Here is a 115,343-nt window from a genome sequence, read left to right as displayed (position 1 = left end):
AGGATTGTTTTCTGCCCATTCTAATAAAATTTGGAGCAGCATTTTCCCAATTCCCATTCCCCTGTATTTGTTTCTGATTAACATTCCAAAAGAACCTGTATGTGACAATCGTTTCCTGTTTTGGGTACTTTCAAATACAATCCACCCTATAACTTCATCATCTTTTTCTGCAACAATAATAGTTTCGTTTTCATTTTCTAATATGCTCTGTATCCATTCTCTCTGTTGTGATGGCGTTTTAGTAAACTCTTCTGGATAGGCAATAAGATATTCACTTTCGCAAATTACCGATTTTTGTATGTCTAAAATTACTTCAGCATCTTCTATTTTTCCCGTACGAATAATGTAATTTCCCATTCCTTTTAAAATTGACAACTATATCCCCCCTTATCAAACATTTTATTTATATTCTATTCCGTAATGGAATATCCTTCTTCTACAAACCTGCCGTTAAGTGCGATACTTTCTACTAATTTCGCATACAAATTTATGTTGCGTACAATATTTTGAACTGTTGCCCACTTTTCTCAATGCCTAACAAAAAATATAACTGATTAGGAGATAAGCTCTCCAAATCAGTTATATTTTTTGTTAGATTACAACCCATCCTATCCCTGGAATAAATTGCCATCTTCTTCCATAGGGATTATAATAACCTCCATGCAAATAACCACTTTGGCTATAAATTGGATATCCTTGAACATATCCACTGCTCTGCCCACCACATCCGCAGCTTGGACCTGGAGAACGATAAAAGTTATCGAATACACTCATCAAATTCACCACCTAAAGATTCGAAATCATAATACTTTATGGTTTTTTAGTGAAACTTGAGCAGGTCCATTTAATATTACCATTATGCTAGCTTGAAAATTACTAAATACATTCATATCTACTATAGAATAAGAATTATATTCCATTCACAGTGGTGAACCGTTCGTTAAAACAAAGATCTTAGTAAAGAGATTTAGTATCTCAGACGAAACATTTCACCAACTTCCCATGATTCAACTATTTGATGTGCCGTCCGAGGATCATATCCTTTACCCATCAGATAGGAAATAGCTGCAATTTCCATCATCGCATGAGGAATAGATGTTTTTTGGGCTTCTTTTAAGCCATACTGTACCCAAGGTTGAACCTGAGACAAAGTTTCTTGTTTGAGATTGTTTGGCATACGATACACAACATTACATCCCTTCAAAATATAGTTAAATGTCATAATCCCATTTTATTCTCGTTTTCTCACTTTGTGTTAGGTTTATACCCCACTTTTATAATAACTACAATCATTCAGCTCCATTGTTGTTCAACTAACGCATGCGTGTGCGACTAGTTGTATACTTTATTACACATTTGTTTGAAAATCAAAGGAAGATATTACTGAAGTATCTTGTCAATACTCCATGCGTGAGGAGAGTGTAATAATAGGGATACAATACTAAAAATCATAGCTGAGCGAGCAAACCATTTCCCTTCTTGCTTTAATCTTCTATTCTCTATTGATAAAACAAAACTAATACTAGCAATTGTTACACCAATTGAAGCGAATACTATACCTCTTGTTGGTACAAAAAATGACAAGATTGCCAGTATTAAAACTATTTTTGACTTAGTGATTGTTTCTTTCATTAAATTCTAGCCTCTTTTCTACTCTGTATTAAATATTTTAATACATAATTCGAAAAAAGTATTCACATTCCTAATTCAACTAATCTGCCCATTTAGTCCAATAAGAAAATAAATAATCTACATTAACAGAGCCTATAAAAAAGAAGAATAAGGTACTCATTATTTCTGATTTTAATAAACATTCTAATCAAAATTTTAGATTGAATAGTTACTTTTTTAGTAATATGTGCTTTTTTCAATTGCATATATATAAATAAAGGGGTGATAAAAAAATGGATATTTTATCAATTATCTTGCAAATTTTATTAGCTCTTATGTTTTTAATTGCTGGGTTAGGAAAAGTTTTTGGTTCAAAAACGAGTGTTGAAAGTTTTAATCACTTGAAATTAGCACAATGGTTTAGAGTAATTACAGGATTAGTAGAATTAGTTGGAGCAGCTGCGTTGATTATTGGATTTTGGGAAGAAAGTTGGGTTCCAGCGGGTGGATTATTATTAGGTGTTGTGGCAATCGGTGGAATAATATCACATATCCGTGTTAAGGATTCGTTTAAACAAACTTTTACTATATTATTATTAGGTATTATTGCGTTTGTACTTTTATGGATTAATTATTCTGATCTCTCGAATTTCCCGGGGTTTAAGTAATTTGCGATTAATTTATGCAGGGATTAATAAGGCGACGACAGAATAAAAATAACAGTACTTTAAAAATGTATGATATCGTAATTATCGGCGCCGGACCGGCGGGAGCAAGTGCTGCTTTATTTGCTGCAAAAGCTGGTAAAAAAACTTTAGTTCTAGACAACGACAAGAGTATTACGAAAAAAGCATGGATTGAAAATCATTATGGGGTTTCAGAAATTACAGGTCCAGGTTTAATAGAAACAGGAAAAAATCAAATTAGAAAATTTGGAGCTGAAATTATCCAAAATACTGTCAAAACAATGGTGAGTACAGAAAATGGCTTCAATATTGAAACTGAAACAGCAACGTATGAAGCTAATCAAGTCATTGTAGCTACAGGCTTAAGTGTGGAATTAGCTGAAAATGTGGGACTAAACACAAAAGCTGGAACAGAACCTCGCATAAAGACCGTATTTGATGTAGATTCGACTGGTAAAACAAATATTGAAGGAGTATAGGCAGCGGGAACTATTGCAGGAACAAGTGTTCATACAATTATTACAGCAGATGATTGAGCAAAAGTTGCGATTAATGTTATTAGTCAATTAGATGGTAAACGATATGTTGATCATGATATTTTGAAATCATAATCTATGAGTATATAACTAATTTAGCATTACTTCTATTGAAGTAATGCTTTTTTTATAAACTTAATATAAATTTTAGAAGTCTAATAGCTATTCTACCTTAATAAAGACGTATCTGTAATAATTCATTTTTTCAACAATATATTAGAAAGTGAAATGAATTATGTTAGGAGGGGTCCGATTGTCGGATGCATTTATAGCACGTTCTTTAGATGAGATTCAGTTTTGGTCAAGGATAATGAAAGAGCATTCCCTATTTCTTAAATTAGGCTTTAATTGTGATGATACTGAGTTAATTCAAGAAGCAGACCAATTTTATCAAATCTTTGAAGGGATTGGAAATAAAGCCCAATCTTTTTCGCTTCAAACGGATCCTCAGCAAATTAAACAGTTTAATAATGAGGTTCATCAAGCAGCTTCAATGATTTGGGCGTATAAGCGAAAAATTCTTAATCTACTCCTAACTTGTAAAATAACTGGAAATAACTTTCCTTTATTAGTTGACCATACAAGTAGAGAAGCAGCTTATTTTGCAAATCGCTTGACTGAATTAAATAATGGTCAACTTCAACCGCTACCTGCTGCAATTATCCAGGAAAATGTTTTCTTTTTAAGAATTATGGCAGATCATGCAAAATTTATCGGACATTTACTAGATCCGTCAGAAAGAAAATTAGTAGATCAAGCGAGGGAATTTAGCCATGATTTTGATCAGCTTCTATACCAAGCCGTAGATTTAGAATCAATGAGACCACAATCGGAAACTGTTCCTATACTTGACCAATTCCTTGATGAAAATCGTGTATCGGTAAAATCACTTAGAGATTTTAAGAAAACAGCTCGTGACCTAATAGAAGCATGCAGAATTAAAAGTATCATTCACCCACTACTAGCAGACCATGTATTTAGAGAAGCAGATCGATTTTTGCATATAATTGACGCGTTCGAAGCACAGTTAACAGGGAATGGAAATAGAAATATTGTACTGGACGACCATTAAGAACAATAAATTACCAAAATAGACACGAAAAAAGAATCTAATTAAAGATTCTTTTTTTAATGGCCGTTGAAATATAACATATTTGGAAAAAGCAAAAATATAAAAATCCGTATTCATAATAGGTTCGTGAGTAAGTAAAAAGAGATATTCCTAATTTAATTCACTACTTTCTTTGACTATAACTATTTAACAAATCTTCAATTAAAATGCCATTAATTTTAAATCCTGATAAATTACAATTATTAATTTCGATATTACTTAAATCACAGTCCGTGAACTGACTATTTTTTAAATTGCACTTCTCAAATTTAATAGAATTAGATTTATCATCAAGATTTATGTCATCCGGAATGACAATATTACGGAAGCTTGTACCAGCTAAATGTACATGATCAATTACTAAATCTCTTAAATTACCATTTTTTATTTTAGTATTAGATAAATTAACATCTGAAATTTGAGCTCCAAATAAATTCACGTCATTTAATTCGAGATTTCTCATGTTTGCATTTGTAAATTTCGAATTCGCCAAGCTTACATTATTAAAGTCTAAATTATCAGCTCTTACTTCATTAAATGTTGAAAAAGACATATCTGTTTTTTGTAACTCAAATAATGCAGTCTTCCAATTTGACATTTTTTCTCCTCCTAAAGCTTTGATAATTGATTATATTTAACTTTATTCCAGAGAATCCCTTCACTTTTATTCCTTTTTATTTCGACAAAAAAGCTTTGAAAATAAATTAACTTTCATTTTGCAACTTATACTATATAATAAAGAACTATATTGTTTTGTAATAGTTTGACTTTTCTTTCACTTTTGTATAAAATCTTTTTAACATTTGAATAAAGGCAATGAAGAGGAAAAGTAGAATGATGTTATTTTTTACAGAGAGCTTCGGTAGCTGAAAAGAAGCATGAATACTCATTTGAACAATGGCCTCGGAGCTTTGTACTGAACGTATATTTTATATTAGTAGGCTACGACAAGAGTTGGCACTTGTTATCAAAGTCACAGTATAGAAGCATTTTATGCTTTTCGTACTTGCAAAGACAAATGTATGTAAATACTTTGTGAACTAAGGTGGTACCACGTGGTCTCAAACCTCGTCCTTATCTTTTATAGATAGGGGCGAGGTTTTTTGCATTTAATAAAAAAGGAGGAATTAGATTGGATATTTTTATTGGAGGAGCATGGCCGTATGCAAATGGTTCATTACACTTGGGGCATATTGCAGCTTTACTGCCGGGTGATATTTTAGCTAGATATTTTCGTTTAAAAAAAGCGAATGTATTGTACGTTTCAGGAAGTGACTGTAATGGGACACCTATTGCTATTAAAGCAAAGCAAGAAAATGTAACTTATAAAGAAATCGCAGATCGTTACCACCATGAATTCGAGGATAATTTTAAGAAATTAGGATTTACCTATGATTTTTATACTAGGACAGACGAAGAGCATCATCATAAAACTGTACAAGAAATTTTCTTAACTTTATTACAAAATGGCTTAATTTATAAAAAAGAAATTGAACAATGCTATTGTGAAGAGTTTGAACAATTTCTACCAGATCGTTATGTAGAAGGAAATTGTCCAAATTGTGGTCAGCATGCGCGTGGAGACCAGTGTGATTATTGCTCTGCTATTTTAGATCCTTTCGATTTATTAAATAAAACATGTAAGCTATGTGGAAATCCTCCATCCATAAAAAATACAGAACACTTTTATTTTTCATTAAGCAAGTTACAAGATGAGCTGAAGGAATATCTTGATTTTGCTAAATTGAGTGGAAGCTGGCGTTCGAATGCTATCCAATTAACAGAACGATATTTAAGTGAAGGGCTTCATGACCGAGCAGTATCAAGGGATTTGCCAAATGGAGTAAGCGTACCAGTAAAAGGGTATGAAAAGAAGAAAATTTATGTGTGGATCGAAGCAGTGTCTGGTTATTATTCGGCAAGTAAACAATGGGCACTTAGAACAAGTCTTGATGACTCTATCTTTTGGAACAAAGAAACAAAATCATATTATATTCACGGGAAAGACAATATTCCATTCCATTCAATTATTTGGCCATCTATTTTAATTGGTTTAAAGAAAGAGGCACTTCCAACTCACATCGTTTCAAACGAATATTTGACGCTTGAGAAGAAAAAATTGTCCACTAGTAAAAATTGGGCTGTATGGGTGCCATACCTAATCGAAAAATATCATCCAGATTCAATACGATATTTTTTAACAATAAATGCACCAGAAAATAGAGACACTGATTTTTCTTGGAGGGAGTTTATTTATAGTCATAATAGTGAACTATTAGGAGCATATGGGAATTTTGTAAACCGCACATTAAAGTTTGTTGAAAAGTACTATAATGGTGTAGCTCCAGAAGGAAAAATTGAACAATCAATTAGATTTGAAATTAAAAGGCTTTATGAGGCTGTTGGTTCACATATTGAATCGACTAATTTCAAAAAAGCCATGGAGGAAATATTTGAATTTATCCGATCTGCCAATAAATATTTTGATGAAGCAGCGCCTTGGAAACAAGTTAAGGAGAATTTGAGCGAGTGTCATAATACGATGGCGAGTTGTATATATGCAATTGCCAATTTGGCGCAAATTTTACATCCAATTCTACCTTTTTCGAGTAATGAAATAAAAGAAATGCTAAATTTACCAAACTTTGAATGGAAGGAAATATCTCCGGTTTTAGTAAAGATTAGCGAAGTAAAGCCTCTTTTTGAAAGAATTGATGTAAGTAGAATAGAAGAAGAATTAGAATATTTAATAAAACAATCGAAATAGTAATTAAATAAAGCATTAATAATCAGTTTGATCATTAATGCTTTCTTTTGGAAAAATATAAAATAATGGCTAAAGATTTTAATATAGAACGCTGATAAATTCAAAGGCTGTAAATATAAAAGATCCAAAAATAATAGTTGCTCCTGTTGAAGTAAAATATTCATCAGGATCGATGATTACAGATGTTGTATGCCATCCATCAATATCAGGTGTTGCTTCACCGGTTGTACGTGGGGCAAATTTAATATAAAGCATGATTAATAGAGCAAATAGACCGACAAACGGTGCAGTAGATGAAAATGGCATTTCAAAATAAAGTGCAATTAAAAAAGATATAAAATATAAAACTACTATCGATATACTTAATTTAAAGAATTGTTTAAACCAGTAATTGCGTCGATTAATTGGTTGGTCACGTAATACCTCTTTCATTTTCTGTGCATCTTTGTATCGAAAATATAATCCGACTGGCCATGCAATTAAGAAACAGAGCAAGGTAAAGACTAAGCATACTAAAAATTTTATACCGAAAGCTGTTATGAATAATGACATATTTTCCTCCAAAAGTTTAGTGATATTATTATTTTATCAACTTTCTAATAAAAAATATTGGTAAAATGTAATCGTTTTATTTAACTAGTTTAATAATGTATATTATTTAAATAATTGAATGTAACAATCTCTTAAAAATAGTTTTAAAGTTAAATTGATTTTAGAAAATAGAATTACATAAACCTAAATGAGGTGGGAAAATGAAAAATATTATGGTATACCATTACGATGCTTTTAGTAAAGAGCCAAATAAAGGAAATCCAGCCGGAGTTGTTTTAGATGGCGATTCTTTGACTGAAAATGAAATGCAGGCTATTGCAAAACAAGTGGGATTTAATGAAACGTCATTTCTTTTAAAATCGAATGTTGCTGATTTTAAAATTCGTTATTTTACACCAGGTCATGAAATGGATTTATGTGGTCATGGGACAATGGCAGTAATATATGCTTTAGTCACTAGAGGAATAATTCAATTTAAAAATGAATTAACAATTGAAACAAAGGCTGGAACTTTACCGATCACTATACACAATTCAAATAATGAGTTTTACATATCGATGAAACAAAAAGCACCGGAGTTTGTAGAGTTTAAAGGATCGATTGATGACATAGCGTCTTCAATTGGCCTTAGTGTAGAAGAAATCGATACAAGTCTACCAACTCTATATGGGAGTACAGGTGCCTGGAATTTACTTTTACCGATAAAAAAATTAGCTTCATTTGATAAGATGAAACCTAATAATCAACTTTTTCCTAGTATTTTGAATGAAATTCCAAAAGCGTCTGTTCATCCGTTTTGTTTAGAAACATACGATTCAAATGCAGATTTTCATGCTCGCCATTTTTCTTCGGCATTCTCAGGAACGATTGAAGATCCGGTTACAGGAACTGCCTCAGGGGTTATGGGAGCTTATTTTGCAAAATATATTAATAATGATGTTAATGATGCAATTGAATTAGTTATTGAACAAGGAACGGAAATTCAGAAAGACGGACGCGTAAAAGTAAATGTAAAAAAAGTAAATTCGACTTATGACATAGAAATTACTGGAAATGCTGTTTATGTTAAAGAAATGGAATTTCAAATATAATTTGAAAAGGAGTACAGTATGATTTTGATCGATAAACTATATGGACAATACAATGTTGATCAAGTGCTTGTTGACTTAATAAATACAAAACCTATTCAACGGTTAAAAAAAGTTCATCAAGCTGGTGCTACCTTTTTAGTGGATCATCATTTTAATGGTACTCGATATGAACATTCAATTGGCGTTATGTTGTTAATAAAAAGGTTAGGGGGTTCTGTTAAAGAACAAATAGCCGGTTTATTACATGATGTTTCTCATACAGCATTTTCTCATGTTATTGATTTTGTTTTTGATTTAAGTGAAGAAAATTATCATGAAACAATCTTTGAAAAAGTAATTTTAGATTCAGAGATTCCTTCAATACTTGAAAAATATCATATTGATATTAAAGAAATTTTTGATATAGATAAATGGGAAATACTTGAAAAAGAGCTTCCTAAGCTATGTGCAGATCGAATAGATTATACATTAAGAGATATGCATACATATTTTGGAACACCAAAAAATGAAATAGAAGCATTCTTAAATTCATTAATCATTGTAAATGGAGAAATCTGCGTAAACTCTATTGAAATGGCAGAGTGGTTTACAGGGATTTATTATAAGCTTGCTATTGATTATTTTTTAGGTCCAATTAGCATCTATTCTTACGATTCCCTTGCAAAGATTATTAAACTTGCATTACAAAAAGAAATTATTAAGTTAAATGATTTATTATTGGACGATTTGCAGATTATGGAATTAATTCAAAAAAGCAATGATAAAGAAATTCTGGAATTAATAAGCAATTTATATGTAAAAGTTGAGCTTGAAGAGAATGATCAGGATTATCATATTCATAGAAAGGCTAAAAGAAGGATCATCGATTTGTCTGTATCATTAGATGGAAAAACTGTCCAACAATCATCTTTTTTATCTGACAACATTGCTAAAATGAATAAGATTGCAATTGAAAAGTCTGAAAAGGGAACATTTGTAAAAATTAAAAGATAAAGTAAAAAATTAAGATAATTAAAGTGTGTAAATTAACTAGTTGTTATGCTAGGAGGAATCCTTTTGAAATCAGAGCTAGAACTTATGGAAATGCATATTAACGTATTATTTAAACACAATGAAGTTGGAAAAATAACACAAATAAATGAACCACCATATACAACAGCACCACGATTTTATATAGGAAGCACAAAAATGGGAAATGTGAAAAGATTTTTAGATTGTCTTAAAAAAGAGGAACAAATTGAATTAGAGAAAGACTTAGACGCAAACTCTAGTATTCCTTTAGTAAATATCATGCAGATTTTAAGTAAAACTTATCAAATAGACAATTTATGGATTGGTCCGGCATATGTATTTCAAACAGTTGGCAAGGTATCTTCTAAAGCAATAAAAATTACCCAATCAAATAAACACTATTTATTACCAAAATTTCCTTATACATATGAGGAACTAGAACTTAAAGAACCATGTTATGCAATTATTGAAAATGACATAGCCGTGTCGGTTTGCTGTAGTGCCAGACAATCAGCCGAAGCTGCTGAAGCAAGCGTATATACTCACGAGGATTTTCGGGGAAAAGAGTACGGTTTAATCGTATCAAATGCATGGGCTGCGGACATTCAAAGCCAAGGACGAACTGCTTTGTATAGCACCTCATGGGATAACTATGCATCTCAAGCTGTAGCGCGAAAATTACAATTAGTTCAATATGGAACGGATTTGCATTTTAGTTAAAGGAATTTTATTAAAGATTAATTTTTTGAAAATATTTAAGCTAAATTGAACTGTTTCAAAAATAATTCTCTTAAAGATACTTTGAGGAGGATTTAGATGCAATACTATATTGGAATTGTGCCACCAGATGATTTAAAGAAAAAAATCGTAAATTTTCAACAGCAGTGGGAAAATAATAGACTAGTTGAAGGTGTCGAACCACATATTACTGTAAAGGCTCAAGGAGGACTTACTCCTGATATGAAATGGTTAGAAGGGGTAAAAACGGAATGCGAAAACTTTCTGCCCTTTGAAGTTACTATAAGTAATCCAAAATTTTTTGGAGAAGATATTTTGTTTTTGTCCGTTGATTCTGATGAATTAACTAAACTGCACGAAAGATTAGTTGAATCGGTTTCACCTTCGAAGGAATTAATTAAAACTTATTTTGAACTTGATGAATATTTCCCACATTTAACCCTTGGTCAAACGCATTTTGGGTTAACAAATTTAGAGTTAAATGATATGGCAAAAAAAGCTATAAAAGAATTAATTCCTGCTTCAACATTTAAGGTAGAATTCATTAGAGTTTATAAATCGACAGAAATAGGGTACTTAAAATTTATAGATATTCCATTAATGAAAATGTAATTAAAATGACCAAAGAAATGGCCATCAACTAGTAAGAACAATCAAGAGCATTACTTCTTAGTCTGAAGTAGTGCTTTTTAATTGAAATATAAGTGTATTATTACTTGAAAGCTTATATAATTATGAATGACAATTTAATCATTTTTTGTGTAATAAATCTGTTCGAAAGAAGGAGAATGAATTGGATCAATATTCGATCAAACGGGCAAGTTTCCTTATATTAGTAACTTTGTCTGGAATAATTAGTTCCGTTATATTACATATCTCTTTAGTATTTGGGATTTTACCGGGATTAATTTTTTTAATCGTCTTAAGTTTTAAAAGAGGGTATGAAATTAGAAATATAATGAAGTTAAGCTATCAAGGAGTCGGTAAAGTTAAAATAGTTCTCTTTATCTTATTTTTAATTAGTTTTTTACTTCCTTCATGGTATTTATCAGGAACTATTACATCAATGGTTTCGATTACTTTACAGGCAATAAATCCACATCATTTTTTTGTATTTTGTTTTCTAACGACAATGATTTTTTCAATGATTTTAGGCTCATCGATTGGAACATTAAGTGCTTTAGGAGTTCCTCTTATTAGTAGTGCTATATTACTGCATATTCCAGTGGAGATATCGGCGGGAGCAGTTATTTCAGGTGCATTTGTTGGTGATCGAACTTCCCCTTTTTCAAGCGCACATCAACTATTAGCTAATATTCTTGAAACAACTGTCAAAAAACAAGGTAAAGCGATGCTCTATACATCAATTACTGCTGTAATCGTAACAATCTTATTTTTTAGCGTAATGGATTTACAGTTTGCCAAAGGAATTACTGAGGCTCAGCATTCGGTCGTGAGCAATAAGGACATTTCGTTCATTCAATTTATTCCTCCGATCTTTTTAGTTGTACTTGTTTTGTTTAGGATTAATATTATTTATTCTTATGTCATTAGTATTTTATCTGGTAGTTTAATAGCTTTGTATAACGGAATTTCTTTTAGTAAAATTGTGAATTCTTTTTGGCACGGAATTAATGGACTTGGTGGAGGGCTAAGTCATATGTATAGCTTGCTATTGTTTATTGCTGTGGCAGGAGTTTATAATGCGTTACTGGAGGAGCTTAATATCATTCAGCCCATGTTAGACAAGTGGCTTCAGACCTCAACTTCAATGTTATCTGATTCATTGAAAACAATTGGTGCAACAGCTGTTATATGTGTAATAGCAGGTAACCAAACGATGCCTATTATTTTAACGGGACGATCTTTTTTAGCGCATTGGTCAAATAAATATAACAAAGAGGAATTGGCTCGGTTGATGGCAGATACAACTTTATTATTTCCAGCAATGATTCCTTGGAATGTTCTTGCAATCATGAGTAGTACAGTCATTAATATGAAGTTACATGAATATTTACCTTATGCAATATTCTTATGGCTTCTTCCATGCTTAACGATTTTCATCAATGTGTTTAAAAAAGTTAAGACATACGAAACGAAGTATGAAGTCAGTTCTTAATCAGAAAAATTGTAATTTAGGGGGTAATAAAATAGAAAAAGAGATAAATAGCTAATATGCTATTTATCTCTTTTTTTCATACAACACTAGTAGATTGTATTTCCTTTAATTGTCTAACAGTAATACTATATTTTTTACGTATTGCTTCTAGTTCCATAATGGCCACATCAATGTATTCGGGTTCGGCATAAATAAAATTAATTTCTTTTAGTTCTAAAAGTTTTTGTAAACTTCTTAGCTCATTATGTAAAAGTTGTGATGGCGTTTCATCAATTAACTGGTTTTTAGTAAAACGTTGAAAGAAAGATTTTAAATTGACAGTTTTTCTTCTAGTTAGTTTTTGTTCTTGACCCATTATTAATTTTGACATTCAGTAATCCTCCTTAAATATAGAAAATATCTACTATTTGAAGACATAGAGCTTGTCCACCTTAATAAACTTGAAAGAAACATAAGAATAGGTTGTTCTAAATCTTATTACAGTATTGGTAAGAATATTCATGTGAATTTTTTTAAATTTTTCCCCACAAAATTGAATCTAAGAAAAAAATGGTTTAAAAGTAGAACGATTTAGAAAAGCTTTTAGTGTATTTAAAATTTAACGTTTTGCATCATTCTGTTACACTAAAGGAACATAAAGTTTTTCTTTATGCAAAATGAATTTGAATAAGCGAGGTAAAGATTTATGGAAAAGATTGAAGTAGGCGAAATTCTTACACTTAGTTATGATGAAGGAGACGATCAAGATTACGAAGTACTAGGCTCAATTACGATTGAAGGCCATGAATACATAGCTGTTGGTTTACTAGAAGAAGTAGAAAAAGAAAGTGATGAGGATATTGACGTTTTCTTCTTAAAAGTTGAAGAAGATGGTGAGTTTTACGATATTGAAACAGAAGAAGAGTTTGAAAAAGTTTCAGCTGCTTTTGATGAAGTGTTAAGATAATAGGATCAAAAAAAAGTAGGATTAAAGAATAGGAATACTTGTAAAAGTATAGGAAGTATTTCTTAATTTTAATTAAAGGAGAACACTTGTAGATAATACAAAGTGTTCTTTTTTGTATGTTTATGTAGGAATATGTAGTTTTTATAAAAAAATTGGAGTACAAACTATCAAATTTTCGGTATACTACAGGTAGCAATTATATTAGGAGGAAGCTTATGAAATTTTCATTTAGAAATTACGCTTTCCCTTTGATTTTACTAAGTAGTATCATCATGGGTTCAGTCATCGGTTATACTAATGAAAGCGTAGGTGTTGCCCTTAAACCAATAGGGGATTTCTTTTTAAATTTATTATTCGTAGTAGTTGTACCGCTTGTATTTTTCTCTGTAGCTTCAAGCTTTGCAAATGGCGGAGGAGAGAAATTCGGTAAGATTATTCGAAATATGTCAGTGGTATTTTTATTTACTGGTATAGTAGCAGCTATTATTATGCTTGTTGTTATGAAAATTTATCCACCTGCACATGGCGTTCATATACCAATCGTTAAACCAGATGCAACTGAGAAAGTTTCAGTAGCAGAGCAAATTGTAAACACATTTACAGTTAATGATTTCTCTGGCTTATTTTCAAGAAGCAATATGTTGGCGATCATCGTATTTGCTGTATTAGTTGGATTAGCAACGAATAAAGCTGGCGATAAAGCTGACATTGTAAAAAAATTATTATCAAGTGGTAATGTAGTGATCATGAATATGGTTAACTATATTATGTATCTTGCACCTGTAGGACTTGGAGCGTATTTTGCATATCTTGTTCCAACATATGGTAAAGAACTAATAGGTTCATATGGGAGAGTATTTGTTTTATATTATATAACTGCTATTCTATTTTTCTTTATTTTTTATAGCATTGTTGCTATTATGGCTGGCGGTAGTTATGGCTTCAAAACATATTGGAAAAATGTAATACCTTCATCGCTAACATCTTTAGGAACATGTAGTAGCGCAGCGACTATTCCAACAAATTTTGATTCAGCTGAAAAAATGGGCGTATCTAAAAACGTTAGAGAAACCGTAATTCCTTTAGCTAGTGCACTTCACAAAGATGGATCCGTTATGGGTGGCGTAGTAAAAATTGCCTTTGCTTTTGGTGTATTTGGAATGAATTTTTCAGGCATGAACATTTATCTTGTAACAATTGGTATTGCACTGCTTGTTGGTATGGTAATGGGAGCAATTCCGAATGGTGGAATGATCGGGGAAATGTTAATTCTTTCTCTATTTGGATTACCTGTCGAATCATTACCAATTCTAGCAGCAATTAGTACGATAATTGACCCACCGGCAACAATGTTAAATGCAACGGGTGATTTATCTGTGAGTATGTTAATTGAGAGATTGACTAATGGTAAAAAAGCAGCATAAGGTTTACTTGTAAAGATAGTAAGGATTAATAATCCGTACTATCTTTTTTTTATCGGGGAACCCAATATCAGGTTGCATTGGATAAGAATTGTGATTTCTTATAGGTAGATCCTTTGAATTAGTTCAATTTGATATTACTAGTGTAGTATAAGGTTTTAATTGAAGGAAAAAGAAGGATAGAATAAGCAGATATTTTTTTGCATATTCTATCTTTCTTTTAGTATGACTTCTTTTTATATTTGACATTATATTTGTTCAGTTGTGAATGCGGATTTTGTTTCTTTTTCTGGCATTGTTAAGAAAATAACAGCTATAATGATACATACACTGCCTAGTAGTTGGTATATTCCGAAAGGTTCCTTTAACCAAGTAATAGAAAGAATAGTTGCTACAAGTGGTTCAATGCTTGATAGAATACTAGTCTCTGTTGCTGATAAATATTTTATACTACCGATGTAAAGAAGAAAAGAAAGTGTTCCACTTAAAATAATTAGAATCAACATAGAGAATGTTGGTAATGTTAGTGTTTGAGAAAGTTCTTTCCATTCAAAAGATCGATTGTATATAAATAATGCAATACCTCCGATTAGCATACCCCAGCCAATAATAAGAGTAGTCCCCCAGTGTTTAATAAGGGAAGCAGGATGAAGTGTGTAGAAGGTAAATCCAAAAGCTGTTAACAATCCGAATAAAATAGTTTCCTTAGACATGACAATATTATGGGCTGATCCATTTGTAATAATAAAGTATGTGCCTATCAGTGCCGAGACAATTGATAGCACTTGCATAGTAGAAGGAAGTTTTTTATGCTGCATTGCAACATAAATAGTAATTAGAACGGGCCCTAAAAATTGGAATAGAGTAGCGGTAACAGCATTACTAATATGAACTGTTTCGATAAAAGCGTATTGTGCGCCGAGCATCCCTATAATAGAGAAAATAATAAGTTGTAAAAGATGATGTGGTTGTTGCCAAATACGAAATATATTTTGCTTTTTTGTAAGTAAGATACATAAGATAAAGACCCCAGCAAGTAAGAGGCGAATTACTAAAAAGTCGATAGATGATATTGTCGTACGTTGAAAAAACCACTGAATCAATGGACCCGATAATCCCCATAAAGTAGCTCCTGTAATAATCATAAATAGCCCAAGTCGTCTGTTAATATGCATAATCATGATGCTCCTTTCAAAGATTGATTTTTTTAGATTTACATGATAAAAGGAATTATACATAACCTCTGGTACTAGATGAAGTATCAGTAATTCGTTTTATAAAGGGGTCAGATTTAATGTTAGATTTAACACCCAATTTGATTATGGAGACAAATCTCCCATTGTATGTACAATTGTATGAGTATATAAAAGCAGAAATTAGAAGTGGGAAAATCCCTCCTATGACGAAGCTTCCAGCAAAAAGAAAGTTAGCAATTTATTTAGAAGTGAGTAAAAATACAGTAGAATCGGCATATGAACAACTTCTAGCAGAAGGGTATATAGAATCAGTTTCACGTAAGGGGTATTTTGTATGTGAAATTGAGCAACTGATACTTACGGAGAAAAAAAGAGAAGTCGTTAAGGAAGTATCATACGGAGAACCAGTATTTAAATATGATTTTACACAAACGGGTGTAGATGCAAAGACGTTTCCATTCTCTGTATACCGGAAAATCTCAAATGAAGTATGGCAACTGGAAAATAAGGAACTTCTACTTCTTGGCCATCCTCAAGGTGAATACAGCTTGCGTGAAGAGATTGCGAAATATTTATATGAATCAAGAGGTGTGAGATGTTCAGCGAGTCAAATTGTAATAGGAGCCGGAACACAATTTTTAATAAGAATCTTATTTCAGTTACTAAAGGGAAAGCATTTTGCAGTTGAAAATCCAGGATATCATCGTAAGCTTGTTGTTTTTGAGAAGGGAGAAGAAAATGTTGAAATGATTCCACTTGATGAGGAGGGAATCTGTATTGCAGATTTAGAAGCTTGCAATGCAAATGTCATGTTTGTTACCCCGTCCCATCAATTTCCGTGTGGAATGATTATGCCAATAAAAAGGAGGATGCAACTATTACAATGGGCACAAGGAGAGTATGGACGTTACGTTATTGAAGATGATTATGATAGTGAATTTCGTTACACTGGAAAACCGATTCCAGCATTGCAGGGGCTTGATACAGAAGGAAACGTAATTTATATGGGAACATTTTCAAAATCTTTACTTCCATCATTACGAATGAGTTACATGGTGTTGCCAAAACAGCTAATTGAATTGTATCAATCACAATATTTATTTTACACACAAAGTGTTTCAAGAATCGATCAAGAAATCATTAGAAGATTTTTAAACGAAGGACATTGGGAAAAACATATTCATAAAATGCGAGTTGTATACAGAAAAAAGAGAGATGCTCTTATCTCGGCGTTAGAAAAGTACTTTACTAATAAAGTGGAAGTGATAGGAGAAGATTCTGGCTTACATATTTTATTAAAGGTTCACAATGGAATGTTAGAAGAAGAGTTAATAAAAAGAGCAGCTGAAAAAAATATTAAAGTATATCCAGTTTCAATGTACTATTGCGAAGGGACTAATCCAAAAAATACAGTTTTACTTGGATTTGCTATTTTATCACAGTCTGAGATTGAAGAAGCAATTCGATTGCTATATAATGCATGGTTCGTAACAATATAAAATGTGATGAGTCAAAATTAGAATATTTATAATTGAATTAAGTAACAGATTATTTCAATAAAAATGAATGTTAGTTATGTAATAAATTTAGTTTAATTTAGTAAATATGAAAATTTAGTATTCTTGGAATTGTATATATGAAAAAGAGAAGGCAGTTAAGAGCCTTCTCTTTTTGCTTTTAAGTTTCAGTCATAATACCACCATTAACATGAAGTACTTGGCCTGTTACAAAAGAAGAGTCATCTGAAGCAAGATAAATATAGGTAGGTGCTAGTTCGAAAGGTTGACCAGCCCGTTTCATAGCTGTTTCTAAACCAAATGTTTTCACATACTCTGCCGAATAGCTTGAAACGATTAGCGGAGTCCAGATCGGGCCTGGAGCGACTGCGTTTACACGGATTCCTTTTTTAGCTAATTGAAGAGATAATGAGCGGGTGAATGAGACGATTGCGCCTTTTGTAGACGAATAATCAATGAGTAGCGGAGCACCCGCATAAGCTGTGACAGAGGCCGTAGAAATGATTGAACTACCATCTTTTAAATGTGGTAGGGCGGCTTTCGTTAAGTAGAACATTGGAAAAATATTCGTTTGATAAGTAAGTCCTATTTGTTCATTAGAAACATTTTCGATACTTTCCTGAGGAAATTGGACACCTTGGTTCATAACAAGAACATCTAATCTTCCATATGATTCAATCGTTTTTTTTATGATGTCATTACAAAAATCGGGACTTCTGAGATCGCCTTCGATTAGTAAACAATTTTTTCCATACTGTTCGACTATCTTTTTCGTTGCTTTGGCATCTTCTTTTTCGTATAAGTAAGCAATGACTAAGTTAGCTCCTTCTTTTGCAAAGCCAATTGCTACTGCACGACCAATTCCACTGTCACCACCAGTAATGATGGCCACTTTTCCTGCCAATTTTCCGCTCCCCTTATATTCAGGATTATCTGATATTGGCACAGGATTCATTAAATATTCCAAACCAGGCTGCATATCTTGATGTTGAGGTGGAAAAGTGTTTGGTACTTGTTCACATTTTTCTTCGTAACTATAATAAGGATATTTTGGAATCAAGAAAAATCCCCCTATACTTTCTTCGTCAAAGCAAGATATTCGCCTAGCTCAATAATTGTGCAAGTCAGAATTAGATCAAACGAGTGAGTCTGATATCTTCCTACAAAAAAAGAACACATATTTTAAAAAATACGTGTTCTCTTCTTCTAAAAATTATTTTAAATTTTCAGGGTTTAATCCTTTTAATTCGTCGATTACGAAAAGACCATCTTTACGGATTAATACATCATCGAAATAGATTTCTCCTCCACCATATTCAGGACGCTGGATACAAACCATATCCCAGTGGATATTTGAGTTGTTGCCATTGTATGCTTCATCATAAGCTTGACCAGGCGTAAAGTGGAAGCTTCCATCGATTTTTTCATCGAATAAAATGTCTCCCATTGGATGTAAGATGTAAGGGTTTACACCAATTGCGAATTCACCGATAAAGCGTGCACCTTCGTCTGTATCAAAGATTTTGTTGATACGCTCAGTATCATTAGCAGTTGCTTCAACAATTTTACCATCTTTGAATTTAAGTTGAACGTTTTCGAATGTAAAACCATTGTTAGGAGATGGCGTGTTATAAGAAAGCGTACCGTTTACTGAATTACGAACTGGTGCTGTAAATACTTCACCATCAGGAATATTCATTTCACCAGCACATTTAATAGCTGGGATATCTTTAATTGAGAATGTAAGATCAGTTCCAGGACCTTTGATCTGTACTTTATCAGTACGGTTCATTAAATCAACTAGAGCATCCATTGCATTGTCCATTTTACCGTAATCTAAATTACATACGTTGAAGTAAAAATCTTCAAATGCTTCAGTACTCATTTTTGCTGATTGAGCCATTGAATCAGTTGGATAACGTAATACTACCCATTTCGTTTTTGGAACACGAATTTCTCTATGTACTTTTTGACCTACAGTTTTACCATGGATTTTAGTTTTTTCATTAGGCACATCAGAAAGTTCATTAATATTAACACCTGAACGTAAACCGATATATGCATCCATATCTTTCATTACATTTGCTTCGTATTCTGCTACTTTATTAAAGTGCTCTTCAGTAGCACCCATTAATAATGCGCGATCTACTTTATGATCTTTAATTGATACGAAAGGAAAACCACCAGCCGCATATGCTTCTTTAACTAAAGCTGTAACTAATTCAGTTTCTAGCTTAAAGTTTTCAATTAAGATTTTTTCTCCTGGTTGCAATTTTACAGAGTAATTGATTAAGTTTTTAGCTAATTTTGAAATACGTGGATCTTTCATTGAAAATTCCCTCCAATAATTATAACTATATACCTATTGTAAACTATTTAGTCAGTTTTGTTTACTATAGTATTCTTTTTTTACAAAAGAATTTGAAAACTTGTATAACGACTAGTTTAGTGTTTGGTAAAATTTATAGTATAATACGAAATAAGTGATTAAAATTGTGGAAGGCTAAGAAGGAAAGGGGCATTTTCGAATGGATTTAATTTCAGTTAGCGTATTAATTGCAGTGATCGCATTTGTAATCTTAGTTGTTTTTATTAGTCGTACTTTATTCCGACTTGAAAGATTGTTTAGAGGTATAGAGGAAACTGTTACTGAAACACAAAAAGATTTACATAATGTTTGTGTAGAAGCTGTTCAATTAGTACATACTTCGAATCATTTAGCAAATGAAGCTAAAATTTTTATTAATAATTCAAATGAACTTACGAAGGATATGCGTGAACGAGCAAAATCCCTTGATGTATTAGCTAAATCAGTAGAAGAAGTTGGAGTTACAATCTCAGAAATGAATGAAAAAGTACGAGATACTGCTAATAATGTATCAAATACCGTAAAAGTAAGTACTGAAAAAATGTCCCAAGTAGTAAATTGGGGAACAACAGCAATGGATATATGGGAAAAGTATAAAACGAAGCGTGAGGGAAAAAAGAAAAATGGTAAATCGAATATCAACGATTCAACAATTTGATGAACTAATTAACAACGAAGAGAAATTTGTGTTTTTAAAGCATAGTACAACATGTCCAATTAGTCATGCAGCTTATACTGAATTTTTAGCATTTGCATCTGCATATGAGAATGTGCCATTGTATTATTTACAAGTTCAAGATGACAGAGAGTTATCTAACTATATTGCTGAGAAAACGACAATTAAACATGAATCTCCTCAATTATTTATTTTTGAAAATGGAGAAGCAGTTTATAATACTTCTCATTTTTCAATTAAGAAAGATGAAATTGAAAAAGCTTTATTAAAAAAATAAAAAAACTGCACCTTAAATCGTAACTTAAGGTGCAGTTTTTTTACTCTACGTCAAAACCAGCAGCTTTCCACGCAGCAGTTCCACCATCAATATACGCAACATCGGTGAATCCCATTTTTTTAAGTAAATAAGCTCCTAAAGATGCTTGGCCACCTGCGCCGCATGTAACAAGAACAGGGCGATTTCGATCTGCTAATTTAGGCTCACGTAAATGTTCTGGTAATTCTAAATCAGCACGGATTGGTAGCATTCCAAGTGAGATATTCAAACTGCTTGGTATTAATCCGCATGCACCTGCATCAGCTGCGTCTTGAACATCAATTACTAATGTTTCAGGGTTAGCATTAATTTTTTCACGAGCATCTGCTGAACTGATTCCTTGTACATTGTTACGTGCTTCTGCAACCATTTGTTTAAAAGTAATTGCCATTTTTACTCCTCCAGTATAATGAAATTAGAAATCCCTAAATTTGGAAATCTCATCTATACAATACACCGAAAGTCTTATGTAATTCAAATTGATGGATCTGATCATTGGATTTATAGGAAAAAAGTAATGAGAATGGAAAATTAAAACAAGGGAAATTAAATTTTGTGCAGAATTTAGATATAGTTAAATTATTTTTCCATACTAAATCGAACGTTGAAAGAAGGAATAATTATGCCAGAAACATATAAGTTTAAAACATCAGATCAGCATTTGCATGCATCTTTTAGTAACGAATATGAACCAATTCAAATCATTCGTTCGGGTGATTCGATTGAATTTAATACGATTGATATCGGGTGGGGTTATTCGCATCAAAATGGAGAAAGAGTAAGATTCGAGTCAAGGGAAAAGGAAAAAGAATGGGGTCATCCTATAATTGGTCCAATTTTTGTAGAAGGTGCTAAACCGGGGATGACACTTGAAATTAAAATAAATGATTTAAAAGCTGGCTGGTACGGATGGAATTGTGCCGGTGGTAAAAAAAACTGGCAAAATAACGCATTAGGTATTTCTGAAGAACAAGAAATAACACTTAATTGGCTAATTAATGAAGAAAATAATACAGCGAAAACAAAAATTAAAGATATGGAAGTTTCAGTACCATTAAATCCATTTTTAGGAGTCCTAAGTACAGCACCTTCTGAAACTGGTGTGCATTCAACTATACCACCAAGATATTGTGGTGGAAATATCGACTGTAAAGAGTTGGTAGAAGGAAGTACAGTGTATTTACCGATAGCAGTAGAAGGGGCACTTTTTTCTGCAGGTGACGGGCACGCTGCTCAAGGGGATGGAGAAGTATCTGGTCAAGCGATTGAATCTCCTTTTGATAAAGTTAATCTTACTCTTACAGTAAGAGAGGACATACATATTAGTATGCCAAGAGCCAAAACACCAATTGGGTGGCTTACTTTTGGTTTTGATGAAGATTTAAATAAAGCAACTAAAGCAGCTTTAAATGGAATGGTCGAGTTAATTCAAGAGCTTTATGATATTGAAAAAACAGAGGCGGTTGCTCTAGCTAGTGTTTGTGTTGATTTAAGAATTACTCAAATTGTTAACCATGTTAAAGGTGTTCATGCTGTGTTGCCTCATAATATTGATATTACTTCAATTAATAAAGTTGAATAGTTATGAAAATTGGAGGTTAAAAAGATGCCTTTTTGTACCGTAAATGATACTGACATTAACTATGAAATAAAGGGAGAAGGAAAACCGATATTAATGATTCATGGGTTTACTCCAGACTCAAGGTTAATGATGGGGTGTATGGAACCAATTTTTACGAATAAAGAAGGTTATAAAAGGATTTACTTTGATCTTCCAGGTATGGGTAAATCAAAAGGTGGAGCAAACATTAATACGACAGATGATATATTAAACATCGTATTAGGATTTATTGATGCAATCCTACCAGATCAATCATTTTTATTATCAGGTGAGTCTTACGGGGGATATTTAACGCGAGGAATTATTGCGAAAAGACCTGAAAAAGTAGAAGGTGCTGCATTTATCTGTCCGATGATTATTCCGGAATTCGAGAAAAGGTCGCTACCAAGCCATACAAAAATAGTGGAAGATAAAACTTTTATAAATCAATTAAACGAAATTGAAGAAACTGATTTTCGTTCAAACAATGTAGTTTTAAATAAAAAAACTTGGGATCGCTATAAAAACGAAATTGTAAGCGGATGTTCAATCGCCGATCAGGAATTCTTATCTAAAATAAAGACTAACTACGGTTTTTCATTTGAGATAGATACAATTAAGTTTAATGCTCCTAGTATATTTTTATTAGGATTACAAGACTCAGTCGTAGGATTTAAAGACGCATTAAAAATTCTTGAAAATTTCCCAAGAGCAACATTTGCAATTTTAGACAAAGCTGGCCATAATCTTCAAATAGAACAAGAGAATTTATTCAACTCGCTGATCGATGAATGGTTGGAAAGAGTATTAGAAGCAGAAGAGGGTCGTACTAATTCTTAAGATAAAAAAGAAGAGTCTTCGATGGCTCTTCTTTTTTTGGTCTCGCAACTATCCCCAACGAGAATACAAAATATTCACTAAAAAAACATTTTTTTAAAATAATGCTCATGTTTTGATTAGCTTTCAATAAAGTGTCATAATAACAAATGAGATATTGGTATTTGCAAGGAGGATTTAAATTGACTAAAAATGATTTAGAACAACTTAGAATTGAAATAGACGAGATTAATCATCAAATATTTGAGTTATTAAATAAAAGAGGCGAAATCGCTAAAAAAATTGGAATTGCAAAAATTGATCAAGGTGTAAAACGTTACGACCCAGTAAGGGAACGTAAGATGCTCGATCATATTGCCGAAATTAATGAAGGTCCTTTTAGTACGGCGACTCTCCAACATATTTTTAAAGAAATTTTTAAAAGTAGCTTAGAGCTTCAAGAAGAAGACGATAAAAAAGTTCTCCTTGTTTCAAGAAAAAGAAAATCAGAAAACACAATCGTTAATGTAAATGGTGTTAATATTGGTGATGGAAGCCCAATTATAATTGCAGGTCCATGTGCAGTTGAGAGCTATGAACAAGTTGATTCTGTGGCTAAAGTGTTAAAGGAACAAGGAATAAAAATTATGCGTGGCGGTGCATTTAAACCACGTACTTCTCCTTATGACTTCCAAGGACTAGGTGAAGAAGGCTTAAAGATTTTAAAAGAAGTTGGTAAAAACCATGGGTTGGCTATTATTAGTGAAATAGTAAGCCCGGAACATATTGAAATGGCATTAGATTATGTTGATATCATTCAAATCGGCGCAAGAAATATGCAGAACTTTGAATTACTAAAAGCAGCGGGTTCTGTAAATAAACCAATTTTATTAAAAAGAGGTTTATCAGCGACAATCGAAGAATTCATTTATGCAGCTGAATACATCATGTCAGAAGGCAATCAAGAAATTATTTTATGTGAACGTGGCATAAGAACTTATGAAAAAGCTACGAGAAATACATTAGATATAACAGCTGTTCCAATTTTAAAACAAGAAACACATTTACCAGTATTAGTAGATGTTACACATTCGACAGGTAGAAGAGACTTACTAATACCTGCAGCAAAAGCTGGTTTAGCAATTGGAGCTGATGGTATTATGGCAGAGGTTCATCCTGATCCTGCTACTGCTTTAAGTGACTCATCTCAGCAAATGAATTTTGATCAATTTGATCAATTTATGTCTGAAGTTAATTCTTTCATAAATCGATAATCAACATAAAAGCGCTGGCTGAACAAAATCAGTCGGCGCTTTTTGAATAATTTGTGAACGTTTGTTTAAAATTAGCAATATATAGTGATAAACTACGAATAATTTACATTTTTTTCTAATAGGTCTATTGAACGAATATTCGTTTCACTATAAGATAGAATGAAGCACTATTTTTGTGGAATATTACGTTTTATGACTATTTTACCTAAATAAAAAACAAACTACATAATAGATAGAATAAAATAGAGGAGTGATGAATATGACGGTTACGATTTATGATGTAGCACGAGAGGCAAACGTTTCCATGGCTACAGTTTCACGAGTAGTTAATGGTAATCCAAATGTTAAACCTACTACAAGAAAAAAAGTAAACGAAGCGATCAGCCGTTTAGGATATAGACCAAATGCAGTAGCAAGAGGACTAGCAAGTAAAAAAACAACTACAGTTGGTGTAATTATTCCAGACATTTCAAATACTTTTTATGCAGAACTAGCACGTGGTATTGAAGATATTGCAACAATGTATAAATATAATATTATTTTAAGTAACTCGGATGAGAATGTTGAGAAAGAAATTACATTAATAAATAATATGTTAGCGAAACAGGTTGACGGGATTTTATTTATTGGTGGAACCATTACTGATATTCATCAAGAAGAGTACGAAAAGGCTGGAGTTCCAATTGTATTAGCAACTACATATGATGAAGCTAATAAAATCCCTTCAGTAAATATCGACTATGCTCAGGCGGCATTTGATGCAGTAGATTATTTAATTAAAAAAGGGCACCAAAAGGTAGCATTCGTAAACGGTCCTACTGAAACGAATATTATCGGTTTAAGTAAGTTAGAAGGATATAAACGTGCTTTACAAGAAAATGGAATCGAATTCGATGAAGATTTAGTAACTTATGGTGATAATACATACGAATCAGGAAGTGAAGCTTTTGAAGCATTTCATGAGCGCAATATTATCCCAAGCGCAATTTTCGTAGCATCTGATGAAATGGCGATTGGTGTTATCCATAGTGCCCAAGACCATGGAATTTTAGTACCGAATAACCTTGAGGTTTTCGGATTTGATAATACAAGACTGGCATTAATGGTTCGTCCAAAATTATCATCCGTTGCTCAACCAATGTATGATATTGGTGCAGTTGCAATGAGATTATTAACAAAGTATATGAATAAAGAGACAGTGGAAGATCATACAGTTATTCTTCCTCATCATCTTCAAATTCGACAATCAACAAAGTAAATTATTTGAGAAGCCTTGGATTATGTGTCCTGGGCTTTTTTGTTTTTTATTGGGATACTTAAGGGGTGCAAATAAAGCATAGAAGACCGCAAATAACGTGGGAATAGGTGCAAACGAGAGTAGAGTAGCTTTGCAAATAAGAGTAGAACTGCAAATAAAATCTGAGAATCGCAATTAAAACTAGCAAAATCACAAATAAGAAAGAAGATTACCTATACTGGTTGGGGTATATCAAAGCAATTTTGTGTAAAAAAGGCCATTTTTAAAGTAAAACTAGCAAATTTATCTGATTCTATCTAAGAAAGATATTCGGATTTGAATTAAAACCTAGTAGAAAAGTTCAACTAAAAATAAAAAGCGCTGTCGAGATACCCTCTCAGACAACGCTTTGTAATTAAATAAAAGGCTTCTTTTGCTGAACTTGCAATGGCTCTAGTGCACGGTATAATACTTGTTCATTGTATTCATCTATTTCCTTTTTTCTTGGAATTGGTTTTACGATTGATGGATTGTCTGTCCAAGTTTTAGGTAACTTAACATTAGCAATTTTCTGCCATTTTTCTAGCCAGCTATCCGGTATTAAGTCTGAAGTTGGTTGTTGATTTGTCATAGCTAGCCATACTTGTGACCAGGCTCTTGGTACTACTCTCCAGTAATCGTATCCTCCTCCAGCAACAGCAATCCATTTTCCATCGCAATATTTATGAGCGATTTCATGTGCGATTTTAGGGATTTCCTCGAATGTTTTCATAGTCGTACATAGATGTGTTAGTGGATCGTAACAATGCGAATCAGAGCCGTTTTGAGTGAGTATTACATCTGGTTTGAAGTATTCAGCTACATCGGTTAATGCTCTTTTATAGCTTGATAGAAATGATTCGTCTTCAGTGAATGCATCAATTGGAATGTTAAATGAGTAACCGAAACCTTTACCTTGACCTCTTTCGGTTACCGCACCTGTACCGGGAAATAAATATCTACCGGTTTCATGGATTGAGAGTGTGCAAACAGTCGGGTCATCATAAAATGCCCACTGAACACCGTCGCCATGGTGTGCGTCTGTATCTACATATAAAACCTTTAAACCATATTTCTGTTGGATATATTTTATGGCGATTGCGCAGTCATTATAAACACAAAAACCAGAGGCTTTTCGTTTGAAACCGTGATGTAGGCCACCACCTAGATTAAAAGCATGCTTGGATTTTCTTTCTAGAACGGCATCTACGGCAGTTAATGTACCACCAACAATTAAAGAACTAGCCTCGTGCATATTTTTAAAAATGGGTGTATCTTCAGTTCCTAGCCCAAATTGTTCAGCGATATTTGCACTAACGGCTTCAAGGCTTGCCTTTTTAACTTGATCGATAAATTGTAGATCATGAAAAAGGAGCAGCTCGTCATCTGTTGCTAATCTTGGTGGGATAATGTCAGTTTCATTTAATAGATTACTAGATTTTAAAAGTTCATAAACTAATTGAGAGCGTATCGGATTAAATGGATGTTTTTCGTTAAATTGATATGCATGGTATTCTTCGCTATATACTAAGTATGCATCCTTTTTCATCATGATTCACTCACTTCATTTGGCCAAAGAATTTTATATCCTTCAGTTTTTAAAGTTTGAATGATCGAAAGTGGATTCATCGTTTGAATTCTAAAGACAAGAACCTTATGATCCACTTGTTTTGCAGGGTAAACAAGGACACTTACAATATTAATGTTTTCTTTTGAAAATACGTTCACAACGTCACTTAATATACCTGGATGATCATGGACTAAAATTTCTATTTGTGAGCTAGGTTGATAAGCACCTGTTAAAGTTACTAGAGTGTGTAATACATCAATTTCGGTCACAAGTCCGATTAATTTACCGCTAGATACGACTGGTAAACATCCTATTTTATATTGATAGAAATAAGTTGCAACTTCTTCAACAAAGTCTATTGGACTGCAAGTTATGACATTAGAGGTCATAATTTTTTCAATTGGAACCTCAAGCACGGATGAAAATGCTTGTGGAAATAATGTTGAAGGTAATGCATCGCGGACATCACGATCAGAAATGATTCCAATCACTTCATCATCTACATTAATGATCGGAATATGGCGAACTTTTCCTGTTTTAAATATTGTTAATGCTTCACCGATTGTATTTTCTTTTTTTAAAGTAATGTTTGAACTGCGCATAATATCTTGAATAAGCATTATTTTGAATCCTACCTTTCGAGATTAAAGTTCAATTAGTACATATATCTTTGTAAAAAGCGTAGTGCATCAAATGCTTGAATTTCTTCAGTTGTAACTCGTTTTCCGATTCTAGCCATTAAACAGTTTGCTGGGTGGGAACAGATTTCAGGATCATCCGTTGCAAATTGGATAAGTCCACCGGCATTCATCATTTTTTCCATCATTTTTCTATATTCCCATACATTTAAACCAGTACCTTTTAAATCCCAATGCCAATAATACTCTGTTGTGATAATGATATAGTCTTCCATTGAATCATCTAGCATTGAGAGAATTAACATGTTTTTAGCAACTGAAAAACCTCGGAATTCAGGTATGACTTCAATTGCTCCAAGCTCGATTAAATTTTCTAGAGTTGTTTTTGACCATCTTTCAAGTGGGTCTGGATATAAGTAAGTTACGTAACCTATTATTGTTTGATCAAGTCTAGCAATGATAATTCTAGCTTCAGGTAGATTAGCAATTTCAACAATTGCTTTATGTTGCTGTGCTGGTTGTCTAAAAGAAGTTAAATTTTCATGAAAATGATATGTTTCAAGTAAGGCAGATTCGACTGGTCCCTCTATAATTAATTCACCATGCCCAGTTTGGATTGTTTTTGAAAAATATTTTTTTGGGTGATCCAATATTTATCACTCCCTTTAGAAAACACCTTTTTTATTATCATACTAAAAATTGCAGGAAAGACATACAGGAAAAAAAACAGTAAGTGTCTAATACATATAAATGGTTAATTTATTAAAAATACTGAAAATTAAATCTTATCATTGTATAATGATAGTAGAGAATATCAAGGAGGGATTTATATGAAGGTGGAAGCGCTTCCTGTCAAAAACGGACAATTTAATTTAAAAAACTATGAGGAAACTTATAAAAATTTTAAGTGGGAAGATGTAGAAAAAGAGTTTTCTTGGTATACAACACAAAAGTATAATGCGGCTTATGAAGCTATCGATCGTCATGCAAATTCTGATCGAAAAGATAAAGTTGCTTTGTATTACAAAGATGATAAGCGAAATGAAAAATATACGTTTGAAGAAATGAAAATTAATTCAAATAAAGCTGCAAATGTATTAAAACAATTCGGTGACGTTGAAAAAGGTGATCGAGTATTTATTTTCATGCCTCGTCAACCTGAATTGTATTTTGCGCTTTTAGGAGCTTTAAAATTAGGTGCTATTGTTGGTCCTTTATTTGAGGCATTTATGGAAGGTGCTGTTAAGGATCGTTTAGAAGATAGTGAGGCAAAGGTATTAGTAACAACGCCAGACTTATTATCACGTGTACCAATTAATGATTTACCTGCGTTAAAAACAATCTTCCTTATAGGCGATGACGTTGAGGAAGGTGGTAAATTCGTAGATTTTAGAGCTCGTTATAAAGAGGCGAAAACAGATTTTGAAATTACTTGGTTAAATCGTCATGATGGTTTAATCTTACATTACACTTCTGGGTCAACTGGAAAACCAAAAGGTGTTCTTCACGTTCAACAAGCGATGATCCAACACTATCAAACTGGTAAATGGGTGACGGATCTTCAAAAAGATGATATATATTGGTGCACAGCAGATCCTGGTTGGGTAACTGGAACTTCTTACGGTATTTTTGGACCTTGGTTAAATGGTGCTTCTAACGTTATATTAGGAGGTCGTTTCAGTCCAGATGCTTGGTACGAAACAATTCAAGAATTTGGTGTAACTGTTTGGTATAGTGCTCCAACAGCATTCCGTATGCTTATGGGTTCAGGGGAAGATGTTATTAAGAAGTATGATTTAAGTTCACTCCGACATATTTTAAGTGTTGGAGAGCCTTTAAATCCAGAGGTAGTTCGTTGGGGAGCAAAAGTATTTAATTTACGAATTCATGATAATTGGTGGATGACAGAAACTGGAGCTTCATTAATTTGTAACTATCCATGTATGCCAATTCGTCCGGGTTCAATGGGTAAACCATTCCCTGGAATTGAGGCAGCTATTGTTGATAATAACGGTAATGAAGTTGCTCCATATACGATGGGAAATCTAGCGATTAAAAAGGGCTGGCCATCGATGATGAACACAATTTGGAATAATGAAGCAAAATTCCAATCTTATTTCTTAAATGATGAGTGGTATGTTTCAGGCGATTCAGCTTATATGGATGAGGATGGCTATTTCTGGTTCCAAGGTCGAGTAGATGATGTTATTATGACTTCTGGTGAAAGGGTAGGTCCATTTGAAGTAGAAAGCAAACTTGTCGAGCATCCTGCGATTGCAGAAGCTGGTGTAATTGGTATACCAGATCCTGTAAGAGGGGAGATTATTAAAGCATTTGTTGCTCTAAGAGATGGTTATGTTGCTTCAGATGAATTGAAGGAAGATATCCGTAACTTCGTAAAGCTAGGACTAGCAGCTCATGCAGCACCTAGACAAATCGAATTCCGTGATAAATTACCAAAAACTCGAAGCGGAAAAATTATGCGAAGAGTATTAAAAGCATGGGAGTTAGACCTTCCAACTGGTGATTTATCAACGATGGAAGATTAATAAAAAAAGAAAACCATTGGAAAAAATCCAATGGTTTTTTGTTGTTTTAAAATTTTCGATCGGAGCCACCACCGCCGGAGCTTCCTCCGCCACCACCCCTTGGGCCACCGCCACCTGATGAGTTTAATATGGCAGGTAATAAATTCAAAATGAAATAAGTAAGTACACCATTAAAGAACATCATATCAATGATGATAATCGCGATCACAATCGCAATGATGATGAATACTTTTAAATTGTCCCATAAATTACTTGTTTTAGAATGACCAGTTTGTTCAGATCCATTTAAAATAACATTATATAGTGATTTATATGTGTTTGTTATTGCAAGGGATTCTTCACCTTTTTTCAAATAAGGAATAGCACTCTGATCTAGAATGTTACCAGATCTAATATCTGTTACAACTCCTTCTAAACCGTATCCTACTTCAATTCTTATTTGTCTGTCTTTTTTTGCATATAACAAAAGAACACCATTATTTTTCTCTTTATTACCTAAACCGTATTTTCGAAATGCTGTATTAGCATATTCTTTAATATCATTTCCTTCGAGACTTGGGATGGTTAATACCGCAAGTTGAGCAGAAGTAGTGTCCTCCAATTTTTTCCCTAATTGAATGAGAGTTTGTGTATCTTCTCTGTTGAGAACATTTGCATAATCTTGTACATAAATGTCTCCTACTTGAGAAGGAACTTTAATTTCAGCATTTGCCCCTGTAGCAAATGAAAAAAGAAATCCTATTAGGAATATTGATGTGAGAAATTTTCTCATTTATTACCATCGCCACTAAAGTCAACCTCAGGTGTAGCTTTATCTTTTTCAGATACTTCGAAGTAATCCTTTTTCTCGAATCCAAAAGGTCCAGCTACTAGGACACCCGGAAATTTTTTGATTTTTTGATTGTAAACAGTTACTGCATCATTGTAATCTTTACGAGCAATAGCTAGTCGATTTTCAGTTCCTTCTAAGCTATCCATTAAAGCTTGGAAATTTTGATTTGATTTTAAATCAGGATAGTTTTCTACGACTACTAATAAACGACTTAACGCCCCAGATAATTCTTGATCAGCTTTACTTTTTTCAGCCGTCGTTTGGGCACCAGCTAATTTTGCGCGTGCATCTGTTACTGAAGCAATCACATCTTTCTCTTGTGTAGCATATCCTTTTACTGTATTTACTAAGTTTGGTATTAAATCTGAACGACGTTTTAGTTGGTTATCAACTTGGGACATTTTGTTTGTTACATTTTCTTCCTGAGTCACAAAGCTATTATAGCTTCCGATACCCATAAAGATTAGAACGACTACAATAATTAAAGCAATCCACATTCCTTTATTCTTCAAGAAAAAACACTCCATTTCCAAAATATGTATTTTTAAAGATGTTAGTATTAATATTTAACCATATTATTTGATATAAAGCATTTTTATTCAAATATTGGATGACAATTTATATAAAATTTATAAAAATTTAATTATCCAATTGACTTAAATGTTTTAATTGTGATATAAATGTTTCATAACATTTTAATAGTGAGCGTTGAAAGGCTTAGTAGTGTGAATGGTTTTGGATCAGAGAGCTAATGGTTGGTGAGAATTAGCACAGACATTGACATGAATTACACCCTGGAGCATTCTTTTTCGAAATTTGTATAATGCAAATTAGGATTAGAACGGTTAACAACCGTTAATTGTATGAGAGGTAGCTAGTTTTATTAGCTACAACTAGGGTGGTACCGCGATTATAATTATTCGTCCCTACTGTTTAACAGTAGGGACTTTTTATTTTGTTTAAACGACGTATAGAGCATAGAAGGGATGGGCTAAAAATGGAAAATATCTTACAAGATTTAGAATTTCGTGGATTAATAAATCAAATGACAGATGAAGAAGGTCTACAAAAATTATTAAGCGAAGAATCTGTTTCATTATACTGTGGTTTTGACCCAACTGGTGATAGCTTACACATTGGGCACTTATTACCAGTGTTAATGTTAAAAAGATTTCAAGTTGCAGGTCATAAACCGATTGGTTTAGTAGGTGGAGCAACTGGAATGATCGGTGATCCAAGTGGTAAAAAGGCAGAACGTACGTTAAATACTACTGAAACAGTAAAAATGTTCAGTGAACGAATTCGTACACAATTACTACCATTCTTAAACTTCGAAGGTGAAAATGCTGCTAAAGTAGTTAATAACTTTGATTGGACAGGCGAATTAGACGTTATTACGTTCCTACGTGACATCGGTAAAAACTTCGGATTAAACTACATGCTAGCTAAAGATTCAGTTGCCTCTCGATTAGAAGCAGGTATTTCATTTACTGAATTTAGTTACATGATTTTACAATCATATGATTTCTTAAAATTATACCAAGACCATAACTGTAAACTACAAATTGGTGGTAGTGACCAATGGGGTAATATTACAGCAGGTATGGAATTGATCCGTAAGACAGAAGAAGATTCAAAAGCTTTTGGACTTACAGTACCTTTAGTAACAAAAGCTGATGGTTCTAAATTTGGTAAAACAGAAGGCGGAGCGGTTTGGTTAGATCCTGATAAAACAACTCCATACGAATTCTACCAATTCTGGATTAACACAGATGACCGTGATGTAGTTAAATACTTGAAATACTTTACTTTCTTAACAAAAGAAGAAATTTTAGAGCTTGAGAAACAATTTAATGAAGCACCAGAACAACGTGTTGCTCAAAAAGCATTAGCTGCTGAAGTAACGAAACTTGTTCACGGTGAAGAGGCTCTGGATCAAGCAATTAAAATTACAGAAGCTCTATTTAGTGGATCTGTAAAAGAATTAACTGCTGCTGAAATCAAACAAGGTTTTAAAGACGTGCCTTCATTTAATTTAAGTGAAGCAGAAAAAGGATTAGTAGACTTATTAGTTGAAGCAAAAATTTCTCCATCAAAACGTCAAGCACGTGAAGATGTACAAAACGGTGCGGTTTATGTAAATGGAGATCGTATACAAGACGTTGCAACAGTGTTAACTAAACAAGATGCAATTGAAGAGCAATTTATTATTATTCGTCGTGGTAAGAAGAAATACCACTTGGTTACATTATAATATTGAACAAACAGTGAACGAAAAAGCAGTAGTTTGGTTGGAAGTAGTCCAGAGAGCGAGTGGTTGGTGAAAACTCGTCTACACAATCAAATGAATTACATTTCGGGAGTTTTCTTTTCGTAGTTAGTTGATCTAACGAAGGGAAGAACGTAAATCTACGTTACAGATTCGAGTGATAAGGATTTTTACTAGTAATAGTATTTCTTCTTATAACTAGGGTGGTAACGCGATCGAGGTCGTCCCTATTATTTAATAGGGGGGCCTCGATTTTTTATTGTCTTTTTTTGAAAGGGTGAAAAATCATGGAGATCATTGCAACGAGAGATTACCGAATATTGGCAAAACTTAATGAAGATGTACAAAATTTACATGCTGAATTGTTTCCAGATTTATTTAAGGTTCACAATTTGGAGGAGATAACTGAGTTTTTCAAGAGTGTAGTTAATAAACCAGATCATCATTTTTTCGTTGTTAAAGATATTGAAGAATTGGTTGGATATGCTTGGATTGAAGTAAAAAATATACCTGAAGGACCGATTAAAAAAGCTTTTCGGTTAGGCTATGTTCATCAAATAAGTATTAATGAAGAAAAAAGAAATAAAGGATATGGTTCATTCTTAATTCATAAAATTGCTTCATTTGCACGTGAAAATAACCTATCTAGAATCGAGCTAGATTATTGGATCGATAATGAAAATGCAAGAAGATTTTATGAGAAACTTGGGTTTGTTAAACATCGTGAACATGTATATATGGATATATAAAATAAGGGGAGAGTATTAAAATGAAAAACATTGAATTAGGTGCGTTAATCGCACTGTTTACAGTTATTATGTCTAGTTGTCTAGTTATATTAAAAACGGATCCACAAATTCCACTTTTACTATGTGTTGTTTGTTTAGCAGTTTTTGGACTTTTTAAAGGATTTAAATGGGAACAGATAGAAAATGGGATGAAAAAGGGAATTCAAAATGGACTATCACCTACATTAATCTTAATGATGATCGGTTTGTTAATCGGTTCTTGGATGCTAAGTGGGACAGTACCAACATTATTATTTTACGGAATTTCTGTACTTTCAGCTAAGTGGTTTGCGATTAGTGCAATTTTTATTACAATCATAGTTGCTAGTTTTACTGGTAGTACATTTACAACAATTGCTACAGTTGGTGTAGCGTTAATGGGAATTGCTCATATTATGGGTATTCCACCAGCAATTGCAGCAGGTGCAATTATTAGTGGAGCGTGCTTTGGAGATAAAATGTCACCAATATCAGATACAACGAATTTTGTTCCAAGTATTTTAGGGATAAAGGTTAATGAGCATATTCGACACATGGCGTATACAACAATTCCAGCATTAATTGTTACAGTTATATTATTCTTAATCATCGGTATGGGTCATGGAAATACAGATATGGCGCAAGTTACAGAAATGAAAAAAGCAATTTCATCTAGCTTTGAAGTGAATCCATTTTTATTAATCCCTTGTTTAATTGTTTTTATTATGGCATTTAAAGGGTTTTCGACTTTACCAACGATGTCGGCTGGTATTGTTAGTTCATTAGTTTTAGCATTTTTCATTCAAAAAGATTTAACACTTGAAAAAGTGTTTACAACATTACAAAATGGCTTCCAATTAGATACTGGAAATGAAATGCTTAATTCGATTGTTAACCGTGGAGGATTACAATCAATGATGTGGTCAGTTTCATTAATTTTTATTGCCCTTGCTTTAGGTGGATTATTACAAGAGCTTAGAGTATTTGAGACATTAATTCAATCACTATCTAATTTGAAACGTAAAGGAAATATTGTTATTGCAAGTACATTATCTGCTATGGGGGTAAATCTTCTAACAGGAGAACAATACCTATCAATTCTACTTCCTGGGCAATTATTAAAAGATGTATTTATCAAAAAAAATATTCCACTTAAAAATTTATCACGTGCATTAGAAGATGGCGGAACACTTTTTAATCCAATTGTTCCATGGAGTGTAAGTGGAGCGTTTTTTGCTTCAACATTAGGTGTACCTGTTATTGATTACTTACCGTTTTCATTCGTACTATTTATTACACCATTATTCAGTATGTTAGCCGCTATATTGGGTAAAGGATTAGAAGTTGAAAATAAAGATGAAAGTTCTAGAAATGCCGCATAAACAAATTGTTTCTACGTAAACTAGTTTTTGTACGAACTGGTTAAATGGAGGGAAAAAAATGAGTCATGCAGCAGGTGGTTCAAAGAAAAATCGTCCTAGCGATGCAAATCATGTAGATGCAAAAACGAAAGCTCATCAAAAGAGACTTTCGAAGGATCAACATAATCCGATGGGCGAAAAGTATCCTAGATAATTGAATAAATAATTTTGAATCAATCCCTTATATGAAAGAAAGGATATCCATTTCTTTTCATATAGGGGATTTTTTATTTGCAGTATAAATATTAAATATTAGTGGAATATTCCAAAATTTAATGTAATCCACTTAATTATTCGATAAAATAATAGTTAAAGTAATTTTATTAAAGGAGATAAAGGTAATGAGCTTTTTTAAAATAATTACATATACAATTATTATTGGGATACTAAGTTATGTATTCTGTATCGTTTTTATCGGTGTAAATAGCTTTTTACAATATCAGCATAAAGTACCGGAAGACGCCGATTATGTTATTGTGTTAGGTGCTGGTTTGAAAAAGGATAAGCCTACTAGAGCTTTACGTTATCGAATTGAAACAGCAGCTAAATATGCAAAGGAAAATAAAAGTGCAAAAATTATTGTTTCAGGTGGAAAAGGAAACGATGAATTGATATCAGAAGCTGAATGTATGAAGCTTGAATTAATCAAATTAGGAATTGAAGAAGATCGAATTGTAAAAGAAGATTTATCAACAAATACATACGAGAATATGAAATTCTCCAAAAAACTTATAAACAATGATCAAGCTCAAGGAGTCGTTGTTTCAAATGATTATCATTTATTTAGATCTTTAAAATTGGCCAAAAAGCAAGGCTTAAATGTAGTTGGTCTTCCAGCAAGAACACCAAAAGTAATTATACCTACTGCATACTTAAGGGAATGTTTATCTATTTTAAAAGCTACTTATTATAAACAAATTTAATTATAGTAAACAATCTATTATTTTTATTAAAACTATAATTTAATTTGTACCAATGTCCGTTTCATTTTTTTGAATGAAGCATTTTATATTATATGGATTTGCTTGTCCAAATAATATGAAAGGAGTGACGTTGATGGCAAAATTTTTATCAACTGGCGTACTAAGAAGACATTCTAGTACTCAGTTTTTAACAGTTGAAGCTCTTAATGTTGACCCGGATGACTCTCGTTCTGTGAGTGTTTTAATGTTTGACTGGTCTAGCGGTTCACCAGTTATTCTTCCTATGGTTGATCCATCTACAGTAACAATTCCACCAAATCAATATAGAACATTTAGATCTTTCCAACTTCCAGCAACTTTATTTGCTTATGAAATAAGAATTCTTCATCCGAAAGATCGTGATGTTGTAGTAAATGTATTTGGACTTAGTGACATTGCATTTGATCCTATGAGTGGTAATAATGCAATGCAACATGACTTAGCGGTAGTGAAATTAAAATAATATAAAAGGTTATTTTAATACACCTCTCATTTCCGCATAAGTAGCCCTTCGAGTAAAGTCGAGGGCTTTTTTTTACATATTAACGGTGTGTAAAATAATAAAAAAACCTCAATCAAGTTTGATTGAGGTTTTTCATCACTTCTAGAAGCGATATTATTAACGGTTGTAGAATTCAACGATAAGAGCTTCGTTGATTTCAGCTGGTAATTCAGAACGCTCTGGTAAGCGGTTGAAAGTACCTTCTAATTTGTCAGCGTTGAAAGTGATGTACTCAGGTACAAAGTTGTTAACTTCAACAGCTTCTTTAACTACAGCTAAGTTTTGTGATTTTTCACGTAAGCTGATAGTTTGACCGATTTTCACACGGAAAGATGGAATGTCTACACGTTTGCCATCAACCATGATGTGACCGTGGTTAACTAATTGACGAGCTGCACGACGAGTACGAGCAAGACCCATACGGTAAACTACGTTGTCTAAACGAGTTTCTAATAAGATCATGAAGTTTTCACCGTGTTTACCAGTTAATTTACCAGCGATATCAAAAGTGCGACGGAATTGACGCTCATTAACACCGTACATGTGACGTAATTTTTGTTTTTCAGTTAACTGTAAACCGTATTCTGATAATTTTTTACGTTGGTTAGGTCCATGTTGACCTGGTGCGTAAGGGCGTTTTTCTAATTCTTTACCTGTTCCGCTTAATGAAATGCCTAAACGGCGAGATAATTTCCAAGTAGATCCTGTATAACGAGACATTGATTGTCTCCTCCTTTAGTTTTTATTTTGGAGTAAAATAAAAACGTTCGTGTAGCCCCAAGTCTTGTTTATTTTGCTTTCATGTATCCTCGCTCCAGCAGCCAGAGTTACGCGATGACACCTCTTTAACAGTAGAGGAACAAAATAAATATCAAGCATGTGCTTACAACGCTGCGTTATTTTACACAAAGAATATTATAACCAGATAGTATAAAATAGTCAAGGCCAGTTTTATTCTTAACTTTGTATAATAAGAATAAAGAAATCCGATAAAGGATTGCTTTTTGAGATTAAACTCTCTTATTTAATTGTATCTTCAACTAAATTTACGATCGCTTGAAGGTATTTTTGATCCATTTCATCAAAACGATTGAATTCCGGACTATCGATATCTAATACTCCGATTACTTCTCCATTATGCATTAAAGGAATAACGATCTCAGAATTTGATGCTGCGTCACAAGCGATGTGCCCAGGGAATTCGTGAACATTATCGATTCTTTGAACAGTTTTTGTTTGGGCAGATGTACCGCAAACTCCCTTGCCGTATGGTATACGCACACATGCAGGTAGACCTACAAATGGACCTAAAACTAATTCATCACGATCTCCATCTTTTAAATAAAATCCAACCCAATTTATTTGGTGTAAAAACTGATTTAATAAGGCAGATGTATTTGCTAAATTAGCAATTAAGTTATGTTCACCATCTATTAAAGCTTTAACTTGGGCTGTTAGAGTAGTATATTGTTGTTCTTTCGTACCTGAATATTCGACTTTTTGAAACATTTGTAGACCCCTTTCCCTATTTCATGTGAAATATAATAGCATATTTCGAAAGAATACTGGTAATTTTGTCGACCGATTTGTAGAGGAATTTATTATAATTTCGTTAATTAATAAAGGAATTCATGTTGTAAAAAGAGGGTGACGAGTATGGAGCAAGATAAACTTGCAACAAAGAAGAAAGTCATCGAGACAGCGCTTACGTTATTTAAAATTAATGGATACCATGGTACTTCTGTTAGGGATATTTCTAAAAAAGCAAATGTAAATATTGCGACGATTTCATATTATTTTAAAGGTAAACAGGGTTTACTTGAACATATTATAGTAGAGTTTTTAGAAGGATACGTTGAAATTTTAGATAAGCATTGTTTGGCATTGTATGATAAAAACGCTAATTTAATTTTAATGAATCTTGTTGGTGAAGTACTTAATTATTACTATTTAAAAAAGGAATATGCTTCGATTTTTTACAGAGAGCTGACAATGGACTCTGTCTTCATTCGTGAAATTATGATGACATATTTAGCAAGAGAGCGTTATACTTTTACCCAAATTTATGATGCTATTCGTTTTTCAAATTCGAAACTAACGATGCCATTTTCCGTATTTTTCGTCCAGTTAAAATCCTTCCTTTCAACACCGTACCTATTTCCAATCTATTTAAATGAAGTACTGTATATACAACAAAATGATCTTTATTTTTTTGATAGGTATAAAGAGTATGTAGAGAAGTGGATTGAATCACTACTAGATATGGATGAGAGTTTAATTAGTCGAATAGAACTTTCATCCTAAAAGTTCGCCTTTTTCATTGTGGGAAATCACAATAAAAAGGCGTTTTTCGTTGATTAAAAATCTGAAATTTCTACAAGCTTTTACAGTATTTATTATAGTTTGATAAAAATATGAAAAAATTGAAAAAATTAAGCCAAAAATCAACTTTATCATGTTATTATTAACTATGACCTAAATAAAGGGTGACTAATTAATTCAATAAATAACGTACAGATAAATAGATTTAGATGGCAAGTAGAGGAGGTACATCAGGGAAAATGACAATGACATTCTATGTAATTTTAGTCGTAATAGGTATTGTTATCGCATTAATGATTGTAGCCTTAACAATTCGACAACGTTTATTCAAAAAACTCGATGAACTTGAAGCGTGGAGAATGCAGTTAATGAGTAAGCCCGTTACGGATGAACTTTCAAAGCTAAAGGCCTTAAATATGACTGGCCAAACGGAAGAGCTATTTGAAAAATGGAGAACTGATTGGGATGAACTAGTTACAACTTATTTACCGAAAGTAACTGATTCGATCTACGTAATAGATGAGGCAATTAATAAATATCATTTCATGAAAGCAAAAACAGGGATTAGTGAAATTGAAGGAAGACTAAGTGAAGCAGAATCAAGCGTTGAAAAAATTCTAAATGAAGTAAGCGACTTAGTAGGTAGTGAAGAACAAAATAATTCGGATATTGAATTGTTAAACCAAGAGTATCTTGAGCAAAGAAAGCTTTTATTAACTCATCGTCATTTATATTCAATTTCTGAAACTCAGTTGGAACAAAAGATGGATGAAATTAAACAACAAGTCCAATTATTTAATGAAACAACTGAAAAAGGAAATTATTTAGAGGCAAGAGTATTAGTAAAAGAAATTGCAGATCAAGTACATATATTGAAAACAAATATGCAAATCATACCGGATTTATATATTGAATCTTCTACTACAATGCCTTCTCAAATACATAATTTAACTGATGGATTAAAGCAAATGAAAGCAGACGGATATGTGCTTGATTTTGAAGCATTAGAAAATGAAACAATTGAATGTTCAAAAATATGTATCGACTGTGTCGAATTAATTAAAAAACTAGAAATCACAGAAGCGAATGATAAGCTTGAATACGTAAAAACAAAAGTCGATTCAATCTATGATTTATTAGAAAAAGAAGTAGAGAGTAAATTTGTAGTAGAAAAAGAAATATGGACTTCTCAAGAAGAAATTCAAAGTATTCGAGAAGATAATTTAAAAACAAAAGAAGAGACTCAATTAGTTCAGCAAATTTATGAATTAAGTGATGAAGATACTCACGCTCAAAAAATGGTTGAAAAGCAAGTAAGTATCATTACAAAACGCTTTGAATTATTGCAGATTCGTGTGGCAGAGCAAGACCTTGCATTTTCTGTAATAAGGGAAGAATTAGATTTATTAAAAAAGCAAATGGAAGATGTTAAAGAATCTCATTTGATGTATGTTGAAATGTTAAAAGCACTTCGAAAAGATGAATTACAAGCTCGTGATCAATTAATTGAAATGAAACGATTAATGTTAGAGGTCAAACGTCTTGTTCAAATTTCTAATTTACCTGGTATGCCAGTTTCTTCTATGAAGCAAATACAAGATGCTCAAGAAAGTATGCAAATTGTTTATTTGGAATTAGAGAAAAAGCCATTAAAAATGACGCATGTATCATTTTTACTAGAAAAAGCAACAAAAGCTGTAAATGATTGCTATAATGATACGAAATATATGATTGAACAAGGATATTTCGTTGAAAAAGTGATACAATATGGAAATCGCTATAGAAGTACAAATGTACAAATGGCAACGTCAATGGACAAGGCAGAGCAATTATTTAGAGAATTCCAATATAATGAAGCTCTAGAAGAAGCTGCTGTTTCAATTGAAAAAGTTGAACCTGGTGCAATCGATAAATTACAAGAAATACTAAATGAACAAAAGTACACACTACCCCTATAGATGAAAATCTTAGGGGTTTCGTCTGTTTTCAGATATAATGAAAAATGGACTCAAGCAATATGGAGGTACGAAAAAAAATGATTTATTTTGATAATAGTGCGACTACTAAACCTTATAAAGAGGTGTTAGACACATATATTACTGTTTCAGAACAGTTTTTTGGAAATCCGTCCTCAATCCATAAGCTTGGTGGACGCTCAGAGCAATTACTCTCAAAAGCTAGAAACCAAATTGCAGAACTTTTATCTGTTCAACCATCTGAGATCATCTTTACATCAGGTGGAACAGAAGGTAATAATCTAGCAATAAAAGGAACGGCCATGATGCATCGTTCAAGAGGAAAACATCTGATTACGACTGAAATTGAGCATCCGTCAATTTATGAAGCCTATAAACAATTAGAGGATCTTGGATTTGAAGTAACCTACTTATCCCCAAACGAAGATGGGTTTATTTCTGTTGACCAATTAAAAAAAGCGTTAAGAGATGATACGATACTAGTTTCTGTCATTCATGTAAATAATGAAACAGGAGCAATCCAACCAATAACTGAAATTGGGCAGTTATTAATGGATTATCCAAAAGTATTTTTCCATGTTGACGCTGTTCAAGGGGTAGGTAAAGTACAGTTAAATATTAAACAAGCTGCGATCGATTTATTATCTATTTCTGGTCATAAATTTCACAGTGTAAAAGGAACTGGAATTTTATATATTAGAGATGGTGTAACATTATCATCTTTAATGACAGGTGGTTCACAGGAAAGAGAGATTCGTTCAGGAACGGAAAATCTTGCAGGAATTGTTTCGATGGCTAAAGCATTAAGAATCACACTAGAAAAACAAAAAACAATGAAAGACCACCTATATAAAATGAGAAATGAGCTTATTCAACATTTGGAAATGATTGACGGCGCAGTGATGAACTCACCACAATCAGATTTTGCTCCTCATATAATAAATATTTCATTTGTAGGATTAAAGCCTGAAGTAATTGTACATGCTCTATCTGAAGAAAATGTTTTTATATCTACAAAATCGGCATGTTCTTCTAAAACTTTTGAGATAAGCCGTGTATTACAAAGTATGGGTAAAAGCGAGAAAGTAGCAAGTAGTGCTGTCAGAATAAGTCTTTCTTATGAAAATACAATGGATGAAGTAGAGCAGTTTAATAAGATAATTAAAGAAGTAATTAAAAATTTATATAAAGTAATGAGGTAACAGCATGAATGTAGAATATATTTTAATTCGTTATGGAGAAATGACTACAAAAGGAAAAAATCGAGGACGATTTACAAGTATATTAAGAGAAAATGTTCGAAATCGATTAAAAGCTTTTGAAAAAATTAAGATCACTGCAACTCGTGATCGTATGTATATAAAATTAAATGGTGAAGACCATGAAAAAGTTGCTGCTAATTTAAAAGAAGTTTTTGGAATTCATACGTTTAGTTATGCTAGAAAAGTTGTTACTGAATTAGAAGCAATTAAAGAAGGTGCTCTTGAAGCTATTAACGAGCTTGGTGATAGCGTTAAAACGTTTAAAGTGAACGTACAACGTAGTTATAAACAATTCCCATTGAATACGCCACAGTTAAACCGCGAGCTAGGTGGGTATATACTTCAAAATACAGAACACTTAACTGTAGATGTACATAATCCAGATGTAGCTGTTCGAGTAGAAGTACGTGATGATGCAACTTATATTACTTGTGGAGAAGAATTTGGTGCTGGTGGCTATCCAGTTGGAGTTGGCGGAAAAGTTATGTTATTACTATCAGGAGGAATCGATAGTCCAGTAGCAGCGTACATGTTGCTAAAACGAGGCGTGTCAATAGAAGCGATTCATTTTGAAAGTCCTCCATTTACGAGTGATCGTGCAAAACAAAAAGTAATTGATTTAGCAAGTAAACTAACTAGATATTGTAAACGAGTAACTTTACATGTTATCCCATTTACTGAAATTCAAAAAGCAATTCATAAAGAAATGCCTGCTAGCTACACTATGACAATCATGAGACGTATTATGCTTAGAATTGCTGAGCAAGTTTCTGTTGATCGAAAAGCACTTGCTTTAGCAACTGGTGAAAGCTTAGGTCAAGTGGCAAGCCAAACTTTGGAAAGTATGCATACAATCAATGAAGTAACTAATTATCCAGTTTTAAGACCACTATTAGCTATGGATAAATTAGAAATTATGGATATTGCTAAAAAAATTGATACTTATGATATCAGTATTAGACCTTATGAGGATTGCTGTACAATTTTTACACCAGCTAATCCAACTACAAAACCAAAACGTGATAAAGTGGCTCGTTTTGAAAGTCGTTTTGACTTTACAGAACTAATAAATGAAGCTGTAGTTAATAGAGAATCAATCATTTTTGAGAACGAAATGATTCGAAATCAAACGGCAACAAAAGAAGAAGAAATCGATATCGACGCGCTTTTATAAAAATTACTAAAAATTACCAGTAAAAATATGAATGAAGACATGCGTTTTATCACACTCTATACTCACAAGGAGGTGACAACACATGTCAAATAGAAATGATTCAAGTAATAATTTAGTAGCACCTGGCGCTCAAGCAGCTATCGACGCAATGAAGTATGAAATTGCTACAGAGTTTGGAGTACAACTTGGCCCAGATTCTACTTCTCGTGCGAATGGTTCTGTTGGTGGTGAAATCACAAAACGTTTAGTACAAATGGCTGAACAAAGCCTTGGTGGATATTCAAGATAATGAATTTTAAATAATTATGGATTAAGAGGTAGGGTAAAACCTACCTCTTTTCTATTTGTTCAGACTACATGCAAAACGCTTGCTTTCTACGTTACTTCGCCTGCTTGAGCGCGGTGCTCATTACCGTCAAAAGGTTACTCCACTTCTCACAAGCTTCGTGCCTCAAAAGGAAAATGTTTTCAGGTAGCCTGAAATCTAAATCGCTATACACTTTTCGGCAGATTTAATATTGAGATTAATCTTTGCTATAATAGAGGGAATAAATTAAAGGAGAGACCTGTTCATGTCAAATATTGAAAATGAATTTATTAAAATTACAACTAAATCACAGGGAGCAGAGTTGACGGGGATCTATACAAAAAAAGATAATTTAAATTATTTATGGAATGCTAATCCAGCATATTGGGGGAGACATGCACCTGTTTTATTTCCGAATGTAGGTAAATTAATTGATAATCAATATAAAGTGGATAATAAAGTCTATGAGCTTTCTCAACATGGGTTTGCAAGAGATATGGATTTCCAATTAACTGAAATAAATGAAGACGAGATCAACTATGAGCTAATCAGTAGTGAACAAACTCTTTTAAAATATCCATTTCAATTTTCATTAAATATTAATTATAAAATTAAGAACAATACTGTTTTTATTAAATATGTCGTAACGAATAATGATCAAAAATCAATGCCATTTTCAATAGGGGCTCATCCAGCTTTTAACATACCTCTAAAGGAAGATGAAACTTTTGAGGATTATTACTTACAGTTTGAAGAAGAAGAAAGATTAGAAACAATTAAATTAGAAGGACCATATCGAAGTGGTAAAAGAGAACTGATCGCTCAAAATATTAAAAACTTACCATTAACTCGAGAACTGTTTAAGGATGACGCATTAATATTTGAAAAACTTAATAAAAACGTGCTGACAATACGTTCGAAAAATCATAATAATATAATCAAAGTTCATTTTGAAGGGTTTCCATACATTGGAATATGGACTACACAAACAGCACCTTTTCTTTGTATTGAGCCATGGTATGGAATTGCAGATGAAATCGGCCCAGTAAAAGAAATGAAAAATAAACTAGGTATTCAAATTCTAAATCCAAATGAAACATTTACTTGTACATACAGTATTACAGTTGAAAGTGATTGATTTGCAGGAAAAGGTACGTGACAAGGAGTTTAAGTATCGTTACATAGAATGAGAGCATCCTGTATTGGTTCTACCGTGAAAATAAACTATCTTTTTTAGGTAGTTTATTTTTTTGTTGATTTCTGTTTAAATTTTCTGAAAAATAGTCGGAAAATAGCAGGAATTGACTATACAATTAACGAAACCATTATTATTCTATTTTGCAAAATTCAAAATATAATTTTAGTAATGATCAAAAGGGGGACTAACTAAGATGAACAGTACAAGTTTAATCGCTCCAAAAGTATATAATCTCGTTTGGGAAATTGAAAAATTTGCTTCAACTGATAAAGTGGCGTTAAAGTGGGTTGACCTAAATGGAGAATCCCATCAAATAACATATAAGGAACTTTATAATAAAGTTCACCAATATGCTTTTACATTCAAAAATAGTGGCATTGATAAAGGGGACAAACTTTTTGTCATGATGCCAAGATGTATTGAGACTTATGTAGTTTATTTAGCTATTTTAAAAATTGGATGTGTTGTAATCCCAGGATCTGAAATGTTAACGGTTAAGGATATTCAATACCGTCTTGAACATGGTGATGTAAAAGCGATTGTATCGCATGATGAATATTTAGGTACATTTAGCGATATTGCTAAAACTGGAAAATATAAATTATTTACTATTCATAATCAACAAACAATATGGACTTCATTGAATGACCAAGCAATTAGTGGAGCACATGTATTAACTGTGGAAACAAAAAGTGATGACTTAGCGTTTATTTCATATACGTCTGGAACGACTGGAAATCCTAAAGGTGTTGTACATACCCACAGTTGGGGATTTGCCCACATTCGTACAGTTGCTTCGAATTGGCTAGATGTGACTGAAGATGATACTGTATGGGCCACTGCAGGGCCAGGATGGCAAAAGTGGATATGGAGTCCATTTTTAGCGACATTAGGCAGCGGAGCAACAGGGTTCTTTTATGAGGGCAAATTTGATGCAGGTACTTTCCTAACATTGCTTAAGGAGCAAAATATTACTGTATTTTGTAGTACGCCAACCGAATACCGATTTATGGCAAAGGTTGAAAATCTAGATCAATATCAATTACCTGCATTAAGAAGTGCTGTATCAGCAGGTGAGCCATTAAATCAAGAAGTGATCCGCACATTTAAAAAACATTTCAATGTTGATGTAAGAGATGGTTATGGACAAACTGAAAATACATTATTAATCGGCACGATGAAGGATATTAAAGCGAAAGTAGGCTCAATGGGTATTCCAACGCCAGGAAACTTAGTTGAAATCGTTGATGACCAAGGAAATCCACTTGGGGTTAATGAAGTGGGGCATATCGCAGTACATTTAAGCTCTCCTGCATTATTTAAACATTATTATAATGATATGGAGCGTACAAAAGCACAAAGAAAAGGTGAGTATTACTTAACAGGTGACCGAGCTAGGAAAGACGAAGATGGCTACTATTGGTTTGATGGACGTAGTGACGACATTATTATTAGTTCAGGCTATACAATTGGTCCATTTGAAATAGAAGATGCGTTAGTGCAACATAAGCTTGTAAAAGAATGTGCGGTTGTAGCTAGTCCAGATCCATTACGTGGTAATATTGTTAAAGCTTTTGTTGTTTTGACTGAAAATGCCACAAATCAAGAAGAGTTAGTATCAGAGCTACAAGAACACGTGAAAAAAATTACTGCTCCATATAAATATCCACGAAAAATTGAATTTGTCCAAGAACTACCAAAAACAACTTCTGGTAAAATTCGCCGAGTAGAATTACGCGCGATGGAACAATTACGTGAATCGAATTAAATAATTACTTATGTTAAAATGAGGGAATATTCCCTCTTTTTTGATTTTAGGACGATTTTTATGTTTGCAAAGTAATAAATGAAACAACTTTTATTTAATGAACGGATGGTGGCATGAAATGAAGAAGCTTTGGCATAATGGTTTATTTTATACGATGGAAAGTGAAGGGGAAACTGTAGACTCAATCATTACTGAAGGTGAACACATTTTAAAAACAGGAAAATATGAAGATTTACTTTCTTATTTAGAAGGTGAAGAATTTGAGAAAATTAATTGTAATGGACAAATCGGTTTTCCAGGTTTTATTGATAGTCATTTACATTTAATTGGACATGGTGAAGCGATGAACCGTGTAGATTTGTCAAAGTGTCAATCATATGACGAAATGCTTGCACGAATGAAAAGTGTTATAGAGGACGCTCACCCAAATGAGTGGATCGTCGGAGAAGGATGGAATGAAAACGAATGGGAATCAAATGCATTATTCTGCATTGATGATTTAAATAGTTTATCAAACACAAATCCAATTGTATTAAAAAGAACTTGTAGACATGTCTATTTTGTAAATTCGATTGCAATTAGTCATGCATCAATAAATGTACATACGCAAATCGAAGGAGGACAAATTGGCAGTTCAGAGGATGGTCGTTTAAACGGGTTATTGTATGATGAAGCCGTTAATTTAATCATAAAAGCGATGCCGGCACCTGACGATTTGTATTTGTCAAAAGCAATTATTTCTGCAATTAAAGATTGTTATCAATACGGTATCGTTGGAGCGGTAACAGAAGATTTATCCTACTATGGAAACGCAAATCTAGTGATAGATTTATATGAGGAATTGTTAAATGAAGTTCCATTCCATACTCATGTATTAATTCATCATTCGACTTTGGATGAAGTCAAAGGAAGATTACATAATGGTAATAAGAACGTATCATTTGGAGGTGTAAAAGCGTTTATTGATGGTTCATTTGGAGGTCGCACTGCACTATTAGAAAAACCTTATGAAGACGATCAAAGCATAACAGGATTACAAGTGACTTCTCCAGAAAAATTAGAAGTAATTACAAAAAAAGCGCGTGAAAATGAATTGCCAATAGCATTCCATATGATTGGAGATCTAGCTGTAAAGCAAGCTATAGAAGTAGTTAAAAAGTATCCTAATCATAGTAAGCTACCAGATCGATTTATACATTGTGCACTTTTATCCCCAAAATTAGTAGAGGAAATGAAAGGATTAAACATCGTTGTAGATGTACAAACCTCATTTTTATATGCCGATTATCCATGGCTAGTTGAACGTATTGGTCAAAGCCGAAATGAATATGCTTATTTAATTAAATCACTGCTAAAAGAATCAATCGCAATAGCAAATGGTTCAGATACTCCAATTGATACAATCAACCCGTGGCAAGGTATATATACAGCGGTTACCCGAAAAGCAAAAGATGGGGTAGCATATAATATCGAGGAAGCAATTAGTTTATATGAAGCAATTAAACTTTATACGATAGATAGTGCGGCTTCGTTTCGTCAAGAAGACAAAAGAGGTCTCATAAAAGAAGGGTATACAGCTGACTTTATTTTATTTGATGAAAATCCTTTTGAGCTAGAAAAAGATGATCTACTGTATGTAAAATGTAATGAAACTATTTGCCGAGGAAATATTGTCTATAAGAAACATGGGTAAGGTAATGAAAGGGCAAACGGGACTGTCCTAGCAGTTATCATTTCCACTAAAAACACGGATTTATCAACGAAGTTCAAAAAGTATTTGTATTATTAATTTGGCTATCCTATATTTCACTACTTGAAAGAATGGTATGTAATTTTACCATTCTTTTTTGTTTATCCGGAAGATGGTTTGCCCATACTGATACAAAAAAGGGTGGTTTTTTGCTTTACATATACTCGATTCTAATTTTTATTGCGATCGTAGTTTTACTGTTAATATTTTTCGTGCTTTTTATAAATATGAGGGTCAATATACTTTCTGTTTATACAAATGAAGAACGATTTATGAATATTAAACTGTCTATTTTGAATAACCTATTGCGTTTTTCTTTTACGATTCCTTTAAAGAGACCGAAAGAGGTAAAGGAAGACGTTTCAGATTTAGAGAAAAAGAGAGATTTGTCTGTTTTACAACAAATTGATTTTTTCATAAATTTATACTCCAACGGACATACTATCATTACAAAATTTTTAAACACAGTACAAATTTACAATTTAACTTATCATATTCATTTCGGTGTCGGAAATTCTGCTTTAACAGGGATATCTATTGGAACAGCTTATAGTGCGATCGGAATTTTTGAAAACTTATTAAAGAAATTTACGATATTACATCATCCACCAACTATAGATATCACGCCGAACTATTATACATCCGTAATGGAAACTACTGGTAAGATTCGATTTTCATTTTCGGTACGAAAAGCTGTCTTTGCGGGATTATTATTACTTAAAGCATATTTGAAAACTAGAAAAGACTTTAAAGTAACACATCCAATCGAAACTAATTAGAGGTGATTAACAATGAGTCAACATCCTATTGGAGACTTAATGCACGCGGCAATGGAAAACTTATCAGCAATGATTAATGTAAATACAATTATTGGTGATCCAATTTCAACACCTGATGGAAGCTTAATCTTAACCGTATCAAAAGTTGGGGTTGGCTTTGCAGCTGGTGGAAGTGAATTTCGAAATTACCATTTAGTAGATGGTGTTAAGGAAGCTGAAGTAAGAAGTCCACATCCATTTGGAGGAGGTACAGGTGGAGGAGCATCAATCACTCCAATTGCATTTTTAATTGTAAGCAAAGATGGTGTTAAACTACTTCACTTAGATCAAAATACACATTTAATTGAAAAGCTAATGGATTTAACGCCACAAGCGTTAGAAAAAGTAAAAAAATATATGAAGAAAAAAGATGATTCAGATAAACATGAGCCAGATTTTGATACAGATTTAGATTAAATATAAAATTTAAGTAAAGTTAATTGCATTAAAGGTTTCCTTCCAGTAAGATAAATGTTGTGAACATTTTGTAACTTTGGGAGGAAATATCATGGCATCTGTAACATTTAAAAACAATCCAGTAACTCTTATTGGACAAGAAGTAAAAGTAGGAGACAAAGCTCCAAGCTTTACTGTTTTAGCAAACGATTTAAGCCCAGTAACTTTAGAGGCTTCAGCAGGTAAAGTACGCTTAATTAGCGCTGTACCTTCTGTAGATACTGGTATTTGTGATGCACAAACTCGTCGTTTTAACGAAGAATTATCAAACGTAGAAAACGTTGAAGTTTTAACAATTTCAATGGACTTACCATTCGCACAAAAAAGATGGTGTGCTGCAAGTGGTTTAGAAAATGTACATACTTACTCAGATCACCGTGATGCATCTTTTGGTGAAGCATTTGGTGTTTTAATGCAAGAATTACGTTTATTAGCTCGTGCAGTATTCGTAGTAGATTCAAATGATGTTGTTACTTACGTTGAGTATGTTGCTGAAGGCACAACTCATCCAAATTATGAAGCAGCAATTGAAGCTGTAAAAGCTGCAAAATAATAACAATATCTCTTTTAAGAGGTAAATGGCTGTCGAGTAGATCTCGGCAGCTTTTTTTTTTCGGCATTAAAAAAGACATTCACAAATATGAATGCCTCAACTAGGGTATCAGACTACGAAGATTACTTTCCGAGTGATACCGATTTCTCAGTGCAACGTTCCATAGCTGAAATAATAGATGATCGAAAGCCTTGTTTTTCTAATTCGGCAATCGCTTCTATTGTTGCACCACCTGGTGTGCAAACTTGGTCCTTTAATTCTCCAGGATGTAATTCAGTTTCAAGTACCATTTTTGCTGCTCCTAGGACTGCTTGGGCAGCTAATTTATATGCTTGGTCTCGCTTTATACCTTGTAATACAGCTCCGTCTGCTAAAGCTTCAATCATTAAGTAAACATATGCTGGAGAAGAACCACTAATTGCTGGAATCGCATCCATTAATTTTTCATTTACTAATTCGCATTTTCCGAAGCTATTGAATATTTCCATTACTTCGCTTAACTCTTCATCAGTTACTATTTGATTATGACAAAGTACACTCATGCCTTCCCTGACTAATGAAGGTGTGTTTGGCATCGTTCTAACGATTTTAACCTCTTTACCGAATGATTTTTCAACACCCTCTAAAGTAATTCCAGCGGCAATCGTGATGATTACAGTATTAGTAGAAACAACTTCTTTAATTTCTTCAATAATAGTTGGATATAAATCAGGTTTAACTGCTAAAAACAAATAATCAACTTGCTTTGCTATATCGATATTACTATTTAACGTTTGAACATTATATAAATCTTTCACTTTGACAAGCGTTTCATTAGACCTTGCACTTACATAAATTTGATTCTTCTCAATTACATTCGAATCAATTAACCCACCAATCATTGCTTGGGCCATTTTACCGCAACCAATAAAACCAATCTTCTTATTCATTCGTTCTCACATCCATTATATTTTAATAAGTTGAATTATACAGGAGGGGCTAAATATTACCAAATGATACATTATTAAAAAAATCTAATGAATGGATATCCACAAGGAATTATTTTTTGTAAAATAGAAATTGTAAAGAAAATTGACTCTTTATTTTGGGGGTATTATGAAACAAATTTTAAAAGAATCAAATCAAAAAACTACAATTGAGATTATTCAACAACTTATTCAAACATATGGTGGAACTTCATTAACACATTTAGGATTACTTGGTGATAAAAAAGTATTTCTTTCAGAAGATAAAAAGTCTGCATTTGTTTACCGTAAACAGAGTAATAAATTAGTTGTTCTATGTGATCCAATTGGAGAGATTTCTTTTGAAAAACTAAAGGAGTTTGAAAATTATTCTAGGAGTATAAAATGTACTCCATGCTTTTATCAAATAGATGAAAGCTCAAAAATGCTGTATGAAAAAGCTGGCTATCGATTGTTAAAATTAGGTGAAGAAGCAATAGTTGAACTAGAATATTTTGAAATTGCAGGTAAAAAAGGAGCAAAACTAAGAACAAAAAGGAACAAATTCATTCGACAAGGATATCAATTCGAAGTGGCTATGCCTGGACATTCTATAGGTCTACTTCAAGAGCTAAAAGTGGTTTCGGATGTATGGTTAAACGGAAGAGAAGAGTTATCTTTTTCTGTTGGTTCATTTCATTTTGATTATGTTTCAAATTTTCCTATAGGAATTTTAAGGGATAAAAATGGTCAAGTTATTGCTTTTGCGACATTACCGATTCAAGGCAAAAATATAACAATTGATTTAATGAGATATTTAAAAGAATTACCATATGGAACGATGGATATGCTTTTTGTCTCAATTATGTTTTGGGCAAAAGAAAATGGATTTAGAAGTTGTAGTCTTGGAATGGCCCCTTTAGCAAACGTTGGCCAAGATTCAAAATCAACAATCGTAGAAAAATCTGCAAAGATGATCTTTAAATATGGTAACTCAATTTATAATTTCAAAGGATTATTAACCTTTAAAAGCAAATTTGCAAATAAATGGGAATCAAAGTACTTAGCATACAAACCATATACATTACTATCTGTTATCACAAACTTATATCGCTTAGTTCATGGAACAAAATCTTTGAACTATATAACCCGTTTTAAGAAGCCGTTAGTAAAGAAGAAAGTAAAAATTAGTTAACGAGGGCCTCTATATAAGAGGTCTTTTTTTATGCTTTTCATTATTGCTCCGTGAAAAAGATACTGTTCGTCATAATGCCATTAATTCCAGTTCAATACAAAAAAATTAAAAACTACATAAAAAGTTCAAATTGTATTAAATAAAAGTAAACATTCATCAATTAAAATTAAATTAACAGTAATGGATTAAAATTTATTGAAAAAACCAAATACTTTCTAATAGAAGAATTTATCATTTTCCGAAAGAAGACTCCTTCCTCAATTACATGAAGGTGTGAAATACCAGTAATAGGTGGTAGATGAATGTCGGTTAGGCGTATGCCTAAAGGCTTTTTTTGTTGCCCGTTTCATATCTCATTGATCTATTCATTATTGAGTAAGAGAAGGGCTGAGATTACAATGAATTTAAATAGAGATAATCAGTATTCTTAATATATTACAATCTTGTAGTTGTAATAAAGAGAGGTGAAAACAATGCTAGTCAAAAAAGCATATAAATTTCGTATCTATCCAACTAATGAACAGGAAACACTAATCGCAAAAACTATTGGATGTAGTCGTTTTGTATTCAATCACTTTTTAGGACAATGGAACGACACATACAAAGAAACTGGCAAAGGTTTAACGTACAATTCTTGTTCTGCTGAATTAACAAAGTTGAAACAAGCATTAGTATGGCTTAAAGAAGTTGACAGTATTGCTCTTCAATCCTCACTGAAAAACCTCGCAGATTCGTATTCACGATTCTTCAAAAAGTTGAATAACGCACCACGCTTTAAGTCTAAAGAGAATCGAGTTCAATCATATACAACAAAAGAAACAAACGGAAATATTGCCGTTGTCGGAAACAAAATAAAACTACCTAAACTTGGTCTTGTTCGCTTTGCTAAAAGTCGCGAATTACATGGTCGTGTTCTGAATGCTACCGTTAGAAGAAATCCAAGTGGAAAATACTTTGTATCCATTCTTGCAGAACTAGAAGTACAACCAATGGAGAAATCTAAATTATCGATTGGTATAGACCTAGGTATCACTGATTTTGCCATTTTTTCTGACGGTCGCAAGATTGACAATAATAAATTTACTGCCAAAATGGAAAAGAAACTAAAACGTGAACAGCGAAAACTTTCAAGACGTGCGTTACATGCTAAACAGAATGGGATTAACCTTTTAGATGCAAAAAACTATCAGAAACAAAAACGAAAAGTCGCTAGATTACACGAAAGAGTAATGAATCAACGTGATGATTTCCTTAACAAGTTGAGTACAGAAATAATCAAAAACCACGATATAATCTGTAGCGAAAACCTGAATACGAAAGGAATGTTACGTAATCACAAATTAGCCAAATCGATTTCTGATGTATCATGGTCTGCATTTGTATCTAAATTAGAATACAAAGCTACATGGTATGGTAAAACAATCATGAAAGTAAGTAAATGGTTCCCATCCACCCAAATATGTTCTGATTGTGGGCACAAAGACTGCAAGAAATCACTTGCAATCAGGGAATGGACCTGTCCTATTTGCCATCAACATCACGATCGAGATATAAATGCCAGTAAAAATATTCTAGCTGAAGGCTTACGAGCATTGGCTTTGGCATAAATAAGCAAAGAACCGTAGGAATCTACGGGGATAGCTTGGTAAATAAGAGTAACCTCTGCTGGCAAAGAAATAACACTAGCAAGTATGCTCTGTTCCCAAGAATCTCCCACTTCAAACAACCAGTAAAGGTGTTAAGTGGTGAGTAGCTCAATAAAGTGGACACGTTTAAATGCCATACGTATAATGAAAAACAATGACTGTTCTATTATGAAAGTGAGGAATAAAAAATGGTAAAAGAGAATTCGGTGGAATTTTTATTTAATTACATAGATGAATCGACAGAGTGTTTAAAAGATGATTTAGAGATATCTTATTTAGAGGCATTAATTGAAACAGGCGAAAATTTCTTTGAAGGAGAAGTTTTACAAGAAGAAATTAATGGTTCACAAAAAGATAAGCTTATGAATACAATTACTCAATTTACATCGGCATCAAAAGATAACGAGAGTATTCGTAGAGCATTTCAATTAGCAATTTTAAAAGGTATGAAGCAAGGGGTACAAACAAACCATGAAATGACTCCAGACGGTATTGCTTTTATTATTACTTATTTAGTTGGAAAACTAACTGAAGGTAAACAAAATTTAACTATTTTAGATCCGGCAATTGGTACCGGAAATCTTTTATTAACAATTTTAAATTCCTCAAAAGATAAGTTTACTGAATCTGTTGGAATAGATGTAGACGACGTTCTTGTTAGAATCGCATTTGTGATGGGTAACTTATTAGGACATGAAGTAGAACTATTTAATCAAGATAGTTTAGCACCTTTATTTGTAGACCCGGTCGATCTTGTTGTTTGTGACCTACCAATTGGTTTTTATCCGAATGCTGAACGTGCAAAAGAGTTTACTTTAAAAGCAAAAGAAGGCATGTCTTATGCTCATCATTTATTTATTGAGCAAAGTATGAACTACTTAAAATCTGGAGGATTTTTCATCTCGCTAGTTCCAAATCATTTATTTACTTCTGAGCAATCTGCCCAATTACAGAGCTATATTAATGAAACAGGTGTTATTCAAGGATTGATACAGTTGCCAGTATCTGCCTTTAAGGACGAAAGACATCAAAAAAGTATATTAATAATCCGCAAAAATGCAGAAAATATGAAGAAGCCAAAACAGGCTTTATTAGTTGATTTTCCTAAGTTAACGAATATGAAGGCAGTTGAAGATATTATGCTTCAAATGAACGAATGGTTTAAAGAAAATTTACAATAATTGAACTTTTAAACACGTAAACTAATTTGTGTTATAATAATTTCAGCTAAAAAAATATAACAGTTTCATGTTTAAAGGAGATGTAAAAACATGGCAAATATTCTTGCTATTAATGCAGGTTCATCGTCATTAAAATTTCAATTAATTGAAATGCCTAGCGAAAAAGTACTTACAATTGGTTTAGTAGAACGTATCGGTTTAAAGGATAGCGTTTTTGTAATTACTGTAAACGGGGAAAAAATTAAAGAAGTAACTGATATTGCTGATCACTCTGTTGCAGTAAAAATGCTTCTTGAAAAGCTAACAGGTTTAGGAATTATTTCTTCATTCGATGAAATTCATGGAGTTGGACATCGTGTAGTTCACGGTGGAGAACTATTTACAGATTCTGCTTTAATTACTGAAGAAGTTGAACAACAAATTGATCAACTTTCAGATTTAGCACCACTTCATAACCCAGCAAACCTAGTTGGTATTCGTGCATTTAAAGAATTATTACCAAATGTTCCTGCAGTTGCTGTATTTGATACTGCGTTCCATCAAACAATGCCTGAAGAGTCTTACTTATATAGCTTACCTTATGAGTACTATAAGGAATTTGGTATTCGTAAATATGGATTCCACGGTACATCACATAAGTATGTAACGGAAAGAGCTGCTGAATTAATTGGTAAGCCACTTGAAGAGCTAAGACTTATTTCATGTCACTTAGGAAATGGTGCAAGTATTGCTGCAGTTGAAGGTGGAAAATCAATCGATACTTCAATGGGATTCACTCCACTTGCTGGTGTAACAATGGGAACTCGTTCAGGTAACTTAGACCCAGCTTTAATCCCATTTATTATGGAAAAAACAGGTAAAACAGCTGAAGAAGTACTTGATGTATTAAATAAACAAAGTGGTATGCTTGGTATCTCTGGATTCTCAAGTGACTTACGTGATATTGAGACTGCAGCTGAAGAAGGTAATAAACGAGCTAAAATCGCTCAAAGTGTATTCATTGAACGTATTCACAAATATTTAGGATCTTATGCTGCACGTATGAAAGGTGTAGATGCGATTATCTTCACTGCTGGTATTGGTGAAAATGGTCCAGAAATTCGTCAAGCCGTATTAGAAGGTCTTGAATTTATGGGTGTTTATTTTGACCCAAGTAAAAATAACTTTAGAGGAAAAGAAGCATTCATTAGCTTTGATCACTCTCCAGTTAAGGTTATCGTAATTCCTACTAATGAAGAAGTTGTAATCGCAAGAGATGTAGTACGAGTTGGAATGAAATAATCAATAAGTAAGCATAAACGTAGAGCATACAAAAATAGATGACCTCATATTCTTAAATTGAGTTCACTTTTTGGCTCTACGTTTTTTATATTCGAGGTGATAGTATGGATCAAATGAAAGAGTATAATTTATGGCTTGAACTTAACGATTTGATTGAAAAGAAACAACAACAGCAAAATTTAAATAAATTAGAACTTATGTATCAAAATGCTTCTAATTTTCTCCTCCAAAAAATACCTCAGAGCTATTCGAATACTTTTAATGAATTTTTTTCAACTGCTTTTTTCCACACTCAATCTTTAATACAAACAACAAAACAGTTTCAAGAAAAGAAATTAGATATACTTAATCGAGCACAAATTTTAAGAAGTGATATTAAGACAATAAGTGATTTAAGAAAGTTACCATTAAGACAATTGAATTTTTTAGCTGAGCAAGAAATATCGAAAGCATTAATAGTTTCAAGTGTTCAAGGAGGAATTAGTGGAACTAATACAAAGCTTGCTTTATTTGGTGATTTACCGGCATTGTTATTTATTAATCTTAAAACTGTACAAGAAATAGCCCTTTGTTATGGATATGATGTAAGTATTCCAAAAGAGATGGAATGTAGCTTAAAAGTATTACAAGGCGCAATCCTTCCATCGGCTGAAAAATATGTTGTTTGGAGTAATTTAATGAACGATATATTAAAGCATGAGGATTCAGACGTATTTGCAACTTGGGAAAATGAATTTAAGGGCGAAGGGATTTATTACACAGTCCTATTACAAATGTGCAAGTTATTAATGATCCATTCATTACGGAATAAGGTTTTAGGCGGTATTCCTTTATTAGGAGTTACTGTAGGGTCAAAATGGAATGAATCGTTTACAAAAAACGTATTAGAATATACAAAGAAATTTTATCAATATCGTATATTATCAGAACGGGTAAATCAGGAGCCTATAGATTAAAAAAATTAAAATTTAAAGAAGCTAACAAATTAACTGTTAGCTTCTTTTGATTGTTGAATGAGACAATATCGAAATAATGTTCCATTGTCTTATTACTCTTAGCTGATCGATTATCCGTTTGGTTGCAAACGAGTATGTGGTATGCTAAAAGAAAACCATTCAAGGAGGCAATTATGAAGCCTACATCAAGTTTTCAACTCGAACAATCCATCGGGAAGTTACGAAAAGTGATGGACGAACTTAGCAAGCAAATTAAAGAAACCTCATCCGATAAAGTTGCGAATGAAACGATCCGACTCAAAGAGGAACTGAAAACAATCGGAGAGACGCTTTTACAAATTCAAAAGCGCGAAAATGAATAAGGAAATTTATAATAGAGGTACAAAAAAAGCTAACAAATTTATTGTTAGCTTTTTAACCATGTATTTTTGTATCATTGGACATTTGTTGGTTACTTCTAAACCAAATCCAAAGATCATTAATAATAGATGCTAATTCTGCAATTTCAGAATTTAATTTACAGCTCAAAGCAAAATTGGATTCATGATTTAATTGTTCTTGTTTATGATTAATCGAAAACTCTAAACGCTTAATTAGATCAGGTATTTCACCTCGGATATATTCCCATTCCGTAAGAATCATTAGTTGTTGATCGCGAGAGTAATCTTCCCAATCCAGCTTTAGGCTTGGTAGAAAAATACCTAATCGTTCATCATATGAAAAATAATCTTGTAACATTTATTTACTCCCCCTCATGACTATATTATACATTGAAAAAAATATGTGAAACATACTGATTTTTAAATTTCTAGATTTATGAAATTAAAATTGTATGTAAATAGCCTAAAATCTAAAAATAAAAATTATTAAAATAAAAGGAAAATAATTCATAATAATAGAAAACATAGTTATCATTTAATAAAATAATCTTACTAAAATAAAGATATTCTATATAGGATAATGACATAATTTTTAAAGGATTGCTTTTTGAGTTAAGACCTATTAAAAAGATTAATTAGAATAAATCTTACAAATACATACAATTGATTGATTTATCTAGATGATTTTCACAAATAGATAAAATTATTTAGATATGAAAGGAAGAGTTTTATGAGGCATGCTGTCATTACGGCAGGATCAAAGGGGTTAGGGAAGAAAGTAACTGAAGCATTTTTAAACGAAGGTTATTCAGTAACTGTTACGTACTTTTCTGATGAACAAGCTGTCAAAGAGCGAAAAGAAGAATGGAAGGATTCTTTGGACCGTGTTCTTTTTGTAAAAGGTGATATTTGCGATAAACTATTTATTAATGAGATTGTCTCAAAAACGATGGAGAAATTCGGTAGGGTTGATTGTCTTATCAATAATGCGGGCCCATATTTATTTAACCGTAAAAAACTGGCTGACTACACTGATGAAGAGTGGGAATACTTGATGTATGGAAATTTGCACAGCGTGTTTTATCTTTTAAAGCAAATTATTCCAATTATGAGAAAGCAGAAATATGGACGTATTATAAATTATGGATTTCAAGGTGCCAATTCAGCTTCAGGGTGGATTTATCGTTCTGCATTTAGTGCAGCTAAAGTAGGGCTAGTTTCATTAACTAAAACAATTGCCTATGAGGAAGCTGAAAACGGAATAACATCTAATATGATTTGTCCAGGGGATATTTTTGGTGATATGAAAGAAGCAAATCAAAATGAAGCAAGTAAAGTAGGGAAAGGTCTTGCGCCAGTTGGAAGATCTGGAACTGGAGAAGATATAGCAAGAATGGTGCAATTTTTATGTAAAGAAGAGTCTGATTTTATAACAGGTGATATATTTGAAGTCACTGGTGGCTTAGATGTCATTAATAAATACAGACATATTCCATTATCATGAGAATTGATGGGACAATTCTATTTTTAAAGCATAATTTATAGTAAAAAAGAGTCTGAATTAATAATTATTAAACGAAATTAAGCGTTTTCATTTTCTGCTTTATTGTTTTGTGTTAATATAAAAATGTATTAATTTTTACTAAATAGAACTCATCCTAAGAGGCACGAATTAAATATATTTCAGGGGGAAATAACATGCGTATTGGGGTACCAAAAGAAATAAAAAATAACGAAAACCGTGTAGCAATGACACCAGCTGGAGTAATGAACTTAGTTGGACATGGCCATTCTGTTTACATTGAAACAAGTGCTGGTCTTGGTTCAGGATTTACTGATGAAGAATACGTAAAAGCTGGCGCTACAATTGTTGAAACAGCTGAAGAGGCTTGGAATAATGAAATGGTTATGAAAGTTAAAGAACCAATTCCAAGTGAATATGGATATTTCCGTGAAGGATTAATTTTATTCACATACTTACACTTAGCTCCAGAGCCTGAGTTAACTAAGGCTTTAATTGATAATAAAGTAGTAGGAATTGCTTACGAAACTGTACAAGTTGGCAATACATTACCGTTATTAACTCCAATGAGTGAAGTAGCAGGACGTATGTCAGCTCAAATCGGTGCTCAGTTCCTTGAGAAAAATAAAGGCGGAAAAGGTATTTTATTAGGTGGGGTACCAGGAGTACGTCGTGGAAAGGTTACAATCATTGGTGGAGGTGTAGCAGGAACAAATGCTGCTAAAGTAGCTGTTGGTCTTGGTGCTCACGTAACGATGATTGATTTAAATCCAGATCGTTTACGTCAATTAGATGATATTTTTGGTCATCAAATTACGACTTTGATGTCAAACCCTTACAATATTGCTGAAGCGGTTAAAGAATCTGATCTTGTAATCGGTGCAGTATTAATACCAGGTGCAAAAGCACCAAAACTTGTTACAAAAGAAATGATCGAATCTATGGAATCAGGTTCAGTTGTAGTTGATATTGCAATTGACCAAGGTGGTATTTTCGAAACAACAGATCGTATTACGACTCATGATTTCCCAACATATGAGAAGCATGGAGTAGTACACTACGCTGTAGCAAACATGCCTGGTGCAGTACCACGTACTTCTACTATGGCATTAACAAATGTTACTGTACCTTATGCAGTTCAAATTGCAAACAAAGGTTATCAAAAAGCTTGCTTAGAAAACACTGCATTATTCAAAGGTATTAATACGCTTGATGGATACGTAACATACGAAGCAGTAGCAGAAGCTCACGGATTAGAATACAAAGAAGCAACTACTTTATTACAAGGTACATCTGTTTCTACAAACTAATATATTAATAAAAATCCCTTTATCCATATAGGTAAAGGGATTTTTTATATTATTTTTAGGTTCAGATAACATTTTCTTTATATTTATAGTAAAATTAAATTGTTATTTCCAAATTATGTAAAAAGGGGTGAGTATATTGGAATTTATTTTTATACTTATTATTCTGTTCGCAGGTGTTTTTGGGTTTAACTGGCTAATGGGTTATCGTAACCAAAATATTACATTAGATTTAGATGAGCGTTATATAGATCTAAAAGAATATGCGAAGGCTGTGAAGGCTGAGCTAGAAAGCCAAGGTAAAACAGTTGAATACAGAGGGAATAGACTTTTTATAATAAATGGTAAACAATATCATCTAATTGAACGAAATGTATCAATGGGTGGGGTTCCATTGCAACATACGATCCTTCAAAAACTTTAAAAAAGAATCCCTATCTTCATCTGAAGAAAGGGATTCTTTTCTTTATTCCTGATTCAAATTATATTCTTCTTTCAAAATGCTATATTGATACATATCACGATGAGCGCCTTTAAAAAACTCATGCTTACGCAATATACCATCTAAATGGAAGCCTAATTTTGTAAGGAAATTTTGTGAAGCGATATTAAATTCGTATACTTCACCATATATTTTTATGAGTTTTAATTCATTGAAAGCATAATTTAGTAGATAATTTAATGCAAATGAACCAAGTCCTTGATTTTGCATTGATCGATCACCTATTACGATTCCAAAAGCGGCATGATTATTCTCTTGATCAAGATTTCCTAATTCGATTCTTCCAACACAAATACCGTTGTATTCGATTGTGAACAAATGAAGATTAGGTTTAAGTCCGCCAAAGTATTTTTCATAGCCTCGTACCATTTCATCTAAAGAACGTGGATTTTCTATTCCTACAAGTTTCCCAATCTCATCATCACATTCCCATTTATGCATAATAGGGATATCTGAGGGAAGTACTTGTCGAATATTTATTAATTCGTCTTGATTCATATTATAGAATGATTAATTCTTTAGGGAACTTCGTTAGTGTCATTGCACCAGTTTCTGTAATAACGATATCATCTTCAATTCGAACTCCACCAACATTTGGAACATAGATTCCTGGTTCAATTGTATATGACATACCAGTTTTAATAATACCAGTATTTGAATCATTTACTGATGGGTAATCGTGGATACCAATACCTAAACCATGACCAATACGGTGAACGAAATATTCGCCATATCCAGCGTCTGTGATGATTTGACGAGCAGCGCGATCAACATTTCCTAATACTTCGCCTGGTTTACTTACTTCGATTGCAGCAAGTTGACCTTTTAAAACGGTTTCATAAATTTCTCGTTGTTGCTCATTTGGTTGACCAAACATTACTGTACGAGTAATATCTGAACAATATCCATCAACGATAAAACCTAAGTCCATAAGTACGAAATCGCCTTTTTTAATTGGGTTTGTACCTGGATTTCCATGTGGTAAAGCTGAATTTGCACCAGTTAAAATTAAAGTACTAAATGAAGTTTTAGAAATACCTTTTTTCTTCATTTCGTATTCCATTTCAGCAATTAAATCCATTTCTGTTTTGCCTTCAGCAATACGATCAACAATAATTTGGCAAGCCATGTCAGCCGCTTCTGCAGCAACTTGCATACGACGAATTTCTTCACTATCTTTAATTAATCGTAAGTCATGTAATTTTTCCTCAGCTGCAAGGAATTGCACTCCAGGGAAAAGTTGTACTAATCTTTCATAGCGGCCAACAAGAAGATGTTCTTTTTCGATCGCCATACGATTTACTGTAATATTACGTTTTGCTAATGATTCTTGTATCATTGCCCAAGGATCTTGGCTATCATTAAAGCCTATTACGTCATATTTCCAACCAGCATTTTGTACATGTCCAACTTCCATTTGTGGACAAACAAGAATAGGCTCTTCATTTGGAAATACAAGACAAGCTAAAAGACGCTCATGAGGATTACAATGGAAATTAGTTAAATAAAATACGTTCTCAGTAGATGTAATAAATCCAAGTTGAATATCTTGCTCTTTTAACCAAGTTGATAGTTTTTGTATACGGTGTTCCATTTGTAACATCCTTTCTTAAAAACAAATTACTGCAATAAACAAAAAAAGTCTTTACAGTTTATAACACTCTTATTTTATCATTTTTTATCGAATTTCGTAAAATAGTTAACTTATTTCTTATTTTTGTAATAGAAAATAATCTGTTAAAATGTGGTAGAGACGAATTTTAAAATAAAGGAGCGAATTCATTTGAAAATTACATATTTTGGGCACAGTGTTATTTTAGTAGAACATGGTCATGATTCAATTATTATTGACCCGTTTATTAACGGCAATCCACATACTAATGTGAAAGTAGAAAATATTAAAGTGAATTATATTTATGTAACACATGGTCATGGTGATCATTTAGGTGACACAGTTGAACTAGCAAAACGAAATGATGCAACTGTTATCGCTCCTGTGGAATTAGCAACTTGGATCTCGTGGCAAGGTGTCAAAGTCGTCCCTATGCATATTGGTGGAGAAAAAGAGTTCTCATTTGGTAAATTAAAATTAGTAGAAGCAATCCATGGTTCAAGTATTGTTGATGAAGAAAATAAACAAATAATTAATGTAGGACCACCATCAGGCGTTTTATTAAAAATAGCAGGTAAAACAATATTTCATGCTGGTGATACTGCATTATACAGAGGTATGAAAACTTTAGGTGAATATGAAAATATTGATATAGCATATTTACCAATTGGTAATCATTTTACAATGGGAATCAATGATGCAGTAATTGCTTCAGAATGGATTAATGCAAAGCAAGTAATTCCGATGCATTATAATACATTTCCACCAATCCAAGTAGACCCAAATGAATTCCTTGAAAAATTGCCAAAGAAAAATGGTTTCATTCATGAGCCAAATACGACAATTTCGGTATTGTAATATAGGCCACAGAAGAAAATATTAGTACAGTATTAGAAGCACGTTGAAACGTGCTTTTTTTCATGGTATGAATTGTTATATAATAGTTAATAAAAATATTAATACAACCATTGAAAGCTTGGTGAGGTAATTGACTACAAAGCACGATCAAATACTAGAACATATTGAACAACTACCGGTAGGTCATAAAATATCAGTAAGACAAATTGCAAAAGATTTAAGTGTAAGTGAAGGTACTGCATATAGAGCAATTAAAGATGCAGAAAACAAAGGATTTGTAAGTACAATTGAACGTGTAGGTACGATTCGAATTGAAACGAAAAGAAAAGAAAATATTGAAAAATTAACTTTTGCCGAAGTTGTTAATATTGTTGATGGACAAGTTTTAGGTGGTAAAGAAGGATTACATAAAACACTTAATAAGTTTGTTATTGGTGCAATGCAACTTGATGCGATGATGAGATATATTAGTGCAAATAATTTATTAATCGTCGGAAACCGAGTGAAAGCGCATGAATTAGCATTAAAAGAAGGATCAGCGGTTTTAGTAACAGGTGGATTTGATACAGATGAAAGTGTAAAACGTCTTGCGGATGAAATGAAGATGCCAATTATTTCTTCTAGTTATGATACGTTCACTGTTGCAACGCTAATTAATAGAGCAATTTATGATCAGTTAATTAAGAAAGATATAGTACTAGTTGAGGATATACTCATTCCAACTGAAAAAACAGCCACACTATCTCCATCAGATGATGTTGAAAAGTGGTATGAACATAATAGAGACACTGGCCATGGAAGATATCCAGTAGTTGATGATCGAGGTAAACTAATAGGAATTGTAACTTCGAAGGATATCATACATGAACAACGTACCCAAAGAATTGATAAAGTCATGACAAGACAACCAATAAGTGTAAATGAAAAGATGTCGGTTGCGGCAGCTGCTAGAATGATGGTTTGGGAAGGCATAGAGCTACTACCGGTTGTAAATACATCAAATAACTTAATCGGTATTATAAGTCGTCAAGATGTACTTGAAGCACTACAGCAATTACAACGTCAACCTCAGGTTGGAGAAACAATTGATGATATCGTTACTAGTCAATTTCATAATAATAAAGATCAAAAAAATGATGAATTTACAATTAGATGTAACGTAACTCCACAAATGACGAATGTAATTGGTACCCTGTCACATGGCGTATTTACGACGATTGTAACCGAGGCAGGTAAACGAGCAGTTCGTGATATGAAAAAAGGGGACTTAATCGTAGAAAATATTACAATTTACTTCGTACAGCCAGTTCAAATTGATGATGTAATTGAAATTAAACCAAAAGTTTTAGAATTAGGTCGTAAGTTTGGAAAAGTTGACGTTGAAGTATTTCAGCAAGGAATATTAGTTGGCAAAGCATTAATGATGATGCAGTTATTAGATCGATGAGAAATGGAAGCCCTATTTGGGCTTCCATTATTTTTTTAGTTACATATAAAAAAGCAGAAAACAATTCCCTGCCTTTGAAGTTTATGAAAATATCATCCCGTATTTTTAGAAAGTAGTTTATTAACTCGATTAACAAATTCATTATTTTCGTTTCTAGTATCAAAATCTTTTGCTAAGTCATATACAATTTTCTCTAATTTCTCTAAATCATAAATAAATTCATCTTCATTTATTTTCAATTTTTCCGCCATAAACAAAGCTGCTAGCCAAAACTCGAATTTATATGATAGATTCGAAAGATTGTCACATAAATCAACATGTTTATAGAACATTTCAATTGCTCTGTCAGGATCACAAAAAGTTAAAAAAATCATTTGCTCACTTAATTCAGGAATGTACTTTGTGCGATTATACGTTACAAAATAAGCTTTTTGTTGGATGATTATTGCTTCTTCTATTTTGCTTTCTTCTAATAAAGGTAGAAGTAATTTTGAGTAGGATTTGTGAATCGCTTCGTCACAATCAACTGTGCTATTCATTATTTTATTTTGTAAATTTAATGCATCTTGAAGATGATCAGTTTTTAATAAATAAATCATTTCACTATACATTTCACATTTTTCACAATTACTTAAATGATCTCTTGGAGATTTTTTAAATAGTTGATAGTTTTGTTTGGCGTAATCAATTTTATTTAAATAAATGTTCATTATAAATAGAGCTTGAAAATAAGGTCTTAAAGAATAATTAGCAATCACTAATCGATTCTTAAAATCCTCGAAATAATGGTGAATGTCTTCTAAAGAGAATCTGAGGGACTGAGGTATTATTTCTAATAACCATTTGTACAGCCATAAAATCTGCTCTTGCTCGATACGTTCTTCGTTTTGATCATATAAATCTAAACACCATAAAAACGTATCAATAAATAAGTCTATTTCACCAATAGAAAAAGCAGTTTCTGCTAATTCCATATTGACATAATATAAATATCCCCATTCCTCTTGATTCTCTAATTCTTCTGCAAAAGTAAGTAGTTTTTGTAGTTTATTACTAGAATGTGATAATTCTACAAGTTCATCAAATTTAGATGAAAATAGTTCTTCTGTCATCATGTAAGTTTTCTCACTTTCTAGATTACTTTTAGATTAAACAGTTTGTTTATTTTCTATTGCTTTATAATGCTTATTTTGTAAGTATCCACGATATAGATTTGCCGCACCAAATAGAATGAAAAGAATCCCGACACAAATTGTTATTAATTCAAGCTTTGCAACCATTTGATTTATACCGTAAAGCAACAAGAATAAGCCAAAAGTTAATCTTGCACGCGATCCTGCAATTTTTTTTGTTAATAGTTCGCTTGTAAAGAAAAATTTGGTAACGTAAAATAAGAAGAATAGAAAAGAAATAATTACGATTGTTGCAATGCTATTCACTTAGCTTCCACCTTTCAATAACTAATACATAATTCTATTTTACAGTTATAGAAACTATATTTCAAAAGTTTTCATATAAAGGAGAGTTTAATGTTGAAGGAACAAATATTAAAAGACATCCATTCATTTGATACGATAATTATTCATCGCCATGTTCGCCCAGATCCAGATGCAATCGGTTCACAGTGCGGGTTGGCAGAGATGATTAAAGCTAGCTATCCTGCAAAAAAAGTATATGTAGTAGGATATCTACCGCAATCGCTAGAGTATTTATATAAAATGGATGAAATTGAAGATGAAGTATATAAGGATGCACTTGTCATTGTTTGCGACACTGCAAATACTGAACGAGTAGATGATGCAAGGTATACAACTGGAAAGAAATTGATTAAAATTGACCATCACCCTAACGTAGATCCATACGGTGATATTATGCATGTTGATACTACTGCCAGCTCTACAAGTGAGTTAATTTTTGAACTTGCTGAGAGTAGCAATGAACAGTTAGTCGTTACTGACCAAGCTGCAAGACTAATTTATGCAGGAATTATTGGAGATACAGGAAGATTCTTATTCCCAAGTACAACAGAAAGAACATTTCATGCAGCTAGTCAATTGATAAAAAAAGATTTTTCTATTAATGAAATTTATGACAATATGTACGAAACATTAATTGAGATGGCTCATCTAAATGGATATGTTCTTCAAAATTTTAAATTAACAGAAGAAGGAGTCGGTCATATAAACATGACAAAGGCTCTTATGGAAGAATACAATGTAAACTCTGAACAAGCCTCATTGGCTGTAAGTTCACTCGGACATATAAAAGGAGTAAAAGCTTGGGTTATCTTCTTAGAAGAAGATGATTTAATTCGAGTTCGTCTTCGTTCAAAAGGACCAGTTATAAATGGAGTAGCCGCTATGTTTAACGGTGGTGGACATCCGCTTGCATCTGGAGCGAAAGTCTTTTCATGGGAAGATGCAGAAAAAGTAGTGGAAGAATTAAAAAAGGTTTGTAGAGAAGAAAAATAAAGTTTTAAAAATAAATTTGAGAGGCTGATCAGAATTTTCAGCCTCTCATTATTTTGTACTTTTTATTTTTAGTGTAATTTCTAATACTGTATCAAAGTAGATGGTATCAATTTCAAGTTTAAATCGCCGATCATCTTTAATATAAACTTTGTTTTCGATTGCGCGTCTTAATAATTCCCGATTTTGAGAAACGCTTTTTATATCTTGAGTAAGTAAATTACTTAGGTCATCCTTTACATCACTAACAAGTTGATGATTGGTAAAATCATTTATATTGTATTGTTTGTAGTTTAATATTGTAACTTTGATTTCTTGTACTGTTAATTTTCGTTTATTTTCCTTGTTCAATCGCTCTATATTTTCAACGAATATATTTTTATTTCTTAAATATTCTCTATTGAGCATTTTTAATTCGGATATTTGTTTTACTTGCTCTTCTTCTGTCACACCATAAAAATAAATAAAGACAAGCCAACTAATAATAAACCCGAAAAAAATGCCTACAAAAAATTTTGACCAAGCGTGTGAAAGACGTTCTGGAGGAGCTTTCATTAAACATGTTCTCCTGTAAACCATTGGATAATAACTGTGCCTGTATGTGTTCCTCCCATAGCGGCTATAATCATGAAAATTTGCTTAATAAATTCGATTGTTTCTCCTTCAAATAATCCTTTTTCAAAACTATAAAATGTGTCAAATGTTCCGCCAATCGCTCCAACTATTGCCCAAATTCGTAGTTTCATCGATAAATCATACATGCTGCTCAGTGGTGGCTGTCCAATGACGTAGTAACCGATTGAACCAATGATCGATCCGCCTATTATGATTCCTAATGAAATAAAATACATTGAAATTAATGCGGGTATAAATGGCAACTTTAGCTCCAATTGTCCTCACTCCTTCAATTAATATATATGGACAAATTGTTATGTGTATGATGAGTATTAAAGTAAGTTTAAAATAATTGATTTGTTTTATTTTTCACGAACAAAAATAGAATGTAAGTTCGCATTTTGTGATAGAATAGATTATATTGATAAGATGGTAAGGAGGAGTGTAGATGAGTTTTGTTCATTTGCAAGTTCAAAGTTCTTATAGTTTATTGCAAAGCGCATGTAAAATAGATGCATTAGTTAACGCTGCTGCTAGTAAAGGACATCCTGCGCTTGCTATTGCAGATGAAAATGTCATGTACGGGGTAATTCCTTTTTATCATGCGTGTAAAAAAGCAGGGATTAAGCCAATTATAGGGGTGAAACTCTCAATTTTAATGGATGAACATCAGTCTTATCCGATGATTTTACTAGCGAAAGATTTGACTGGTTATCAAAACCTTTTAAAACTTACAAGTATTATAGGGACAAAATCACCAGAAGGAATTCCTAAAAAGTGGTTACCTTCATATAGTAGTGGCGTAATTGCAATTACTCCAGGAATTGAGGGAGAAATTGAAAACTTACTATTGAACGGAGAAATCGAAAGAGCTATTGCTCATTTAAAAGAGTATCAATCAATTTTTAATCACTTTTTTGTCAGTATCCAAGATCACAGTTTACCTGAAGATCGTTCGCTATATCCATTAATTAAGCAAGTACAAAAGGAAACAAACATAAGCTTAGTTGTTACAAATGACGTACGATATATTGAAAAAGAGGATGCACTTATCCAAGATGCATTATTTTCAGTTAAAAATGGTACTAAGTTATCGGACGAATCAAGACCAAGATTACATTCGAATGAATATTATTTTAAATCAAAAGCCGAGTTGTTGAAGTTGTTTTCTGAAGAAGAGGAAGCATTTCAAAACACGATACATATTTCAGATGTATGTAATGTAACGATTCCTTTTCATCAGCCATTATTGCCTAAGTATCCAGTACCTGAAGAATATTCAACATTGGAATATTTAAAAATGGTTTGTGAAAATGGTTTGTTTGAACGGTACGGGGAAATGAATGATGAACTTAAACAAAGATTAGAATTTGAGTTAAATACAATCAATAAGATGGGATTTAATGATTACTTCCTAATTGTTTGGGATTTTATAAAATATGCACATGAACAAGGAATATTTGTTGGACCAGGACGTGGTTCCGCCGCGGGATCTTTAGTGGCTTATGTATTAAAAATTACGAATGTAGATCCAATACATTATAATTTACTATTTGAACGTTTTTTAAATGAAGAAAGAATTACAATGCCTGATATTGATATTGACTTTCCGGATCATCGACGAGATGAAATGATTGATTATGTAGCTTCAAAATATGGTGATGTGCATGTTGCACAAATAATTACATTTGGTACATTAGGAGCAAAAGCAGCAATTCGAGATATTGCCAGGGTAATGGGGCTTACACCAACCGAAATAGATCGATATTCGAAGCTAATTCCATCATCACTAGGAATTACATTAAAAGATGTCTATGAGCAATCAAAAGCATTTAAAAGTCATGTTGAACATTCGGGTATTCATAAACGGATATTTGAGGTAGCTTGCCAAGTTGAAGGATTACCACGTCACACAAGCATACATGCGGCAGGTGTTATTATTTCTGAACTTCCGTTAACAAATGTTGTCCCGTTACAAGAAGGGAATCATGGAGTGTTTTTAACACAATATCCTGCAGAGATACTTGAAGAGCTTGGATTGGTCAAAATGGACTTCCTTGGCCTACGTAACTTAAGTCTATTGGAAGAGGTTTGCCGACTAATTTATGAAACAAAAGGTGAAGTAATTAATTTGGAAGAAATTCCGTTACAAGATCAAAAGACATTTGAGATTCTTAGTAAGGGAGATACTTCGGGTGTATTTCAGCTAGAATCATCAGGGATGAGAAGAGTACTGCAACAATTACAGCCTAATCAGTTTGAAGATATAGTAGCCGTTAACGCCTTATATCGTCCAGGACCAATGGAGCAAATCCCTAAATTTATTCAATATAAACATGGATTGGAGAATGTTACGTATCCTCATCCAGTTTTAGAAAAAATATTAAAACCAACATATGGAGTAATTATATATCAAGAGCAAATTATGCAAATTGCTTCAACTCTTTCAGGATTTACTTTAAGTGAAGCAGATTTACTTCGCAGAGCTGTAAGTAAAAAGAAGAAGGAAGTTTTAGATGAAGAAAGAATTCATTTTGTAGAAGGTGCAATACTTAAAGGTTATGATGAACAAGTTGCAAATGAAGTATACGATTTAATTGTCCAATTTGCTAACTATGGATTTAATAGGAGTCATGCTGTAGCTTATAGTATGATTGCATATCAACTTGCATATTTAAAGGCAAATTTTCCTCTTGAATTTTATGCAGCTCTATTATCGAGTTTTATAGGAAGTGAAGATAAAGTATCGAATTATATTGGTGAAGCAAAGTTAAAAGGAATCCCAATTTATCCGCCTTCAATAAATAAAAGTGATTATGCATTTGTAGTTGAAGGGCATGGAATTCGATATAGTTTATTAGCAATTAAAAATATAGGAATGGCAACTGTAAGAGAAATTCTACAAAAACGCCCATATAAAGATTTTTTTGAAGTGTGTATTAAAATATCACCAAAAGCGTTAAACCGTAAAAGTATAGAAAATTTAATTTTTTCAGGATGCTTTGATGAGTTTGAGCTCGACCGTGCAACACTATTAGCAAATATTGATATGATTTTTGATTATGTGGATATAGTAAGACCTGAAAATGAAGATCAATTTGATTTATTTCTTGATGAAGATTTTGTTCCTAAACCAGAAATTATTAAAGTGGAGCCAATGAAGATTTCAATTAAGCTTGAACTCGAAAAACAGGCTTTAGGTACTTATTTATCAGGTCATCCGATTAGTCAATATGAGAAGTTGCTTAATGAAAGTGATGCCGCGACTATTTCATCAATTATGATGAAGAAAGATACAGAGCATCTACTTTTTGTCTATATTAAGGATTTAAGGGTTACAAAAACAAAAAAACAACAGCATATGGCTTTTTTACAAGTTGAAGATTTAAGTACTTCGATCGATGGAGTCGTATTTCCGACTGCTTTTGAAAAATACCGTCATAAATTAAAAGAAAAAGAAGTAGTCGTAGTTAAAGCAAAGGTTGATGAACGGGATGAAAGAAAACAATTAATAATAAATGAAGTTCTTACAATCGAAGAAATGGAAGAAATAAACGATCAAAAGAAGTATACTTTATTTATTAAAATAACGGGACATACTAATAAAAATATTTCCTACACAATACAGCAAACGATCTCTAAGTTTAAAGGGCATGCGAAAGTTGTGCTTTACTATGAGGAAGATAAAAAAGCTGTTCAATTATCTGAACACTATTATGTGAATCCTTCTATGAATTGTCTTTCGATGTTAAGAAATATTGTAGGAGATGCAAATGTTGTATTAAAGAAATAGACATTCTTCTCTAAACTATTTATTATTAACATGTGATATCATACAAAAAAGAAATTTGTACCTTTTAAAGAGAAAATCACTAAGAAATATAGAGTTGAAAAAGTCAATTCGACAACATTAGGGAGAGTGAATAGTTTGTCATTATTAAGTGAAGAAGCATTACATATGCATAGAGTACACCAAGGTAAATTAGAAACAGTTTCTAAGGTGCCGGTTACGAATGCTAAAGAACTAAGTTTAGCGTACTCACCAGGTGTTGCCGAGCCGTGTAAAGAAATTTACGAAGAAAAAAGCAGAGTGTATGAATACACTATGAAAGGTAATATGGTTGGGGTAGTTTCGGATGGCTCTGCCGTTCTTGGACTAGGTAATATTGGACCAGAGGCTGCATTACCTGTAATGGAAGGTAAAGCTGCGTTATTTAAAAGCTTTGCTGGTGTTGATGCATTTCCAATCTGCTTAAATACGCAAGATGTAGAGCAAATCATTCAAACAGTAAAATTGTTAGAACCTACATTTGGTGGAATAAACTTAGAGGATATTGCAGCTCCAAACTGCTTTATAATAGAAGAGCGCTTAAAGCGTGAAACAAATATTCCAATATTCCATGATGATCAACATGGAACGGCTATCGTTACACTTGCAGGTTTAGTAAATGCTTTAAAAATAGTGAATAAAAATATGGCTGATATTAAAGTAGTTCTAAATGGTGCAGGAGCTGCTGGTATTGCTATACTAAAATTATTATATCGTTTTGGTGTTCGCCAAATTATTATGTGTGATACGAAAGGCGCGATTTACGAAGGTCGTCCAACTGGTATGAATAGCGTAAAAATTGAAGTGGCTAAATACACAAATAAAGATAAAATACAAGGTAGCCTTAAAGAAGTTCTAGAAGGTGCTGACGTATTTATTGGTGTTTCTGTAAAAGGGGCAGTAACTCAAGAAATGGTTCGTTCAATGAACGAAAATCCAATTATTTTTGCAATGGCTAATCCTGATCCAGAAATTATGCCTGAAGATGCAAAAGAAGCTGGGGCATTAGTAATTGGTACTGGTCGAAGTGATTATCCTAACCAAGTAAATAACGTTCTTGCATTCCCTGGAATTTTCCGTGGAGCATTAGATGTTCGTGCCACACATATTAATGAAGAGATGAAAATTGCTGCGGTAAATGCAATTGCAAGCTTAGTAAGTGAAGCGGATCTATCACCAGATTTTATTATTCCAGCACCATTTGATCCTCGAGTAGCTCCAAAAGTAGCTGCTAGTGTGGCAAAAGCTGCAATGGAAACAGGGGTTGCGAGGCTGAATGTTGACCCGAAAGAAATCGAAGAAAAAACAAAAAAACTAGCTTTAATTAAATAGTTTTATTACCAGATATCAATATTAATGGGGATAGTATTACAATACTAAAATTAAGTAATGTAGTACTATCCTTTTTTATCTGATATAATACTTAGATGTGGTAAAAAAGCGCACAGATTGTTGGAAATTAAAGGAATTTCATAAAAATTGTATAATATAATTTTTAAAGAATTTCTACAAATTTCACGTTAGTAGAATGGTTGGAATGACGAAATTTAGCTGAATATTATCGACAAATGTTGACAAAAAGTGTATAACATTTATAGTATCCTATTAGTATTTAGTACTAAAAAAGTTAGGAGGAATTAGGTTGCAAATAAAAGACTTATTTTCCAAAAAGAAAAAATATGCATCTATACCTTCAGAAGTAATGAGACAAGATTTACCTGACGGTGTTATGACAAAATGTCCTAAATGTAAAAAAATTAGTATTACAAAAGAATTAATAAAAAACCTAAAAGTTTGTAATAGTTGTGGATATCACCATCAAATGACAGCATTCGAAAGAATCGAAAGCTTAATTGATGAAGATACTTTTGAAGAGTTTGATCAAAATATGATTTCTGCGAATCCTTTACACTTCCCTGATTACATAGAGAAGCTTGAAGGTGATCGTAAAAAAACAGAGCTTAACGAGGCAATTGTTACAGGAAAAGGAAAAATCGACGGAATTCCTGTTGTAATTGCGGTTATGGATGCAAGATTCCGAATGGGCAGCATGGGATCTGTTGTGGGAGAGAAAATAACTCGTGCAGTAGAGAGAGCTTCATCTGACGGTTTACCATTTATCATTTTTACTGCATCTGGCGGAGCTCGTATGCAGGAGGGTATTTTAAGTTTAATGCAAATGGCAAAAACTAGTGCTGCGCTAAAAAAGCATAGTGAGCTAGGTTATTTAGCAATTTCAATTATGACAAATCCAACTACTGGTGGAGTATCAGCTAGTTTTGCATCTTTAGGCGATTTTAATTTTGCTGAACCTGGTGCATTAATTGGTTTTGCTGGTAGACGTATTATCGAGCAAACAATCCGTGAAGAATTACCTGAGGACTTCCAAACTGCTGAATTCCTTTTAAATCATGGACAGCTTGATGCAGTTATTTCACGATTAGAATTACGTTCAAAATTATTTACAATCCTTAACTTACATCAAGGGGGTGTCTTGCAATAGTGGTTATGTTAGAATTTGAAAAACCGATTCATGAATTAAAGACAAAAATAGATGAATTAAAGGTTTATACAAGTCAACATGATGTTGATTTTTCTGAAGAAATCAGACGTTTAGAAGAACGTTTAAAAACCTTAGAAAATGAAATATACGGTAACATGGGAGTTTGGGATCGTGTGCAGGTTGCTAGACATCCAGAACGACCAACTACATTAGATTATGTTAATAGATTATTTACAGATTTCTTTGAATGTCATGGTGATCGATTATTCGGTGATGATGCTGCAATCGTATCAGGTATCGCATCTTACCGTGGATTACCGGTTACTGTTGTTGGACATCAACGTGGTAAAGATACAAAAGAAAATATTAGACGTAATTTCGGTATGCCACATCCAGAAGGGTACCGAAAAGCACTTCGTTTAATGAAGCAAGCAGAGAAATTTAACAGACCGATTATTGCGTTTATCGATACAAAAGGTGCATATCCTGGTAAAGCAGCTGAAGAGCGTGGGCAAAGTGAAGCAATTGCCCGAAATATTTTTGAAATGGCAGGCTTAAAAGTACCTACTATTTGTATTGTAATTGGCGAAGGTGGTAGTGGTGGAGCGTTAGCATTAGGAATTGGTAATAAGTTACTGATGTTAGAGAACTCTACTTACTCTGTTATTTCACCAGAAGGTGCAGCAGCATTATTATGGAAAGATGCTTCACAAGCACGTAGAGCAGCTGAAACAATGAAAATTACAGCTCCAGACTTATTAGAATTAGGTGTAGTTGACCAAATTATTCCTGAAGTAAAAGGTGGAGCACAAAATGATGTTGAACAACAAGCTAAGTATATCGATAAGTATTTATACGAAACATTGAAGTCACTTTTAACTATGGATAAAGAAGAGCTAGTTCAACAACGATATGAAAAACACGCAAAGTTAGGAAAAATTTCTTTTAACCAATAATATTTAGTTTAACTTCTAGAGTGTGTGAAACAATATGTTAGCATGCTCTTTTTGTATTTTTTTTAGAAATTAGTAAAAAATAGCAATATGCATAAAGACTGTCGTCATACTTTTAAAAGTGTTTCATTCATTAAAAAAAGTTTATGAAAAAGTTCACATTATTTCTATTGTTTAAATATGTATTACATGGTACTTTATTTAAATGAATAAATGCATAAGGTAAAATTATTGAGGTGAATACATAATGAAAAGAATTGGCGTATTAACTAGTGGAGGAGACTCTCCAGGAATGAACGCTGCAGTACGTGCAGTTGTAAGAAAAGCGATTTTCCATGGCCTAGAAGTATATGGTGTATACCAAGGTTATTCTGGTCTTATTAATGGAAATATCGAAAAGCTGGAATTAGGTTCTGTTGGTGATATTATTCATCGTGGAGGGACTAAACTACTTAGCGCACGTTGTCCAGAATTTAAAACGTTAGAAGGACAAATGAAAGGGATTGAACAACTTAAAAAGTTTGGAATTGAAGGATTAGTTGTTATTGGTGGAGATGGATCATATCAGGGTGCAAAAAAGCTGACTGAACATGGTTATCCTTGCGTTGGTGTTCCTGGTACAATTGATAATGATATTCCAGGTACAGATTTTACAATTGGATTCGATACAGCATTAAATACTGTTATTGATGCGATTGATAAAATTCGTGATACAGCAACATCACATGAGCGTACATATGTAATTGAAGTAATGGGTCGTAATGCAGGTGATATTGCATTATGGGCAGGATTAGCTGATGGAGCAGAAACGATTTTAATACCTGAATGTGACTATGATATGGATGATATTATTAGTAAATTAAACCGTGGTAGTGAGCGTGGTAAAAAACATAGTATCATTGTAGTTGCAGAAGGTGTCGGAAGCGCAATTGAGATTGGAAAAGTAATACAAGATCGAACTAACTTTGACACGCGTGTAACAGTTTTAGGTCATGTTCAACGTGGTGGTTCACCAAGTGCTGCGGATCGAGTTCTAGCAAGTCGTTTAGGAGCGAGAGCGGTAGAGCTACTTATGGAGGGCAAAGGTGGACGTTGTGTTGGAATCCAAAATAATAAGTTAGTTGACCATGATATTATCGAAGCGTTATCTACAAAGCATGAATTAGATCGAGATATGTATCAATTATCTCAAGAACTTTCAATTTAATTAGGTAGATTTAATTGAGCAATCGATTTCATAAATTTCGTAATAGTTTTGAGTTTTATATAAATTTGGAGGGTAAAAAATGCGTAAAACAAAAATAGTTTGTACGATTGGTCCTGCTAGTGAATCGGTAGAAAAGTTAGTAGAGTTAATTAATGCAGGAATGAACGTAGCACGTTTAAACTTCTCGCATGGTTCTCATGAAGAGCATGCTGCAAGAATTAAAAGTATTCGCGAGGCTTCAGAAAAAACTGGTAAAACTGTAGCGATTCTTTTAGATACAAAAGGTCCTGAAATTCGTACTTTAGATTTTGAAGGTGGCCAAGCAGAATTAAAAACTGGAAATGAAGTTATTATTACTACTGAACCAGTAGTGGGTACAGCAGAAAAGTTTGCCGTATCTTACGAAGGATTAATAGACGACGTACATGTTGGATCTAAAATTCTAATCGATGATGGATTAATAGGTTTAGAAGTAATTGGTATTGAAGGAAATGATATTCGTACTAAAATTTTAAACAGCGGTTTAGTAAAAAATAAAAAAGGTGTAAACGTACCAAATGTACGTGTGAATTTACCTGGTATTACAGAAAAAGATATAAGTGATATCGAGTTTGGTATTGAGCAAAATGTTGATTTTATTGCTGCATCTTTCGTTCGTAAAGCTTCTGACGTTTTAGAAATTCGTGAGCTTTTAGGTAAACATGGAGCTGAGTATATTCAAATTATACCGAAAATCGAAAACCAAGAAGGAATCGATAATATAGATGAAATTCTTGAAGTTTCAGATGGTTTAATGGTTGCACGTGGTGATATGGGCGTAGAAATTCCACCAGAAGAGGTACCAATCGTTCAAAAATTATTAATTAAAAAATGTAATAATTTAGGTAAGCCAGTCATTACGGCTACTCAAATGTTAGATTCAATGCAACGAAATCCTCGACCTACACGAGCAGAGGCAAGTGACGTTGCAAATGCCATCCTTGATGGAACTGATGCAATTATGTTATCAGGAGAAACTGCTGCAGGTTCATATCCAATCGAATCTGTTTCAATGATGAACTCAATTGCGCTTCGAATTGAAAAAAGCTTACAATACGAAGAATTATTTAAAAAGCGTCAAAGAGAAAATAAAGGAACAATTACAGATGCAATTGGTCAATCGGTTGCAGCAACAGCTTTAAACTTAAAAGTAGCTGCAATTATTGCTCCTACAGAGAGTGGACATACTGCGAAAATGATTTCAAAATATCGTCCAAAAGCTCCAATTTTAGCTATTACATCTGATATTCGTATATGTCGTCGCTTAACTTTAGTTTGGGGAGTTCAAACTGAATATAGAGAAAGAGCAAACTCAACTGATGAAATGTTACAACATGCTATGGAAGCGGCTCAAGACGCTAAATTTGTTTCAAATGGTGATACTGTCATCATTACTGCTGGATTACCAATTGGTGAAACAGGTATGACAAATATGATGAAAATTCATGTAGTTGGTGATGTGATCGCTCAAGGTCAAGGTATTGGTCGCAAAACTGCTGCAGGGAAAGTTGTCATTGCAAAAACAGGTGAAGAAGCTGTTTCGAAAGTTACACCAGGAAGTATTCTAGTAACAAATAGTACGGATAGAGACATGATGCCAGCGATTGAAAGAGCAGCAGCTATTATTACTGAAGAAGGTGGATTAACTAGCCATGCTGCAGTAGTAGGTGTTAGCTTAGGAATTCCAGTAATTGTTGGAGTTGAAAATGCAACAAACATCTTAGTAAATGGTCAAGCAGTTACAGTAGATGCTTCTAGAGGAATAGTTAGTACAGGACATAAAAGCATATTTTAAGATATAATAAAGAGAAGGACAAAGTTTCCTTCTCTTTATTTTTTGACATATTAGATCATTAAAGATATTTTAATTTTAAGCAAGAGGTGAAACTATCATGAAAAAACTTGTTGGTTGGCTTTTGTTAATCCCATTAATTGATTTAATCTGTTTAACACTACTGGGTAGAGTAATTGGTTCTCTAACAGTATTTCTTTGGCTAATTGGTACGCTTTTGATTGGTATCTATATCATGAGAACCGTTTGGGTTACAGTTAAACAACAAGCCGGAGAACAGCTTCGGGCAGGCAAAATGCCGGATTTAATCATGATAGAAGGATTATCATTTTTTCTAATCGGCCTCCTATTTTTTATTCCGGGACCAATTACCGATTTATTTGCAATCGTGTTGCTAATTAAACCAATTAGAATCAAGTTAGTTCAACGACTTCTTTATTTTGTAATGAAAAAGTTTAAAGGTAACGTTGTTTGGACTGGATATATAAAGAAATAAAACACTGGAAATGTAATAGATTTTTATAAGAGACAAAAAACGAGAAAGCAGTTAGCTTTCTCGTTTTATTTTACAAAGATATAAAAATTTGATTTTAGATTATGTGATTTTCAGTTAATTTGAACCTCTAATATAATACCAAAGTTCATGGAAGACTCTTGCTCGATACAAAGTTGATAAAACGACTAAAGTTACTGGACCGGCAATCAATCCTAGTAGTCCAAAAAATTTAAAACCAACAAATAACGAGATTAAAGTAGGAAGTGGTTGTAGTCCAATATTTGAAGATAGAACTTTTGGCTCAGCAAGTTGACGTTGAACAATTACGACACCATATAAAATTGCGAGACCAATCGTTAATTTATAATCGCTAGACAGGAATGTATATAAGATCCATGGTACGAAAATTAAGCCAGTTCCTAAGTAAGGAAGTAAGTCAATGAAGCCGATTAGAATGGCTATAGTGATTGCGAAAGGAATTCTTAATATTAATAATCCGATTAAGACTAGCACTGTCGTCATAGAAATAAGAGTGATATGTGCTTTAATAAAACCAAATAAAGCTTTTCGTAAATCAATAAAGATTGTTTTGCTGTAATGTTGAATTCGATTTGGAGTATATTTTGCGAATAAATTTTTTATTTTGTACCAATCTTTACTAATAAAGAATGTTGCTAATAAAGAAACGAATATTAAGGTAGCAGTATTTGGTAATAAAGAGATTACTAATTTAATCCCTACAATAATTCCGTTTAATGCTTCTTTACCTAGATTTATTGCAGAATCGCCAATCGATTGGATATTTGTGCGAATCGTTTGTTGTTGCCCAGCACCGAGTTGACTATATTTACTCATAATTAAGTCATATAAAGGAATCACTTTATCAGTAACAATATTTTCAACGTAATAAATTAATCGTTCAAAGCTTTCTGGTACAACTTGAATTAAATAGGTTGAACCTGAAATGATTTCCGTAATTAGTAATGTAAATAATCCTGCTAGAACAGCTAATAGTAAAATAATTGATAAAAATGCTGCTATTCCTCTTGGTATTCTGGCTTTTTCGTTTAATAAATTTACTAGTGGATTTAAAAAGTAAGCAATGATAAATGCGATGATGAAAGGGTATGTAAGTTTTGAGATGAATAGTGCCACGTAAAGACCTAAAATAATACATGCGATTACAAATAAAAACCGAATGATCTGAAAAACTAAAGTTCTATTCAAACTTTTACCTCCTTCCAATGTGAAATGAGTCCTCTTGTCTTATTTTATCAAGAATTATTTTTTTATAATAGTAAAGTTTGATAGTATTTATTAATAAATTATACATTAAGGGGATACTAACAAAATGAGTGAATCGACAATATTTCTCTTAGTTTTATTATTAATTGGTGCAATTGCTAAAAATAACTCTTTAATTATTTCAATTATAGTATTGTTAGTACTAAAATATACTCCTCTAGGAGAACGAGTATTTCCTTACATGCAATCAAAAGGGATTAATTTAGGCGTAACGATTATTACGATTGCTGTATTAGTACCTATCGCGACTGGTGAAATCGGTTTTAAAAATTTGATTGATGCATTAAAAACTCCTGTGGCCTGGATTGCACTACTCTCTGGTATCGCCGTGGCTCTGCTGGCAAAAGGTGGAGTACAATTATTAGCTACTAGTCCACAAATAACAGCTGCATTAGTACTAGGTACTGTACTGTCTGTAGCAGTATTTAAAGGGGTTGCAGTAGGGCCATTAATAGGAGCTGGAATCGCATATCTATTCATTTGGATTGTAGAATTAATTAAGTAATTGCATAATAATTATATTTTAGTAAATTGTTTTCATTCACAAAAGTCAGATTATTGTTTATAATAAATGATAGTAGGGTTCCTTTCTATGTATACTCGGTATTTTAAAAGAGTTATACCAGTATATGTATGTATTAAATACTAGGGAAATTTTTGCGTAAAGGAGAGAGGGGAATATGACAGTTAAAAGTGGTTTAGAGGGTGTTGTAGCAGCTACGACTTCTATAAGTTCTATTATTGATGATACATTAACGTATGTAGGTATCGGTATTGATGAATTAGCAGAGTATGCAAGTTTTGAAGAAGTAGTATATTTATTATGGCATCGCAAGTTACCAAATAAGGATCAACTTAAAGAACTTACTTCTCAATTAGCAGATAACGCTGAGTTACCACAAGAAGTTATTACTTACTTAAAATCAACTAATTTAAAAAATGTACATCCTATGACTGTATTACGTACAGTTATTTCAATGCTTGCATTGTATGATAAAAATGCTGAAGCAATGGACAAAGATTCAAACTATCTTAAAGCAATCCAACTTCAAGCTAAAATTTCAACATTTGTGGCAGCGTTTTCTCGAATCCGTCAGGGGCTTGAACCAGTCGCTCCTAATAAAGATTTATCATTCTCAGCTAACTTCTTATACATGCTAACTGGTGATAAACCTAATGAAATTGCAGAAGAAGCGATTAATAAGGCTTTAGTACTACATGCTGACCATGAATTAAATGCTTCAACTTTTACTGCACGCGTTTGCGTAGCTACATTATCTGATATTTATTCAGGTATTACAGCTGCGATTGGTGCTTTAAAAGGTCCATTACACGGCGGCGCAAATGAAAGCGTTATGAAAATGTTAGCTGAAATTGGTGAGATTGAAAATGTTGAATCTTACATTCAAGAGAAAATGGATGCTAAAGCTAAAATTATGGGATTTGGTCATCGTGTATATCGTGGTGGGGACCCACGTGCGAAACATTTAAAAGAAATGTCTCGTCAATTAGGTGCGATTACTGGAGAGTTAAAATGGTACACAATGTCTGAAAAAATTGAAGACCTTGTTACAACTCAAAAGAATATCCCACCAAATGTTGATTTCTACTCTGCATCTGTTTATCACAGCTTAGGAATTGAACATGATTTATTTACTCCAATCTTTGCTATTAGCCGTATGTCTGGTTGGACTGCTCACATTTTAGAACAATATGAAAATAATCGTATTATTCGTCCGCGTGCAGATTATACAGGACCAGAGAAAAACTCTTACATTCCAATTGAAGAGCGTGCGTAAAGAAGTAATTGAATACTTAAAATAGTATTTAATATTCGAATAATAGTGGTATAGTAAAGAGAGGAAGAGGAATCTTCCTCTCAAAAGCATGTATTTTAATGAATTTAATTTTTTTATACAAGGGGGAGCATGTAATGCAAGCTGAAAAAATTACATTAGTAGACGGCCAATTAAACGTGCCAAACAATCCAATTATTCCTTTTATTGAAGGCGACGGTACAGGCCCAGATATTTGGGCAGCATCTTCACGTGTATTAGATGCAGCTGTAGAAAAAGCATATAATGGTAATCGTAAAATTGAATGGAAAGAAGTTCTTGCTGGTGAAAAAGCATTTAACGTTACTGGAGAATGGTTACCACAAGAAACTTTAAATTTAATTGAAGAGTATATGATTGCAATTAAAGGACCTTTAACAACTCCTGTTGGTGGTGGTATTCGTTCTTTAAACGTTGCTCTACGTCAAGAATTAGATTTATTTGTATGCTTACGTCCTGTACGTTACTTTGAAGGTGTACCTTCACCAGTTAAACGTCCAGAAGATACAGACATGGTAATCTTCCGTGAAAACACTGAAGATATCTATGCTGGTATCGAATATGAAAAAGGTTCTGAAGCAGTTCAAAAAGTGATAGAATTTTTACAAAAAGAAATGGGTGTTAATAAAATCCGTTTCCCAGAAACATCTGGTATCGGTATTAAACCAATTTCTGAAGAAGGTACAAAACGTCTTGTACGTGCAGCAATTAATTATGCAATTCAAGAAAACCGTAAATCTTTAACTTTAGTTCATAAAGGTAATATCATGAAATTTACTGAAGGTGCATTTAAGAACTGGGGTTATGAAGTTTGTGAGCAAGAATTCGGCGATAAAGTATTTACATGGGCTGAATATGATCGCATTGTAGAAACAAGCGGTAAAGATGCAGCTAACAAAGCGATGGATGAAGCTGAAAAAGCTGGTAAAATCCTAGTAAAAGACAGCATTGCTGATATCTTCTTACAACAAATCTTAACTAGACCACGTGAGTTCGATGTAGTAGCTACAATGAACTTAAATGGTGACTATATTTCTGATGCTCTTGCTGCTCAAGTTGGTGGAATCGGTATCGCTCCTGGAGCAAATATCAACTACGAAACTGGACATGCTATTTTTGAAGCTACACATGGTACAGCACCTAAATACGCTGGATTAGATAAAGTAAACCCATCTTCAGTTATTCTTTCTGGAGTATTAATGCTTGAGCATATGGGTTGGAATGAAGCAGCTTCTATGATTCTTAAATCTATGGAAAAAACAATCGCTTCGAAAGTTGTTACTTATGACTTTGCTCGTCTAATGGATGGAGCTACTGAAGTGAAATGTTCTGAATTTGCAAACGAATTAATTTCAAATATGGAATCAGTTCTTGTATAATTAAATTGTGTTTGTAAACAAAAGGGAGGTATTTGTATGTCAATTCGTAGACGTAAAATTTCTGTAGTAGGTGCTGGATTTACTGGTGCTACAACAGCTTTCTTGCTTGCACAAAAAGAATTAGGGGATGTAGTAATAGTGGATATTCCACAACTAGAGAACCCTACTAAGGGTAAAGCCTTAGATATGCTTGAAGCAAGTCCAGTTCAAGGATTTGATGCTAACATTATTGGTACTAGTGATTATGCTGATACAGCAGATTCAGATGTAGTAGTAATCACAGCAGGTATCGCTCGTAAACCGGGTATGAGCCGTGATGATCTAGTATCAACTAACTCAAACATCATGAAAGCAGTTACTCGTGAAATCGTAAAATACTCTCCTAACTGTACAATCGTTGTTTTAACAAACCCAGTTGATGCAATGACTTATACAGTATACAAAGAAGCTGGTTTTCCTAAACACCGCGTAATTGGACAATCTGGAGTTCTTGACACAGCTCGTTTCAGAACGTTCGTAGCTCAAGAATTAAATTTATCTGTTAAAGATATTTCTGGATTTGTTTTAGGTGGTCACGGAGACGATATGGTACCATTAGTTCGTTATTCATATGCTGGTGGTATTCCATTAGAAAAATTAATTCCAAAAGACCGTTTAGATGCTATTGTTGAACGTACTCGTAAGGGTGGCGGAGAGATCGTTAATCTACTAGGTAACGGAAGTGCTTATTATGCACCTGCAGCATCTTTAGTAGAAATGGTTGAAGCTATACTTAAGGACCAACGTCGCGTGTTACCTACAATTGCTTATTTAGAAGGCGAATATGGGTACAGCGGTATATACTTAGGAGTTCCTACAATTATTGGCGGAAACGGTATTGAACAAATTATTGAATTAGATTTGACTGCTGATGAAAAAACAGCATTAGATCGCTCAGTTGCTGCTGTCAAAAACGTTATGAACGTTTTAGCTTAAAAAGAAGACCCACAGGTAAGTAAAAATTTACCTTGTGGGTCTTTTGAATTTTTTTACCTAATTAATATTCACCTTTAATGACAAAATATGAGCCACGAATTGTTCCAGCTAGTTTAGACTTCTGCCTAGCAAACTTAAACTTCTCTACTAACTCCATTGGTATTTCCATACCGTCAGAAAGTTTAAAACCAACAGCACGCTTCTTAGGATCATCAACCGTATACATAACATTGACCGAAAGTCCATCCTCATAAAAGACATATGCAAATTTAATATTTTCTACTTGAAAACGAGAAGTTTCTAAAGGTTTAGCAGCAAACTCGATATCACGTTCTTCTTTCAAAATTCGGTGCACATAATCAAGTGTCTCCTGACTTTCACTAGCTGGTACAACCGTAAATTCATGTTTGTACTTATTCATAAAATAACGTGCTTCATTAGCTCGTAAACCAGCAAGTGCATCTGCCACAGGGGAAGACTCTAATCCAACCGTAGACACATTTTTAAAATCAACCTTATAGGACATTTCCATCTCTCCTTTTCACTTATTAATAACATTTTATCTACTAAATTATACCAAATAATATTGCTTCCGAAATGACGTTTCACGATATAAGTATGTACAAGTTTTTTATGCACCAAACAGCATGTATTTTTTGTTAATCGTCGGTACGTAATTTTGTGTATTTAAATTGCTATTAAGGTGAAAAATAGAATTTTATCTTCCATAAGGGGGAAAATATGGACTGAAGATTATTAAATTTTTTTATAAGTTTTTTTATAAAAATTTTGCCGATTAAGAAGGAAATTTGCTATTGTTTATCGAATTTTTAAAATATTAAGATAAACAGGGGGTTTAATATGTTAACTAAAAAAGCAAAAATCGGACGAAAACTTGAAGACATTTCAATTGGTGAAAAGTTAATTGTAACAGAACATATTGATGAAAAACATATTTACTTATACCTGGCTTTAACAGGCGATACAAATCCGTTATATACTCAATACAACTATGCTTCGCAAACAAAATATAATAAACCGATTGTTCCAAGTTTTATTATAAGTGGGTTAGTCTCTGCAGCCGTTACAAAACATTTACCTGGCCCAGGAAGTCATATTATTAAAAAAGAACTTCAATTCGATCAACATGTATATCACAATGAAACAATCTCCATTCATTTTGAAGTAGTAGAAATTAATTTAGATTTAAATGAAGTATGTATTAATGTAAGCGTTTTAAATAAAACGCAAACAGAAATTGCAAATGGAAAACTGACAGTTATTCCACCAACAGTAAACCAATCAAACGCTTTACTATATGAAAATTTTTAACCTAAAGAATGTCAAATGACATTCTTTTTTTGTTGTTCTACTTTCATATGCAATTTCCAGTCCTATTTCCCTACTTTTTACGTTTTACGTCTGATAGAATTTTTAGTATGATTAAAAAGTAGATATAGATAAATAAAATAAGATACAAATGGATGAGGGTTTAACAATAACCTGGAGGAATATGAAATGAACAATAAAATTCTTGTAGTAGACGATGAAGAGCATATCTTAACTTTAATTAAATTTAACTTAGAACAAGCTGGCTTTCATGTAGTTACAGCAACTGATGGGGAAGAAGGTTTACAAAAGGCTATAGAGGAAAAGCCAGAATTAATTGTTTTAGATTTAATGCTACCTAAAAAAGATGGTATGGAAGTATGTAAAGAATTAAGACTTCAAAGAAATACTACTCCTATTTTAATGGTTACAGCAAAAGATGATGAATTTGATAAAGTGTTAGGACTTGAACTTGGTGCAGATGATTACATGACAAAACCATTTAGCCCAAGAGAAGTAGTTGCAAGAGTTAAAGCGATATTAAGAAGATCTAAAATTACTGAAACACCAGTACAATCAAACGACGACACTGACACTTTAATGATAGCTGATTTAAAAATTTTACCTGAGTACTATGAAGCATATTTCCAAGGTGAAAAACTAGAATTAACCCCTAAGGAATTTGAGTTATTATTATATTTAACGAAAAATAAAGGTAGAGTCTTAACTCGAGATCAATTATTAAGTGCTGTTTGGAATTATGATTTTGCTGGAGATACTCGAATTGTCGATGTTCATATTAGCCATTTAAGAGAAAAAATAGAACTAGACTCGAAAAAACCAGTTTATATAAAAACAATTCGTGGACTAGGATATAAATTAGAGGAACCGAGATTAAATGAGTAATCTAAATCGAAAATTGCTCTATGGATTTTCAGCAATAATAATCGTTATTCTTGTTATATTAGGAATCGTACTAGGGCAAATATTTAAATCCTTTTATTTAACAAACTATGATCAAAGGATTGAGCGAGAGACTAACTTAATTGCCTCAATTATGGAGTCGAATACACCATTAACAAAGAATATATCGAATCAAACGTTAAAAAAGATATCAAAGGACTTAAATATCGATATTATATTATTTGATGATCATTATAATCTTATCGCTAAATCTAGCAATGAGAATGTGGATTTGAATATATCATCAAAAAATTTAAAATCTTATTTAGAACGGCTTGATAAAGTAGAGAGTGCAGCTAAATTTAACGAAAAAGATTCTGCAGCTAAATATTATGGCAAGAAAATAACAGACAAACATGGCAATAAGCAATTTTTGATAATTGATTATTCTACTAAGTCTATCAAAGAGGTTTATCGTAGTATTTGGATGTTATTATTTTCATTATTAGGTTTTGTATTATTTGCCATCATAATTTTACTCATACGATACTCGCATCAATTTTCAAAACCAATTGAAGATATTACACAAGTTGCAATTGAATTATCTAAAGGGAATTATAAAGCTAGAACATTAACTGAAAGTAATGAATCTACAACAATGTTAAGTCAAGCAATGAATGTACTAGCAAAGAATTTACAAGAAATGACTAGCCAACAAGAAATGCAGCAAGATCGATTAAACACACTGATCCATAATATCGGGAGCGGTGTTGTTTTAATTAATAGTAGAGGTCATGTAAACTTAATTAATAAAACGTATCGAGAAACGTTCAAAGTTGACTCGAGAAGTATATTGGGTGAGCTTTATTATGATGCATTTAAACATAAAGAAGTTATTGAAATTGTGGAAGAAATTTTTTTAAAAGAAATAAAAGTTAGAAAACAAATTATTCTACCCTTATCAATTGAAAGAAAACATTTTGAAATTTATGGTGCACCAATTATTGGGATAAATCACGAGTGGAAAGGAATCGTTCTTGTTTTCCATGACATAAGTGAATTGAAGAAATTAGAACAAGTGCGAAAAGATTTTTTTGCAAATGTATCTCATGAGCTTAAAACACCGATTACATCTATTAAAGGTTTTACTGAAACTCTTTTAGATGGAGCAATGGAAAATGCTGAGCTATGTAAAAACTTCTTATCGATTATTTTAACGGAAAGTGATCGTATGCAGACACTTATTCAAGATTTGTTAGACCTTTCAAAAATTGAGCAACAGAATTTTAAATTAGATCTTGCAGAAGTATCTGCAAAACAAGTTATTGAAGACGTACAGCAAATGCTTAATCAAAAAGCTGAAGAGAAAAATATAGACTTCAAATTATACTTGAATAGTCCGTTAGTTGTATATGCTGATGCGTTAAGATTAAAACAAGTAATTATTAATTTAGTGGATAACGCAATCCACTACACTCCAGCTGGTGGCAAAGTATTTATTACTGCATCTGAAACAAATGATCATATTGTATTAAGGGTAAATGACACAGGAGTTGGAATTGGAAAAGAAGAAATATCTCGTATTTTCGAACGTTTTTACCGAGTAGATAAAGCAAGAAGTAGGAACTCTGGAGGGACAGGTTTAGGACTAGCTATCGTAAAACATCTTGTCGAAGCTCATAAAGGCAAAATCGAAGTTGAAAGTAAACTAGGCCATGGGACATCATTCATTGTAACATTAAACAAAAATATTTCGATGTGACATTTACATTGATTTTACATTGTATTTATTTATAATTAATAAAAAATTGTTATAGTTATGATGAAAACCCCTTCATCCAAGGAGTTGTCTTAAACCGGGAGTAGTTATACTTCCGGGATTTTTTATACTTAAAACGGTTTTATTTTTTCTTTAAGGTGTCCATACTAGTGGATACCTTTTTTGATGCACTTTAAGAAAATATAAATTGGCGGCGTGGTAGCCAATTTTAGGAATAAAAGTACAAGTGCAACTACGACTCAACCTTTACCTAAAAAGCTTGTCAGTCGACTTAGTATTCTTTATTTGATCATATTACTTTTATAATTTTTGGGGAAATTATGAGTATTGAATCATACATCGGAGGGTGGATAAAGATGTACGAATACGAATTTGTAAAAGTTAATACTAAATCATCAAATCGTCATTATTATGATGTAGTCGGGAACTATGCTAAAAGTGGTTGGCGCCTTCATCAGGTTGTAAACAATCAGCAAGCAATAGAAGGTTCATGTGTTGAACTAATTTTTGAGCGAGAAATCGATCTAAATTAATTACAGAGGTAGTCTTACGATTCATTCTTAAAAGTCATAAATTATTCAACTTTTTAGTTTGAGTGAATAAAAACTTTTAATATACCTGAATCAAAGACGACCTCTTTTTCTTTTATTTATAGTTCATGTTAAAATGTAAAGAGCAAGGAAATGTGTAAATGATTAATTTTATGAAAAGAAAAAATAGGAATTAAAAATAATACATAAAAAGTTGAGTGAGAATTGTAATAGGAAGGGGATCTATTTTGAAGAAGAAATTGGTATTAATTGACGGGAATAGTATTGCCTATAGGGCTTTTTTTGCATTGCCACTTTTGAGTAATGATAAAGGTGTTCATACAAATGCAATTTATGGATTTACAATGATGTTAATAAAAATTCTTGAAGATGAAAAACCAAGTCATATGCTTGTTGCATTTGACGCAGGGAAAACAACATTTAGACATAGAACATTTAAAGAGTATAAAGGTGGCAGACAAAAGACTCCCCCAGAGTTAAGTGAACAGTTTCCACTTGTTCGCCAGCTATTAGATACATATGGAATTGCACGTTATGAATTAGAGAATTATGAAGCGGATGATATTATTGGTACACTTGCAGGTCAAGCCTCTAAAGCTGAATATGAAGTAAAGGTCATCTCAGGTGATCGAGATTTATTACAGCTAGTTGATGACCGTATCACAGTAAGTATGACTAAAAAGGGAATTACAGAAGTTGAAGAATTCACTCCTGCTGCCATTCATGAAAAGTATGAAATCACACCTGATCAAATTATTGATATGAAAGGATTAATGGGTGATAAATCTGATAATATTCCTGGTGTCCCAGGTATTGGGGAAAAGACTGCAATTAAACTTTTAAAACAGTTTCAAACTGTAGAAGGTCTTTATGAAAACATAGAGGAAGTAAGTGGAGCAAAGCTTCTTCAAAATTTAAGTGAAAATAAAGATCAAGCCTTAATGAGTAAGCAATTAGCTACAATCAATAAAAACTCTCCTATTGAATTAACTGTGAATGATACAACGGTTCCGGAAGTTGATACGAATAAAGTAGCGGAATTTTTTAAATCTCTTGGATTTACATCATTATTAGCCAAATTGGATATTAAAGAATCGATTGAAGAGCTAGAAGAGATTAATTTTGAAGTACTAGATTCAATTGAAGAGAAACATTTAGCTAATCATTCAAGCTTAATCGTTGAAATGATTGGTGAAAATTATCATACAGAAGAAATTCAAGGATTTGGACTTTCTAATGAAAAAGGTCATTTCTTTATCCCAACAGCATTAGGATTAGAGTCGGATCTATTTAAAAAATGGCTTGAAGATGAGCATATTCAAAAGAATGTATATGATGCAAAAGGTGCTTATGTTGCACTGAAGTGGAGAGGAATCAATTTAAAAGGTGTTAATTTCGATCCTCTACTTGCTTCATATATATATGACCCTGCCCAGTCTAATAAAGAATTTGCTGATATAGTAAATGGTAAAATAGATTTTTCAATTCAAACTGCAGAATCGATTTACGGTAAAGGTGCAAAGCAAACTAAGCCATCAGATGGAGTTTTATCTGAATATATTGTTCGAAAAACAATTGCTATTAGCAAATTAAAAGAAACGTTAGAAGAATCATTACGGAAAAATAGTCAATATGAACTACTAACAGAATTAGAATTACCATTAACTTTTATTTTAGGTGATATGGAATTTGAAGGAGTAACAGTTAGAGAAGAGACTCTTCGTACGATGGGTTCAGAGCTGGCTAATACGCTAAAAGAACTTGAAGAGAAGATTTACGAGCTAGCTGGTGAAAAATTCAATATTAATTCACCTAAGCAATTAGGTGTAATATTATTTGAAAAATTAAATTTACCATCTGGTAAAAAAACAAAAACAGGTTATTCCACTTCTGCTGATGTGCTTGAAAAACTAGAGGCAGAACATGAAATCATTCGATTAATTCTTCACTATCGTCAAGTTGGAAAATTAAATTCTACTTATGTAGAAGGCTTATTAAAAGTGATAAATGAATCTGATTCCAAGGTTCACACTCGATTTAATCAAGTATTAGCACAAACTGGGCGTTTAAGCTCAATTGATCCTAACCTGCAAAACATTCCTATTCGTTTAGAAGAAGGTAGAAAAATTAGAAAAGCTTTTGTAGCATCTAAAAAAGACTGGCTTATCTTTGCTGCCGATTATTCTCAAATTGAATTAAGAGTATTGGCTCATATAGCACAAGATGATAATTTAATGGATGCATTTAAAAATGACTTTGATGTTCATACAAAGACTGCAATGGATGTTTTCCATGTTAGTGCTGATGAGGTAACGAGTAATATGAGAAGACAAGCAAAAGCTGTTAACTTTGGTATTGTATATGGAATTAGTGATTATGGATTATCACAAGGATTAGGTATAACAAGAAAAGAAGCGGCTACATTTATTGAAAAGTACTTTGCTAGTTTTCCAAAAGTAAAAGATTATATGTCGGATATTGTTCAAAAAGCTAAACTAGAAGGGTTTGTAAGTACGATCTTAAATAGACGTCGTTATATTCCTGAAATTTCAAGTTCAAACTTTAATGTTCGTGGATTTGCTGAAAGAACAGCGATGAATACCCCAATCCAAGGCAGTGCTGCGGATATTATTAAAAAGGCTATGATTTTACTAGATGAGCGTCTTAAAGCAGAAAAGCTTCAGGCAAAATTAATTTTACAAGTACACGATGAATTAATATTAGAAGCTCCAAAAGAAGAATTAGCAATTTTAGAAAAAATTGTACCAGAAGTAATGGAACATGCAGTAGAGCTTATAGTTCCTTTAAAGGTTGATTATAATTTTGGAGATTCTTGGTTTGAAGCAAAATAAATAGATAGGATGACTTTGTATGCCTGAATTACCAGAAGTTGAAACGGTCAGACGAACTTTACTTGGTTTAATAGTTGGGAAAACAATCTCAACAGTAATCGTCTCATGGGGAAAAATAGTAAAGAAACCTAATGAAGTAGATGAGTTTCAGATTTTACTAAAAGGTCAAACAGTAGAAAATATAAATCGTCGAGGTAAGTTTCTTCTATTTCAATTAAGTGATTTTACACTTGTTTCTCATTTAAGAATGGAAGGGAAATTTCGTGTGTTTCCAAAAGAAGAACCTGTAGCACCTCATACTCATGTTCGTTTCCTATTTGAAGATGGTACTGAACTTCGCTATCAAGATGTTCGTAAATTTGGTACCATGCATTTATTTAATAAAGGTGAAGAGAACGAGGGACCTCCACTTGCTAAATTAGGCCCAGAGCCATTTTCCGATGAGTTTACTGCTGATTATTTGAGAAAAAAGCTTAAAAATACAAACCGAAAAATTAAAGTCACACTATTAGATCAGGAACTAGTAGTCGGTTTAGGCAATATTTATGTTGATGAGGTTTTGTTTAAGGCTAAGATTCATCCGGAAACACCAGCAGCTTCTTTAAAGCCTAAACAAATAAAATTACTTGCCGAAACGATTACAGAAACTTTACAAGAGGCTGTAGATTTGGGTGGAAGCACAATTCGTTCATATGTAAATTCACAAGGGAAAATTGGAACTTTTCAAGACATCATTAAGGTATATGGTCGAAAGGGTTTAGAGTGTCATAATTGCGGCCAACCAATCGAAAAAATAACAGTTGGTGGTAGAGGAACTTCTTTTTGTCCGGTCTGTCAGCCTAAAAAAAATTAACATAAGGTTCCTTTCTTTCATACTATATCAAGAGTACGAAAGAGAGGGGCCTATTTTTATGGTAAATATGCTATCATTAATACTACTAGCGTGCGCACTAAGCTTAGATAGTTGCAGTGTTGGATTTACTTATGGACTTCGAAAAGTAAAAATTCCTTTAAAATCAATTATTACAATTGCAGCTTGTTCAGGGATCATATTAATGACATCCATGGGGATTGGGCATGCAATTACAGACTTTTTTTCACCAATAATAGCAAAAAGAATCGGAGGATTTGTACTTGTATGTATAGGTTTATGGGTACTTTTTCAATTTTACCGATCAAATAAAGGATCAAATATAGAAGAAAAGAATGAGATAGAAGATAAAGGAATTGATTGGGAATTTGAAATTCTAGGTGTAGTCGTAAAAATTTTAAAGAAGCCTACAACTGCAGACATAGATCGTTCTGGTAGTATTAATGGATTGGAAGCAATGTTACTTGGGTTTGCACTTTCACTTGATGCCTTTGGGGCTGGTATAGGTGCATCATTACTTGGATTTTCTCCACTATTGACGGCACTCGTAACATCTACTGCAAGTGCTTTATTCTTATTATTTGGTATGAAATTAGGAAATGTGTTATCGAAAACATTATGGCTTCAAAAGTTAACTTTTTTACCAGGTATCTTTTTAATATTGATTGGATTAATGAAGATGTAGTAAAAAAAATGAAAGAGTGTATCCGAATGGATTTATTCCATTTGGTCCTCTTTATCAAGTGTAAGGAGATTAATAAATGGGTAAAATTTTTGGACTAACTGGTAGCATTGCAAGTGGAAAAAGTACGGTTTCCAATTTCTTAAAGGAATTAAATGTTCCAATTGTTGATGCAGACGTAATTGCAAAAAAAGTTGTTGAAATTGGACAACCAGCTTATAAAAAAATCATCGAAGCTTTCGGAAGTGAGATTCTTTTAAATTCTGGAGAAATTAATCGACCACTTCTCGGAAGTATTATTTTTAATAATAAAGAAAAGCGCTTACAACTTAATGAAATAGTACATCCAGAAGTAAGACGAGAAATGAAACAACAAGCAGATCGATACATAAAACAAGGTGAACCACTTGTTATTTTAGATATTCCTCTTTTATATGAGGGTAACTCGATTGAATTGGTGGAAAAAGTGATTGTAGTGACAGTGTCGGAAGAAAATCAACTAAAGCGTTTGATGAATCGTAATGGTTTATCGAAGGAAGATGCACTATTACGTATAGCATCTCAAATACCAGTAAAAGAAAAAGCGGCACGAGCTGACTATGTAATAAATAACAATGGAGACTTTGAGGATACAAAAAGACAAGTTAAAGACCTATTAAATAAAATTATTTCATAAAATAATGTAAATAGTTTAACCAAAATCCGAGTTATGTGTTATACTAATTGCAGGGAGATAATAAACAGTATAACTTAATTGGGGGTTTACTTATGGTAAATGTAGCAATAAATGGATTTGGTCGAATTGGACGCATGGTTTTCCGTCAAGCAATTAAAAATGGAGATTATAATATCGTTGCAATTAATGCAAGTTATCCTTCTGAAACTTTAGCGCACTTAATTAAATATGATACAGTTCACGGCAAGTTTGATGGTGAAGTAATTGCAAATGCAGATCATTTAATCGTTGATGGTAAGCGTGTTGAATTAATTAGTGAAAGAAATCCTGAGTTACTTCCATGGAACGAGCTAAATGTTGATATCGTAATTGAAGCAACTGGAAAATTTAATGATGCTGAAAAAGCAAAAATGCATATTACAGCTGGAGCTCAAAAAGTAATTTTAACAGCACCAGGTAAAAATGAAGATATTACAGTAGTAATCGGTGTAAATGATGATAAATTAGACCTAGAAAATCATCATATTATTTCAAACGCATCTTGTACAACTAACTGTTTAGCGCCAGTTGTAAAAGTATTAGATGAGCAGTTTGGTATTGTTAATGGATTAATGACAACAGTTCATTCATTTACAAATGATCAAAAAAATATTGATAATCCACATAAAGATTTACGTCGTGCACGTGCTTGCAGTCAATCAATTATTCCAACAACTACAGGAGCAGCAAAAGCATTATCTAAAGTACTTCCACATTTAAATGGAAAGTTACATGGTATGGCTTTACGTGTACCTACTCCAAACGTATCACTTGTTGACTTAGTTGTTGACTTAAAGAGAGAAGTAACTGTTGAAGAAATTAATGAAGTGTTTGAAACGGCTTCTAAAGCTTCAATGCACGGAATTATCGAATATTGTAACGAGCCATTAGTATCAATTGATTTTAATACAAATACACACTCAGCAATTATCGATTCTCTTTCTACAATGGTCATCGATGGTACAAAAGTAAAAGTATTAGCTTGGTATGATAATGAGTGGGGCTACTCAAGACGCGTAGTTGACTTAGTGTCAATCGTTGCAACTAAAATAAAAAAGCTTGAAACTGTTTAATCATTAAAATATTGTACTTATAAAAAATTGTAAACGAATACAAAAGGCTAACTAGTTTATCTGGTTAGTCTTTTTGAAGTTGTATGTCACATTAAGAGGCAATGTGAATTTTCGACTATATAGAAGGAATGTATGTGACTTAATATCTAAGAAAAAAGAACGTTAATTACCACTACATATGCCTGCTTTGCTTTCCTTGTTATACATGCATCTATGCTCTTCCAGACTTATTTTCTTCACAATTAATTTAGTAAATAACAAAAAAATAAAATTTATCTTGCAATTCAAATTTAAAAAAAGTATACTAACTTTCGTGAACTTCTAAAAGTATAACTAATTACTTAAAGGGTTAGGACCTCTTTGGACTAACTTTCCCCCGTGGTAGTTGATCATACTTTCGCAATAGAAGTCATGACAAATTATTTTAAGGGGGAAATGAATATGGATACTATGGGTCGTCACGTCATTTCAGAACTATGGGGTTGCAATACAGAAAAATTAAATGATATGAAATTTATTGAGGAGACTTTTGTTGATGCTGCGTTACGCTCTGGTGCAGAAGTTCGTGAAGTTGCTTTTCACAAGTTCGCTCCTCATGGCGTTAGTGGTGTCGTAATCATTTCAGAATCACACTTAACTATTCACAGTTTTCCTGAGCATGGTTATGCAAGTATTGATGTTTACACTTGCGGTGATAGAATTGATCCGAATGTAGCTGCAAACTTTATCGCTGAAGCTTTAGAAGCTGATACTCGCGAAAACGTTGAGTTACCAAGAGGAATGGGTCCCATTCAAGTTGATAATGTAAAAGTTGTAAATGGTAACTAAAGAAAATTGAGAGAGGTGATTTTTCATCTCTCTTTTTTGTTTTTAAATTAATTTAAATAGGATGGCATAATGCCTCGTTTAGGTTATATATGAAGCGAAAATTAGATTAATTAAACCATCTAGTTTTCAATACTCTTCTTTTGGAGAATGAACTAGCTTTACATAGTGAAAAATATTTCCATTGAATTAACAACTTCTTATTCAACAGCACGAAATAAACTTTAGTTTATTTTGAATTTGTTATAGTATAGAGTTATAATAATACGTTTAAACAATTAAGTGTTTGGAGTTGAACTATAACGATGAGATGTCCAACGTGTAACTTTAATGGGACAAGAGTACTTGATAGTAGACCAGTTGATGATGGTCGTTCAATTAGAAGAAGACGTGAATGTGAAGAATGTCAGCATCGTTTTACAACTTTCGAGCGAGTTGAAGATAATCCTATTTTAGTTGTAAAAAAAGAGGGAGCTCGTGAAGAATTTAGTAAAGATAAGATGTTAAGGGGACTGATTAAAGCGTGTGAAAAACGCCCTGTCTCTTTATCTCAGCTAGAAGACATTATTCATAGCATTGAAAAAGAACTGAAAAATAGTGGAACATCAGAAGTTCCGAGTGAAGTTCTAGGCGAAATGGTAATGGAGCATTTATCTAAGGTTGATGAAGTTGCATACGTACGATTTGCGTCTGTTTATCGTCAATTTAAAGATATTAATGTATTCATTGATGAATTAAAAGATTTAATTAACAAAGAGCGAGGTAAAGACGAATAATACTTCGCTCTTTTGATACAAGAAAGGAATGTTTGAATGTCTATTGATAAGCAACATTGGATGGATGTTCTACCTGCGGATCCTTATACTGTAATGGCAGCTGGGTATTTACATAATTTTCATAGGCAAGTATTGACGATGTTGTATCAACCAATAATTGGTAGTCAAGCTTTAAGTTTATATATGACACTATGGAGTGAATGTGAGCAAACGGACCTTAATCCTAATACGTTAACACATCATTCTTTAATGCTTGGAATGAAAAGCAATTTAAAATCAATTTATGAACAAAGATTAATCCTTGAAGGAATCGGCTTACTTAAAGTTTATGAAGGATTTGAAAATAGTACAAAAAAGCTTCTTTATGAGCTTCAATCTCCGCTAGATCCTCATTCTTTTTTCGAAGACCCTATCCTAAATATCTTTCTATTTAAAACAATTGGAAAAACACAATATCAACGAACTAAAACCTTTTTTAGTAGACAAGCATTTTCGAAAGAAGGGTTTCGTGAGATTTCACGTTCATTTGATTCGGTATTCCAAGCAATTACAGTTGAGCAATTAAATGAAATTCAGCAAAGTAACGATCTTTCTACGTCTAATGATACTAGAATTTTACAAGATAATCAGCCAATTAAAATATCTGTCAAAATGGAAGAGTTTGACTATGCTTTATTTTTAGATGGACTTTCTGATTCGTTTGTTCCAAAAAGAGCATTTACTACAGAAGTAAAAGAAACTATTTTAAAACTTGCATTTTTATATGGAATAAATCCAATCCAAATGAAAACGATTGTTATGCGCTCATTAAATGAAAATAATAAAATTAATATTGAGACTCTTCGACTTGAAGCAAGGGACTGGTATCAATTCCAACATCATGAAGCTCTGCCTACGATCGTAGAAAAGGTTCAACCAATCCAGCATAGGCAAATGGTCCAGGAGCCATTAACTCAAGAAGAAAAATTAATTCATTGCTTTGAAACAATATCTCCTCGCAGGTACCTTAAGGAGATATCTGGTGGAGCTGAACCAAGTGAAGCTGATTTGAAAATTATTGAAGAGATTATGATTGATCAAAAGCTTCTACCTGGAGTCGCAAATGTGTTAATTGATTATGTAATGATCCGTTTAGATAAAAAACTTTCTAGAAATTACGTAATTAAGATAGCTAGTCATTGGGCACGAAAAGGTGTAATAACAGTTAAACAGGCTATGGATCTTGCACGTAAAGAGTTTGAAGAAACTAAACAGAGTGCTACTGCTGCTAAAGCTCGCTCAAGTAATAGGCGAAATAAAACAATTCGAACTGAGATTGTACCTGACTGGCTTCAATCAAATGAATCGAATGATTCACAGAATGCACAAGCAACTCAAAATAAAAATAATGATTCTTCGATAGATGAAGAACGAAAACGATTAGAAAAAGAACTAGAAATGTTTAAAAATAAAAAGAAACGTTAAATGGGAGGACGCTAATGGAACCTATTCAAAACGCATTTAGTGCATTAATGAAAAACAAACAATTCCAGGACACATTTCAAAAAATGCGACAAGAAGTCCGTAGTCACCCAAAAATAATTTCGTTTTTAGATGAGCACAAAAATGAAATTACGGAACAAATGATTGATAGTAGCCTAGTTAAGCTATATGAATATATTGGACAAAGCGTAAATTGTGAAGATTGCCCATCTTTTAATGAATGTAAAAATATGGTGCATGGTTATCATCCTCACTTGATTATTCAAGGCAAACGCATCGATGTTCAATATGATCGTTGTCCAAATGGTGTTAAAAATGATAAACGCAAAAAACATGAGTCATTGATAAAATGCATGTACTTACCAAAGGACGTGCTTCAAGCTTCAATGTCAAACTTGTCTTTAGAAGACCCTGGCCGTTTTGAAGCAATTTCTGCTGCAAGACAGTTTATTATGAACTATGAAAAAGGAAAAATGGCTCAAGGTTTATATTTACATGGTCCATTTGGGGTAGGAAAAACGTTTATTCTTGGAGCGATAGCAAATGAACTAGCAGAGGAAGAAATAACTTCTATGCTTGTTTATTTACCAGAATTTTTACGTGAACTAAAAAGCTCTATTAGTGAAGGTACGTTAGAGGAAAAAATTGAAGCTGTTAAAAAAGTGGAAGTTCTTATGTTAGATGATATTGGTGCAGAACAAATGTCTAGTTGGGCAAGAGATGAAATATTAGGCACCATTCTTCAATACCGTATGCTAGAAAAATTGCCTACTTTCTTTACATCTAATGCTGATTTAAATCAGTTAGAGCATCACTTAACATATTCTCAACGCGGAGAAGAAGAAAGAGTTAAAGCAGCACGTATTGTAGATCGAGTTAAATTTTTAGCAAAACCAGTTAAGATTTCGGGTTCAAATTTAAGACATTCATAAAAAAAACAAAAAATGGCGTAAAATCACAAATTACTAAGTGATTTTGCGTCATTTTTTAATTATTTCTTTAATATATATAGGACTAGGTGGTGCTAGAAAGGGGGGAACAGGGTGATTGAAATTTTTTTCAATGAACCCATTGACGCAGCTTATGTCTACGAACGATTACAAAAACGCTTAAAAAAGCAATCGAGACCATACATTTTAAGAAGACACAAAATCAATACAATTTTAATCACATTTCCTCAAAACACTGAAGATTTAATAAAAAGTATTTTAGTTCCGACACTAGTACAATTTATTTTACTTCAAAAAGAAGATAAATGGATTCAATCCATTTTACATACATCTTTTTTCTATGAGGAAGACGAGCAAAGTCAAATCATACCTATTGCACAGTCATTATTAAGAGGAACGAGAAGAAGCATACCAAACCAGAAAAAAATTCGTAGAAGTAAGAATTTAGTTTCATATGCACTTTCTGAGTATTTAAAAGATGGAGTAAATTTTAGCTTCGATTCATTTATTACATTTCGTTTGAAGGAATATTATAAGCAGTTAGCCTACGTTTGTGAAATTGCAATAGATGAATACAAATTAGAAAACGAATACCAGAATCTTATTGAGAGCTTAAGACAGCAAGTACTTAAAACGGATGCGCTTATTCCTCATGTGCATATAGTGTTTGATGGAAAGTTTAGCGTATATGATCATCTATTTTTACCAATTTCTAAAGATATGTTAAAAGAATATGGTAAACAAGTGGAAAATAGGGAATATATAGACAACGAATTAATTTTGCCCTTAACGGCAATTGCACCTAAAAGAATTCATTTATACACTTCATCAGTCGATATTTCATTAATCATAACACTTCAAAATATCTTTCAAGAAAGAGTCCTAATACATACATTACAAGAGTTTTCAAAGGAAAAGCTGAAATGAAAATTTATAATAAAAAAAAGCATTGTCATAAATAAGTTTCTTTGATATAATAAATTTCGTTGCGAACAAAGCATACGAATATTGACAACATCATGTCGCTATGTTATAGTAACGAAAGAAAAGAATACTTATTTGTTGAAGAAGAAGCACCCGCTTCTCACCTGGATGACGCCATATGCTGTTATCAGGTAACAGAATCATTAATTACTTTGATACTGTCAGTGTGGGTGTATTTATATACCCACACTTTTTTGTTGGGTTATGATTGCTTCAACGATACAAATTAAGATCATTCTTACAATACCTTGGAGGTGTTTTACTATTAGCAAAGACATGATGGTAAACGATGGAATTCGTGCTCGTGAAGTTCGATTAATTGGTCCTAACGGAGATCAACTTGGAATCAAGACAAAACAAGAGGCTCTTGAGTTAGCTTCGAATGTTAATCTTGATCTAGTGATGGTAGCACCAACGGCAAAACCACCTGTATGTCGTATTATGGACTACGGAAAATTCCGTTTCGAGCAACAAAAGAAAGACAAAGAGAGCCGTAAAAACCAAAAAATTATTAGCATGAAAGAAGTTCGTTTAAGTCCTACAATTGATGAACATGACTTTAACACAAAGCTTCGTAATGCAATTAAGTTCTTAGAAAAAGGCGATAAAGTTAAAGCGTCTATTCGCTTCAAAGGACGCGCTATTACGCATAAGGAAATAGGACAAAGAGTACTTGATCGTTTCTCAACTGCTTGTGCAGAAGTTGCAACTGTTGAGTCACACCCAAAAATGGATGGTCGTAGTATGTTCTTAGTTTTAGCACCTAAAAACGAAAAGTAATTTATTTGAGGAGGAAACACGATATGCCTAAAATGAAAACTCACCGTGGTTCAGCAAAACGTTTTAAAAAGACTGGATCTGGTAAATTAAAACGTGGTCGTGCATACACTAGCCACTTATTCGCTAACAAATCTACAAAAGCAAAACGTAAATTACGTAAAGCTTCATTAGTAAGCAAAGGCGATTTCAAACGTATCCGCTTTATGCTTACAAACATGAAATAAGAACGATAAACGTATTAGATAGATATCTAGGAGGGAAACAATATGCCAAGAGTTAAAGGCGGTACAGTTACACGCGCTCGTCGTAAAAAGGTTATTAAATTAGCAAAAGGTTATTACGGTTCTAAACATACATTATTCAAAGTTGCAAACCAACAAGTTATGAAATCATTAATGTATGCTTACCGTGACCGTCGTCAAAAGAAACGTGATTTCCGTAAATTATGGATCACTCGTATCAACGCGGCTGCTCGTATGAACGGACTTTCTTACAGCCGTTTAATGCACGGATTAAAATTAGCAGGTATCGAAGTTAACCGTAAAATGTTAGCTGACCTAGCTGTTGCTGACGAAAAAGCATTTGCTGAATTAGCAAACGCTGCAAAAGCTAACCTAAAATAATTTCATTTAAAAAATCCTTAACATTTGTTAAGGATTTTTTTTCACTTTAAAGTATAAATTGGCAACGAGGAAGTGAATTCGACGTGGTATCCAATTTTAGGAATAAAGTATAAGTGCAACTAAACCTCTGTCTTCGCCTTAAGCCTTGCCAATCGGCAAGTTTTCTTTATTTGAATAGATTTCTTAAACGAAACTAAATTCTTTTTTCATGTTATTAACGTTTGATTCATGACAATATTTTGTGAACCCAGATGGAAATAAAAACTCTTTTTCTAATGAATTTATTTCTGCCTCATTATTATTCTGTACAGCTTTTTGAAGTCTTTTTAAGTAACTTCTACCTAGCTCAATTCGTGCAGCAATCTCTACTTTATTTGATGAAACTTGACCGTGGCCTGGCACTAACAATGACAATTCAAACTTACCAATAAGTTCTTCTGCCTTATCTAAAGTATTGTAATAACTTGTTACACTATCAAATACAATTGGAAGTTCAAAGTCAGATAAATAATCCCCTGTAATCCATATTCTTAAAGTCTCAATATAGAGGAATAAACCATCTTTAGTATGACCAGGAGAATGATAAAATCTTAATGTTGTCTGTCCTATTTTAATTTCCTGACCATCTTCCCTAATAATCAAATCAATTTTTGGAAATTGAATTGGCCAGGCGTGATTAATATAATTATCATTGTAAAATTGACGAATTTTAGATAGTTTAATTTCTTTTTCAGGATGGTTGTGTAAATTTTCACTACCAATCGTCTTTGCATTAGGAAATGCATAATAACCTATAATGTGATCAAAATCTCCATGTGTAAAGTATAAATAAATTGGACGTTCATTTTTAATTAATTCAACAAACTCTTTTATCTCATTTATTTCGTGTGGTAACCAAGTTGGATCAATAATAATGATACAATCGTCGGTTGTTACAACGGTTGAGTTTGTTTGATATAATGCACTTTGAAATACTGTGATATTGTCATTTTGAAATAGAATCATTGAATTACTCCTTTATATAATTTTTAGAAAATTATGCTGATACTTAATATTGTATCAAATAAAAGTAAAAACCTTAATGAATTAACTACAAATGAGTCAGTCCATTAAGGTTTTATCTATAGTCAATGATTATCTTGGAAAGAAATTTGGCTTAAACGTTGTATCATCATATCGTTTATGAAATATATCTGTTGTAGCAGGCGACATAGGAGGGATTAACCATTTCCAATTCCCAGTTAAGTCACGTCCACATGATTCTTCTTGTTTTTCAAATTGGAAAAATTGCTGTGCAGCTGAATGATGATCCACAATGCTAACACCATTTTTTTTATATGAATATAAAACGGCTATATTTAATTCAACTAGTGCACGATCTTTCCATAGTGTACTATTTCTTTTTGTATCTAGGCCGATAATTTTTGCTACTTTAGGCAAAAGATTATAACGAAATTCATCAGCAAAATTTCGAGCACCGATTTCAGTTCCCATATACCATCCATTAAAAGGGGCAGCACTATAAGATAAACCACCAATCTCTAGAATCATATCTGATATCATCGGAACAGCATACCATTTAGTATTTAGAGAGGAAAAATCATATTCAGGGTGTTCGATCGGTACTTCAAGTACGATTTCATTCGGAATCGTAAAAAAGTTTGGTTCATGATTGTCTAGGGAATAAACAATAGGCAAAATATCATAGTTAGTTCTATTACCTTTCCAACCAAGGCTCTCACATTCCTTTGTAAACTTGATCGATTTTGGGTCTCCAATTATTCCATTTTCTGTTTCATAGCCAGCATATCGTACAAGCTGGTGATTATGGATTTTAAAAGAATTATTTGTTCCTAGATCTGGTTTGAAAATTGTAATTGTAGGGAGAATCTTACCTGAATTTGTAGCATATTTTATATGATGCAATATGTCGTGCTCTAAACTTTTCTCATCGTTAATATGGCGAGCATCTAATACATGAAGCTTATCCCAAAATAGTCTGCCGATACAGCGGTTACTATTGCGCCACGCCATTTTCGCACCGTGCTCTAACTCCTCATAAGTATGAGTGTAAAAGCCAGTATCTCGAATCTCAGCTTCGATACTTTTTAATCGTTTTTCTATTTGATCGGATTTATCGAGTTCCTTATAGCATTGAGATATAAAGTAAAATGCTTCTTTATATAAAGCAGAAGTTGTAATCATATTAATCTCCAGATGGTTATTTTAAAAATCTAGTAATAATTTGTAAGCTTCATTATTATACCCCACAAATAAATTGGAGAAAATTAATATAAAATTTATATGTTTTAATACGAGGGTCGAAGAAATATCTAAAAATTTTGTCAAAAGGAATACCAAATTGTATAATGTTATTTGTACATAATCTTAATAAAAAAAAGGATGGATGAGTTTGTCTACTTTAGATGCAAAGTTACAAATGTTAAAAGAACTAACGGATGCAAACGGCGTAGCTGGATTTGAACATGAACCACGTGAAGTAATGAGAAAATATATTACTCCACTTGCTGATGAGGTTGTAACTGATAACTTAGGTAGCTTAATTGCAGTTAAGACCGGAGACCCGAATGGTCCAAGAATTGAAGTTGCTGGACATCTTGATGAAGTTGGATTTATGGTTACACAAATTGATGACAAAGGATTTTTACGTTTTCAAACAATTGGTGGCTGGTGGTCGCAAGTAATGCTTGCTCAACGTGTTACCATTACAACTAAAGAAGGTAATATTACAGGTATTATTGGTTCGAAGCCGCCTCATATTATGAGTGCAGAAGCAAGAAGAAAAGTAGTAGATATTAAGGATATGTTTATTGATATTGGTGCTTCAAGTAAAGAAGAGGCATTAGAATTTGGGGTTCGTCCTGGAGACCAAGTTGTTCCGTATTTTGAATTCCAGACGATGAAAAACGAAAAATTATTATTAGCAAAGGCTTGGGATAATCGTATCGGTTGTGCTATTGCAATTGACGTTTTAGAACAATTACAAGGTCAAGCACATCCAAATATTGTATTTGGAGTTGGAACTGTACAAGAAGAAGTAGGACTTCGTGGTGCAAAAACATCTACATATAAAATTGAACCAGATATCGGTTTTGCATTAGATGTCGGTGTTGCAGGTGACATGCCAGGTGTATCTGAAAGAGAAGCACAAGGTAAATTAGGCAAAGGCCCACAAATCGTATTATATGATGCATCAATGGTGTCTCATAAAGATTTACGTGAATTTGTAGTAAATGTAGCGGATGAAATTGGAATTCCATATCAATATGAATCAATGCCTGGCGGAGGAACTGACGCTGGTTCAATGCATCTTACTATGAAAGGTGTTCCAGCATTAGCAATCACAATTCCAACGAGATATATTCATTCTCATTCTGGTATCCTACACCGTGATGACTATGAAAATACAGTTAAATTAATTGTAGAAGTAATCAAACGATTAGATCGCGAAACAGTAGAGCGTTTAACATATAACTAAGAAAAAGGGGCTGCTGCATCAGTCAGGCTAACTGACACATGGGGCGCCTTTTTTAGTTTAGTTTAATTACGAACACATATATTGTCTCAGAGGGGTATCACGGAGATGTTTTCATTTGTAGTTGATTTAACAATCATTCCTGTAGAAAAAAATAGTAGATTTCTATCCATTTTTTAACCGATCAGATAAAAAATTAAGTAATTTTGCAAAATTTCCATAATGTATATAATTTTATCTTATTTTTAAGTCGTATTCCCTTAACCGGTATGGGTATTTCTTTATCTTATTTGCGATTCTTGCGATTTTAATTGCTCTTTTTCTATTTTATTTGCGATTCTCTCACACTTATTTGCAGCTATACTGAATTTTTTAACTACTCTTTTTTATTTCAGTTTCCAAGATTTTATTTGGATTGAATATACTTCTAGACACCGTCTTTTTGCTACTGCCCAACCATTTTTTTCCAGTTTTTCTACCTTTAACGTTATCGAACTGAAATAAATTGTATTATTCCTTTAACTAGTTTGAAATAGTTTTGTCATATCTTATTGTTATCATGAATACACGCTTTTCAAATATGGATACTCGGAAATAGAGTTTTAAAAATGAATTCTTATGGATTTTTTAATGCTATTAAATAATATTTTAGACTCCAATTTTGTATATGGAGTTTATTAAGGAGCCAAGACTTATTAGTACTTGGCTAATTTTTTTTATATAAAGTGAATCCTTATTTAAAATATGGAAAAGCATAATAAATAATAAAGTTTTGAGGTGAGTTAATGAAAGCGAAAGTTAAAGTGAAAAACGTAACAAAGGTTTTCGGTAAGTCTCCAAAGAACGCCATAAAGTTACTAGAAAAGGGATATTCAAAAAAGCAAATATTAGAGCAGACAAACTCAACAATCGGGGTAAATAATGCGAGCTTTGATATATTCCCAGGTGAAATTTTTGTTGTAATGGGACTGTCAGGTAGTGGTAAATCGACCTTGATCAGAATGCTAAATCGATTAATTGAACCAACTACTGGACAAATCATGATAGACGATGAAGACATTGTAAAAATGAATCCTCAGCAGTTAAGAGATGTCCGTCGTAAAAAAATTAGTATGGTATTTCAAAATTTTGCGCTATTTCCGCACAAGACAATTCTTGAAAATACTGAATATGGTTTAGAAATACAAAATATTTCTCAAGAAGAAAGAACAGAAAAAGCTATGAAGTCATTAGAAATAGTTGGCTTAAAAGGATATGAGCATCAATTCCCATCACAATTAAGTGGTGGTATGCAACAACGTGTTGGACTTGCAAGGGCACTAACGAGCGATACGGATATTTTATTAATGGATGAAGCATTTAGTGCGCTCGATCCATTAATTCGTAAAGATATGCAGGACGAATTATTAGAACTGCAAGAGACGATGAAAAAAACGATTATTTTTATTACACATGACCTCGATGAGGCCCTTCGAATTGGAGACAGAATTGCTCTAATGAAAGATGGTAACATCATGCAAATTGGTTCTCCTGAAGAGATTATGGTAAATCCAGCAAATGAATATGTTGAACGATTTGTAGAAGATGTAGACTTATCAAAAGTATTAACGGCGGCTCATGTGCAGAAGCGTGCTGAAAGAATTACGCCTGACCGTGGACCACGTGTAGCTTTACAAGTAATGAGAGACCAAGGTTATTCAAGTATATTTGTTGTTGATCGAAGACAAAAGCTACTTGGAGCAATTACAGCTGATGACGCTTCAAATGCTCTTATAAAAAATAAATCGGTAGAGGAAGCTATGCAAAAAGACATTGTGACTGTTAATGAAGATACTTTATTAACGGATGTAATCGGAGCTCTTGCAACTTCTGCTCTTCCATTAGCTGTTGTAGATGAAAATAATCGATTAAAAGGCGTTATTATCCGTGGTGCAGTTATCGGTGCATTAGCGGGTAAAACAGACGATTTAAATATAAAGGGAGGTTAAACATATGGGTATTCCAAAAATTCCATTAGCAGAATGGATTGATAAAATTGTAGATTTGATTATTAAAACTTTCCACCCTCTATTTGGTGCTATAACCAACATCACAGAAACCCTTTTAAATAACCTTGTTAAAGTTTTAGGACTTGGCCCATCAATTATTCTAATATTATTAATTTCATTACTTGCTTTTTACACAAGTAGGTGGACAGTTGGACTGTTTACGTTACTTGGATTGTTATTAATAGATAATCTTGGACTTTGGGACGCTACAATTGATTCGTTAGCATTGATCTTATCATCAATTGTTATTACGGTTGTAATTGGAATTCCTTTAGGGATTTGGACATCGCAAAACGATCGAGTGAAACAAGTGCTTACACCAATACTCGACTTTATGCAAACAATGCCAGCGTTTGTCTATTTAATTCCAGCGATTCTCTTTTTCGGAATTGGTGTAGTTCCTGGTATTTTAGCTTCTGTCATTTTTGCAATACCACCAACAATACGTTTAACGAATTTAGGTATTCGAGAGGTTCCAAATGATTTAATCGAAGCATCCAATGCCTTTGGATCAACAACATGGCAAAGACTCTTTAAAGTACAGTTACCTTTAGCAGCACCTACAATTTTAGCGGGTATAAATCAAAGTATTATGCTTGCATTATCGATGGTCGTTATTTCTTCACTTGTAGGCGCTCCAGGCTTAGGTGCAGAAGTTTATCGTGCTGTAACCCAGATTAAAGTAGGGGAAGGATTCGAGGCAGGAATATCAATTGTTATCGTTGCGATTATTCTTGATCGAATTTCTCAAAATCTTCGTCAACCTGCTTATGGGAAAAAGTTTGCCAAAAAATATGTTTATGGATTAATTGCATTAATCTTTTGTATTTCCGCCATTTCAGTTGCATTTACAGGTAGTAAAAATCAAAAAACATCTTCAAATAAAATAGGTGCACAAGTTAATTATGAAATTACCGGAATTGATCCAGGAGCTGGGTTAATGAAAGCAACTGAAAAAGCGATGAAGGATTATGGCTTAAAGGACTGGACTTTAAAAGAAGGATCTTCAGCAGCGATGACTGCTGAATTGAAAAAGGCATATGAAAATAAAGAACCCATTATTGTTACTGGATGGACACCACACTGGATGTTTTCGAAATATAAGTTAAAGTATTTAGAGGATCCAAAAGGGTCATTTGGTAAAGATGAATCAATTCATACAGTAGTCAGAAAAGGATTAAAAGAAGACATTCCTGGTGCGTATACAATTTTAGATAACTTTTCTTGGAAACCGTCTGATATGGAAGAAGTGATGAGTGATATTCAAGATGGTATGAAACCAGAGAAAGCAGCAGAGAAATGGATTAAAAAGCATCAAAATCAAGTTAATAATTGGACGAAGGATTCTTCAAAAGGAAATGGTGAAAAAATTAGTCTAGTTTATGTTTCATGGGAATCTGAAGTTGCTAGTACAAATGTCATTGGAAAAGTTCTAGAAAACGAAGGATACGACGTCACATTAAAACAAGTTGAAGCAGGACCGATGTTTGCAGGTATTGCAGATGGGAGTGCAGATGCAATGGTCGCAGCTTGGCTTCCGACAACTCACAAAGATTACATGAATGAATATAAAAAACAATTAAGCGATCTTGGTCCAAATTTAAAAGGGACAAAGTTAGGATTAGTCGTACCAGAATATATGAAGATAAATTCGATTGATGATTTAAAGGGTAAAACGAAATAGCCAAATAAAAGGACTAACGATGTTAACGTTAGTCCTTTTCTATGTTTTTAACAGACTACATTACTGACTTACTCCATTTTCTAATACTGTAAGTAGTTCATGTTTTTGATTTTCAGAAGCGTGATTCCAAAAAACTTCAAGAAGTACACCTAAACCAGGTAATACTTTTTCCTCGCCACTTTGAATAGCATCTACAATTGTTGCTTCTAATTGATCACTTTTATTACCTGAAATATTGTGAAGAACTGCTCCGCGAATATTAAAATTCATTTGGATTCTCCTTTCATATTAAGCTTTATGTAGTATTTGTAAACGGAAACGATTTTATGTATGATAAACGATATGATATACGATGAAAGGTAAAGGAAACTTATGAAACAAATTGATTCCATACAAAATAATTCTGTAAAGGCTTGGAAAAAACTACATACAAAAAAAGGAAGAGATAAAGCTAAACAATTTATCGTAGAAGGTTTTCATTTAGTAGAGGAGGCAATTAAGCATGATGCACCGATCCTCCATTTACTAATCAGTGAAGATATTGATTTACCTTCTAATTTTTCAACGGGGTCATTTGATATTACATATATATCAAAAGAGGTTAGTAAGGAGTTAAGTGAAACAGAAACATCACAAGGTATTTTTGCAATTATTGAATTTTCTTATGTAAGAATTGATTTTGAGAAAGTGTCAAAATTATTATTAATTGATGAAGTTCAAGACCCAGGTAATGTTGGAACAATGATTCGAACTGCGGATGCTGCTGGTTTTGATGGCGTTATTTTAGGCTCAGGTACGAGTGATCTTTATAATGCTAAAACAATTCGATCAACACAAGGATCTTTATTCCATTTACCAATATTACGTGGTGATTTAGTTGAAGCAGTTTCTAATTTAAAAGATAAAGGAATAATTGTTTACGGAACATCTCTTCAAAACGCAAAACCATTTAATGAAGTTAAAACTACAAATCGTTTTGCCATTATTGTAGGAAATGAAGGTAAAGGTGTGAATTCAACATTACTTTCATTAACTGATGAAAATCTATATATACCGATTTATGGTAGAGCTGAATCATTAAACGTTGGCATTGCTGCAGGGATTCTAATGTATAGTTTGTGAGGCATTGAAAATAATTGAAGCCTACTTTTAAGTTTTCTGGTCATAATAAATGAATCAATTCATTATAGTAAATAATTGTTTTTATGCAGTTGCATTAATTGAAAAAAATCAATATAATTAATTAAGAAAATTTAATACATAAAAAGCTTTGACAGAGAAGAGTAAATTTGAATCTCTATTTTAGGGAAAAGGTGCCGTAGACTGTAAGCACTTTTATAGTAGACCAAATTGAATTCACCTCTTGAGCTAGCGCCGGGACCATTTTTAAAATGTAAAGGCGACTCGGTCTATCTAAGTAGATCGTTATATGAATGAAGTGAGCAGTTAGTTTTTAGTTAATAATAACTGTTAATTAGGGTGGTACCGCGATCAATCCTCGTCCCTTTTTTGGGAGCGAGGTTTTTTTATGTTTAAATTTATGAATTTGAATAGGAGGATTATTCATGCAAGAACGTTTAGTTTCTTTACAAGCAGAAGCAATTAAGCAAATAGAAGATGCAAAAGATTTAAAAGCATTAAATGAAATAAGAATTGCCTATCTAGGAAAAAAAGGTCCAATTACTGAGGCAATGAAAGCAATGAAGGATTTATCTCCTGAAGAGCGCCCAAAAATGGGAGCTGTTGCTAATGAAGTACGTGCGGCAATCCAAGAAAAACTTGAAGCAAAGCAAGTTGTATTAGAACAAAATGCAATAAATGAAAAATTAGAAAGTGAATCAATTGATGTGACACTTCCAGGAAGACCAGTTCACGCAGGTGGAGCACATCCACTTAGAGCGGTTATTCAAGAAATTGAAGATTTATTTATTGGAATGGGATATGAAATTGCAGAAGGTCCAGAAGTAGAAAAAGACTATTATAATTTCGAAGCATTAAATTTACCTAAAGGTCATCCAGCACGTGATATGCAAGATTCATTCTATATTTCTGAAGAAACATTAATGAGAACACATACTTCACCTGTTCAGGCTAGAACAATGGAAGCAAATGGCCAAAAAGGACCAATTAAAATTATTTGTCCTGGTAAAGTTTATCGCCGTGATGACGATGATGCGACACACTCTCATCAATTTATGCAAATTGAAGGTCTTGTAATTGGCGAAAACATTTCAATGAGTGACTTAAAAGGTACTTTACAACTTTTTGCGAAAAAAATGTTTGGTGAAGATCGTGAAATTCGCTTACGCCCAAGCTTTTTCCCATTTACTGAGCCTTCAGTAGAAATGGATATTTCTTGTATGAAATGTGGAGGAAAAGGCTGTAACATGTGTAAGCATACTGGATGGATTGAAATTTTAGGTGCGGGAATGGTACATCCTAACGTACTTGAAATGGCTGGGTATAATCCAAAAGAAGTTCAAGGATTTGCTTTTGGTATGGGTCCAGAACGTATTGCATTATTAAAATATGGTATTGATGATATTCGTCATTTCTATACGAACGATATAAGATTCTTAAAGCAATTCCAACAAATGTAAGGTAGGAGGGGACAAAACATGTTTGTATCAACAAAATGGTTACAAGAATACGTTGATTTAAGTGGTGTTACACCAGATGAACTTGCAAAATTAATAACAAAAGCAGGTATTGAAGTTGAAGGTGTAAATCATCTTTCAGAAGGAATTAAAAATGTTGTTGTTGGTTATGTAATGGAACGTGAACAACATCCAGAGGCAGATAAATTATCAAAATGTACTGTAGATGTTGGAGAAGAGCAACCAGTACAAATTATTTGTGGCGCACCAAATGTTGCTAAAGGTCAAAAAGTGATCGTGGCAAAGGTAGGCGCTGTTTTACCGGGGAATTTCAAAATTAAAAAAGCAAAATTACGTGGTGAAGTTTCTGAAGGAATGATTTGCTCTCTTCAAGAATTAGGAATTGAAGGCAAAGTAGTTGCAAAAGAGTTCTCAAATGGAATTTTTGTTTTACCAAGTGATGCTGAAGTAGGAGCAGATGCATTAGACGTACTATATCGTGATGATGCAGTATTAGAACTTGGATTAACACCAAACCGTGCTGATTGCTTAAATATGATTGGTGTTGCCTATGAGGTAGCTGCAATTTTAGATCGTGACGTGAAACTTCCGGCAATTAGCGCTGAATCAGCTAAGACTGCTGATTATGTTTCAGTTTCAATTGAATCAAAAGAAGATGCACCATATTATAGTGCTAAATTAGTTAAAGGTGTAAAAATTGGTCCTTCTCCATTATGGATGCAAGCTCGTTTAATGAGTGCTGGTATTCGTCCAATTAATAATGTGGTTGATATTACGAACTATATTTTAATTGAGTATGGTCAACCATTACACGCGTTTGATTTTAACAAATTAAATAGTAATCAAATTATCGTTCGTCATGCGAAAGAAAACGAAAAGATCGTTACACTTGATGGTGAAGAGCGCACATTACAGCCACATAATTTAGTGATCGCAACAGAGAAAGAAGCAGTTGCAGTTGCAGGTGTAATGGGTGGTCAAAGTACTGAGGTTGATGCGGAAACTGTAGACGTTTTAATTGAATCAGCTGTTTTCAGGGGTCAAAGTGTACGCCAAACTTCAAAAGACTTAGGCTTACGTAGCGATTCAAGTGCTCGTTTTGAAAAAGGTATTGATGCTTCACGTACATTCCCTGCTTCTGAACGTGCTGCTCAGTTAATGGCTGAACTAGCTGGTGGAACAATTGTTGAAGGTACAGTAATTGCCGACAACTTAGTTGAAGATGCTAAAGAAGTTTCAGTTTCTGTAAGTAAGATTAATGGTGTTCTTGGTACATCAATTGATGCTGAGACAGTAAAAGATATTTTCCGTCGCTTAAGACTAGAAGCTACCGGGAAAGGTGAAGTATTTACAGTTACTGTTCCAAGTCGTCGTGGCGATCTTTCAATAGAAGAAGATTTAGTTGAAGAAGTAGGAAGACTATATGGCTATGATCATATTCCTGCTACTTTACCAACAGGTGTTGCTAGTCGTGGACAATTAACACCTTATCAAGCAAAACGTAGAAAAATTCGTCAATATTTACAGCATGCAGGTCTTTACGAAGCTGTAACGTATTCTTTAACAAGCAATAATAAAGTTAAACGCTTTGCGCTAGAAACAGTAGATGCAGAACCTGTACGTCTAGCGTTACCTATGAGTGAAGAACGCAGTGAGCTACGTTTCAGTTTAGTGCCACATTTACTAGATGCTATTGCATATAATGTTGCACGTAAAGAAGAAAATGTTCAATTATTTGAAACAGGTTCAGTATTCTTAACAAAGGAAAAGAATGAGCTTCCGCATGAAGAAGAATATTTAGCAGGAGCATTAACTGGTTTATGGTTGCAACATGCATGGCAAGGCGAGAAAAAAGCTGTGGATTTCTATGTTGTTAAAGGTATTTTAGACGGTTTATTTAATGAATTAGGTTTATCAAATAAAATAACTTATCTTGCTGCTAAGAAAGAAGAATTACACCCAGGACGTACTGCAAGTATTTTATTAAACAGAGAAGAGATTGGTTTTATCGGTCAAGTTCATCCTGTTACACAAAAAGAGTGGGATCTTAAAGAAACTTATGTATTCCAATTATCTCTTGAGAAGCTATTAAATACTGAATTTGATGATATTTTATACAATGCAATTCCTCGTTTCCCATCAATGAACCGAGATATGGCTTTAGTAGTTGATTCGAAAGTATTTGCTGGTGATATTCTAGCTACAATTCGTTCAACTGGTGGAAGACTTCTAAAGGATGCTACAATCTTTGATTTATACGAAGGTGATAAAATGGAAGCTGGTAAAAAATCAGTTGCCTTCTCATTAACATATTTCGATCCAGAACGTACTTTAACGGATGAAGAAGTAACAAAGGCTCATTCAAAAGTATTAAAAGCAGTAGAAGAAACACATAATGCTCAACTAAGAGGTTAAATTAGATTACTCTATTCTATTGACGATATAGAATTTAAATCGAGTTGTAAATTATAAATAGAAAGCAATGTTTTAGGACTAAAACAAAGCATACTCAATTAATAATAAACGTTTGAAACCGGAAATCCTAGATTTCCGGTTTTCTTTATAGGTGAATATTCTATTAGATATTTTTAATAGAGTATTCACCTATTTTTTGCCTCATTTTTATGGTGTGAATGAACCAATTTGTCCTTTTTTTATACAATAAATTGTACAATTAAAATTTTTATGAGAGGTGTATTTTTTTGCCACTACCACCATTACCACCACGATTTCCACAACCATCACAACAACCAGAAGAACCAGATATGTCACTAAATACAGATCCTTCAGATTCGCCTGTAACAAATTCTCCTTACTCACCTAGTTATTCATTTGGTTCAAATGAATCAAATGGTTTAATTGGACCAATAGGACCAATAGGACCTATGGGCCCTACTGGACCAACAGGTGCAACAGGTCCTCGAGGTGAAAGAGGTAAGCGAGGTAAAGACGGAGATGATGGTGACAGAGGTCCAAGAGGTCATATGGGACCAATGGGGCCGATGGGACCAATGGGGCCGATGGGACCAATGGGACCAATGGGACCAATGCCACCAGTTGAATTAATCCCACCTGGTCCAACAGGTCCAACAGGTCCAACTGGACCTTCAGGAGGCCCACCTGGTCCAACAGGTCCAACAGGTCCAACAGGCCCAGCTGGCCCAACAGGCCCAGCTGGCCCAACAGGAGCAGACGGAGCAACAGGCCCGCAAGGTATACCAGGACTATTAGGTCCTACAGGTTCAGCAGGTCCAGCAGGAGTACCCGGCCCAACAGGTCCAGCAGGTCCACAAGGAACACCTGGTCTACAAGGTCCAACAGGTCCAGCAGGAGTACCCGGCCCAGCGGGAGCAACAGGAGCAGATGGAGCAA

At 33.0% G+C, this 115,343-nt stretch carries 112 protein-coding genes, 2 pseudogenes and 5 other annotated features (1 of these 119 running past the window's edge); of the genes and pseudogenes, 83 read left to right on the top strand and 31 right to left on the bottom strand.

The window, feature by feature from the left end:
* The 4 genes from B6K90_RS14540 to B6K90_RS14525 form a co-directional block, all read right to left on the bottom strand.
* Positions 1-375, bottom strand: the 5' portion of a protein-coding gene (locus B6K90_RS14540; RefSeq protein WP_407920527.1) for a GNAT family N-acetyltransferase. 159 nt of this gene lie to the left of the window's left edge; the window shows 375 of its 534 coding nt (coding positions 1-375); its start codon is at positions 373-375; its stop codon lies off the left edge, out of view.
* A gap of 216 nt (positions 376-591) precedes the next feature.
* Entirely contained in the window at positions 592-774 is a 183-nt protein-coding gene (locus tag B6K90_RS14535) for a hypothetical protein (RefSeq protein WP_088013507.1), read from the bottom strand.
* 193 nt (positions 775-967) lie between these two features.
* Positions 968-1,177, bottom strand: a complete 210-nt coding sequence (locus B6K90_RS14530) for a hypothetical protein (RefSeq protein WP_088013626.1) — start codon at positions 1,175-1,177, stop codon at positions 968-970.
* A gap of 203 nt (positions 1,178-1,380) precedes the next feature.
* Entirely contained in the window at positions 1,381-1,632 is a 252-nt protein-coding gene (locus B6K90_RS14525) for a hypothetical protein (protein ID WP_088013506.1), read from the bottom strand.
* Between the two features lie 272 nt (positions 1,633-1,904).
* On the opposite strand from B6K90_RS14525, the gene B6K90_RS14520 reads away from it, so the two are divergent.
* From B6K90_RS14520 to B6K90_RS14510, 3 genes and pseudogenes are all read left to right on the top strand, one after another.
* Positions 1,905-2,279, top strand: coding sequence for a DoxX family protein (locus B6K90_RS14520; RefSeq protein WP_088013505.1), 375 nt, complete (start codon positions 1,905-1,907; stop codon positions 2,277-2,279).
* Positions 2,280-2,344: 65 nt separating this feature from the next.
* Positions 2,345-2,908: pseudogene (locus B6K90_RS14515) on the top strand (FAD-dependent oxidoreductase).
* Between the two features lie 178 nt (positions 2,909-3,086).
* Positions 3,087-3,905, top strand: coding sequence for a DUF2935 domain-containing protein (locus B6K90_RS14510; protein ID WP_407920526.1), 819 nt, complete (start codon positions 3,087-3,089; stop codon positions 3,903-3,905).
* 163 nt (positions 3,906-4,068) lie between these two features.
* Here B6K90_RS14510 and B6K90_RS14505 read toward each other — a convergent pair whose 3' ends face one another.
* On the bottom strand, positions 4,069-4,542 hold the full coding sequence (locus B6K90_RS14505; RefSeq protein ID WP_088013503.1) for a pentapeptide repeat-containing protein: 474 nt from the start codon (positions 4,540-4,542) through the stop codon (positions 4,069-4,071).
* Between the two features lie 209 nt (positions 4,543-4,751).
* Positions 4,752-5,023 (top strand) — a binding site (T-box leader).
* 53 nt (positions 5,024-5,076) lie between these two features.
* Between B6K90_RS14505 and metG the strand changes: the two genes are divergently transcribed.
* A complete protein-coding gene (metG, locus tag B6K90_RS14500) occupies positions 5,077-6,711 on the top strand; it encodes a methionine--tRNA ligase (protein WP_088013502.1) in 1,635 nt (544 codons plus the stop codon).
* A 78-nt stretch (positions 6,712-6,789) separates the two neighbouring features.
* Here metG and B6K90_RS14495 read toward each other — a convergent pair whose 3' ends face one another.
* Positions 6,790-7,263 (bottom strand): hypothetical protein, encoded by a 474-nt coding sequence (locus tag B6K90_RS14495; RefSeq protein ID WP_088013501.1) that lies wholly within the window; start codon positions 7,261-7,263, stop codon positions 6,790-6,792.
* 200 nt (positions 7,264-7,463) lie between these two features.
* Here B6K90_RS14495 and B6K90_RS14490 point away from each other — a divergent pair, with 200 nt between their 5' ends.
* From B6K90_RS14490 to B6K90_RS14470, 5 genes are all read left to right on the top strand, one after another.
* Positions 7,464-8,354 (top strand): PhzF family phenazine biosynthesis protein, encoded by an 891-nt coding sequence (locus B6K90_RS14490; RefSeq protein WP_088013500.1) that lies wholly within the window; start codon positions 7,464-7,466, stop codon positions 8,352-8,354.
* An 18-nt stretch (positions 8,355-8,372) separates the two neighbouring features.
* Positions 8,373-9,347 carry an HD domain-containing protein gene (locus B6K90_RS14485; RefSeq protein ID WP_088013499.1) on the top strand — a complete coding sequence of 325 codons (975 nt, stop codon included), beginning with the start codon at positions 8,373-8,375 and terminating at the stop codon, positions 9,345-9,347.
* A 63-nt stretch (positions 9,348-9,410) separates the two neighbouring features.
* On the top strand, positions 9,411-10,085 hold the full coding sequence (locus tag B6K90_RS14480; protein WP_088013498.1) for a GNAT family N-acetyltransferase: 675 nt from the start codon (positions 9,411-9,413) through the stop codon (positions 10,083-10,085).
* Positions 10,086-10,181: 96 nt separating this feature from the next.
* On the top strand, positions 10,182-10,715 hold the full coding sequence (locus B6K90_RS14475) for a 2'-5' RNA ligase family protein (RefSeq protein WP_167555375.1): 534 nt from the start codon (positions 10,182-10,184) through the stop codon (positions 10,713-10,715).
* A 181-nt stretch (positions 10,716-10,896) separates the two neighbouring features.
* Positions 10,897-12,222 (top strand): Na+/H+ antiporter NhaC family protein, encoded by a 1,326-nt coding sequence (locus tag B6K90_RS14470; RefSeq protein WP_235821808.1) that lies wholly within the window; start codon positions 10,897-10,899, stop codon positions 12,220-12,222.
* 76 nt (positions 12,223-12,298) lie between these two features.
* On the opposite strand, the gene B6K90_RS14465 is transcribed toward B6K90_RS14470, so the two are convergent.
* The gene (locus B6K90_RS14465) at positions 12,299-12,592 is read right to left on the bottom strand and encodes a hypothetical protein (protein WP_088013497.1); all 294 of its coding nucleotides are present in this window, start codon (positions 12,590-12,592) and stop codon (positions 12,299-12,301) included.
* Between the two features lie 315 nt (positions 12,593-12,907).
* Here B6K90_RS14465 and B6K90_RS14460 point away from each other — a divergent pair, with 315 nt between their 5' ends.
* Positions 12,908-13,168: a DUF1292 domain-containing protein gene (locus B6K90_RS14460; RefSeq protein ID WP_088013496.1), complete on the top strand. Its 261-nt coding sequence runs from the start codon at positions 12,908-12,910 to the stop codon at positions 13,166-13,168.
* A 215-nt stretch (positions 13,169-13,383) separates the two neighbouring features.
* Positions 13,384-14,592 carry a dicarboxylate/amino acid:cation symporter gene (locus B6K90_RS14455; protein WP_088013495.1) on the top strand — a complete coding sequence of 403 codons (1,209 nt, stop codon included), beginning with the start codon at positions 13,384-13,386 and terminating at the stop codon, positions 14,590-14,592.
* Positions 14,593-14,837: 245 nt separating this feature from the next.
* On the opposite strand, the gene B6K90_RS14450 is transcribed toward B6K90_RS14455, so the two are convergent.
* The gene (locus B6K90_RS14450) at positions 14,838-15,764 is read right to left on the bottom strand and encodes a DMT family transporter (protein WP_088013494.1); all 927 of its coding nucleotides are present in this window, start codon (positions 15,762-15,764) and stop codon (positions 14,838-14,840) included.
* A gap of 119 nt (positions 15,765-15,883) precedes the next feature.
* Here B6K90_RS14450 and pdxR point away from each other — a divergent pair, with 119 nt between their 5' ends.
* Entirely contained in the window at positions 15,884-17,284 is a 1,401-nt protein-coding gene (pdxR, locus tag B6K90_RS14445) for a MocR-like pyridoxine biosynthesis transcription factor PdxR (protein WP_088013493.1), read from the top strand.
* A 178-nt stretch (positions 17,285-17,462) separates the two neighbouring features.
* On the opposite strand, the gene B6K90_RS14440 is transcribed toward pdxR, so the two are convergent.
* Entirely contained in the window at positions 17,463-18,362 is a 900-nt protein-coding gene (locus tag B6K90_RS14440; RefSeq protein ID WP_088013492.1) for an SDR family oxidoreductase, read from the bottom strand.
* Positions 18,363-18,515: 153 nt separating this feature from the next.
* On the bottom strand, positions 18,516-19,631 hold the full coding sequence (locus B6K90_RS14435) for an aminopeptidase (protein ID WP_088013491.1): 1,116 nt from the start codon (positions 19,629-19,631) through the stop codon (positions 18,516-18,518).
* 199 nt (positions 19,632-19,830) lie between these two features.
* On the opposite strand from B6K90_RS14435, the gene B6K90_RS14430 reads away from it, so the two are divergent.
* Positions 19,831-20,328: a DUF948 domain-containing protein gene (locus B6K90_RS14430; RefSeq protein ID WP_088013490.1), complete on the top strand. Its 498-nt coding sequence runs from the start codon at positions 19,831-19,833 to the stop codon at positions 20,326-20,328.
* Entirely contained in the window at positions 20,294-20,623 is a 330-nt protein-coding gene (gene ytxJ / locus B6K90_RS14425; protein ID WP_088013489.1) for a bacillithiol system redox-active protein YtxJ, read from the top strand. Before B6K90_RS14430 ends, ytxJ begins: the two co-directional genes overlap by 35 nt.
* Before the next feature lie 40 nt (positions 20,624-20,663).
* Here the strand turns inward: ytxJ and B6K90_RS14420 are convergent, their stop codons facing one another.
* Positions 20,664-21,053: a rhodanese-like domain-containing protein gene (locus tag B6K90_RS14420; RefSeq protein ID WP_088013488.1), complete on the bottom strand. Its 390-nt coding sequence runs from the start codon at positions 21,051-21,053 to the stop codon at positions 20,664-20,666.
* A gap of 231 nt (positions 21,054-21,284) precedes the next feature.
* Here B6K90_RS14420 and B6K90_RS14415 point away from each other — a divergent pair, with 231 nt between their 5' ends.
* The 4 genes from B6K90_RS14415 to ccpA all read left to right on the top strand — a co-directional run bounded on the left by B6K90_RS14415 (position 21,285) and on the right by ccpA (position 25,610).
* The gene (locus B6K90_RS14415) at positions 21,285-22,244 is read left to right on the top strand and encodes an acetamidase/formamidase family protein (protein ID WP_088013487.1); all 960 of its coding nucleotides are present in this window, start codon (positions 21,285-21,287) and stop codon (positions 22,242-22,244) included.
* Positions 22,245-22,268: 24 nt separating this feature from the next.
* Entirely contained in the window at positions 22,269-23,102 is an 834-nt protein-coding gene (locus B6K90_RS14410; RefSeq protein ID WP_088013486.1) for an alpha/beta fold hydrolase, read from the top strand.
* A gap of 179 nt (positions 23,103-23,281) precedes the next feature.
* Entirely contained in the window at positions 23,282-24,352 is a 1,071-nt protein-coding gene (locus tag B6K90_RS14405) for a bifunctional 3-deoxy-7-phosphoheptulonate synthase/chorismate mutase (protein WP_088013485.1), read from the top strand.
* Positions 24,353-24,611: 259 nt separating this feature from the next.
* Positions 24,612-25,610 carry a catabolite control protein A gene (gene ccpA, locus B6K90_RS14400; protein ID WP_088013484.1) on the top strand — a complete coding sequence of 333 codons (999 nt, stop codon included), beginning with the start codon at positions 24,612-24,614 and terminating at the stop codon, positions 25,608-25,610.
* A gap of 394 nt (positions 25,611-26,004) precedes the next feature.
* Here ccpA and B6K90_RS14395 read toward each other — a convergent pair whose 3' ends face one another.
* From B6K90_RS14395 to B6K90_RS14385, 3 genes are read right to left on the bottom strand one after another with little or no spacing between them, the layout of a single operon-like run.
* On the bottom strand, positions 26,005-27,177 hold the full coding sequence (locus B6K90_RS14395; protein WP_088013624.1) for an acetoin utilization protein AcuC: 1,173 nt from the start codon (positions 27,175-27,177) through the stop codon (positions 26,005-26,007).
* A complete protein-coding gene (locus B6K90_RS14390; RefSeq protein ID WP_088013483.1) occupies positions 27,177-27,818 on the bottom strand; it encodes an acetoin utilization AcuB family protein in 642 nt (213 codons plus the stop codon). Before B6K90_RS14390 ends, B6K90_RS14395 begins: the two co-directional genes overlap by 1 nt.
* 35 nt (positions 27,819-27,853) lie before the next feature.
* Positions 27,854-28,486: a GNAT family N-acetyltransferase gene (locus B6K90_RS14385; RefSeq protein WP_088013482.1), complete on the bottom strand. Its 633-nt coding sequence runs from the start codon at positions 28,484-28,486 to the stop codon at positions 27,854-27,856.
* A gap of 180 nt (positions 28,487-28,666) precedes the next feature.
* On the opposite strand from B6K90_RS14385, the gene acsA reads away from it, so the two are divergent.
* Positions 28,667-30,385, top strand: a complete 1,719-nt coding sequence (gene acsA, locus B6K90_RS14380; protein ID WP_088013481.1) for an acetate--CoA ligase — start codon at positions 28,667-28,669, stop codon at positions 30,383-30,385.
* Positions 30,386-30,431: 46 nt separating this feature from the next.
* Here the strand turns inward: acsA and B6K90_RS14375 are convergent, their stop codons facing one another.
* The gene (locus tag B6K90_RS14375; protein WP_088013480.1) at positions 30,432-31,157 is read right to left on the bottom strand and encodes a TPM domain-containing protein; all 726 of its coding nucleotides are present in this window, start codon (positions 31,155-31,157) and stop codon (positions 30,432-30,434) included.
* Entirely contained in the window at positions 31,154-31,729 is a 576-nt protein-coding gene (locus B6K90_RS14370; RefSeq protein WP_088013479.1) for a LemA family protein, read from the bottom strand. The genes B6K90_RS14375 and B6K90_RS14370 overlap by 4 nt, the downstream gene beginning before the upstream one ends.
* Positions 31,730-31,916: 187 nt before the next feature.
* Positions 31,917-32,148 (top strand) — a binding site (T-box leader).
* Positions 32,149-32,214: 66 nt separating this feature from the next.
* Here B6K90_RS14370 and tyrS point away from each other — a divergent pair.
* The 6 genes from tyrS to B6K90_RS14340 all read left to right on the top strand — a co-directional run bounded on the left by tyrS (position 32,215) and on the right by B6K90_RS14340 (position 37,099).
* Positions 32,215-33,471, top strand: a complete 1,257-nt coding sequence (gene tyrS, locus B6K90_RS14365; RefSeq protein ID WP_088013478.1) for a tyrosine--tRNA ligase — start codon at positions 32,215-32,217, stop codon at positions 33,469-33,471.
* A gap of 4 nt (positions 33,472-33,475) precedes the next feature.
* Positions 33,476-33,718, top strand: a binding site (T-box leader).
* Positions 33,719-33,773: 55 nt separating this feature from the next.
* Positions 33,774-34,235, top strand: a complete 462-nt coding sequence (locus tag B6K90_RS14360; RefSeq protein WP_088013477.1) for a GNAT family N-acetyltransferase — start codon at positions 33,774-33,776, stop codon at positions 34,233-34,235.
* Between the two features lie 20 nt (positions 34,236-34,255).
* Positions 34,256-35,635, top strand: a complete 1,380-nt coding sequence (gene nhaC / locus B6K90_RS14355) for a Na+/H+ antiporter NhaC (protein WP_088013476.1) — start codon at positions 34,256-34,258, stop codon at positions 35,633-35,635.
* Positions 35,636-35,693: 58 nt separating this feature from the next.
* Positions 35,694-35,828, top strand: coding sequence for a hypothetical protein (locus B6K90_RS24370; RefSeq protein ID WP_088013475.1), 135 nt, complete (start codon positions 35,694-35,696; stop codon positions 35,826-35,828).
* Positions 35,829-36,015: 187 nt separating this feature from the next.
* Entirely contained in the window at positions 36,016-36,597 is a 582-nt protein-coding gene (locus tag B6K90_RS14345; RefSeq protein ID WP_088013474.1) for a YdcF family protein, read from the top strand.
* A 133-nt stretch (positions 36,598-36,730) separates the two neighbouring features.
* Complete coding sequence (locus B6K90_RS14340) at positions 36,731-37,099, top strand: hypothetical protein (protein ID WP_235821807.1); 369 nt, start codon at positions 36,731-36,733, stop codon at positions 37,097-37,099.
* A 156-nt stretch (positions 37,100-37,255) separates the two neighbouring features.
* On the opposite strand, the gene rpsD is transcribed toward B6K90_RS14340, so the two are convergent.
* Both rpsD and B6K90_RS14330 read right to left on the bottom strand, forming a co-directional pair.
* A complete protein-coding gene (rpsD, locus tag B6K90_RS14335; RefSeq protein ID WP_088013472.1) occupies positions 37,256-37,858 on the bottom strand; it encodes a 30S ribosomal protein S4 in 603 nt (200 codons plus the stop codon).
* A 300-nt stretch (positions 37,859-38,158) separates the two neighbouring features.
* Positions 38,159-38,647, bottom strand: coding sequence for a GAF domain-containing protein (locus B6K90_RS14330; RefSeq protein ID WP_088013471.1), 489 nt, complete (start codon positions 38,645-38,647; stop codon positions 38,159-38,161).
* Between the two features lie 147 nt (positions 38,648-38,794).
* Here B6K90_RS14330 and refZ point away from each other — a divergent pair, with 147 nt between their 5' ends.
* The 11 genes from refZ to tpx all read left to right on the top strand — a co-directional run bounded on the left by refZ (position 38,795) and on the right by tpx (position 50,722).
* A complete protein-coding gene (refZ, locus tag B6K90_RS14325; protein ID WP_088013470.1) occupies positions 38,795-39,442 on the top strand; it encodes a forespore capture DNA-binding protein RefZ in 648 nt (215 codons plus the stop codon).
* A 257-nt stretch (positions 39,443-39,699) separates the two neighbouring features.
* A complete protein-coding gene (ezrA, locus tag B6K90_RS14320; RefSeq protein WP_167555374.1) occupies positions 39,700-41,418 on the top strand; it encodes a septation ring formation regulator EzrA in 1,719 nt (572 codons plus the stop codon).
* A gap of 77 nt (positions 41,419-41,495) precedes the next feature.
* Positions 41,496-42,638, top strand: a complete 1,143-nt coding sequence (locus B6K90_RS14315; RefSeq protein ID WP_088013468.1) for a cysteine desulfurase family protein — start codon at positions 41,496-41,498, stop codon at positions 42,636-42,638.
* Positions 42,639-42,642: 4 nt separating this feature from the next.
* Positions 42,643-43,872: a tRNA uracil 4-sulfurtransferase ThiI gene (gene thiI, locus B6K90_RS14310; RefSeq protein WP_088013467.1), complete on the top strand. Its 1,230-nt coding sequence runs from the start codon at positions 42,643-42,645 to the stop codon at positions 43,870-43,872.
* Between the two features lie 82 nt (positions 43,873-43,954).
* Complete coding sequence (locus B6K90_RS14305) at positions 43,955-44,161, top strand: alpha/beta-type small acid-soluble spore protein (RefSeq protein WP_088013466.1); 207 nt, start codon at positions 43,955-43,957, stop codon at positions 44,159-44,161.
* A 283-nt stretch (positions 44,162-44,444) separates the two neighbouring features.
* On the top strand, positions 44,445-45,317 hold the full coding sequence (locus tag B6K90_RS14300; protein ID WP_088013465.1) for an aldose 1-epimerase family protein: 873 nt from the start codon (positions 44,445-44,447) through the stop codon (positions 45,315-45,317).
* A 253-nt stretch (positions 45,318-45,570) separates the two neighbouring features.
* Positions 45,571-47,145 carry an acyl-CoA synthetase MbcS gene (gene mbcS / locus B6K90_RS14295; protein ID WP_088013464.1) on the top strand — a complete coding sequence of 525 codons (1,575 nt, stop codon included), beginning with the start codon at positions 45,571-45,573 and terminating at the stop codon, positions 47,143-47,145.
* A 118-nt stretch (positions 47,146-47,263) separates the two neighbouring features.
* The gene (locus B6K90_RS14290; RefSeq protein ID WP_167555373.1) at positions 47,264-48,838 is read left to right on the top strand and encodes an amidohydrolase; all 1,575 of its coding nucleotides are present in this window, start codon (positions 47,264-47,266) and stop codon (positions 48,836-48,838) included.
* Between the two features lie 329 nt (positions 48,839-49,167).
* Positions 49,168-49,674, top strand: a complete 507-nt coding sequence (locus B6K90_RS14285; protein ID WP_167555372.1) for a DUF2953 domain-containing protein — start codon at positions 49,168-49,170, stop codon at positions 49,672-49,674.
* Between the two features lie 12 nt (positions 49,675-49,686).
* Entirely contained in the window at positions 49,687-50,130 is a 444-nt protein-coding gene (gene ytfJ / locus B6K90_RS14280) for a GerW family sporulation protein (protein ID WP_088013461.1), read from the top strand.
* Positions 50,131-50,221: 91 nt separating this feature from the next.
* Positions 50,222-50,722, top strand: coding sequence for a thiol peroxidase (tpx, locus tag B6K90_RS14275; protein WP_088013460.1), 501 nt, complete (start codon positions 50,222-50,224; stop codon positions 50,720-50,722).
* 122 nt (positions 50,723-50,844) lie between these two features.
* Here the strand turns inward: tpx and proC are convergent, their stop codons facing one another.
* Positions 50,845-51,651, bottom strand: coding sequence for a pyrroline-5-carboxylate reductase (gene proC / locus B6K90_RS14270; protein WP_088013459.1), 807 nt, complete (start codon positions 51,649-51,651; stop codon positions 50,845-50,847).
* Between the two features lie 166 nt (positions 51,652-51,817).
* On the opposite strand from proC, the gene B6K90_RS14265 reads away from it, so the two are divergent.
* From B6K90_RS14265 to B6K90_RS14240, 6 genes are all read left to right on the top strand, one after another.
* Positions 51,818-52,861: a phosphatidylglycerol lysyltransferase domain-containing protein gene (locus B6K90_RS14265; RefSeq protein ID WP_088013458.1), complete on the top strand. Its 1,044-nt coding sequence runs from the start codon at positions 51,818-51,820 to the stop codon at positions 52,859-52,861.
* Positions 52,862-53,334: 473 nt separating this feature from the next.
* The gene (tnpB, locus tag B6K90_RS14260) at positions 53,335-54,468 is read left to right on the top strand and encodes an IS200/IS605 family element RNA-guided endonuclease TnpB (RefSeq protein WP_088013457.1); all 1,134 of its coding nucleotides are present in this window, start codon (positions 53,335-53,337) and stop codon (positions 54,466-54,468) included.
* A gap of 227 nt (positions 54,469-54,695) precedes the next feature.
* Positions 54,696-55,688 (top strand): class I SAM-dependent methyltransferase, encoded by a 993-nt coding sequence (locus B6K90_RS14255; RefSeq protein WP_088013456.1) that lies wholly within the window; start codon positions 54,696-54,698, stop codon positions 55,686-55,688.
* 90 nt (positions 55,689-55,778) lie between these two features.
* Positions 55,779-56,969 (top strand): acetate kinase, encoded by a 1,191-nt coding sequence (locus B6K90_RS14250; RefSeq protein ID WP_088013455.1) that lies wholly within the window; start codon positions 55,779-55,781, stop codon positions 56,967-56,969.
* Between the two features lie 104 nt (positions 56,970-57,073).
* Positions 57,074-57,925, top strand: coding sequence for an EcsC family protein (locus tag B6K90_RS14245; RefSeq protein ID WP_088013454.1), 852 nt, complete (start codon positions 57,074-57,076; stop codon positions 57,923-57,925).
* A gap of 173 nt (positions 57,926-58,098) precedes the next feature.
* Positions 58,099-58,287 (top strand): hypothetical protein, encoded by a 189-nt coding sequence (locus B6K90_RS14240; RefSeq protein ID WP_088013453.1) that lies wholly within the window; start codon positions 58,099-58,101, stop codon positions 58,285-58,287.
* Positions 58,288-58,339: 52 nt separating this feature from the next.
* On the opposite strand, the gene B6K90_RS14235 is transcribed toward B6K90_RS14240, so the two are convergent.
* Positions 58,340-58,663, bottom strand: coding sequence for a hypothetical protein (locus B6K90_RS14235; RefSeq protein WP_088013452.1), 324 nt, complete (start codon positions 58,661-58,663; stop codon positions 58,340-58,342).
* Positions 58,664-59,035: 372 nt separating this feature from the next.
* Between B6K90_RS14235 and B6K90_RS14230 the strand changes: the two genes are divergently transcribed.
* From B6K90_RS14230 to B6K90_RS14220, 3 genes are all read left to right on the top strand, one after another.
* Positions 59,036-59,809 (top strand): SDR family oxidoreductase, encoded by a 774-nt coding sequence (locus tag B6K90_RS14230; protein WP_088013451.1) that lies wholly within the window; start codon positions 59,036-59,038, stop codon positions 59,807-59,809.
* Positions 59,810-60,003: 194 nt separating this feature from the next.
* Complete coding sequence (ald, locus tag B6K90_RS14225; RefSeq protein ID WP_088013450.1) at positions 60,004-61,137, top strand: alanine dehydrogenase; 1,134 nt, start codon at positions 60,004-60,006, stop codon at positions 61,135-61,137.
* A gap of 136 nt (positions 61,138-61,273) precedes the next feature.
* Positions 61,274-61,558, top strand: coding sequence for a hypothetical protein (locus B6K90_RS14220; RefSeq protein WP_235821806.1), 285 nt, complete (start codon positions 61,274-61,276; stop codon positions 61,556-61,558).
* A gap of 42 nt (positions 61,559-61,600) precedes the next feature.
* Here B6K90_RS14220 and B6K90_RS14215 read toward each other — a convergent pair whose 3' ends face one another.
* Positions 61,601-62,134 carry a GNAT family N-acetyltransferase gene (locus B6K90_RS14215; protein ID WP_088013449.1) on the bottom strand — a complete coding sequence of 178 codons (534 nt, stop codon included), beginning with the start codon at positions 62,132-62,134 and terminating at the stop codon, positions 61,601-61,603.
* Between the two features lies 1 nt (position 62,135).
* Positions 62,136-63,230, bottom strand: coding sequence for a M24 family metallopeptidase (locus B6K90_RS14210; protein WP_088013448.1), 1,095 nt, complete (start codon positions 63,228-63,230; stop codon positions 62,136-62,138).
* A 189-nt stretch (positions 63,231-63,419) separates the two neighbouring features.
* Between B6K90_RS14210 and B6K90_RS14205 the strand changes: the two genes are divergently transcribed.
* Together B6K90_RS14205 and B6K90_RS14200 are read left to right on the top strand one after the other, a co-directional pair.
* On the top strand, positions 63,420-64,106 hold the full coding sequence (locus B6K90_RS14205) for a metal-dependent hydrolase (protein ID WP_088013447.1): 687 nt from the start codon (positions 63,420-63,422) through the stop codon (positions 64,104-64,106).
* 130 nt (positions 64,107-64,236) lie between these two features.
* A complete protein-coding gene (locus tag B6K90_RS14200) occupies positions 64,237-65,553 on the top strand; it encodes a DRTGG domain-containing protein (RefSeq protein ID WP_088013446.1) in 1,317 nt (438 codons plus the stop codon).
* A 92-nt stretch (positions 65,554-65,645) separates the two neighbouring features.
* Here B6K90_RS14200 and B6K90_RS14195 read toward each other — a convergent pair whose 3' ends face one another.
* Together B6K90_RS14195 and B6K90_RS14190 are read right to left on the bottom strand one after the other, a co-directional pair.
* Entirely contained in the window at positions 65,646-66,668 is a 1,023-nt protein-coding gene (locus B6K90_RS14195; protein ID WP_088013445.1) for a hypothetical protein, read from the bottom strand.
* Positions 66,669-66,701: 33 nt separating this feature from the next.
* The gene (locus B6K90_RS14190) at positions 66,702-66,992 is read right to left on the bottom strand and encodes a YtpI family protein (protein ID WP_088013444.1); all 291 of its coding nucleotides are present in this window, start codon (positions 66,990-66,992) and stop codon (positions 66,702-66,704) included.
* Between the two features lie 93 nt (positions 66,993-67,085).
* Between B6K90_RS14190 and B6K90_RS14185 the strand changes: the two genes are divergently transcribed.
* Complete coding sequence (locus B6K90_RS14185; RefSeq protein ID WP_212667539.1) at positions 67,086-68,024, top strand: DHH family phosphoesterase; 939 nt, start codon at positions 67,086-67,088, stop codon at positions 68,022-68,024.
* A 48-nt stretch (positions 68,025-68,072) separates the two neighbouring features.
* Here B6K90_RS14185 and ytrI read toward each other — a convergent pair whose 3' ends face one another.
* Positions 68,073-68,576: a sporulation membrane protein YtrI gene (gene ytrI / locus B6K90_RS14180; protein ID WP_088013442.1), complete on the bottom strand. Its 504-nt coding sequence runs from the start codon at positions 68,574-68,576 to the stop codon at positions 68,073-68,075.
* A complete protein-coding gene (locus B6K90_RS14175; RefSeq protein ID WP_088013622.1) occupies positions 68,576-68,872 on the bottom strand; it encodes a YtrH family sporulation protein in 297 nt (98 codons plus the stop codon). The genes ytrI and B6K90_RS14175 overlap by 1 nt, the downstream gene beginning before the upstream one ends.
* A gap of 212 nt (positions 68,873-69,084) precedes the next feature.
* Here B6K90_RS14175 and dnaE point away from each other — a divergent pair, with 212 nt between their 5' ends.
* The 7 genes from dnaE (at position 69,085) to B6K90_RS14140 (ending at position 79,455) form a co-directional block, all read left to right on the top strand.
* A complete protein-coding gene (gene dnaE / locus B6K90_RS14170; RefSeq protein ID WP_088013441.1) occupies positions 69,085-72,429 on the top strand; it encodes a DNA polymerase III subunit alpha in 3,345 nt (1,114 codons plus the stop codon).
* A 135-nt stretch (positions 72,430-72,564) separates the two neighbouring features.
* Entirely contained in the window at positions 72,565-73,797 is a 1,233-nt protein-coding gene (locus B6K90_RS14165; RefSeq protein ID WP_088013440.1) for an NAD(P)-dependent malic enzyme, read from the top strand.
* Positions 73,798-74,167: 370 nt separating this feature from the next.
* Positions 74,168-74,968: an acetyl-CoA carboxylase, carboxyltransferase subunit beta gene (gene accD / locus B6K90_RS14160; protein WP_088013621.1), complete on the top strand. Its 801-nt coding sequence runs from the start codon at positions 74,168-74,170 to the stop codon at positions 74,966-74,968.
* A complete protein-coding gene (gene accA, locus B6K90_RS14155; RefSeq protein ID WP_407920525.1) occupies positions 74,968-75,924 on the top strand; it encodes an acetyl-CoA carboxylase carboxyl transferase subunit alpha in 957 nt (318 codons plus the stop codon). Before accD ends, accA begins: the two co-directional genes overlap by 1 nt.
* Positions 75,925-76,168: 244 nt before the next feature.
* Positions 76,169-77,128 carry a 6-phosphofructokinase gene (gene pfkA, locus B6K90_RS14150; protein ID WP_088013438.1) on the top strand — a complete coding sequence of 320 codons (960 nt, stop codon included), beginning with the start codon at positions 76,169-76,171 and terminating at the stop codon, positions 77,126-77,128.
* Between the two features lie 79 nt (positions 77,129-77,207).
* Positions 77,208-78,962, top strand: coding sequence for a pyruvate kinase (gene pyk, locus B6K90_RS14145; RefSeq protein ID WP_088013437.1), 1,755 nt, complete (start codon positions 77,208-77,210; stop codon positions 78,960-78,962).
* Between the two features lie 97 nt (positions 78,963-79,059).
* A complete protein-coding gene (locus B6K90_RS14140) occupies positions 79,060-79,455 on the top strand; it encodes an FxsA family protein (RefSeq protein ID WP_088013436.1) in 396 nt (131 codons plus the stop codon).
* A gap of 114 nt (positions 79,456-79,569) precedes the next feature.
* Here the strand turns inward: B6K90_RS14140 and ytvI are convergent, their stop codons facing one another.
* Positions 79,570-80,682: a sporulation integral membrane protein YtvI gene (gene ytvI / locus B6K90_RS14135; RefSeq protein ID WP_088013435.1), complete on the bottom strand. Its 1,113-nt coding sequence runs from the start codon at positions 80,680-80,682 to the stop codon at positions 79,570-79,572.
* Between the two features lie 124 nt (positions 80,683-80,806).
* On the opposite strand from ytvI, the gene B6K90_RS14130 reads away from it, so the two are divergent.
* The 4 genes from B6K90_RS14130 to mdh all read left to right on the top strand — a co-directional run bounded on the left by B6K90_RS14130 (position 80,807) and on the right by mdh (position 84,949).
* Positions 80,807-81,265, top strand: a complete 459-nt coding sequence (locus B6K90_RS14130) for a DUF441 domain-containing protein (protein ID WP_088013434.1) — start codon at positions 80,807-80,809, stop codon at positions 81,263-81,265.
* 175 nt (positions 81,266-81,440) lie between these two features.
* A complete protein-coding gene (gene citZ, locus B6K90_RS14125) occupies positions 81,441-82,559 on the top strand; it encodes a citrate synthase (RefSeq protein WP_088013433.1) in 1,119 nt (372 codons plus the stop codon).
* 134 nt (positions 82,560-82,693) lie between these two features.
* Positions 82,694-83,974, top strand: coding sequence for an NADP-dependent isocitrate dehydrogenase (icd, locus tag B6K90_RS14120; RefSeq protein ID WP_088013432.1), 1,281 nt, complete (start codon positions 82,694-82,696; stop codon positions 83,972-83,974).
* A gap of 36 nt (positions 83,975-84,010) precedes the next feature.
* Positions 84,011-84,949, top strand: coding sequence for a malate dehydrogenase (mdh, locus tag B6K90_RS14115; RefSeq protein WP_088013431.1), 939 nt, complete (start codon positions 84,011-84,013; stop codon positions 84,947-84,949).
* Positions 84,950-85,010: 61 nt separating this feature from the next.
* Here mdh and B6K90_RS14110 read toward each other — a convergent pair whose 3' ends face one another.
* A complete protein-coding gene (locus B6K90_RS14110; protein ID WP_088013430.1) occupies positions 85,011-85,475 on the bottom strand; it encodes a phage tail protein in 465 nt (154 codons plus the stop codon).
* Between the two features lie 335 nt (positions 85,476-85,810).
* On the opposite strand from B6K90_RS14110, the gene B6K90_RS14105 reads away from it, so the two are divergent.
* From B6K90_RS14105 to rplT, 17 genes are all read left to right on the top strand, one after another.
* Positions 85,811-86,281 carry a MaoC/PaaZ C-terminal domain-containing protein gene (locus B6K90_RS14105; protein WP_088013429.1) on the top strand — a complete coding sequence of 157 codons (471 nt, stop codon included), beginning with the start codon at positions 85,811-85,813 and terminating at the stop codon, positions 86,279-86,281.
* Between the two features lie 186 nt (positions 86,282-86,467).
* Positions 86,468-87,184, top strand: coding sequence for a response regulator transcription factor (locus B6K90_RS14100; RefSeq protein WP_088013428.1), 717 nt, complete (start codon positions 86,468-86,470; stop codon positions 87,182-87,184).
* On the top strand, positions 87,177-88,943 hold the full coding sequence (gene pnpS / locus B6K90_RS14095; protein ID WP_088013427.1) for a two-component system histidine kinase PnpS: 1,767 nt from the start codon (positions 87,177-87,179) through the stop codon (positions 88,941-88,943). Before B6K90_RS14100 ends, pnpS begins: the two co-directional genes overlap by 8 nt.
* Positions 88,944-89,317: 374 nt before the next feature.
* Entirely contained in the window at positions 89,318-89,494 is a 177-nt protein-coding gene (locus B6K90_RS14090; RefSeq protein ID WP_167555369.1) for a DUF4177 domain-containing protein, read from the top strand.
* A 245-nt stretch (positions 89,495-89,739) separates the two neighbouring features.
* Complete coding sequence (gene polA / locus B6K90_RS14085; RefSeq protein WP_088013425.1) at positions 89,740-92,364, top strand: DNA polymerase I; 2,625 nt, start codon at positions 89,740-89,742, stop codon at positions 92,362-92,364.
* Positions 92,365-92,383: 19 nt separating this feature from the next.
* Positions 92,384-93,217, top strand: coding sequence for a DNA-formamidopyrimidine glycosylase (mutM, locus tag B6K90_RS14080; RefSeq protein ID WP_088013424.1), 834 nt, complete (start codon positions 92,384-92,386; stop codon positions 93,215-93,217).
* Positions 93,218-93,275: 58 nt separating this feature from the next.
* Positions 93,276-93,920 (top strand): sporulation membrane protein YtaF, encoded by a 645-nt coding sequence (gene ytaF, locus B6K90_RS14075; protein WP_088013423.1) that lies wholly within the window; start codon positions 93,276-93,278, stop codon positions 93,918-93,920.
* 76 nt (positions 93,921-93,996) lie between these two features.
* The gene (coaE, locus tag B6K90_RS14070) at positions 93,997-94,593 is read left to right on the top strand and encodes a dephospho-CoA kinase (protein ID WP_088013422.1); all 597 of its coding nucleotides are present in this window, start codon (positions 93,997-93,999) and stop codon (positions 94,591-94,593) included.
* Positions 94,594-94,685: 92 nt separating this feature from the next.
* On the top strand, positions 94,686-95,705 hold the full coding sequence (locus tag B6K90_RS14065; protein WP_088013421.1) for a glyceraldehyde-3-phosphate dehydrogenase: 1,020 nt from the start codon (positions 94,686-94,688) through the stop codon (positions 95,703-95,705).
* Between the two features lie 441 nt (positions 95,706-96,146).
* Positions 96,147-96,533, top strand: a complete 387-nt coding sequence (speD, locus tag B6K90_RS14060) for an adenosylmethionine decarboxylase (RefSeq protein ID WP_088013420.1) — start codon at positions 96,147-96,149, stop codon at positions 96,531-96,533.
* 302 nt (positions 96,534-96,835) lie between these two features.
* Positions 96,836-97,306: a transcriptional regulator NrdR gene (gene nrdR, locus B6K90_RS14055; RefSeq protein ID WP_088013419.1), complete on the top strand. Its 471-nt coding sequence runs from the start codon at positions 96,836-96,838 to the stop codon at positions 97,304-97,306.
* A gap of 36 nt (positions 97,307-97,342) precedes the next feature.
* On the top strand, positions 97,343-98,770 hold the full coding sequence (locus tag B6K90_RS14050; protein WP_088013418.1) for a replication initiation and membrane attachment family protein: 1,428 nt from the start codon (positions 97,343-97,345) through the stop codon (positions 98,768-98,770).
* A 14-nt stretch (positions 98,771-98,784) separates the two neighbouring features.
* Complete coding sequence (gene dnaI, locus B6K90_RS14045) at positions 98,785-99,720, top strand: primosomal protein DnaI (protein ID WP_088013417.1); 936 nt, start codon at positions 98,785-98,787, stop codon at positions 99,718-99,720.
* Between the two features lie 111 nt (positions 99,721-99,831).
* Positions 99,832-100,665 (top strand): sporulation protein YtxC, encoded by an 834-nt coding sequence (gene ytxC, locus B6K90_RS14040; protein WP_088013416.1) that lies wholly within the window; start codon positions 99,832-99,834, stop codon positions 100,663-100,665.
* A gap of 132 nt (positions 100,666-100,797) precedes the next feature.
* Positions 100,798-100,924, top strand: a sequence feature (ribosomal protein L20 leader region).
* Positions 100,925-100,998: 74 nt separating this feature from the next.
* Positions 100,999-101,502 (top strand): translation initiation factor IF-3, encoded by a 504-nt coding sequence (gene infC / locus B6K90_RS14035; protein WP_069034593.1) that lies wholly within the window; start codon positions 100,999-101,001, stop codon positions 101,500-101,502.
* A 23-nt stretch (positions 101,503-101,525) separates the two neighbouring features.
* Positions 101,526-101,726, top strand: a complete 201-nt coding sequence (gene rpmI, locus B6K90_RS14030) for a 50S ribosomal protein L35 (RefSeq protein WP_025568429.1) — start codon at positions 101,526-101,528, stop codon at positions 101,724-101,726.
* Between the two features lie 42 nt (positions 101,727-101,768).
* Positions 101,769-102,125, top strand: coding sequence for a 50S ribosomal protein L20 (gene rplT / locus B6K90_RS14025; RefSeq protein WP_025568430.1), 357 nt, complete (start codon positions 101,769-101,771; stop codon positions 102,123-102,125).
* Positions 102,126-102,308: 183 nt separating this feature from the next.
* Here rplT and B6K90_RS14020 read toward each other — a convergent pair whose 3' ends face one another.
* Positions 102,309-103,130 (bottom strand): MBL fold metallo-hydrolase, encoded by an 822-nt coding sequence (locus B6K90_RS14020; RefSeq protein ID WP_088013414.1) that lies wholly within the window; start codon positions 103,128-103,130, stop codon positions 102,309-102,311.
* Between the two features lie 129 nt (positions 103,131-103,259).
* Positions 103,260-104,330 (bottom strand): nitric oxide synthase oxygenase, encoded by a 1,071-nt coding sequence (locus B6K90_RS14015; protein WP_088013413.1) that lies wholly within the window; start codon positions 104,328-104,330, stop codon positions 103,260-103,262.
* A 202-nt stretch (positions 104,331-104,532) separates the two neighbouring features.
* Here B6K90_RS14015 and B6K90_RS14010 point away from each other — a divergent pair, with 202 nt between their 5' ends.
* The 3 genes from B6K90_RS14010 (at position 104,533) to B6K90_RS24445 (ending at position 109,353) form a co-directional block, all read left to right on the top strand.
* Positions 104,533-105,624, top strand: coding sequence for a M42 family metallopeptidase (locus B6K90_RS14010; protein ID WP_407920524.1), 1,092 nt, complete (start codon positions 104,533-104,535; stop codon positions 105,622-105,624).
* A gap of 782 nt (positions 105,625-106,406) precedes the next feature.
* Positions 106,407-107,609 carry a glycine betaine/L-proline ABC transporter ATP-binding protein ProV gene (proV, locus tag B6K90_RS14005; RefSeq protein WP_088013411.1) on the top strand — a complete coding sequence of 401 codons (1,203 nt, stop codon included), beginning with the start codon at positions 106,407-106,409 and terminating at the stop codon, positions 107,607-107,609.
* A 4-nt stretch (positions 107,610-107,613) separates the two neighbouring features.
* Complete coding sequence (locus B6K90_RS24445) at positions 107,614-109,353, top strand: glycine betaine ABC transporter substrate-binding protein (RefSeq protein ID WP_088013410.1); 1,740 nt, start codon at positions 107,614-107,616, stop codon at positions 109,351-109,353.
* 60 nt (positions 109,354-109,413) lie between these two features.
* Here the strand turns inward: B6K90_RS24445 and sspI are convergent, their stop codons facing one another.
* Positions 109,414-109,623 (bottom strand): small acid-soluble spore protein SspI, encoded by a 210-nt coding sequence (sspI, locus tag B6K90_RS13995; protein ID WP_025568436.1) that lies wholly within the window; start codon positions 109,621-109,623, stop codon positions 109,414-109,416.
* 102 nt (positions 109,624-109,725) lie between these two features.
* On the opposite strand from sspI, the gene B6K90_RS13990 reads away from it, so the two are divergent.
* The 4 genes and pseudogenes from B6K90_RS13990 to B6K90_RS24440 all read left to right on the top strand — a co-directional run.
* On the top strand, positions 109,726-110,475 hold the full coding sequence (locus B6K90_RS13990; protein WP_088013409.1) for a TrmH family RNA methyltransferase: 750 nt from the start codon (positions 109,726-109,728) through the stop codon (positions 110,473-110,475).
* A gap of 139 nt (positions 110,476-110,614) precedes the next feature.
* Positions 110,615-110,862: a binding site (T-box leader), on the top strand.
* Between the two features lie 56 nt (positions 110,863-110,918).
* Entirely contained in the window at positions 110,919-111,953 is a 1,035-nt protein-coding gene (gene pheS, locus B6K90_RS13985) for a phenylalanine--tRNA ligase subunit alpha (RefSeq protein ID WP_088013408.1), read from the top strand.
* Between the two features lie 18 nt (positions 111,954-111,971).
* The gene (gene pheT, locus B6K90_RS13980) at positions 111,972-114,386 is read left to right on the top strand and encodes a phenylalanine--tRNA ligase subunit beta (RefSeq protein ID WP_088013407.1); all 2,415 of its coding nucleotides are present in this window, start codon (positions 111,972-111,974) and stop codon (positions 114,384-114,386) included.
* 287 nt (positions 114,387-114,673) lie between these two features.
* Positions 114,674-115,343, top strand: a pseudogene (locus B6K90_RS24440) (collagen-like protein); the annotation flags it as partial.

The organism is Gottfriedia acidiceleris (genome assembly GCF_002128425.1).
GTDB lineage: Bacteria > Bacillota > Bacilli > Bacillales > Bacillaceae_G > Gottfriedia > Gottfriedia acidiceleris.
The sequence above is the reverse complement of the archived record's forward strand: the minus strand, read 5'-3'. Positions and strand labels throughout refer to the sequence as shown.

What these genes read in the sequence shown, in the direction of transcription:
- B6K90_RS14290 (WP_167555373.1), top strand. Translation starts at nt 47,264, where the DNA reads ATGAAGAAGCTTTGGCATAATGGTTTATTTTATACGATGGAAAGTGAA.
- rpsD (WP_088013472.1), bottom strand. Translation starts at nt 37,858, where the DNA reads ATGTCTCGTTATACAGGATCTACTTGGAAATTATCTCGCCGTTTAGGC.
- B6K90_RS14130 (WP_088013434.1), top strand. Translation starts at nt 80,807, where the DNA reads ATGAGTGAATCGACAATATTTCTCTTAGTTTTATTATTAATTGGTGCA.
- B6K90_RS14105 (WP_088013429.1), top strand. Translation starts at nt 85,811, where the DNA reads ATGTTAACTAAAAAAGCAAAAATCGGACGAAAACTTGAAGACATTTCA.
- B6K90_RS14360 (WP_088013477.1), top strand. Translation starts at nt 33,774, where the DNA reads ATGGAGATCATTGCAACGAGAGATTACCGAATATTGGCAAAACTTAAT.
- pheT (WP_088013407.1), top strand. Translation starts at nt 111,972, where the DNA reads ATGTTTGTATCAACAAAATGGTTACAAGAATACGTTGATTTAAGTGGT.
- B6K90_RS14090 (WP_167555369.1), top strand. Translation starts at nt 89,318, where the DNA reads ATGTACGAATACGAATTTGTAAAAGTTAATACTAAATCATCAAATCGT.
- B6K90_RS14465 (WP_088013497.1), bottom strand. Translation starts at nt 12,592, where the DNA reads ATGTCAAAATTAATAATGGGTCAAGAACAAAAACTAACTAGAAGAAAA.
- B6K90_RS14240 (WP_088013453.1), top strand. Translation starts at nt 58,099, where the DNA reads ATGAAGCCTACATCAAGTTTTCAACTCGAACAATCCATCGGGAAGTTA.
- B6K90_RS14490 (WP_088013500.1), top strand. Translation starts at nt 7,464, where the DNA reads ATGAAAAATATTATGGTATACCATTACGATGCTTTTAGTAAAGAGCCA.
- rpmI (WP_025568429.1), top strand. Translation starts at nt 101,526, where the DNA reads ATGCCTAAAATGAAAACTCACCGTGGTTCAGCAAAACGTTTTAAAAAG.
- B6K90_RS14535 (WP_088013507.1), bottom strand. Translation starts at nt 774, where the DNA reads ATGAGTGTATTCGATAACTTTTATCGTTCTCCAGGTCCAAGCTGCGGA.
- B6K90_RS14530 (WP_088013626.1), bottom strand. Translation starts at nt 1,177, where the DNA reads ATGCCAAACAATCTCAAACAAGAAACTTTGTCTCAGGTTCAACCTTGG.
- B6K90_RS14195 (WP_088013445.1), bottom strand. Translation starts at nt 66,668, where the DNA reads ATGATGACAGAAGAACTATTTTCATCTAAATTTGATGAACTTGTAGAA.
- mdh (WP_088013431.1), top strand. Translation starts at nt 84,011, where the DNA reads ATGTCAATTCGTAGACGTAAAATTTCTGTAGTAGGTGCTGGATTTACT.
- B6K90_RS14285 (WP_167555372.1), top strand. Translation starts at nt 49,168, where the DNA reads ATGAATATTAAACTGTCTATTTTGAATAACCTATTGCGTTTTTCTTTT.
- B6K90_RS14450 (WP_088013494.1), bottom strand. Translation starts at nt 15,764, where the DNA reads ATGCATATTAACAGACGACTTGGGCTATTTATGATTATTACAGGAGCT.
- rplT (WP_025568430.1), top strand. Translation starts at nt 101,769, where the DNA reads ATGCCAAGAGTTAAAGGCGGTACAGTTACACGCGCTCGTCGTAAAAAG.
- B6K90_RS14345 (WP_088013474.1), top strand. Translation starts at nt 36,016, where the DNA reads ATGAGCTTTTTTAAAATAATTACATATACAATTATTATTGGGATACTA.
- B6K90_RS14330 (WP_088013471.1), bottom strand. Translation starts at nt 38,647, where the DNA reads ATGTTTCAAAAAGTCGAATATTCAGGTACGAAAGAACAACAATATACT.
- B6K90_RS14215 (WP_088013449.1), bottom strand. Translation starts at nt 62,134, where the DNA reads ATGAATCAAGACGAATTAATAAATATTCGACAAGTACTTCCCTCAGAT.
- B6K90_RS14305 (WP_088013466.1), top strand. Translation starts at nt 43,955, where the DNA reads ATGTCAAATAGAAATGATTCAAGTAATAATTTAGTAGCACCTGGCGCT.
- B6K90_RS14255 (WP_088013456.1), top strand. Translation starts at nt 54,696, where the DNA reads ATGGTAAAAGAGAATTCGGTGGAATTTTTATTTAATTACATAGATGAA.
- B6K90_RS14315 (WP_088013468.1), top strand. Translation starts at nt 41,496, where the DNA reads ATGATTTATTTTGATAATAGTGCGACTACTAAACCTTATAAAGAGGTG.
- coaE (WP_088013422.1), top strand. Translation starts at nt 93,997, where the DNA reads ATGGGTAAAATTTTTGGACTAACTGGTAGCATTGCAAGTGGAAAAAGT.
- ytrI (WP_088013442.1), bottom strand. Translation starts at nt 68,576, where the DNA reads ATGAAAGCTCCTCCAGAACGTCTTTCACACGCTTGGTCAAAATTTTTT.
- dnaE (WP_088013441.1), top strand. Translation starts at nt 69,085, where the DNA reads ATGAGTTTTGTTCATTTGCAAGTTCAAAGTTCTTATAGTTTATTGCAA.
- B6K90_RS14390 (WP_088013483.1), bottom strand. Translation starts at nt 27,818, where the DNA reads ATGCTTATTCAAGATATTATGCGCAGTTCAAACATTACTTTAAAAAAA.
- proC (WP_088013459.1), bottom strand. Translation starts at nt 51,651, where the DNA reads ATGAATAAGAAGATTGGTTTTATTGGTTGCGGTAAAATGGCCCAAGCA.
- ccpA (WP_088013484.1), top strand. Translation starts at nt 24,612, where the DNA reads ATGACGGTTACGATTTATGATGTAGCACGAGAGGCAAACGTTTCCATG.
- B6K90_RS14460 (WP_088013496.1), top strand. Translation starts at nt 12,908, where the DNA reads ATGGAAAAGATTGAAGTAGGCGAAATTCTTACACTTAGTTATGATGAA.
- refZ (WP_088013470.1), top strand. Translation starts at nt 38,795, where the DNA reads ATGGAGCAAGATAAACTTGCAACAAAGAAGAAAGTCATCGAGACAGCG.
- acsA (WP_088013481.1), top strand. Translation starts at nt 28,667, where the DNA reads ATGAAGGTGGAAGCGCTTCCTGTCAAAAACGGACAATTTAATTTAAAA.
- B6K90_RS14475 (WP_167555375.1), top strand. Translation starts at nt 10,182, where the DNA reads ATGCAATACTATATTGGAATTGTGCCACCAGATGATTTAAAGAAAAAA.
- proV (WP_088013411.1), top strand. Translation starts at nt 106,407, where the DNA reads ATGAAAGCGAAAGTTAAAGTGAAAAACGTAACAAAGGTTTTCGGTAAG.
- ytfJ (WP_088013461.1), top strand. Translation starts at nt 49,687, where the DNA reads ATGAGTCAACATCCTATTGGAGACTTAATGCACGCGGCAATGGAAAAC.
- B6K90_RS14525 (WP_088013506.1), bottom strand. Translation starts at nt 1,632, where the DNA reads ATGAAAGAAACAATCACTAAGTCAAAAATAGTTTTAATACTGGCAATC.
- ytaF (WP_088013423.1), top strand. Translation starts at nt 93,276, where the DNA reads ATGGTAAATATGCTATCATTAATACTACTAGCGTGCGCACTAAGCTTA.
- B6K90_RS14050 (WP_088013418.1), top strand. Translation starts at nt 97,343, where the DNA reads ATGTCTATTGATAAGCAACATTGGATGGATGTTCTACCTGCGGATCCT.
- B6K90_RS14430 (WP_088013490.1), top strand. Translation starts at nt 19,831, where the DNA reads ATGGATTTAATTTCAGTTAGCGTATTAATTGCAGTGATCGCATTTGTA.
- tnpB (WP_088013457.1), top strand. Translation starts at nt 53,335, where the DNA reads ATGCTAGTCAAAAAAGCATATAAATTTCGTATCTATCCAACTAATGAA.
- pdxR (WP_088013493.1), top strand. Translation starts at nt 15,884, where the DNA reads ATGTTAGATTTAACACCCAATTTGATTATGGAGACAAATCTCCCATTG.
- B6K90_RS14455 (WP_088013495.1), top strand. Translation starts at nt 13,384, where the DNA reads ATGAAATTTTCATTTAGAAATTACGCTTTCCCTTTGATTTTACTAAGT.
- B6K90_RS14110 (WP_088013430.1), bottom strand. Translation starts at nt 85,475, where the DNA reads ATGTCCTATAAGGTTGATTTTAAAAATGTGTCTACGGTTGGATTAGAG.
- B6K90_RS14435 (WP_088013491.1), bottom strand. Translation starts at nt 19,631, where the DNA reads ATGAAAGATCCACGTATTTCAAAATTAGCTAAAAACTTAATCAATTAC.
- B6K90_RS14265 (WP_088013458.1), top strand. Translation starts at nt 51,818, where the DNA reads ATGAAACAAATTTTAAAAGAATCAAATCAAAAAACTACAATTGAGATT.
- B6K90_RS14245 (WP_088013454.1), top strand. Translation starts at nt 57,074, where the DNA reads ATGGATCAAATGAAAGAGTATAATTTATGGCTTGAACTTAACGATTTG.
- B6K90_RS14420 (WP_088013488.1), bottom strand. Translation starts at nt 21,053, where the DNA reads ATGGCAATTACTTTTAAACAAATGGTTGCAGAAGCACGTAACAATGTA.
- speD (WP_088013420.1), top strand. Translation starts at nt 96,147, where the DNA reads ATGGATACTATGGGTCGTCACGTCATTTCAGAACTATGGGGTTGCAAT.
- B6K90_RS14300 (WP_088013465.1), top strand. Translation starts at nt 44,445, where the DNA reads ATGTCAAATATTGAAAATGAATTTATTAAAATTACAACTAAATCACAG.
- B6K90_RS14015 (WP_088013413.1), bottom strand. Translation starts at nt 104,330, where the DNA reads ATGATTACAACTTCTGCTTTATATAAAGAAGCATTTTACTTTATATCT.
- pyk (WP_088013437.1), top strand. Translation starts at nt 77,208, where the DNA reads ATGCGTAAAACAAAAATAGTTTGTACGATTGGTCCTGCTAGTGAATCG.
- pnpS (WP_088013427.1), top strand. Translation starts at nt 87,177, where the DNA reads ATGAGTAATCTAAATCGAAAATTGCTCTATGGATTTTCAGCAATAATA.
- B6K90_RS14020 (WP_088013414.1), bottom strand. Translation starts at nt 103,130, where the DNA reads ATGATTCTATTTCAAAATGACAATATCACAGTATTTCAAAGTGCATTA.
- B6K90_RS14235 (WP_088013452.1), bottom strand. Translation starts at nt 58,663, where the DNA reads ATGTTACAAGATTATTTTTCATATGATGAACGATTAGGTATTTTTCTA.
- dnaI (WP_088013417.1), top strand. Translation starts at nt 98,785, where the DNA reads ATGGAACCTATTCAAAACGCATTTAGTGCATTAATGAAAAACAAACAA.
- B6K90_RS14100 (WP_088013428.1), top strand. Translation starts at nt 86,468, where the DNA reads ATGAACAATAAAATTCTTGTAGTAGACGATGAAGAGCATATCTTAACT.
- B6K90_RS13990 (WP_088013409.1), top strand. Translation starts at nt 109,726, where the DNA reads ATGAAACAAATTGATTCCATACAAAATAATTCTGTAAAGGCTTGGAAA.
- thiI (WP_088013467.1), top strand. Translation starts at nt 42,643, where the DNA reads ATGAATGTAGAATATATTTTAATTCGTTATGGAGAAATGACTACAAAA.
- pheS (WP_088013408.1), top strand. Translation starts at nt 110,919, where the DNA reads ATGCAAGAACGTTTAGTTTCTTTACAAGCAGAAGCAATTAAGCAAATA.
- mutM (WP_088013424.1), top strand. Translation starts at nt 92,384, where the DNA reads ATGCCTGAATTACCAGAAGTTGAAACGGTCAGACGAACTTTACTTGGT.
- sspI (WP_025568436.1), bottom strand. Translation starts at nt 109,623, where the DNA reads ATGAATTTTAATATTCGCGGAGCAGTTCTTCACAATATTTCAGGTAAT.
- infC (WP_069034593.1), top strand. Translation starts at nt 100,999, where the DNA reads ATGATGGTAAACGATGGAATTCGTGCTCGTGAAGTTCGATTAATTGGT.
- nhaC (WP_088013476.1), top strand. Translation starts at nt 34,256, where the DNA reads ATGAAAAACATTGAATTAGGTGCGTTAATCGCACTGTTTACAGTTATT.
- B6K90_RS14505 (WP_088013503.1), bottom strand. Translation starts at nt 4,542, where the DNA reads ATGTCAAATTGGAAGACTGCATTATTTGAGTTACAAAAAACAGATATG.
- nrdR (WP_088013419.1), top strand. Translation starts at nt 96,836, where the DNA reads ATGAGATGTCCAACGTGTAACTTTAATGGGACAAGAGTACTTGATAGT.
- B6K90_RS24445 (WP_088013410.1), top strand. Translation starts at nt 107,614, where the DNA reads ATGGGTATTCCAAAAATTCCATTAGCAGAATGGATTGATAAAATTGTA.
- B6K90_RS14230 (WP_088013451.1), top strand. Translation starts at nt 59,036, where the DNA reads ATGAGGCATGCTGTCATTACGGCAGGATCAAAGGGGTTAGGGAAGAAA.
- mbcS (WP_088013464.1), top strand. Translation starts at nt 45,571, where the DNA reads ATGAACAGTACAAGTTTAATCGCTCCAAAAGTATATAATCTCGTTTGG.
- B6K90_RS14410 (WP_088013486.1), top strand. Translation starts at nt 22,269, where the DNA reads ATGCCTTTTTGTACCGTAAATGATACTGACATTAACTATGAAATAAAG.
- B6K90_RS14485 (WP_088013499.1), top strand. Translation starts at nt 8,373, where the DNA reads ATGATTTTGATCGATAAACTATATGGACAATACAATGTTGATCAAGTG.
- B6K90_RS14175 (WP_088013622.1), bottom strand. Translation starts at nt 68,872, where the DNA reads ATGTATTTTATTTCATTAGGAATCATAATAGGCGGATCGATCATTGGT.
- B6K90_RS14140 (WP_088013436.1), top strand. Translation starts at nt 79,060, where the DNA reads ATGAAAAAACTTGTTGGTTGGCTTTTGTTAATCCCATTAATTGATTTA.
- pfkA (WP_088013438.1), top strand. Translation starts at nt 76,169, where the DNA reads ATGAAAAGAATTGGCGTATTAACTAGTGGAGGAGACTCTCCAGGAATG.
- B6K90_RS14395 (WP_088013624.1), bottom strand. Translation starts at nt 27,177, where the DNA reads ATGAAAAAGGATGCATACTTAGTATATAGCGAAGAATACCATGCATAT.
- B6K90_RS24370 (WP_088013475.1), top strand. Translation starts at nt 35,694, where the DNA reads ATGAGTCATGCAGCAGGTGGTTCAAAGAAAAATCGTCCTAGCGATGCA.
- B6K90_RS14375 (WP_088013480.1), bottom strand. Translation starts at nt 31,157, where the DNA reads ATGAGAAAATTTCTCACATCAATATTCCTAATAGGATTTCTTTTTTCA.
- B6K90_RS14415 (WP_088013487.1), top strand. Translation starts at nt 21,285, where the DNA reads ATGCCAGAAACATATAAGTTTAAAACATCAGATCAGCATTTGCATGCA.
- ezrA (WP_167555374.1), top strand. Translation starts at nt 39,700, where the DNA reads ATGACAATGACATTCTATGTAATTTTAGTCGTAATAGGTATTGTTATC.
- icd (WP_088013432.1), top strand. Translation starts at nt 82,694, where the DNA reads ATGCAAGCTGAAAAAATTACATTAGTAGACGGCCAATTAAACGTGCCA.
- ytxJ (WP_088013489.1), top strand. Translation starts at nt 20,294, where the DNA reads ATGGTAAATCGAATATCAACGATTCAACAATTTGATGAACTAATTAAC.
- B6K90_RS14250 (WP_088013455.1), top strand. Translation starts at nt 55,779, where the DNA reads ATGGCAAATATTCTTGCTATTAATGCAGGTTCATCGTCATTAAAATTT.
- citZ (WP_088013433.1), top strand. Translation starts at nt 81,441, where the DNA reads ATGACAGTTAAAAGTGGTTTAGAGGGTGTTGTAGCAGCTACGACTTCT.
- B6K90_RS14010 (WP_407920524.1), top strand. Translation starts at nt 104,533, where the DNA reads ATGAGTTTGTCTACTTTAGATGCAAAGTTACAAATGTTAAAAGAACTA.
- tpx (WP_088013460.1), top strand. Translation starts at nt 50,222, where the DNA reads ATGGCATCTGTAACATTTAAAAACAATCCAGTAACTCTTATTGGACAA.
- B6K90_RS14340 (WP_235821807.1), top strand. Translation starts at nt 36,731, where the DNA reads ATGGCAAAATTTTTATCAACTGGCGTACTAAGAAGACATTCTAGTACT.
- accD (WP_088013621.1), top strand. Translation starts at nt 74,168, where the DNA reads ATGAGACAAGATTTACCTGACGGTGTTATGACAAAATGTCCTAAATGT.
- B6K90_RS14520 (WP_088013505.1), top strand. Translation starts at nt 1,905, where the DNA reads ATGGATATTTTATCAATTATCTTGCAAATTTTATTAGCTCTTATGTTT.
- tyrS (WP_088013478.1), top strand. Translation starts at nt 32,215, where the DNA reads ATGGAAAATATCTTACAAGATTTAGAATTTCGTGGATTAATAAATCAA.
- B6K90_RS14495 (WP_088013501.1), bottom strand. Translation starts at nt 7,263, where the DNA reads ATGTCATTATTCATAACAGCTTTCGGTATAAAATTTTTAGTATGCTTA.
- B6K90_RS14065 (WP_088013421.1), top strand. Translation starts at nt 94,686, where the DNA reads ATGGTAAATGTAGCAATAAATGGATTTGGTCGAATTGGACGCATGGTT.
- B6K90_RS14210 (WP_088013448.1), bottom strand. Translation starts at nt 63,230, where the DNA reads ATGGAACACCGTATACAAAAACTATCAACTTGGTTAAAAGAGCAAGAT.
- ald (WP_088013450.1), top strand. Translation starts at nt 60,004, where the DNA reads ATGCGTATTGGGGTACCAAAAGAAATAAAAAATAACGAAAACCGTGTA.